The organism is Ruegeria sp. BA2, assembly GCF_056539605.1.
Genome location: NZ_JBQFVE010000004.1, coordinates 113,071 through 226,065 on the forward strand (window position 1 = coordinate 113,071; position 112,995 = coordinate 226,065).

Sequence of the window (112,995 nt, forward strand, 5' to 3'; positions counted from 1 at the left end):
AGAGATATGAATAATGTCGGATACAATCGAGTCTCCCTCGATCAAGCCGGGCAGGCGGGCAAACGCGTCCACCCGAACGCCTCCTTCAGACGTATCGGCCTTGCCGCCGCGGAAGACCAGCGGCGAAAACCCACTGCCGGGGGCATATTTGGTGAAGTGACCGTTGTCGCCCATCAAAACGATCAGGGTATTGTCCCTGAGCCCCAGCGCATCGACTTCGTTCAGAATGACCCCGATCCATTCATCCAGCTCTTCCATGCTTTCAACGAATGTACCGCCGTTGGGTGTCGTGAACGCCTCTCTCGTCGTGCGCGTTGTCGACAGAGGGACAAGCGGCCAGTATTGCAGGAAGAACGGTTCATCCCGTTCTGCTAGCAGGCGCAACTGTTCCATCGCCTGTGCCTGATAGCGGATGTTCATTTCATTATATTTGTCCTGGGTCCATTTCTCACCCGGTTCCATATGGACTTCGCGGACCTCCCCGCCAATAACAGCTTCAAGGCCGGTAATCATGTGTCCCGGATCAGGGCGAAACCAATCATCCAGCGTGTATTTGGAATTGTAGTTGTCTTCCCCTATGGCCATGGTGATTTCTTCCTTGGCTGCATCTTCGTTGAAGATGGCCAACTGGCCCTGCTGATGGATGGGGAACGCGGCGTAGTCAAAGCCCTGATAAGTAGGCCAGGATTCCTGAATGTCGCCCATGTGCCATTTGCCAACATGCGAGGTGTTGTAGCCTACGGATTTCAGAACTTCGGCAATTGTGACTTCTTCATCGGCAAGGCCAAAACCTGAAATATCGACGGCGGTATCGCCCATCCCATTGCGATACGGCTGGCGACCCGTCATGAAGGCGACCCGCGACGGTGTGCAGGACGGCTCGGTATACATGCGCGCAAACCGCATGCTTTCCTCTGCGAGCGCGTTGATATTGGGCGTCGAATACCCGCGTATCGCGTTCATCTCGGGCATACCCATGTCGCCAAAACCCATATCGTCAATAAGGATGTAGAAGATGTTTGGAGGGTTCCCTCCGTTTTTCTCACGAAAATCGGCCAGCAGTTGGTCAACCTGTGCGTCGTTCTCGACCCAAACGGCTTCGTTTTGCTGCTTCAGCACATAGTATTCCGCATCATGCACGATATTGCTGTCCTGAGCTGCCACCGTGATAGCGGAGCCGGCAAAGACCAGCGCGGAGAGGATCAGTTTTGATTTCATGAGATACCCCTGTTTCATGATTTACTTGTTTTCAGACCTTCAAGGATCAGATGATGGCAAAAGGTTGAAAGGGAGAGTTCGCTGTCTTCAGCCTGTGAGCGCAACAACTCTTTTTCGCTTTTGGTTAGCAGCGTTACGACGCGTTCGGTGCGCGCAGTATCGTCAGGCAACGATGGGCGTCCGAACCTCTTCCCTCTCGATTTGTCTGCGTTGTCTTGCAATTGTCCACGCCTACATATTCGAATAACATTTCATGAAAACTACCTGCGGGGCGGAATGGACGACATCAAAAAACGATCAGCCCCCAAAAAAACCTGCGCCCCAAACACACTTTTTTTGCAGGACCCTTCGCAATTCCGCAAGCTGTCCCAATGGGATGTCGAGCTACGCCAAATTGAAGAGGGAACTATGAACTCTTCGGTATCCGTTTGGGCAGGTCTTGACCTTCAAATGATTGATTTGTCGTTTGATAAGGCTGTGTACCAAACCGGTGTTTCTCGCCCTGACATTCTAGCGTTTGGCTTACCAGACAAAGGGAGTGTACGGACTTGGCTTAACGGCTCACCTTCAGACACCGCTCTGATGAATTTTGGTAGCGGAGACCCTTTTGAAGGCGTGAGCAATTCAACGCTCACAGGCCTGACCTTTGGCATCGACATCCGAAGCGCTCAACGGATCGCCGACGATTGCGGTCTTGATATCAGCACCGTGCGAAATGACGCTATAAGATCTTTCGTTAGCGACGCTGGCAAGCTTCATTCCTTAGTAAAAAACAAAGCGCGCTTTCTAATTGGATCAGCGGCCGGACCAAGCTCTGATAGTGAAGAGAGTGATATGATCTTAGAGCTTCTGGAAATGCTGGTGGTAGGCGAAAAATGGAGTGATCGGCGAAACAGTAAAAATAGAACCCGTTTAGCACAACAAGCCGTTGAGTTCATGCGGGCCCATTTGATGGATAACGTGTCAATCGGTGAAGTATGTGCAGATATTCAGGTATCCGCATGCACTCTTCGTCGCGCGTTTCAGGAAACATATGGGGTGAGCCCCAAGCAGTTTTATCTAAGAGCCCGTCTCGGTGCTGTGCGCCATGGACTGGTATCCTGCTCGCCAGAGGAGAGTATATCGGACATCGCAAACGCTTACGGATTTTGGCACATGGGTCAGTTCGCGCGAGACTACAGAGCACTCTTTGGACAACTGCCGACACAAACGTTGTCAGGCAAAATGAACTGAAACAGAGCTTGGCAACAGTCTTTGGCGCAAAGTTTGTGTTAAGCAACTGTAGTTGCGGAGCCACTGTCAGAGTTCAGTGGCTAGCGACGCTGAGACCTTGGCAGTACGCGGCCTAACTTGTCCGCAACACGAGAATTGCAAAGTCGGATTTTGAAGGTCCGCTTCGGGCTGCTACTCGACAGACGAATATCTGGCCAATCCGGGCTGGCCATATCCCGAGCCTGACAGAAGGAAAGGAAAAACTTCTTCGGTTGAGAGCAGGCGGGCCAAGTCCGGAGGCTTACGACTTTGCAACTGGCAAAGATATGGTTGTTAAATAAGCAGCTCGGCGACTACAAATCTGGATCGACTATCCTTTGGTGCTTTTATTTACTCCTGAACCACCAAGTCTTCAAAACGCCTGGCTCCAGCTTCTGGTAAGGTTGCGAAACGAATTCCATCAAGACCAATTTCATCTCGGAGCTTTCCCGCTGGATTGGTCTGAAGACAAAGTTCTACTCAAAAAGGATCAGAGTTTCGAAGGCATATTTGATACACTCAGCATATCCGATTGGCAGATCGTCAACGTGTCATCAGCAGTCGAAACTTTTGCACCGACGTCCTTTCCAACCCTGCGGTCTTCATACCGGTTCACCATCGAAGCTGAACGTTATGTTAGCTATTACTTCTGGAAAATCATACTTCCTGTGTGTCTTCACGATGTGGGTTGCGTAGTTCGACAAAACCTTGAGTGCCGTTCCGGCGATGACCTCAAGAACGGTCTGCTTTGAATATCCGGCCTCGATCAGAGCGTCGACCTGCTCAACACTGGCCCATCCTCGCGTTTCGTTGATGGTTTCAGCAAAAATGCGAAGCGCTTCGAGTTTGGCGTCCGCGATTGGTGTGCCCGCGCGCAATGCCGTGATGACACTGTCATCCACTCCTGCCATCTTCGACACGGCCGTGTGCGCCGCCATGCAATAGGTGCAGCCGTTCAGACGATTATTCGTCATCAGTATGATTTCGCGTTCGGTGGGCGTCAGATCTGTTTTCTCGAAAATGCCCATCATGGTCATGTAGCTTTCGACCAGAACAGGGGATTCCGCCATTGTCGCCATCAGGTTCGGTACAAAGCCCATTTTGCCTTTGATTGCTGAGAGGATCGGTTCGGACCCTTCAGGCGCTGTGTCTACCGTGTGCTGTGCGTAGGTTGCCATTTGATGTTCCTTACTAGAATGCGTTTACGTCGGAGTTTTCAGAGTTCAACCAGCCAGACGTGTTTGTCGCCTGCCGTTGCGCTCAAATGTTGCTCATAAGGAGATTGAAAGGTAGGCTGCCAAAAAACCTAACTGTTATTCATAATGTGAATGCCCGACAACTTCTCCACGTTACGCTTGTTCTCGCGGGTCGCACGTACCGGCAGCTTTACCGCTGCGGGAAAAGAAACCGGCAAATCTCAGCCTTCGGTGTCCCGGATCATTTCCAACCTTGAGCAAGAGCTGGGTGTTCAACTGTTTGTGCGTTCGACGCATGCCGTTCGGCTGACGGAAGCTGGGGAAGAATATCTGACGCGTATCGAGCCGATCCTCTCCGACATCGAGGAGGCAAACCACTTCGTCAGGGGCACGGGCGAACTGCGTGGTCGTTTGCGAATCGGCGCAGCAGCGAGCTTTGCCCAAAGAGAGATCATACCCGCCCTGCCACCGTTTCTGGAACAACACCCAAAACTCAAAGTGGATCTTGTTCTGACGGATTCGATGCAGGACTTGATTGATGAGGCTATAGACGTTGCCATCCGATTTGGACCATTGGAAGATTCAACGATGGTTGCGCGCAAGCTGGGCACGACACCCAGGGTCATTGTTGCGGCCCCTTCTTATCTGGAAAAAGCTGGCAACCCGAAGCAGCCCTCTGATTTGGTGGATCATCAGGTCATCCTCGGCCCGTCAAGCATTGGAAAAGCGGGTTGGAGCTTTGAGAAGGACGGAAAAGTCCAGTCTGTTCGTGTCGAAAGCCAACTGATGATTTCCGTCAATGAAAGCACAACCACGGCCGCGGTCGCCGGTTTGGGCATTGTCAGCACGTCGTATTGGAGTAGCAGGAACGAGTTGGACGCAGGAAGTCTCGTGCAATTGCTGCCTGATTGGACAATCGGAAACGTTGAAGTGAACGCGTTACTGGCGGGTGGTCGTCATACAAAGCCTTCAGCCCGCGCTTTCACAAAGCACTTGCAAGAAGTTTTGACTAAGTGAACTAGCACGGGAATAGCGGCCTACTGCGCGCATATAAGAAAATGCCGGGACTAACCCTTGTTAGACCTGCTTTGGGGCGAGCTTGTTCCACTCATCAGCGCTCATGCTTTTTCGTGTTAGCTCATCCTCTGAGGCGAACTGCGCTGCTTTGAGGAGGAGAAAGGCCACGGTGATGGCGTCTAGCTCGCAGCGTTTCTCGAATTCTTCGGTCGTCTCATTGGGCCCTTTTTCTGACATTCCCATTAACCTTCTGAAAGATGACACCTTCGGTTGATGTCTATTCGTCAACTTAACCTTGGTTGGAAACCAGTTTCCCACTCGGAAGAATTCCTCTAAGGCTTCAAGATGTGCCTGGCGCTACTGCTGCTTTCGTTTGACCGAAATAATGCAGCCAGAATGTTTTGGATGCCTTGCAGGCACATCCCGTGCCATTGCGTCCACGTTTCCCAGGTGCCGTAACGCTCCGTTGTTCAGCAATACGCCTCGCCCAGCATCATAACGGCGCTGTCCAAATCCGCTGGCAACGCATTCCCAGTCTTCCTTGGCGGCCGCGTTGCGAAATCTTGGTAGGTCATGCGGGTCGTGCCTTCCAGGCGTTGCTGCGACGTGATCGTGTTTCTTCGCATTGCTTTGGTGGGTTAAATGGTGGGTCACTTGAGTTGTGCCAGGTCGCTGGACAGTACCGGTTGTCGGCCTCGGCTTGGGGCGCATGAGTGTCACGACGCCTTGTGGTTTCGGATGTCCTGGGACTGCCACGTGAGTTGCGGTAGGTTTTGGTTTCAACTGTGGAACCTGGCCAGGAACCGCCGTGGGAATCTGATTGGGGATTGCGGTTGGGACAAGCGGTGGTGTCGCTGTGTTACCGCTGGGTTGCGGAACACGGCCGGGTACTGCGACCGGAATCTGGTTTGGTGTTGCGTTCGGGATGAGCGGTGGCACGGCAGTTTGACCGGTGGGCTGAGGTGGGACCTGACCAGGAACTGCGACTGGTATTTGGTTTGGTGTTGCGGTGGGCACAAGTGGCGGCACCGCTGTTGGGCCGGTAGGTTGAGGCGGAACCTGGCCAGGGATAGCTATCGGAACTTGATTGGGAGTTGCAGTCGGAACTTGCGGCGGCACCGCGGTGGGACCAGTAGCCAATGGCGGAACCTGATTTGGAACAGCTGTCGGAACCCGGTTTGGTGTCGCGTTTGGTGCCAAAGGCGGAGTTAGGGTCGGCGCTACTACCGGCGTGGGAACCTGACCAGGAATCGCTATTGGTGTCGCAATAGGAACCTGACCGGGAATTGCGTTCGGGACCGCGCCCGGCGCAAGGACTGGAACGGTAACGGACGTGGGCGTTTGCTGCGTTCCCTTAGACGGCAACTGATTTGCCACTGGCTGAGTTGGGCCAGTAACTTGATTACCTGCCCCTTGCCCACCAGCCTGCCCGCACCCTTGGCTCGACTGGTGTGGGTTCCCTACGCCTCGGCACCACCCGTAGTGATTTCCGCGGGCAACGACCTGAGTAGCGGCCAGTTCTGCAATCAAACAAGCTGCGGTAAGCAAAACAATGCGGTTCCGTTTCATAACATCCTCACCAACTTGTTGTCAGAGCAAGATACGCGCCAGGATCGCCAGAGTCGGTCAAAGGGCCGTCTCTCAAAGGGACACCAACGTATCCGGACAGGAATAGGTTTCGTTTGAACTCAACGTCCAAGCCCAGACCCGTCGATGCCAGTGTAGCATTATCAACTTCGAAACTCGCAGGGTCATTGTTCGAGATGTAACCCACGTCGAAAAAGGCAAAGGGCGTTAAGCGATGTATGCTCTGGGAACTGGGGAAGTAGGAATGAGACACTTCGAAAATCGCGGAAATCCCGGAATCACCGTCCACTTCGTCAAAACGATATCCGCGCAAAGCATAGCGATCACCAAGGAAGTACTCTTCGACAGAGGGCAGCCGGTCTGTTGTGTACTGCCCCCAAATCTCGGTGCGCCAAGCTGTGTTGGGCGACAAGCCTGTTAGTGGGCTTTCGTATCCGATGCCGCCTCGTAAATGCCAGAACGAAGAGTCCCCGTCATCAAAATTCGCGTCTGTCGTGTCGTTGTCATTGTCGCCAAAAGATAAGGTGAGCCCTGCTTCCAGAGCTTGTCCCTTTGGATAGTTTTGCCCGTAAAGATATGTAAGGCCAACGACACTCGCGTCACTGGATAGTGGAACGCCACCACTGACTGAGTCCGCTTTTGAAACGCGATAATCCAGCAGAAAATATCCATATTGGGCTACGTCTCGGATCACGGGGTAACCCATTGCAATGGTGAAGTTCTCGCCGTCTATATCTGTTCTCGCAAAATTCCCTGAGAGGTCACGTTTTGCGTTTATGTTCCCGTAGAAAATCTCACCGTATAGACCATTGCTGTTCAGCGGTGTGCGATAGGTAAGGGCGCCCCATAAAGAGTGTTCATCGTCTTTGTCCCAATTGTAGTTGCCTGACCCCTCAAAGCGCAGCAAATCCCCGACGGTCAGCGTTGAATAAAACTCTTGTACGACATAGAAACTGAGCGCTTCTCCAAGCTCTCGCGGAGGGTTGTCGAGTGTCGCGCTGCCTGCTTGCTTGCGTAGAGGTTCTCCTAACACTCTCAGCCGAGCACCAGCCTGATCCGGGTAATCAAGTTCGGTCGACACGTCCAAGTCGGGTATGTCCTCGGCTAACATAACGGCCCGCTCAAATCGTTTTAGAGTTATAGGATATGCGGTAGTGAGGGGGCGAAAGATATTTTCCAAGGTTTGGAACGTGCGCGTATCTACCCCCTCTATTTCGATGGTTTGAATACGCCCTTCATCAACAACTATGCTCTGCCCATCGGGACCAGGCCAGGCCTCAGCCAAGAAGTAACCGTCTTCTCGGTAGATCTGAGTGATCGTTGATGCGACCTCCACCGCTGTGATGCGCCCTGACCGATTGAAGGCCAATTGACCGGCAAAAGTTAACAGCTCATCCGCATCATACACCGTTACGCCGCTGACCGAGTGCTGGGACGCGATGTCCCAGGTTTGGGCAATGCTACTTCTTGGAACTGATGCAGTGGCCACAAGAGTGCAAATGATCGCAAAAACAACTGAGCTGAATACGCGCATTTTTGACAACCTTAAAGTGACTGAGCATGTTGAAGTCCAATGTTATTATGTGGTTCGCATGTGTGAACCTGACGCTACTCGAATGTATTGATGGGTGATGTTTTTAAGAAACACAGTGAACAGAACGCAGATTTACTTAATATGCCGCACATAAGACGGCGCTCACTTACACAACTCGGCTTTTCAACAAGTTAGAGTAGAGAACTAGTAGGACAGTCCTCACAATTCTGGTTGCTCAAAAACATAAAGCCGCGATTTCTTGGCATCGTCTGTCAGGATATAGAGAAGCCCTCTGGTCTCATCGAGCGCGATCCCTTCGGGATGTTTAACTTCTTTTTGTTTTCCATCTTCTGTGAACGTCAAACTGATAGACTTTACGGACTTGGACTCTGGATTGTAGACGAAGATCTGACGGCTTTTGTCACTCACAATCCAAAGAGAACGCGAGGACTCGGACCATGCCAGGCCGCTCAAATCCAGTTCATCATCATCTACACGCTCGGAGATAAAACCTGCATCGCGGGCTAAAGGAATGATCTCAATAATTTCGTCTAGCTCTGGCGATAACACCATTAACAACCTTGGTTGTCCCTCAATGCCAACGAAGACCCGCCCGGATTCCGGGTCAACGGCGATGCCTTCGGGTCCCTTGTTCAAAGGGTTGCCGACGAGTAATGCAGCGGCGGTCGGGTAACCTTTAAGAGATGCGAGAGGTATTGTCGTCAGTTGAATGGGATCAGTTGGGTGAACGACTAGGATTGATCGGTTAGTTTCTTGAAGCACCAAAACAGACCCATCTTTTCGAGGTGCAACACCCTCCAAATCTGATCCTGCCAATGCTGGTAACTTGAAAGAGTTTCCTAATACCCCGTCGACTCCGAGTAGGTGCAGTTTAGGTTCGGCATCACTTACAGACCACAAGAAGCCTTCAGCGTTGGACATTGCCAAACCGGAAGGCTCTGAAAATCCCTCTGATTTGTCTGCCACCTTGAATTTATCGACCAGAATCAAACCAGTACTTTCAGCGTAGGCAAAATCGGTCCAAGGCAAGAAGGCTGCCGCAACCAAGCTGGCCGCAAAAGCGAGTCGTCTAAGTTTGCAGAAACACTGTGAAATTTCAGCTTTTGACGAAAACACTCTGTTTTCTGTCATTGGATTCTCTCGCGCTTGGACCACATCTCTGTATCAGCGTTCGTATCACAGTCCGGATACGATGTCCGAGGAATGCACTGTAATCTCTTTACCTGATCCCGCCTGTTGCGATTGAATTGAATAGGGCACGATGTGCCTTTGGTTAAGCGTAAGCCTTTGGCGCGAGCAGGAAGGAAGACAAGTTGAATACGACCCTCACATTTGTGACCGTGTTGTTGATGCTGCTGTTGCCAGGTGCTGCGGTGTCACAAGTCGACCCTGCGACGATGCTGGCCGGGGCTTCGGGGTCGGAAATCGTTATCGAACGCCGGTGGACGCAGTTTCGTGGCAAACAGGAACTGTATTTTTTTACTCTCGATGTGATCGTCACGATCATTCTGGCTGGCTTGATCGTCTATCATCCGGTGAGACGTAAAGCCCGTAGAAGCGTCCGCGACATAGTTATGCCCAGACTGTTCTTCCTTTACGCGCTAATTGGAATGGCTGTGGGATTCCTGGTAGTCCAGCACGGGTCAATGATTGGTTTCGTTATCTTTGGCATCGGCGCGTTGCTCAGGTTCCGCTCCAATCTCGATGATCCGGTGGACACTGTCGAAATGATAATCGTAACGGTTCTTGGTCTTGCGGTCGGTTTGGGCTTGCCGCTGATGGCCACACTGGTGGCGATTGTGTGTTGGTGTTTTATTTGGCTGGGTGGACGCAACAAGGGTGTCGAAGTCTCCCTCAAGGCATCTGACGAAGAGCACTCATTGAACGTCAGCGGCGCCATTGAAGCCATGGCCGCAGACGCTGGCTGGAAGCTGGTCAGAAAACACCACGTCCCCGGAAAGTCTCGCGTCTCTTTGCTTTTCATCACTTCGGGTGGACTTTCAGAAGCCCGAATCGAAGAGATGATAAACGATCTGGTCCCTGATAAAGTTGAGCTGAAACTCAACCTCTAGTCATTTAACAAGGTCTAAACGTTTCAACACCGCGTTCGGGGATCTGATCTCTTTCGGGAGCGCCTTGAAGTTTACCGACCTTTCGAAATCAGGGCCTCGGTGTACTGCTATCCCAAACTCTCCGTTCGGCTGGAACGTAACATGAGTGAAGCTGTGAGGTGATCTGGCGCTATCGCCAATAAGCCGCCGCGGACCACCTCCCAAACAAGCTTGAGAGACATAAGCCACACCGTCTTTCCAACCGGGGTAGAAGGCATGATGGTGGCCAGACAGATGCAGAACCACACCGCTTTCCAAATAGATTTTTTCAAGTGTTGGGTCGCCGATTATTTCACGTTCGCGCTGGATCGCGAACGGCCAAAGTGGGAGGTGACTGAAAGTGACAATCGGGTCTCCGTCTGCACCCAATTCCTGTAACCGGTCCTGCTGGTCACCGGATAGGGGTCCTAGGGTCGTTGCATCCAAAGACGCAAACGTAATGCCCTGCATCTCAAATGCGTAGAAGAACGGGTAGTCATCTGAAACCAGGAAGTCGACGCCTGGTTTTCTCGGCGTCCATTCCTCTGCGTATATTTTCCTTTCACGCTCGAACCCTCGGTAGGCGGAGGCATCATGGTTTCCAGGTGTGACCGCAAATGGAATGCCGGCAGCCTCTAATGGATCTGATACGGCCTCGTGAAACGCATTCCACATCTCCCTGACCTGTTTGTCGGACAAGTTGGGAATGCGCTGTCCCGCAACCATATCTCCGGTCGAAATAACCAGATCTGGATCAATCTCGATTATGCGCTCAATCGCCCTGTCGACGCGGGCATCGTATCTTACCGAACCATAGCTTCCATTCAGATCCGATATGACGATGACATCCAATGCCACCGCTTTGCAGGCGAGCAGAGCGGTCCAAATGAACACCGCAATAAGAGCAGAACACCTACGGTACATAACAGTCCACAGCCTCTACCTCGGTGCCGTTTCTCAAAAAGAATGCGACAGGATCCAAGTCGAACATCAAATCGCCATTTGAACAATTGCTCTGAAGAATGGACGTTGCCAGCGCAGTATTTTTGACGACTTGTGCAATCTGACTGTCTGACAACCCAAAGCTTTGCGATAGCCAGTCATAGACTGGGCCTTGGGATTGAAGGTCACTATTCAATGCAACCAAGCGCCGATACGTGCTTGGAGAGAAGTGGCGAATTTTCTCCAGCATTTGAGTAGATTTCGCGAAGTTGGCGTATTCGACACGCCCACCAGCATCGTTGTCGTTTAGATTGCTGCGACGGATCAATAATGCGTCGTCGGGAACGTCTCCATCGTTTGGCTCATGGTGCTTGGCTTTCTTATGCTTCAGCTTTCCGTCTTCGACCCAATACCAATAGGGTGTGAAGTCTATGTTTCCTACGCGGTCCTGCTGGCTAAAGATGAAATCGAGGAGTACAATCTCGGTAAGTTCTTGCATCCAAAATGCCATCTGTTGGTCGCTGACATCGGGACCGAGATCCTTGTTGATCATCCGGTCTCTTCGACCTTCTCCGACGCCCTCTACAATGGCCTCAGGCAAGGGTTTTGAAGAACGCAAAGCCAAGAAAGCAGGAGTTTCCTGAAAATCACGGTTTTGTCCTTTTCCCCAACCAGATTTTCGGGTTCCGTTGATTTCCGAGCCGTATCGATGCCCAGGACTATCAAGCAGTACACCGTAAATTTGCGTTCGATCTGCGGTGAAAAGATCGTTGGTTGGCTGGTATGATTTCGGTTCAGCATCCGCAGCTGCGAAGACCCGCCAGCCTTCGTGGTTCATGCGCCCGCCATGAGATCCACCGGAAATCGCAAGGCCAGGCTCGGCGACCTCGGAAAAATGCGCCTGGGCGTCCATGCTACGCCAAACGGCGACTGGAACTTTGACAATCGCGTCGAAATATCTGGAGAAATGATAGTAAAGCAGCGACGAGGTGGAAAAGGTTCCACTGGTGCCCTTTTGGTTCATGGTGGATTTGAATTTGGCCACTCTGTCCTTGGCTAGATCTTTCGCCGCCTTCCCCTCTTTGCAAGCGTTTCTCTCGAATTCAGAACGGTTCCCCACGTAAGGTCCTTCCGAGATATCGTAGACGGCCATTCCTGGGCTGGTGCTCCAGGTTTTTGGGCAAATAGCAATTTCGGAGGCATAGAAATCGATCTCGCAATAGGCCGTTTCTTCATCAAGATCGCTGTTCTTGTACACGCCAGTCGGAACTTTTTCGATGCGGATACAGCGTTCAGTAACGCCGTTGGGACTATCAAAGGTCGTGGCTTCACCGAGAACATCATCGTTCGCCCACAAGACAGTGGGTGCAATTAAAGCAAGTGACCCCAGAAGATTGAACTTCATTTGGATAGTCCTCCCAATATCATTTGGGGCAAATCGCTGCCTGTTGCTCGTTGGAGATCTTCAATTTTGGGTCGACACTGAAGTTGGAAAATTTTGAGTCAATCCACTTGTCGCACCCGCCTGAACAAGGGGCTCCGTTTCGGGCATCATTCCAATATTCCTTGGCCCTTTCTTCTGTCCAACCGCAAAACTGAACGAGCGCCATCGCCGACAATGCACCTGAGGAATGAACGCCCCACATGCAGTGCACCAGAACAGGGCCCTTTCCAGGGTTTTTAATCACCTCGTGTATGGACGCCATGACAGCATCGGGTCGGGAGGATCTGGCACTTTGATAGTCAAAGGATCCGCTTCCACAACTGGTGCGACCGTATTCAGTGTTTTTGCCAAAGTCCGCATAAAACCCGGTTGAAAACCCTTCACCGCACAGAGTTTCGCGTTGACCTTCACTTAGGCCAGTTCGATCCTTGTCGCCGCCCTTGAAGCCGGATCGATACAACACTCCGCTTAAGACTGGGCGAAAGAAAGCGACACCATCAATGCCTCCGTCACCACCCTTTGAAAGCATTTGACTGTTGCTTGGACCGCCATTTCGACTGGTCACGTCAGAATTCGCAGCGGTTGCGAAAACAACAATGAATATGAGGGACGCCAAAAACCGCATGCCAAATCCTTTCTATTCTTGAACCTTTAATGCTCAAACTCTTGCGACCTGATAGTCTCTCGGAAAGGCTAGTTCATGACAACCATATCAAGTGGGCAAATAACTTTCCGCTGTGAAACTTTAAATAGGCCACACGAGATTGATGATAACGACGACTACGAAGTAGGCTAGAACAACTTTCCAGTTCCATTGGTGCTTGTTTTCTTCGTTGATCACGCCTGCCGATTTCAATGCCAGGTTAGTGATGATTAAGGCGACAACGATGACCGCCGCGTGTGCCAGGTCGAATTGCAAGTTTGGGCTCCTTCTCTTGGATATGGGATTGATGGAAATTTGTCAGCAGTCACCTGATGGCAGCATAGCTACATCTGAGTACCTTCCTTCAGACGTCGTGATCTGAGCACATGCACCTGTATCCTTGTTAAACCAGTACGAGGTCAGCCCTTCGCTTCGGATGAGTTCAAATCCGAGACTTTGGATGCCCATTTCAGCTTGGCCCGCTCTTGCCCCTTCAAATGGCGAAAGATCGCTAGAACTGCCCACAGTTGGTGCACTTGCATCTACCGAACCGCTGCTCTCATCGCATGCTGCAAGCGCAGAAATGCACATTGTGCCTATCACCAATAGCACTTTGGATTTCATCTGTTTTTCCTAGCATTTTGGGGGATACGTTTTGGGGTTTCTAGTCGATCACTTATTCAATTCCGAAAATTACGTTGTAGCTGACGGAAGAGTTGCTGCGATTGATAACCTCCACAACATGATCACCAGATTGCCAAAGCTGCCCTCGATACTCATTGTCCGCCGACATCAATTCCAACAGTTCAGAACCATCGGGGTTGCGAATAACGTAGTCCAAGGAGCCATTTCGCGGAGCAACGCGAACGTAAAGGAACTGTTCGTTTTTGGCACCCAGAACGTATTGCTGCGACGCTCCGGGCGCAAGTTCACCGACTAGTTCTGCGCCGGTGGAACCAGCATCGAATTTGACACGTTGGCTACCAGTAGACCCGGCTGCGCCTGCCATGGCTCCACCGCCATCATCCATCGCTTCGACAACCGACATCTCGCCGATGCTTCCATCCTTGTACGCGATGCAGCGCCAAAGTGTTCCACCTGCATCTCGCAGCATGACCAGCGTACCAGCTTCCGAGAACTGTGAGCTTTCAATCGTACCTGATTGACCGTCTGGTCCTCCAACCTGCCGCAAATGGTCAATACACGCATCGTCGGCTTCCGACATTGCAAACGAAGCCGTGCCGGCGATAGCAAACATCGGTGCGAGGAATTTGAGTACAACGAGTTTCATCAGATGGTTCCCTATTGGCTTGTCCTTACAGTTTTGTTCCGTACAAAGCGGAACCTCACTTCGCGTCTCGTAACTTTGACAGAAATTCATCGCATGCCTGCGCGCTGCCGACGATCTCGTCCGTCGTTTCAATTCCTTGCAGTCACGCCATTTCGGAATTTACGCGGTTGAGGATCTGATCCGCTTGCTCGGCTGTGATAAGGTTCTCAGCTTGTGCTCCTTTCAATGTGGTGCAGACACCGGCAGACAAGCCTGTCGCAACGCCGACACCCACCGCGGCCCCGCCACCCAAGGTCATCGCCCCAACCACGCCGAGGACGAGCCCGATCACAATTCCCAAGATTACCTTTCCCATGTTTTCCTCCCTTTTGGTGAGAAAGAGTTCAGCCACCACTACTGGCGCAATCTGCGTGCCCATCTGCAAATCAAAACCAGCGCTAACAGGTTGAGCGCCGGAGCAATCGCCGCGAACCACGGCTTGGCGGAATCCGAAAATAAGTCCGCCACAAGTATCCAAGGTAGTCCCAACGGCAGCAGGAACACTCCGGACAAAGGGTCTCGTTCCTGTCCCAACCAGCCAAATGTGCCCGTCAAGAATGCAACCAACGCCAACAGGTACATGACCGCGAATACGATGATGGTGGTTCTACAAACCAAGTCGAGCCTCAGCAGATCAAGCCAATGCTGCGCAGCCGTTTTCAGCTACGCAGCAGACAGGTCACAATGCGCCTTCGTCGCCCAGGAACTCGATACCAGCTGTCGCGCCATCACTGTAAGCAATGCAATTCCAAGGAGCACGATCCTCGCCAACGCCGACTGTGACCTGTGTTCCCGCCTCGCTAAACGCGGATGAGAGCACCACGACTTGCGAATTGTTCGTCGTGTTGGCTACATCTCGCAAACACGCCTGCTGAGCCGGCGTGAGCTCGGCGGACGCGCTTGATGTACTCGTATCGTCGCAGGCCGCAAGCAGTGCGAAACATGTCGTGCCTGCAATCATCACCATCTTGTTAGACATTTTCTTCTCCCTCTGGTTCCCTTGAAATTAGTGAAATTGGATGGGCTTGTTTGAAGTTCTCGCGTCAGAGCAGGCTATGGAACATACTTCGACCCTGTGATTTCCCTTCCCAACAACTTGTCGCGGGGGGCTTGGCGGGCAGAGCGATATTACTTTGACTACCGAGACCGCCGACAACGTGTGAAAGCTGAATGACGACACTGGCAAAAGCTCGAGCGAATTCTGGAAATAGGGCGAGTACGTTTAGTCTGAGCATCGCGTCCTCCCAGCGCTCAATCATTGTAAAGTGCCTTCCGACCGCCAGCACTCACTCCAGCAGTCGGAAGGGCTCGGCACAGCGAGCAGCAACGACAACAACGGAGGTAAAATAAAGTTGTGTCGAATTCGCATGTTTGAATCTAATTTTTAATAAATCAATATTTTTTCCGCGCGTAAAATTCACTACGCTTTCGTGCGATAGGCTTCTGCTTTCAAACAAAAAGGTAAGTGGGAGCGTCCATAAGGGCGAATGTGATCTTTTGGCTCGGCGAGGCGTTCTGAGGCCGCACAGAAACTGAAAAAGGATTGAAAGATGGGATTTGGTGAAGCCGTTAAAACGTGTTTCTCGAAGTACTTCCAGTTCTCCGGCCGGGCTTTACGCTCAGAATATTGGTGGTTCTTCTTGTTTGTGGTTGTCGTGAGTGCTGGTTTAGCTGTGCTGGATACGATCATATTCGGGACCAACCCTGAAACAGGGCAGGGATCTCGGGTTCTGTCCTCTGTTTTCCAACTGGCCGTTCTCATACCTATGCTGGCCGCCGGTTGGCGGAGGCTGCATGATACAGGACGACCTGGCTGGTACTTGCTGCTGCCGATGGCGCTCAGTATTACAACGCTTTTTGTTATGCTGGGTGGGGTAGCGTTCTTTTCAGTATTGGAGCAAGGGACCGAAAATCCCGATGCATTGCGAGGACCTGCGGCCGTCCTGGGTGTGACCGGTATCGTTGTTGTCTCAATCCTTCAATTGGTTCTGTCCATTCTGATGATCTGGTGGCTGACACGACCTTCCCAAGAAGGCGCAAACGAATACGGCGAACCTGTTTCCTGATCTGGCTGTCCGGGCAATTGGCTGGAACTTCTGCTGAACGACAGTGCGAACCGTAACTCAATGGAGAGAAAAAAAATGAGCTGCAAAACCATTTCCATTGGAATGCTACTGATGGCAGTGGCGACCACAGCATCAGCGGAGTGGTCGTTCAGCTCCGGGCCCAACCCCAATGCGTTTATTCAGACAGGAAACATGACGCTGGAACTTCAGTGTGACCGTATTCGCTTTGCTCCGGCTGGATTCGAGGACAGCCAGGACATTGCGGACAAGCAGGGGCTTTCCATTCGTTTCTTGAAGAACGGCACCACCGAAGTTGGAGCATTTCAGGTTGGCGCAAAAAACGCTGCCGTGCAGATCGTCGACAACTATCCCGTCGAGGTCAGTTTCAATAGTCAGCCGGACTATGGTTTTGTTCTGGACCAGCTTGCGGCCAATGCATCGGTTAATCTGTCGATGATTGATCAAGATGTCAGCTACGGAATTTTTGACTTGAAAGGTTCCAGCGCAGCAATTCGGTCCCTTCGTTCTGCGTGCGATTTAGAAGTTAGCCAAGAGACCTCCTACGAAGCGCCCGAAGGCATCGTCTATTGTGGTGGAGGAGCGAAAAAACGCGTGATCGAACCCGTAATTTTGGACAATTCGGAGGGGGAGTGGGACGCAAGAGTAACAGTCAACGGCGAGTCGATTAGAGCCATGACAGCCTACAGTTACTTCGGAAACTCTGAGCCGCCGGCGGGATTTGTTGTCGCCCTGCTTGGGGAAGACAGGTCCGAGTTTCTGATTTTTAGCGAAGGCTCGGCAAACTGGCTGGAATATGGGGATTACAGGTATGAACAATGCAACTGAAGCCACCTTCCAACCGGCTTCCCAATTGGCAAGCTACTTGAAACGTTTGGTATCTGCGATCCTGCTTGGTTCGGGCCTGGTTTGGACCTCACCAGTTGTCGCGGCTGACGTTTCGCAACTTCCAACCGGTTTGCGAGCAAAGGTTGATCTGGCGGCGCAGGCATGCGCGGAGTTCAACAACGGTCAGTTTGACATAGCCTGGGGCGCGGTTGAAAGGGTCGATCTCGACGGAGATCTTCAACACGACTGGGTTCTGAATGAGTCTGGTTTCGCGTGTTCAAGCGCCGCATCTCTTTATTGCGGAACTGGCGGATGCATGTCGCACTTTTGGGTTAGTGAAGAGGTGCACTCCTTGCTCAACCAAGGCTGGACAGTCGTTGATTTTGGGCGTCAACGCGTTGTTGTTGCGGATATTCATGGATCCAATTGCGACGGAATAAACCCAACGCCTTGCGTCACCGCCAGTGTTTGGGATGCGGACGCTAAGACGTGGCGTTCGTCTGCTGGCGATTGGGAATAAGTTGCATTTGGGCACCGCACAATAGCCTGAGAGCCTGTTTGTTCGATGGGTTCTCTGTAGTATGCAAACTTATGGGCAAATCGTGCAAAGTTATGCGCAATTACCGCGCAGAGTTATGGGCAAGCTTCCAAGATTTTCTTCAATGAAATCAATGTTGGGAATGCTGCGTTATGCGCGCACCTACATCAGTTGTAGGTTTGCGCATAACACTTCGCGCACCCCATAAGTTTGCGTAGTTCGCCCATAGTTTTGCGCTGCGCGCTTGTCTGCATTAGCGACGAATTCAATCAGTTTATGACTTAGTCGTCGCGGTTATGGCCCTTTGCATTGCTCAATCCCGCAAAGGGCCTCGCTAAGGAACCTTGGATTCTCGAGAAGGTCTGCGATGCGCAGAAAGCGGACTTTGCAAAGTTGAGCCGACGGCCCTTAAAGTGCCGCGCTGTGATACGCGGCACTTAGTGTTGGGTCACAACAATTCTTACGCCGCTGAGAATGCCCGGACGCTGCCTCGTGGTTCGAACACATGCAGGAACGTATCGGGATGAGGGCGAATGCGGTAGTTGTCCGTCTCGTCTCCAAAGATCACCGTTCCGTCTTCATCCAGTGCAATGACAGTCGCCTTGACTGTGTCGGCAGGGTAGCCCGGCATACCAGACGGAGCGCCACCCATATCTTCGATACCCAGTGCTTTGGCAGCGGCAAGATCATTGTCTTGCAGGATTTCATACTGCGCCGGAAGGTCCGGGTTTTTGGCGAGCTTCTTTGAGTTTTCGATGCCCTGATTAGAGATGAACTTTACTTGCACGCCTGCCTTCGCCAGTTGATCCGCCTTCGCTTTGACTTCTTTGAGCTGGTTCATGCAAAAGGGGCACCAGTTTGCACGGAAGAACACCAGCAGGGTCTTTTTGCCGGCAAAGGACGCAGACGTCGTGGTGGTCTCGTCCAAGCGCTGCAGCCGAAGCTCGGGCAACGTTTTGCCTTTCACGATGGCTGCGCTCGGCTTGCGGCCATAGTTTGAGAAGACGTGGATGTACCATTGCATGGTGATTGCGCCGTACAGCGCCAGACCCACGGCGACGTATTCGCTGGTGGCTGCGAAACCGCCGCGCGCGCTGATTTGGTAGATCACCCAAGCCACTGCGGCCAGGTTGATAATTTGAATGACAGGCAGGTTCTTGGATGTCCGGGAAATGCCCAGTGCACCGGCCAGAACCATCAGGAAGAATGGCATGGTGAACGTGGCAAAGAACGTACCGATCCAGATCGGATCGAAGCCCGACAGGTAGAACATAACGGCCGAGCCAATACAGGTTGCGCGGTGTTGCTGAAAGACAGGAGCTGTTTACGATAGACTAAACGCGAATTGAAAGGCGCCGCCTAACCCTTATGGCCGCCGGATAGTCTTCAATCTTTAGCTTGTGCTGAGTGGTGGACTTTTACGATGATCAGTCAGCCTTCGCCACAAACGCCTCGAAAGCCTCCTTATAGTCTGGATGCCATCGGCTTAGTGGGGGGCGATTTTCGATGACGTCTCCCACGCTCCAGGCAATGCGTTTCTCATCGACATCACGTGAGACATCATTGTCGGGGCAGAGGATGTAAAAGTCCCCGCGGTTCACACTGTCGACAAAGAAGTCGACCGTCTGCTCTGCGGTCCAAGCGGAGGCAGGTTTTTCAGGCAGGGAGATCATACCAGTATAAACAAAGCCAGGCACAAGGAGATGCGCTGTGATCTGATGGCCGGGGCCGTTTCTCAGCTCATGTGATAGCGCCTCGGTGAATGCTTTCAGAGCCGCCTTTGAGACGTTGTAAGCCGGGTTGCCCGGAGGTGTGGTGATACCTTGCTTGGACCCTGTATTGATTATTGCACCTGGCCTGTTTCGCGCGATCATATTTGGTGCGAATACCTGAGTGCCATGGATCGGGCCCCAAAGGTTCACGCCCAGCATCTTCTCCCAAGCCGTGGCGTCCCCAATGGTCGATGATTTGCCGCCGACACCAGCGTTGTTCATTAAGATGTCTGCCCCGCCGTAGCGGTCTCCTACCATCCGTTCCAACGCCTCTAACTGCGCGCGATCACTGACATCTGTCTCAGACGTCATCACATCGGCCGCACCGGCGGCGGACACCATGTTTGCCGCGGCAGCCAGTTTCTCGGTGTCTTGATCAACAATAACAATGCGCATGCCCATCTGAGCGAACTTCACTGCGGCGGCGAGGCCAATGCCTGAAGCACCCCCGGTGATCACGGCCACAGAGTCTGAGGTAAATGCGGGGTGTGTCATCGGCTAGGCTCCTCCTATTCCCGTGTTGGATCGACAGGCCCGGAAAACCCCAGACCTGCCGTTGTTTTTAGGCCGCGTTGGCCACGTTAGTTTTAAGCTTCATCATACCTTCCATACCGTAGGCGGTGAAGAGCGCCTGGGTTGCCATTTCCGCTTGCACGTTCATCGGAATGACAGGGTCTGCCATGCCGCTCTTGTCCACTTCATTGCGAAACTGCCGCTGTCCAGGCGCGGTATGAATCACCTCGAGCACCGCGTCCGACACGATCTGCGGAACCTGTAACGGGTTGTTGGCTAGGGATTCCCCCATGCTTTGCAGCATGGCCTCGGGCGCTCCGGCAAATTCGCCATAGCTTGCATCCCGGTCGCGCGAAGACGGCTGAATGAGGTTGTTGAAGAAGTTCGTTGGGAAGCCGCCGGGCTCGATGACAGCGACATCGACACCAAACTGGCTCAACTCCCAGCGGTAGTTTTCGCTGAGCGCCTCCACGGCCCATTTCGCCGCGTTATAAGGCCCAAGGAAGGGCACTGTCACGCGGCCAAGAAGGCTAGTAACGTTCAAGATCAGCCCGGATTGCCGGGCCCGCATTTTGGGTAAGACGGCGCGGATCATCCTCTGCACTCCAAAGACATTGACGTCAAAGACGCGCTGAAAATCGTCTCCAGAGAAGTTCTCTTGCAGACCGTGTGCACCCGCACAGGCGTTGTTGACCAACACATCGATCTGCCCGAGCGTGGTCTCTGCCGCGGCTACGCCGGCTTCGACGGAAGCATCGTCTGTCACGTTGATATCGACAACCTCAACGCCGAGATTGCGCAAGGTCTGCGCAGCCTCCTTGTTGCGTCCTTCGGGATCGCGCACAGTCCCGGCAACGCGATGCCCGGCCCTGACCAAATCCGCCACAATCAGATTTCCAAATCCGCTGCTGGCACCTGTAACGAGTATGTTCATTTCTTTTCTCCTGAATGTGGCCCCGCAATGGACCCTGTGATGGCTCGAAGTTAGAGATTGCCAATTGAAGGCAACAGACATATCAAATTGAACCATTGGTTGCAGAAATTAGAACAATAGGCGTGCCTGCCTTGATCAGCTTTCACACCGTCGCGCGGTTCGGTGGTATCAGCGTTGCCGCCGATCATCTCAACATGGCGAAATCGGGTGTGTCCCGGCACATAACGCGGTTGGAAGACCATTTTGGCGTGAAGTTGGTCGAGCGGAGTGGGAGGTCCGTCAAGCTCACCCCGACAGGCGTCCGGCTTAACCAACGGGTCCAGTCCATTTTGGCTGACATTGATTTGCTTGGTGACATCGCCCGTGAAGAAAGCGGGGACGTCTCAGGTCAGGTGAACTTCGCCGCAACAGCGGAATTCGGCTCGGTGATTGCCTCAGTAATCCTTCCGGCTGTCCAAGACCGTTTTCCAGATCTCACATTGGTCATGCGTCCGGCTTACGATTTCGAGGATATGCAAGACCCAAATACTGATCTGGCCTTCCGGATCGGGACTTTCGACGATGATCGTTTGGTCGCTAAACAGTTGGGCAGCTTTCGTTGCTGGCTCGTTTCTTCGCCGGAACTTGCAGCCCAGACAGCGATCAACACACCAGACGACCTGAAGGACCAACCCTGTCTCACCTTCAGAGGTGATGTTGCCAACACTACCTGGACTTTCTTTTCCTCAGACGATGTCTCAACCATCAAGGTAGGCGGACCCTTTGCCACACGGAGTTTTTCTGTCTTACTTGATCTTGCAAAGGCGGGGCAAGGATATGCGTTTCTGCCGGAATTCATGCTTGATGAAGTCTTGCAAGAAGGAAAGCTTGTCCGCTGCTTACCCAATCACGTCTCGCGGCCATATTCGGTTTATCTGACGTTCCGTCCTGGCTCGCGGCACATCGCACGAGTGGACGCAGTCGCCTCCCTTGCCGAGGAACTTGTTCCGAAACTCCTTTCTGGCGGTTTTACTTAGGATCCTCACCACAAAGAAATACGGACTCAGGGACGGTCCTCTGCGCAACGCCACTCACGAAAGTTAGAACCGGCCTCCAAGACTAGGCAATACTGCATGTGACCTGCAATTGGATTGTAAGGTTTGAACGGGCGCTTGGTTGCGTTTCTCGGGATTTGAAAAGTCTAGTTTCGAATGTACGGTTTGGGCTGTCAGTTCCAATTGACACAGGCTACCAAATGTACGGGCTGCACTTCTTATGCGGGTTTGCCTACCAAATACAAAGCTCAATTCTGATGGTTCTTCGCCAGAAAACGTACAAAGTGCACAGTCAAGTTCTCGCGCCGCGACTGATCTGGCCATACCGCATAAATTCCCAGAGGGCGGAGCTTCCAATCGGGCAGAAGTCGTACAAAGTTCCCGGAACTTAGGCCGCGTTCGGCCAGATATTGAGGCAACACAGTTACACCAAGGTTCTGTTGCGTTAGATGGTGTAACGCATCGACATTGTCGACCTGTATTTGGGCGTTACCTGCTACCTTCGCGACCCCTCCGTTTCGAGTGATAAACTCGATTGTGTCAGACCGCTGGGCATAGCTGATCCAATCCCAGTCCTCCAATTCAATGGGTTGCTTTGGCTCAGGTCGAGACGCCGCATATTCAGCGCCGGAAACAAGAGCCCGGTCAATTTCACCCAATTTTCGAGACATCATCGAGGTGTCATCGAGCCAACCTACACGAATATTCAAGTCAAACCCGCCATCGATAAGATCAACAGGATGATCGGTAAATGACAGAGACAACGCCACATGCGGGTGCTGTCTTGCAAACTCACCCATGGTGGTCAAAAGCTCTGACGACGACATGAAGGCCGGTACAGAAACCCGAAGCGCGCCAACAGGTTCAAGCGACAGCGCGTTCAACTCATTCAAACCGGTTTCAGCGCTTCGGATCATGTCGACCACACGGGCATAGAACACTCGGCCTTCATTGGTCAGCGCGATCTTGCGTGTTGTGCGATAGAGTAAAGTAGCACCCAGAAAGTTCTCAAGTTCCGTTACTGTTTCGCTGATGCGTGAAGGTGCCAGGCCAATACTTTTTGCTGCCGCGCGAAACGAGCCCTCATCCACGACGCGGGCGAAAATAGCCATATGTCTAAGATGCTCAATCATTGTTCGGCCAAGCAGAACTATCTTGTCGGAATTTAGACAATTTTCATAACAGTGCGGCGAAAATATTTTGTGTGCAAGTCAAACGGAGCAAACCGATGCAACTGCACGCGACATTTTTTACTCAACGAGGCGGACGGTATATGGCGGCCTTGTGTCACCATTTCGGTCGTAAGGTTGAAGCATGTTGCGACGAGGATACCGGCTGGGTGAAATTCCCATTTGGTCGATGTGACCTCAACCAAGATGCTTCGGGTCTGCACGTGTTGGTCAGTGCAAGTTCTCAGGCGAACCTAGATCGGGTGGTTCAAGTAGTCGCCAATCATCTCGAACGTTTCGCATTCGGTGAAAACCCGGAATTGGAATGGATCCACACCGCGGGATCGCAGCCCGATACCACGAGTGAATTCACCCCTCATCCTTAAATTGGAGCATCACATGACGATCAAAAACCTAGCGCTTTCGGCCGCATTCGTTTCAGTTGCAGGTGGAGCAATGGCGGACGACACCGCGACCGTGCAAAAATTCTATGATTTGCTGAGCAATCCAACGTCACAAGATCACGTGGCAGCCTTTGAGGCGTCAGTCTCTGAAAATTGGGAAAGCATCGGCGACTATTCGGGGTCCAGCAAGTCCAGCGAAGCCTTCCTAGGCCAAATCGGAGGTTTCGGGAAACTGATTCCGGATCTTGAATGGTCTGTACAAGCCATGCATCAGGCCGGGGATTTCGTGACCGTCCGCAGCCGCGCCACCGGTACGCCTGTTGGACCAATGTTTGGTGTCGACGGTGAGGGCCGGAGCTTCGACATCATGACAATCGATATCCACGAATTGAACGACGGCAAGATCATTCGCTCTTACCACGTGGAAGACTGGGCGGGTGCGCTGCAACAACTCGCGGGTCGATAGTCTGACAATCAAATGAGCTCCGGTTCTGAGCAATTGGACAGGACGTCTTGAAGGGAAAATGGTAATGGAACGTAGAATTGCTTTGAAGGTTCTGGGGCTCTCTGCTTTGGCAACCACCCTGGGCAATCAGGTGACCGCCGCTGATGGTGATACGGACACGCAGTCAAGTTTTGATACCGTGATGGCATTCATGGGCGCTATGGGTAGCGGCGACATGGAGATCATGGCCGGTCTGATGGCCGACGACATGGTTTGGCACAATGAAGGCGACACTACATTGCCTTGGGTGGGCGGCGCCGAGGGCAAAGAGGCGATTTTTGAGTTTCTCGGTGTATTCTCGTCCAACTTTGAAACCACGATGTGGGAAAATACTGACGCTTTTGCGTCCGGCGACACTGTCGCGGTTTTCGGTAAGATGAACGGGAAAACGACAAAGTCCGGCAAGGACATCGGCGAGTTTTCCTTTGCGCTTCGCGCCAAGGTTCGCGACGGTCAGATCGTTTTGTGGCATTGGTTCGAAGACAGATTCGCGGTCAGCCAAGCCTATCATGGATAAAGCTTGCCAAAGGGAGATTGGATCATGGAAGTTCTCCGCCTGATTTGGACAGCGTCCCTTGTATGCACTTTCGGGGCTTCCGACGCACTGGCCGACATTACAAAACTGCCGATGCGTGAGACACCTATTCCGCGGACAACGAACGGCGTCCCGCATGTTCAGATCGGCGTAGAGCCGGTTCCCGAACTATCCGAGGCCCTCCTTAGAAAGGTGTCGGAATTGCCCGGTGTTGAGATCAGGCAAACGGTCGTGTCCTTGCCAGGAGCGTTGGGCTTTTGGATCACCGAAGATACAAAGCTGGCCCGACCGGAGGTCATTGTAGGTGGTCGTGAGTTTGCCCACTTGCACCCTGATGGCAGCCTGCATGCGTCGCTATCACCAGCACTCGCGAAGATGGCAGCAGAAAATGGATGGGCCGTCAGCCATCCATGGGCAGATCAAAGACCTGGCTGGGGCGGTTTTGTCATGATCTTCACGCCGGTGAACGCGGACGAATTGGAAGTGGTCTTTGATCTGGTCGAGGAATCATACGAGTTTGTGACGGGCCTGGGTTCAACATCAAACTGAAATGACTCTAAGCCTCTACATTCTTAAGTGTAGAATCGTCGACCTCGATGTCTACTACGAGAATTGCGTAACAGGCAGGCCAGGTTCTTTTGTCATTCCAGTGCTTGACTGGGAGGATTTCGCAGAGGCTGTGCACCGAAAACTGGTACTGGAAATCGCGTCGACTCCTGCGCTCGAATACGTCAGATCTCACCCAATTCGACCTCAACGCTTTTCTGAAGGTTGTCGTAGTCGACCACATTGATGGTGGTTGCAGCTTCAGACATTACGCGCCCTCCTGGAATCCCACCGTTAGGGGGTCAACTCCGGTTGGATTCCGCTAGCACTTTGACGGGAAAACGGTCTTCGCTTGGGATGTCAGCTGCAAGTTGTAGTAAATATTACTACAGGAAAGCCGTGTTTTTTTGCTGGGTTTGCAACTGCTTCTCGTTACCCATGACCACAGGAACTATCGGATCGGAGGTGACGTTTTTTCCTAAAGCAGGTGCTTCTCGTTTCTTTGCTGTTCCAGTCGTTCTATCTCGGCTTTCAAAAGCGCAATCCTCTGCGATGTCTGATGTTCCGTAATCAGATCGAGTAACATCTTAGTCTTGCCGCCATGCTTCATGCCATAGCACTCGTAGACCATCGCATTAAACTCATCCAGTTTCGCCTTTGGGATCCGGAACTGGACATGTTCGTACGGTTCTATCTCTGTTTTTGGCATCGAATCCACCCTTGTCGACCGACGATACCAGAAAGGTCCCCTTGGTGTGGCTATCGCATCGGGAAGAAGCCCCAGCACGATGTTTGGTCAGCAACAAAAAACGAGGCTTCGTTGCTTTCTGCTATCGCCATTGGATCTTCTCCCGAACATGCCGTCAATGCCCATCATCTGGCTTTTCCCAGCAATGAAACAATATCAAAAAAATTACTTTGATCCAGGGAGCCCCAGAGGCAGTGGGGACAGACGTGTCGGAAAAAAACGCATTGAGACTACTGAAGAAATTTAGTCTGGCCGCAATATAGATGACATCATGGCGGCCATTCTCCGTATCAAACGAGATCGGTTTTTTCCGGGCGTGGGGTAGCCCCATGAGCATGAACGCCGACGAGTGGGGAGAACTCGCCCCAAGGAAGGTCTAGATCGGCGTCTAATTGCCGGATCGTGCTTACTGCCCACAAAGAATCTCAGTGACTTCTAACCTCTGGCCTCTAAACTCTGGTCTTGTGTGTGTCATTAGTTTGCGTGGGGGCACGAACGCAGGTGGGTGGAAAGAAGGCATCAAAAGAGACTGCTGATTCAGCGTCATCAACTGCGCAAAGTTCTGAGCTTAGCGCGGATGATCAGCAGGCTCGGTTCGAAGCCACCGCGCAGGTTATGCAAGCGATCTCCGAGACTAAGGATGATGTCCAGCCAGTATGCGACTTGATTGTAACGCTAGCAAAAGATCTTTGTGACGCTGTTTTTGCGGGTCTGGTTCTCGGACGAGAGGGGGATACGCGTCAGCAACTGATTGCCAGTGTCAATCTGCACCCGGATATTCAACAACTCTGGCTCGACGGAAAATACACGATGGAGCCAGGCAACTCCATTGTGACTGACACTATACTCAGCGGTAAGACCAAGCGCGTCGTCGACATGGGCGACACCGATTTTCACAAAGCGGGAGATGAGCGCTTTAAGCTCATAGTCGACACGCATGGGTGCAGGAGCAATCTCTTTGTTCCATTGAAAGTGAGTGGTAGCGCAATCGGGTGCCTGATGTTGGCACGGGATGAGGTGCGACCTTATTCCGATGATCAGGTCCAGCTGGTTGAAACTTTCGCCGCACAAGCGGTCATTGCAATTGAAAATGTTCGACAGTTTAGCGAATTGCAGGTGCGTCTGGCGCGTGAAGGTGCCACGCGTGATGTTCTGGAGACGATCAGTCGGTCTCGGGATGATGAAGCACCGGTTTTTCAGACGATCTTGGAAAACACAGCCCGGCTTTGCGAAACAGATGTAGCTACGTTGAGCCTGCTAAATGAGGCAGGAACTCATTTGGAATACGCGGCCCATTTTGGTGATCAATTGGCTACATACAAGGTCGGCGTGGATCGCTGGTCTCTGGACTCAAATTTACAAATCGCCGAGTCTGTGCGGGAAGCGCGCGTCATTCACAATATCGATTTGCGCAAGACAGACCACTACATCAACGGGGATCCTTGGCGCCGACAACTGGTCGATGAGGAAGGTGTCCGTTCGTTTCTAACGGTTCCTTTGATGTCGGCAATTGGTGACCCTGTCGGTGTCATTGGGATTTACCGGCGCGAAGTGCGACCCTTTTCCGATGACGAGATTTCTTTGGTCGAGAGCTTTGCCGCGCAAGCCGTCATTGCCCTCGATAACACACGTCAAATGAAAGAGCTGCACACTCAGCTGGAACGCCAAGCGGCGACGCAGGAGGTTCTAAGTGTTATCAGCAAAAGCCGGGACAATGACGCACGAGTCTTTGAAGCCGTGCTTCAGCAGGCCACTGAAATCTGTGACGCAGATCAGGCGGCGCTGGTTTTGGTCAACGCTGCGGGAACCCACATTCAATTGGCCGGTGCATGGGGGCACGATAGAACCGACGTCGAATTAGGAGAAGAATGGCCTCTTGATGGTTCCGTCACGGCGGCGGCGGCGATACGAAATTGCAAGGTTGTACGCGTCGAGGATATCGCAGACACTGAGTTCTACCGCTCGGGTGATCCTACTGCTGTTACAATGGTCGAGGTCGAAGGCATCAGGTCACGGGTAGTTGTGCCCCTGATGCAGGGGGAACAGGCGATAGGTGCTATTGCGGTTAGCCGCCGCGAAGTTCGCCCGTTTTCTGATCCCGACGTGCAATTCATCGAAGAGTTCGCCAAACACGCAGTCATAGCGATAGAAAACACGCGCCAATTTCGAGAGGTTCAGGAACGACTGGAGCGCGAAAAAGCATCGCGAGAAATCCTCGAAGTCATCAGCCGTAGCCGCGACGACGAAAGGCCAGTTTTCCAAAGCATTCTCGAAAACTCCAGCCGTTTGTGCAAAGCTCCGCTCGCCTTCTTGTGTATCGCAGATCATGAACGCGGGCTCGCCACAATCCCCGCTAATATTGGCGCGAGAACCGATTTTGACGAAGCCCTCAAAGGTTTTGTGGAGCCGTTAACGCGCACCGAGTTGATCGCTATCAGACCAATGATCGATGGCCAGGTCATCCGCCAGGACGATATCGCGGATGACCCGCTTTACGTAAGGGACCGTGATCCAAAACGGGTTCAGATGGTCGAAATTGAAGGGGCCCGCTCGGTTTTGGCCGTTCCGTTGATGAAAAACGGAACCGGTCTGGGGGTGATCGTCCTCTATCGTCGCGAAGTCGCGCCTTTCTCAGACGACGATGTTGCACTGATCCAAACCTTTGCAGCCCAAGCCGTGATCGCAATGGAGAACGTCCGTCAGTTTCGGGAAGTGCAGGATCGGACAGCCGAAGTAACGCAAGCTTTGGAATACCAGACTTCAACGTCTGAAGTGCTGCGGGTTATTTCAGCGTCACCACACGAGTTGGCGCCCGTTCTTGATGCCATCCTCAAAGAAGCATCGCGTATCTGCGATCTGCAGGACGCCTATGTCGCGATGCTGAACCCAGACGATCAGCTCTTTCACGTTCATTCGACGCTTACGCAGGACACGGTTTTTGCGGAATATGTCAAAGCTCATCCTATTTCGCCGAGTCAGAGCGGTGTAAGCGGGCGTGCCATTCTGTCGAAACACACGATCTATATTGAAGATGTTGAAGCGGATTCGTCCTATACGTGGATGGAAGAAAGCGGTGTCGGTGAATATAGATCCTTGCTCGGTGTGCCGCTGATAAAAAGCGACGAGGTCGTGGGAGTAATCTCTCTGGGGTCACCCGAGGTTTCGGGGTTTTCCTCCAAGCAGATCCAACTACTCGAAACATTTGCCGACCAAGCCACTATCGCCATTACGAATGCGAACCTTTTCCGCGAGGTCGAGGAACGGACGGCGGAAGTCGGACAATCGCTTGAATACCAGACTGCCACCTCTGACGTGTTGTCGGTTATTTCCCGATCTCCGAACGAGCTTGAGCCGGTGCTTGAAGAAATCTTGCGAGTTGCAAGCCGAATCTGCGAACCAAAGTACGCCGCGATTTCGATCCTAAATCCAGAGGATAATCTATACCACACTGATATCACATTGGAATTTGAAAGTGATTTCATGAGGTTCATAAAAAGCAACCCGGTGCCGGCAGGTCACGGAAGCGGTATTGGGCAAGCAGCGGCACGCGGAGAAACTGTCTATTACAAGGATACCGAAGCAGAAGAATACGAATGGAACGAGGCGGCCCGGGTCGGTAGGTATCGTTCGCTTTTAGGTGTTCCTCTGATCAAGGGCAAAGTGGTCGTCGGCGTGATCGTCCTTTGCCACGATAAAGTCTCTCCATTCAGTTCGAAGCAAATTTCACTTTTAGAGACTTTTGCAGCTCAGGCGGTGATTGCGATCAACAATACTCAGTTGTTCGAAGAAGTTCAGGCCCGTACGGCCGAAGCTGAAGAGACCTTGAAATACCAGACAGCGACGTCTGAAGTACTGGATGTCATCTCCCGTTCGCCCAACGATCTGCCGCCAGTGTTGGACGCGATACTAGAGGTTTCTTCGCGGATATGCTCGCCAGAGTATGCATTCTTTGCCATGCGGGATGCAGATGATGGGCTCTATCGTGTTGTGATGTCCCATAACGTCAGCGATGCGTTTCTAAAATTTCTGACGGATAATCCCATTGCGCCCGAAGAAGGTTCGTGCATCGGTCGAGCTGCGTTGCATGGAAAGACCGTCTACATAGAAGATTCGCGCAGCGACCCAACTTACACTTGGAAACAGGCTGCCGAGATAGGCGATTACCTCACTACTCTCGGGGTTCCACTTGTTAAGAACGGTCGCACGCTTGGTGTCATCGTCATGGCACACAGGCAAGCCTCTGCATTTAGCGTCAAACAGATCAGCCTGCTGGAAACTTTCGCGTCTCAGGCCTTGATCGCGATCAACAACACGCGATTATTCGAGGAAGTACAAAAACGAACCGCAGAAGTTGAGGAATCTTTAGAGTACCAAAAAGCCACAAGTGAGGTACTCGAAGTTATTTCCCGGTCTCCCGACGCGTTGGAGCCGGTTCTGGAAGCCTTATTGGCCGTTTCGTCCCGCATCTGCCGATTACAGGATGCATTCGTAGCTCTTAAGAAGCCTGAAGACGGGAAATACCATTTCTTTGCCGGGCACAATGTGTCCGACAGTTTTGCAGAGTTTTTGAAGGCACATCCATTTGAACCAGGCGAATCGACGGCAACTGCAAGGGCGCTTCTTCATGGACGGGCCGACTACGTGGAGGATACACAGGCAGATCCAAACTACGACCCGGTTCTAAGGGCTCACAATGAAGGTTATAGATCCGTTCTTTCCGTACCGCTGATACGTGACGGTGATACAATCGGTGCAATCAGCATGGGTAGCCGAACTGCCGCGGCTTTTGACCAGAAGCAAATTAAGCAACTGGAGACCTTCGCGTCGCAAGCGATAATCGCAATCCAAAACTCGCAGCTTTTCAATAACACGCAAACCGCGCTTGCGCGCCAAACCGCTAGTGCGGACGTTCTAAGAGTTATTTCTGAATCCCCAACCGATACCAAACCGGTTTTTGAGAAGATTGTCGGACTGGCGACGAAGCTGATAGACTGCGATCTGGCAATCGCTATTCAAGCCAACAATACTGAGATTTGGCAAGTCGCTGTTGCAACTCCAGCCGGCGTAGAAGAAGTCAAGTGGACGGATCGGCTTCCGATTGACCCCGAGGACAATTTGCCGTCCTGGACGATCAAAAGTGGTAAGACATTGCATATGCCAAATTGGCGCTACGATGAATTACCGCGGCGCGACAAAAAAATCTTTCGCGAGAAAGGCTTTAAATCGTCTTTGATGGTGCCCTTAATGCGCGGGAAAGATTGTTTCGGCAACTTGGTATTTATTCGAAAGACGTCAAAAGTTTTTACCGAAGACGAAGTATCCATTGCCGAGTCCTTTGCAGATCAGGCCATCATCGCGCTGGAAAATGTTCGCTTGTTTAATGAAACTCAGGCCGCCCTGGCGCGTCAGACTGCAAGTGCGGACATTCTGCGGGTGATCAGCCAGTCTCCTGACGACATCAAGCCAGTCTTCGAGGCAATTGCTGAAGCGGGCGTGCGGTTGGTTTCTTCAGACATGGTTGCAGCAATGACCGCGCAAGATAACACATTTGAGGTACTTGCTCGGGTGAGTGCAGAAGGTGTTGCTACCCTTGAAGGGAACCAAAATTTTCCTATCGATCCAGATCCGATGTCCAGCTTTCCCGCTCAGGTGCTTCATGAGAAGAAGATGCTCCATCTTCCCGATTGGGACACGCTCGAGCTCTCACCGTTCGAACAAATTACATATGACCGGCATGGCATTCGCGCCGCACTGCTGCTGCCGCTGATGAAAGGCAAGGCTTGTCTGGGTGTGCTGGTATTTGCCCGGAAAACAGCCGGTGCTTTCACCAAAGATGAGATTGACCTAGCTTACTCGTTTGCAGATCAGGCGGTAATCGCCATCGAGAACGTGCGCCTCTTCCGCGAGGCCGAAGAGGCGCGAAAGGTTGCAGAAGAGGCAAACGAAGCGAAAAGCGCTTTTTTGGCTACGATGTCGCACGAAATTCGAACCCCCATGAACGCTGTTATCGGGATGAGCGGGCTGTTGATGGACACAGAGTTGGATGCGGAACAAAGCGACTATGCAAATACGATCCGCGACAGCGGCGATGCGCTTTTGGGTATCATCAACGAGATCCTCGATTTCTCGAAAATTGAAGCCGGGCAGATGGATATCGAGAACCATCCGTTCGACCTGCGCGAATGCATGGAGAGCGCGCTCGATTTAGTCAGCGGCAAGGCTGCCGAGAAACAGCTCGATTTGGCCTACGAGTTCGATGATTCACTACCGCTGGCGATTAGCGCCGATCTAACAAGATTGCGGCAAATTCTGCTTAACCTCCTTTCTAACGCCGTGAAGTTCACCGAAAGCGGCGAAGTGGTTCTGTCTGTGGAGCAATCCACTAAGGTGCAGGGAATGCTCGAGCTGAATTTTAAAGTCCGAGACACCGGAATCGGCCTGTCCAAGAAGGGCATGAGCCGACTATTTCAGTCTTTCAGTCAGGCAGATAGTTCAACGACCAGAAAATATGGCGGCACGGGTCTGGGGCTTGCGATCTCGAAACGCCTCGCGGAACTCATGGGTGGGACCATGTGGGCTGAAAGCGATGGCGAGGGAAGCGGTTCCACCTTTATTTTCAAGATCCGGGCCAAGCCTTCAAAATCAGTCAAATCGTCTTCTCGCAACCTTGTTGGCGTTCAGCCTGAACTTGAAGGCAAGCGAATTTTGATGGTGGACGACAATGCCACCAATCGTAAAATTCTGTCTCTTCAAACCGAGAAGTGGGGCACCCAGACCACGACGTGTGAATCTCCGTCTGAAGCGCTGAGCATACTCGGTGAAGGTGCCAAGTTTGATCTGGCCATTCTCGACATGCATATGCCCGAGATGGATGGAGAAGAGCTTGCCAAAAAGGTTCGCACCAAGAAGCCGGGTTTGCCACTAATCCTTTTCAGTTCACTTGGCCCTCGAGAAGTAGATCTGGAGGATGGGCTCTTTGCGGCCAACCTTGCCAAACCACTACGCCAATCTCACCTGTTCGATACCCTGGTCACATTGCTCGCTACTGAAAAGGTGCGAATAAAACCGTCCAAACCACAGGACAAACCCCAAACAGATCCGGATTTGGCAACGCGACATCCACTGCGCATTTTGCTGGCTGAGGATAATTTGGTGAACCAGAAACTTGCACTCCGACTGCTAGAACAGATGGGGTATCGCGCGGATTTGGCCAGCAACGGTGCTGAGGCAGTCGAAAGCGTAAACCGGCAAACATACGATGTCGTCTTTATGGATGTGCAAATGCCCGAGATGGACGGGCTTGAAGCATCGCGTCTTATCCACAAAACGCATCCAGATGAAAGCCGCCCTCGCATAATCGCGATGACCGCGAATGCAATGCAGGGCGACCGTGAGATGTGCCTGGATGCAGGGATGGACGACTATATCACCAAACCGATCCGCGTGCCTATTTTAATCGAAGCACTGTTAAATTCCCCCAGAATTAGAGGTTGATTCATGACAGACCGCCCAATTGATCATGAAATCTTCACGGAGCTCAAAAACGCTACAGGCGAAGATTTCGCTGCTGAGCTTGTGAACACCTTTCTCGACGAAGCACCCGGTATGATGGGCGAATTGAAAGCGGCCGCAGTTGAGGCCGATGCCGATCGTTACCGTCGTGCTGCGCATTCTATCAAGTCAAACGCCAACACATTTGGTGCGATGGCTCTTGCCGAATTGGCCAGGAAAGTTGAACTCGGAGAACTGCCCGAGGCGGGAGACCTAAAAGATGCGACGGCGTTGGAGACAGCCCTAAACACTGCCGCCGCCGCGTTACGGAGCCTGATTGATGACTGACGCTCCCGGCCACTTGCTCATCGTCGACGACAACAAGGTGAACCGCTTGCTTTTGTCGCGTAGCGTAGAGCTATTGGGTCACCAAGCATCGGTCGCGGAAAACGGCCGGGTTGCGATGGATATGTTGTCTAACCAACCGTTTGACTTGCTTCTACTTGATATCGAGATGCCAGAAATGGACGGCTTCCAGGTTCTGGAGGCCGTCAAATCGGACACTGAACTACGCGATCTGCCGGTGATAGTGACATCCTCTGTTGAGGGGCTCGAAAATGTTGTGCGCTGCATAGAATTGGGTGCCGAAGACTACCTGCCAAAACCAGTCAATAAGACACTTCTCAGTGCGCGTGTTTCAAGCAGCCTTGAAAAGAAAAGGCTTAGGGACGAGCAAAAGCGCCTGCTGGAACGCTTTGCGACAACTGAGGTTGCACAAGACTTACAAGAGTCCGGCTTTGCCATAGGTGGCAAACGTGCCAATGCTTCGGTTCTCTTCTGTGATATTCGCGGCTTCACGACTTTGTCGGAAAATCTCGCTCCCGAAGAGACAATCGACTTGCTCAACACTTTCTACACGTTGATGTTCGAGGCTGTTACCAGCAATGGTGGAATTGTCAGCCTGATGCTGGGAGACGGTTTGATGGCTCTTTTCGGAGTTCCACAGTCGCTTTCTAACTCAGCGCAAAGTGCGGTGTCGGCAGGGCATGAAATGCACAACATGATTGAGATTTTTAATCTCGAACGGCGCTCAGAAGGGAAAAGTGACTTAAAGATCGGTATCGGAATAGCAACTGGAGAAGTCGTCGCTGGTTATGCCGGTACGGACAACCGGGCGACGTATACTTGTATCGGAACTACTGTAAACCTCGCTGCGCGCCTGGAGGCAGAAACACAGAAGACTGGAAGTCGAATTCTGATTGATCAGGTAACCTGCGATCTGTTGGAAGGGGCAAATGTGTTGGAGACATTTGGTAGAACGATGATCAAGGGTTTCTCCGATCCGTTCGATATCCACGCGCTATGACCATTCATGCAAAGTCATGGTCAATTCGTGCAAAGCTATGCGCAAAAAACCGCGCAGAGTTTTGGGTGAAATTCCAAGGTTTTCTTAAATGAAATCAATGTAGGATACGCAACTTTACGCGTGCACTTACAGTAGGAGCAGGATTGCCCTAAAGGTGTTGAGTCGGCGTCTATCAAATACGATGCATGCAGACTTTTGCGTCGATGCCCTGATGGTAGCCATTGCCAAACGTGGTCCACCCGAGATCACGAACACGGATAACTTCATGACAATGCCTTCCGGATATCGTCACTTGTTGCAATGGTTTTCTTTGTTTTCCGGTGCGGTGAATTACGCGGCAAAGTGAAAACCAATGCATCCCGGCTTTAGGTATTTCCATTCATTATGGCTAGATTAATACAATAAATTTTTGCTATTTTACGCCTGATGCTAGCCTCAGTTTAACTCGTAAACTTGAGGCGCATCATGAACCGGATAGACTTCAGAACCCAATTTGGCGCGTCGGGTCCAGTCATTCTTCCTGTCATCCACGTACTTGACACAGAACGAACACATCGAAACATCGAGGTTGCGATTGCTGGTGGGTGCCAGGGAGCCTTTTTGATCAACCACGATTTCGAGAAGGAAAAGCTGATCCCGATCATCAAGGAGACGCGGAAAGCGTTTCCGGATATCTGGCTGGGTGTTAACTTTTTGGCCGTCACTGGCAAATTCGCATTCCCAATCCTGGGCGATCTGCAGGCAGAGGGCATCCGGGTCGATGGCTATTGGGCCGACGATGCTCGTATGGATGAACGCCGAGCCGAGGATAATCAGCCAGAAGCAGATGAGATCGCCGAAATCCGTGCCAAAAGCGGTTGGGACGGTCTTTATATCGGGGGGACTGCGTTCAAGAAACAACGCGAAGTTGACCCTTCGCAATATGGCAAGAGTGCCCGCATCGCCACGAATTATATGGATGTTGTCGTTACTTCTGGCGTCGCAACCGGTCGTGCCGCCGATGTTGGAAAAATCGATATATTCCGAGAACATTGCGGCGACACTGCCCTTGGCCTTGCCTCAGGCATTAACCCGCAAAATGCGGCACAGTATGCGGACATGGTTGATCTGTTCATGGTGGCGACAGGCATCAATTTTGAGGGTGATTTCTACAACATCAACCCTGATCGTCTGGATCAACTCATGCACCTCACACAGAAGTAAGGGAGAACCGAAGATGGCTCACGACAAAGGACCCCGAGACGACCGTTGGTACTTCTCGCTCATGGCGCCCAATACCAAAGGAGACAAGTTTGCATGGCTGGACCCGACCTCCATCTACATCAATGGCAAGGCTTATCACGATTTGCTGGACGATTTGGTGGCCGACCTCGATGCAGATGAGATTGACGTCGTGGCAGGCCTCGACGCGATGGGGTTTGTGCTTGCGGCTGGTATCGCAGCACGGATCGGGCGTGGTTTCCTGCCCATTCGCAAACCTCATAAGCTGTGTGTAGATACTGACAGCGCGTCGATGACCAATTATTCCGGTCAGACTCAGTCGATGGAGATGCGTCTTCCGGCCTTTGCCCCAGGAACGCGCGTTCTTTTGGTGGATCAGTGGGTCGAGACCGGCGGCACGATGCATGGGGCGGTGCAACTGGTCGAACAGCAGAAGGGCAAAGTTGCCGGCATGGTGACGATTGCCATGGAAGAAAACGAAAGAACATCTGGATACCGCAAGAAGTACAAATGCGTGACAGCCATTCCGACCGGTACAGAATGGCAGCGCCAGGTGAACGCGCAATATCTAGAAAGTTTCAAGACATACAAACCTGAATCGGCGTTCCCGGTCTAAAGCCCGAGCCTTATTCACATTCCAGACTACTCAACCAAGTGGGGCTCGACAGATGAAACTGATCTGTAGAAACAGTAACCGTCCGCTTGCCGAAGCGATTGCTGCGCACATGCGCGTCCCCCCTAGCCGAGTGCAAGGTGCGCCGGTTCGCAGACGAAGAAGTCTTTGTTGAAATACACGAGAATGTCCGAGGCGACGATGTATATGTCATTCAATCAACATCATACCCCGCCAACGACAACCTCATGGAATTGCTGGTACTGATCGACGCGTTGCGTCGTTCGTCTGCGGGACGGATATCGGCCGTGATCCCCTACTTCGGTTATGCACGCCAAGACCGAAAATCTGCGCCGCGTACACCAATATCGGCCAAGCTTGTGGCGAACATGATCACCCAGGCAGGGGCAGATCGTGTTCTGACAATGGATTTGCACGCTGGCCAGATCCAGGGGTTCTTCGACATCCCGACCGACAATCTTTACGCAGTTCCAGAGATCGCGCGGGATATCGAAGAGCAAAACAGCCGTGACATCGTTATGGTTGTGTCGCCTGATGTGGGCGGCGTGGTGCGGGCCCGCGCACTTACCAAGCGTCTTTCGACAGGTCTTGCGATTGTCGATAAACGACGCGACAAACCTGGCTCGTCCGAAGTGATGAATATTATCGGTGACGTAACCGGAAAATCCTGTGTGCTGATTGATGACATTATTGATTCCGGCGGCACACTCCGAAACGCAGCGACAGCTCTGCTCGAGAACGGTGCCGCCGAGGTCTCTGCCTACATCACCCACGGTGTTCTGTCCGGAGATGCGGCCGAAAGGATCAATGCATCGGACTTGTCGTCACTAGTGATCACCGACACGATCCGTGCAACAGACGCCGTCACGGCATCATCAAAAATCCGCGCGATTTCAATAGCGCCGATGTTCGCAAAGGCCATCACGCGCATCGCCAACGGTGAGTCTGTCAGCATTTTGTTTGAATAGCACCCGACAGGACAACTGCATATCCAGGCTTAATGGTTGCCCGCGTGTCATTTCCAACGCTAATGTATTTCTCATGGGCGCAGTCAACCTACCAACAGAACTCCTGAGGGCCTTTATCACTGTCATAGAGGTGGCAAGCTTCACGCGCGCGGCAGAGATCCTTAGGCGAACGCAACCAGCGGTCAGCTTGCAAGTAAAACGCCTCGAAGAGGTCGTCGGATATGCGTTGATTGAACGGAAAGGCAAACAGATTTCTTTGACCGAACGCGGCGAAGCTCTTGCAGCCCATGCCCGTCAGATATTACGCTTGAACGATCTTGCAGTGGCACAATTCGAGCGACCGGATCCTTCCGCGAAGCTGCGGGTCGGGTTGCCGGTGGATTATGCAGTGAACACGCTGCAAGCCTGCCTGACTGAAGTTGTTCACCGGTTCACCGAAACACAGATCGAAATTCATTGTGATCTGTCCAAGCAACTTCTGTCGGCATTGCGCAATAACGAGCTCGACATAGCCGTGGCCCTCTTTGACGGTGACGATCAACAGTTTCTGTTCCGGAACTGGAAGGAACAACCAATATGGGTTGGGGCCAAGGATTTCGAGATTCCAGCTGGTGCCGAAATTCCGCTGGTCGCGCATCCCTATGGCTGTGTGTACCGCGACCGCATGGCTACCGCTTTGAAACTGGCGAATAAAAGCTGGCGCATCGCTTATTCCAGTCCTGGAATCGGCGGTGTTCAACGTGCGGTCCAGGATGGGCTTGGACTATCCTGCCTGACTGCTCCGACGGTTCGGAGCGGCATGCGCAAGTTCTCGGAACAAGACGGCCTGCCAGTTTTAGCTCCGTTGCACATAGGTCTGTTTGCCAGACAAGCGCAGTTGGGCTCGGGCGGATACGCTGCCATGGATGCGATGATAAATACGCTGGAACTGCAATCTCCGGGCACCCGGATAGAATAAGCGCTCATTATGCAGGCATATCAATGATAAATTTCCCAATGGGCTCCTTTTGCCGTAGCATTTCACTAATTCCTAACTGAACCTTAAGATTCAGAGGAAAACTGAATGCTTTAATGATGGGAAAAGCGACCAACCGGGAGACAGCAATGTACAGACCAACCGTAACTTCTTCACTTATGGGCATGAACCGCCGACAATTGCTGAAAGCGGGTGGCGCGGCCGTTTTGACGACACCCTTTGTCAGCCGCGCATGGGCAGCGACCACCGAAATCAACATGCTGGCGTGGTATGGTCATGGCGAACCCGATGTGGTTGCTGAATATGAAGCCGCAAACAATGTGAAATTCGTGCCCAAATACTATGCCGGCGGTGACAATATGCTGGCGCTGATCGCGCAATCACCTCCGGGTACATACGATCTGATCCTGTCAGATGCAGAGTTCGTACAGCAGCTCAACGCGGCCGGTTACATCGAAGAGATGAATCCTGCCGACTATCCGCTCGACGACATGCTGCATGAAGATTTTAAACAGTTTCCCGGACATTGGGCCGACGGCAAATTGTATTCCATGATGCTGCGCGGCGGCCATCTGGGGGTGTCTTACAACAAAAACTCAGTGACCGAAGAAGAGGCGCAAAGCTATTCCAGCTTCTGGAAGCCAGAACTTGAAGGCAAGGTTGGCCATTTTGACTGGCACTTGCCGAACCTTGGCATGATCAGCCTGTACAACGGCAATGGAGCGGGACTTTGGGATCTGGGCGACGATCAATGGGCGAAGGTTCAGGAAACCACGATGAGCCTGCGCCCGCAGGTTGGTGGCTTCTTTGACTATGGTGGCACGTTCAATGGCCTCAAGAACGGTGAAATGCAGGCAATGTGTGGCATCGGCGACTGGATTACCGGTGTTCTGGAAAAAGACGGCGCACCGGTTGCCTCGGTGATCCCGAAAGAGGGCGGCATCCAGTTCACCGAAAGCTTTTCGATCGGCAAGGGCAGTGAAAAAGCTGAAGAGTCCAAGAAGTTCATCCAATACATGCTGTCCCCTACCGGTCAGGTGAAGTCTGCTCAGATGGCAGCCTATCCCGGCTTCTGTGTGACCAAAGCAGGTCGCGCAGCTCTGATTGAGGCGGACATGGCAGAGGCCACCCGCTCGCACCAGATCGACGGAGACCCGCAAGACCCGATCACGCTGATCAAGGAGGGTCGCATTCACTATCGCGATATCCCCCAGCAACAGTCGCTGGAGGATTGGAACGACTTCTGGTCCGAATACAAAAGCTCCTGAAACTTACCTGAGAGAGCACTAAAACGGGCGGCCTGACGGTCGCCCGTTTCACCACCAAGACGCGAAAGACAGATGTCCTCCATTCCAGAACGCCGTCCGAACCTCTATGCGCTGACCTGGCGCTTGCCGATCATCATCTGGCAGTTGGTCTTTTTTGTCGGCCCGGTCCTGTTCATGGTCGCCATGTCGTTCTTCCTGGTGAAGAACTACCGCATGACCGAGGCGTTCGAGTTCGTGAACTGGTCGCGGATGCTGACGCGGGGGTTCTTTTGGGACAGCTATTGGTACACAGTATTCATCGCAGCCGTTTCGACGGTTTGCGCAATGTGCATTGCCTTTCCTGCCGCCTTTGCACTGGCCTTCCGGGCCTCGGACAGTATGCGTCGCTGGGCGATCTTCCTGCTGATCATACCGTTTTTCACTAGCTATCTGGTGCGGACCTTTTCCTGGTTCGTGATCCTCTCTGAAAACGGGGTGGTCAATGCGGCCTTGGGGTATGTAGGTCTTGGTCCCTACACCATGCTGAACACCAATTTCGGCACGTTGGTGGGGTATATGACTTTGACGCTGCCGCTGGTCGTGATCCTGCAAACAGTGACGATGGCAAATATTGACAAGACCTTGATCGAGGCCGCCCGAAACCTTGGATGTTCCGCGCTGCGCACGATCTGGCAAGTGATCATTCCGCTATCAAAGACCGGTCTAATCATCGCTGCGATCTTCTGTTTCATTCTGTCATTCGGTGATTTTGTGGCACCCTTCTATCTGGGCGGATCGCAAGAGCCGACACTGCCGATCCTGATCCTTGATACCACCAAATCCGGTCAGCAATGGCCTCGCGCCGCCGTTGTCGCAATCATGATGATGGTCACCCTGTTTGCCATCGCCTTCACCGGAATTGCTTTGGCTTACCGCAAAGGAAGGGGCGCGAAATGAAGCAGAGCCGCCCCCTGAATTTCGTTTTGGGCCTCTATGTCGTCCTGATTTTCATGTTCGTTTTTGCCCCGATCATCTTCAGCATGATCTTTTCCTTCAACTCGCAACGATTCCCGACAATCCCGTTGGGAGAGTTCTCGACCGAGTGGTATCAGAAAGTCCTTGCTGACCCCGACATCTGGAAGGCGGCGCGCAACAGCCTGATCGTGTCCTGCTCGACAGCGCTGATCGCCACGTTTCTCGGCTTCTGCACGGCCTATTCCGACTTTCGCTATAACTTCCGATTCAAAGGGCCTTATCTTGCGCTGATTTTGCTGCCCCCGACGATCCCGCTTATAATCATGGCGCTGGCAATGCTGGCGTGGTTGTCCAAGATCGGAATGTCCGGGCAGCTTTATTCCATCATCATCGCGCACAGCGTTCTGACGGCGCCGTTTGCAATGGCCGTGATCCGATTGCGTCTGAACCAGATGGACCCCGATCTTGAATCCGCCGCATGGAATTTGGGCGGATCGGAATGGCAGACCATGCGCCATGTGATCATCCCTTTTTGCAAGCCCGCGATCTTTTCCAGCCTGTTTTTGACCGCAGCCGTGTCGTTCGACGAATTTGCCGTTTCGTGGTTCGTCTCAGGCCTGAACAGCACGCTGCCGGTGGTGGTCCTTGAAATTGTGCAAGGCAATATCGACCCGCAGGTCAACGCCATCGGAACCTTCGTGTTCCTCACCTCAATGACACTGGTTGTGTTGGCCCAACTTTTCTTTGCCAGCCGCCAAATCAAGAGCATCCAATCATGACAAAACCGCTGGTTGTCTTTGACAAAGTACAAAAGCACTTCGGGGACTTTGTTGCCGTAAAAGAGCTGGATTTCGAAATCCGTGAGGGTGAGTTTCTTGCGATCATGGGCCCCTCAGGCTGCGGCAAGACCACAACGCTGCGCATGCTGGCCGGTCTTGAGGCGCCAAGCTCAGGCGAAATCCGGCTGAACGATCGCGTTATGAACGACATCGCCCCGCATGAACGCGACACGCCCCTGGTGTGGCAATCGTTAGCTCTGTTTCCCTTTTTGACAGCCCGCGAAAACGTCGAATTCGGTCTAAAAATGCGCGGCGTCGACAAGGCGGAACGCAAGGAACGCGCAATCAAGTGGCTCGACAAATTGGGCATCCTTGAATTTGAGAACCGCGATATCTCCACCCTGTCCGGCGGCCAAAAACAACGCGTCGCACTGGCGCGGTCGCTGGTGATGGAACCGCAAATCCTGCTGCTCGATGAACCCCTTTCGGCATTGGACGCACATCTGGTCATCCGCATGCAGGCGGTCCTGACGGACCTTCAGCGCGAGTTGGGGATTACCTTTGTTTATGTGACCCATTCCCATTCCGAAGCCTTCGCGATGGCCGACCGTGTCATCATCATGGGCAAGGGCGAGATCAGCCAGATCGGGACACCCAAGGAGATTTACCGGGCGCCCGCCAACCAGTTCGTTGCCGAATTCGTAGGGCGCAACAATATCCTCGCAGGCAAGGTCAAGTCTGTGGACGGCGACGCTGCCTGCATCGCGACACCTTCTGGTGAATTCACCGTGCCTACAAATGAGGTGCAACTTCTACAGGGGCATAACGCCAGCTTTGTGATCTCCGCTGATCTCGTGCACATTGCGATAGAGGAACCCTCCGGTAGCAATAAGGCCCAATGCAAGCTGATCTCCGAAGAATTCGTCGGCTCCATGGTTACATTGTTCCTCGAGGATGCGCACGGCCATGAATTCAAGGTCCAGATGCAAGAGCGAGAGCTGTCAAAATTTGATTTGCACAGCGGCGACGAAATCTGGTTGTCGTGGGACACACGGAGCGCCCACGTTCTAAATGAATATTGATATGTTATTCCGAATTCCGATCCCTTGGCCCACGGGCGTAAACTGTACCTTTAGGATCACCTTCGAATTGGTTGCGGGCAGCCTCGTTTATTTTGCCGAGCCCAAAAACTGAACGTCTCGAGCTAAACTGGTCCACTCGTATCTGTAACTGAGCTCATGGCTTCCCAAGTGCTGCTGTTGATGGCTTACTTGATGACTACGGTAATTATGCGGACTGGTTGCGTGAAGCCTTGATAGACAAAGGTATGATGCCCTGAATCTCGGGTTGGCACGCACGCGATAAGCCTACCCAGCACGACAAACGCGGCTACAAACGGCGAATTAGAATTGTATTCATGTTTGGCGGCACGAAGCACCAGCCCTGCGTCGCCGAGCGCTATGTCAGGTGCCCGAAGGTCATTCCATCAGCAATCACGCTTGCAGGTAACTGTGGGCCCTGTTGCTGCATGGTCGCGTCGTATTCGACGGTAAAATCCAAACGATAGAGCATTTGACTACCTCCCGCTAACGGTGGTTCCGAGCGCCGGGAACCGCACGATTCGGTAGGTGCCAATCGAGGCGTCTTCGCCACCATTCAGAACTGGCGAGCGGTGAAGCTCGTTTATCGTTGCGTAAACAAAACCGTCGACACCCATCGAAAATCCATCGGGCCAGGGAAGGTCGTCGTCAGATTGGTAGAGCACTTCATAAGTGCCATCCGGCTTTGTCACACCGATGGCATTGTCCGTCATGGCGGTAATGTAGACGTTGCCGGCGGCGTCTACGGTAGAGCCGTCGGAGGTAACCTTATCGCCATAGCGATCGACCCTGGCGGCCAGCGCTTCGTCATCCAGAGATTCGTCACGCAGATCGCGAGTTCTGACGCGGTACATCGAGGTCGACGTCATCGGCGCAAAGTAAACCCAGGTGTTGGTCGGGTCGACCGTGATCGGGTTGATGCCGATCTTGGCAGGATTGCTGCCCAGTTTAATCTCGCGCCCGTCGATGATCATGGGCGTGTCTTCTGGGACAGTAAACTGACTGCCTTCGAGCACACGGCGGACGCGACCCGTATCCATATCGACCACGATGATCGCAGAATTCACGCCATCGCCGGTGTCCGAGATGTAGATTGCGCCGTGTTCGCGGTCAACGGCGAGGTCGTTGAGGAAGGACGTCACACGCGCAGCCGGTTGGCCAATGTAGTAGATTGCGTGCAGTTCTTCGCGGTTGGTGTCCCAGCCCACCACGCGACCGGTCTGACCTTCGCCCTGACCGTCAAGCATCCAAAGAATACCTTCGCGGTCTGCGCGCAGACCGAGGACGCCGCGAAGACCGTCACCATCCTCTTGCGGGGCGCGGGCCCAGGTTTCGCTGGGGTACGATTTTGTGCTTCCATCGGGCATGACCTCGACCACGCGCAACTCAGGGCCGTAGAATTCGTGGACCGACATGAACATGCGTCCATCAGGGCCGATGGCAAGATTGCCCGGCGGCATATCCTTTGGGAATTCAAGATAGGTTTCAAGCCCTTCAGCTGCGACTGAACCTGCCAACATTGCGATTGCGCTGACGGCATATGTTAAGTGCTTCATGATGTCTGTCCTCCACTTCAGTTCTCAGACGGGATAGACAATCGAATAATTTTGATTAATACGCTCATTTCAGAAACCAGCGTTAGAATTATTCGAATGTACTCGATTGATGATCTCAGGACGTTTGTCGCCATTGCAGAGGCGAACGGTGTCACCGCCGGGGCGCGGCGCGTCGGTATTTCTGCAGCGACGGCCAGCCATCGGCTGAACAAACTGGAAGCGGCGCTTGGGTTAACGCTGTTTCATCGCAACAGCCGGATGATGCGGCTCACGGATGAGGGTCGTATTTTCTTTGAAAGAACCGAAGCTATCCTATCCGACCTAGCGCAGGCAGAGCGGGATGCAGGCAGCCGGGTGACGCAGTTGAAGGGGCAATTGCGCGTGACGATGTCCCCGTGGATCCTGTCGCGGTATATTCTGCCAAAATTGCCGGATTTTCAACGTGATCATCCAGAGCTGACTTTTGACTTTCTCGCGGTGGACCGGTTTGTTTCGCTCTCAGCGGAAGGACAGGATTGCGCGGTTCGGGTTGGAGAGCTTTCTGACAGCGCACTGGTGGCTCGTAAATTGAGCGACAACGAACGGATTATTTGTGCTTCGCCGGAATTTCTTTCCAGAAATGGTGAACCGAAGGACGCACAAACCGCACAATACTTGCCGTGGGTAAGTTTACCGTGGCAGACGCGGATCGCCTTTGCGGATGCAAAAGGCAAGAGAATGGACACGACCATTCGGTCGAGCGTTCTGGTCTCCAACTCAGATACATTGACTGAGGCGGTGACCCGTGGGCTTGGCTTGGCAATCAAATCTCGCTTGGCGGTACAAAACGAGCTAGACGAAGGGCGTTTGATCGAAGTGGCCAAGGACTCTCTCTGGAAGCCTGCGGCGCCGATTTGGTTCGTCTTCCCACCCGAAGCGCGATCAGCTTCAAAGGTCGATGTGTTTAGTACGTTCGTTTCAGATTGCTTTGCGTAGATCGGCTCAATTCAGATCCAAATAGAGACGGTTCGTGCACTTGCGTGCGCTGATTGATTTTGCAGCCAGAAAGATGGCTCAGCCCAAGCGAAAAAGAGGGGCGGCAATGAGTTCGTTGTTGAATGTAACTCGCACCAAAACCCCAGTTATTCGCACCAAAGCGGGATCTTTCATTCTTCAGCCAGTTTAGATGATACCAAATAAGCGATAGGTACTGCGGCTTGCGGGCCTAGAGAAATTTGCTCCTTCGGGCGAAATCTCAAGTGCGGAACTGGTCACTACAGAAATTGCTATATCAGGCAGGTTCACTGGTTGTCCGATCAAAACCCTGCAACCGTAGGGTTTGCAGGGGTAAATCTTAGGGATGTAGTAGGTTCATATGTTATGCACCTTCATCCGCATAGGCACGCCAAATCTCCGCCCTGACCAATGATGAGAAGTACTTGCTGCGCAATCAGTAACCTTAGGATTGCGATTAAGGGGGGGCGTGGTGATCGATCGCACACTTTGCCAGAAAACATCGATTGAGCCACAAAGCGGAAGGAACACGCGAATTATAGGAAGAGCTATGGATAATTGCTGATCCTAGGAATGTCTTCGTGGGCTATAGCCTCACGCAGTGTCAGCCCTTGCGTCGCAGCAGCTTTCGACCTGTTGGCTGGCAATGACAGAATAGCGTTCTTGAGTTTTGCCGCTTCCTGTTTGCCGATTTGGTTCATGCCGCAATCTGCACCAAACCATTCAACTGCAATCGCCAATCCAGTCCGTCGTTTCTAATCTGTTCCGGGTGTCCAGTTCGCGATCTTTGCTTGCTCGGTGAAGTAGGCTTCCACAGCTTGAGAAAGCGTGGGGCCGTTGTGCTGCGGTTGCGGCGCTGTATCGCGTGCCTCAGTAGTTACCTCTGGGGCCAGAAATCGTATTTCTCAAATGTCTTGTCGTGTTCCAGCAGGGCCTTGATTAGTGCCAATTGAGTCTTCTTGATTTCACCTAAGATCAAAAAGGCGTCTTCTTGTGTCTTCGGTTGCCTGACCCCGGTGCCGTTGTATACTTATCTAGTTCTGAGCGGGCATATTCTCTGCCAAGCATGTCCCAATAATCTTCATTAGCCGCCTTATGAAGACGGATGGTGTCAGCGATGCGTTCTTTCTCTAGTTCGGTGTAGGGGCCGAGTTCGTCTCTACGTGCCTTTGCCTTCTTTAGTAATCTCTTGAAATGCCCGTGCACCTTTGCGCGTAGTTCGCCGTAGTTCATGCCCGATTGTTCTATGTGCTTTGTTATTGTGTCGCCGCACACTGCAAGATGCCGTGCCAGAGTACCAGCCTCTTTAGGGCATCTTGTGCGCAACGACACACGAAGGGTCCTACGTTTAGTGTTTGGTCTAGTGCAGAGTTTTCGTGTCGTGTCGGGTAGTGGCCAACGGAAGTAATATATGCCGTGTCTGGACAGCGAGAGATACGCATGCAGCTTCATTTTGTGTCACACCTGTGTGTCACACTGCCCTAATGCTTGCTATCTAGTTGTATTGTTAGGTTTTGGTGGAGCCTAGGGGAGTCGAACCCCTGACCTCTTGCATGCCATGCAAGCGCTCTCCCAACTGAGCTAAGGCCCCATGCAGGTACCGCCGCAGCGGTGGACGGACGTTTATGAGACGCCGCGTGCGAGTGCAAGTCCAAAAATCGGAATCGGCGAAAAAGTTCGGACTTGCCGGCAAAGCAAGGTGAGGCGACCGTAGCCGCCTCGGAACCCTTTAGTTTTCGTCTTCCGACGACATGTCTTTGATATCGTCCAGTGAAACGTTGTCGCCTTCGTCATCATCGTCCAGCAGATCATCGTCCAGCTCGACATCGACGTTGTCATCATCATCAAGAACGATATCTTCGTCCGATGTGGCCTCGCGTGCTTTGACCGATGCGGCGTCTTCGGCGTCAGCGGCAATCATCCGGCTTTTGCCGGTATCCAATTCCACGATCTCGCCGGTATAGGGGCTGACGATCGGGTCCTTGTTCAGGTCATAAAACCGTTTGCCAGTTGTCGGGCAAACACGCTTTACGCCCCATTCTTCCTTGGGCATATCAAATCCCCTTGATATCAGGTGAATCTCATCAATGATTCAGGTCACCTGCCACATGCGGCAGGCACTGTCAAAGCCTTTGCGCAAAGGAGTACGGCCCATGGGGCGACATGCACTGCCTGGAACGCCCCCGGTGCCGTTGACATTGCGAAAATCGGCGCGGGCGCGACGGATCAGTTTGCGGATTTCTCAATTGGATGGACGGGTTACGTTAACATATCCGAATGGGGTGGCCGAGACCGAAGCCTTAGATTTCGCGCATCAGAAGGCTGAGTGGATACGCGGGCACCTGCAGGACCGGCCGAGTCTTGAGCCGGTTGGCACAGGGCAGGTCATTCCGATTGAAGGAACCGGGCGGCGAATCGTTTCGGTATCGGGTCGGCGCGTAATGCTGCGCGGCGATGAGATCGGTGTGCCTGCTGGCGCCGAAGCGCGGAGGTTGGCCCGGTTTCTAAAGGAACTTGCACGTGACCGGCTAACAGGCGCGTGCGATGATTACGCCGCTATGCTGGGCCGTCCATATAGCAGCCTTACCCTGCGCGACACGCGCTCGCGCTGGGGATCGTGCACATCTGCGGGTGGGCTGATGTTCTCATGGCGGCTGATTCTGGCCCCGCCGGAGATCCTGCACTATGTCGCGGCGCATGAAGTGGCGCATCTGGCCGAAATGAATCACTCACCCGCCTTCTGGGCACAGGTCGAGCGTATCTTTGGCCCGTATAAGGAACCCCGCCGCTGGCTGCGCGAAAACGGGGCCGAGCTGCATCGCTATCGTTTTGACACTGCTTGACGTGGTTGGAATTTGTGATCACATAAACTGATGTTGACCACACGCCCTGCCGAGTCCCAGACCGCCACCCATGATCGCGTTTACCGCGCGCTCAGGTCGCGCATCATGCATGGAGAAATCGCGCCGGGACGGGCCCTGACCCTGCGCGGTATCGGCAAGGAATTTGGTGTTTCGATGACCCCTGCTCGTGAAGCAGTACGAAGGCTTGCGGCAGAAGGGGCGCTGTTTCTCTCCACGTCGGGTCGTGTGTCGACACCGGAACTTACCCGCGATCGGATCGAAGAGCTGGCGGCGTTGCGCGCCTTGCTTGAGGTCGAGCTGGCCAGCCGCGCCCTGCCGCGTGCACACATGGCGCTGATCGATCGGTTACAAAGCATCAATATGGCGGTGGCTGAGATGGTCACGAAGCGTGATGCAGTAGGTTACATCCGCGCGAACTTGGAGTTTCATCGTACACTGTACCTACGTGCGCAGGCCCCGGCGATGCTTGCCATGGCCGAGACCGTGTGGCTGCAATTGGGCCCCACGATGCGCGCGCTTTATGGCCGGTTAAGGCGTACCGAGCCGCCGCACTACCACCGCCTGATCATCGCGGCGCTCAAGGCCGGGGATGAGCCCGGGCTGCGCCTTGCGGTCCGTTCGGATGTGACCCAAGGTTTGCGCCTGCTTGTGACCTAAGCGGCTTGTTGCCCATCTCTCTGTTCCGATGAACTAGGGCATTGCTCTGCTGGCCTGATCGAGCGGGCTGCGCTATCGTGATGGCAAATCACAACAAGAGCAGATTTCACAATGATCAATCGAAGAACATTTTCTATTGGGCTTGGGTCGACCCTGTTGGCGGCCTGCTCAACGGGCGGCGTGCCCAATAGTGCCCCCGCGTCGCGCATGCGTCCTGTTCCGAATGCCGGGTGGGATAACTGGGTGGCCAGTTTCAGAAGCCGTGCGGCCTCTCAGGGCATCTCAGAATCCACCCTAAATCGCGCCTTTCAAGGGGCGGGGTATCTTCCTGACGTGATAGAACGTGATCGCAATCAGGTAGAATTCAAGCGCTCGCTCGAGGACTATCTGGCCATTGCCGCCTCGGACGAGCGGATCAGCACTGGAAAACAGATGCTTGTGCGGCACGCAGGAACCTTGTCGCAGATTGAAGCTCAATATGGGGTAGACAAAGAGGTCGTCGTGGCCGTTTGGGGCCTGGAAAGTCGCTATGGTGCACGGCGCGGAGATGTGCCGGTGATTTCGGCGACGTCTACACTGGCATATGACGGACGGCGTGGTGCGTTCTTTGAAAAGCAACTGGTGGCGGCACTGAAGATCATCCAAGAGGGCGATACGTCCCCGGCCAATATGACCGGCAGCTGGGCTGGGGCGATGGGGCATACGCAGTTCATTCCGACCTCTTATCTGGCATATGCCGTTGATTTCACCGGTGATGGACGCCGCGATATCTGGTCCGAGGATCCTGCGGATTCGCTGGCCTCGACTGCCGCCTACTTGTTGCGCGCCGGTTGGGTGCGCGGACAGCCCTGGGGGGGTGAGGTTGGTTCGGTTTCGGGCACGCCGGTGGCAGTGCTGCAGCCGCAGACACCAGGTCCGCGTATTGCCGTATTCCGCAATTTTCAGGTTATCAAGCGCTACAACAATTCCGACAGCTACGCGATTGGTGTCGGTCACCTGTCAGACCGGATCGCGGGCGGCGCGCCGTTCCAGGCGTCATTCGGGCCGGACGCCACCGGATTAACACTTGAGGATCGCAAAGAGCTGCAGCGCCGTCTGACATCGGCGGGCCATGACACGCAGGGCGCGGATGGTGTGATCGGCAAGAATACCGAGGCCGCTATCAGCGCCTATCAGCGTGCCAACGGGCTGTCCGTTACAGGGCAACCCTCGGTGGCGTTGTTGCGGCAGTTGGGTGGTTGACGGGTTAGGCCGCCAGCCCTTTTGTACCGATATCCAGGAACTTTTGGCGGCGGTCTTTGATCAGGGCCGCCGCATCTTTTCCGTCAAGCTCATCAAGCATCGCAGCAATCGCAGACCGCACGGCCTCGACTGCGGCAGCGCGATCGCGATGGGCGCCGCCCTTGGGCTCGGTAATGATCCGGTCACACACGCCTAGTTTGTAAAGGTCCTGTGCCGTCAAGCGCAGCGCCTCAGCAGCTTCGCGCATTTTCTCGGCATCTTTCCACAGGATTGAGGCACAGCCTTCGGGCGAGATCACCGAGTAGACCGAATGTTCCAACATCGCGACGCGGTTCGCGGTTGCAAAGGCGACCGCGCCGCCCGAGCCACCTTCGCCGATGATCACTGATACCAGCGGCACGCCAATCTTCAGGCACATCTCGGTCGAGCGCGCGATGGCCTCAGACTGTCCGCGTTCTTCGGCACCTTTGCCCGGGTAGGCCCCGGCTGTATCGATCAGGGTGATCACCGGCAGGCCAAAGCGCCCTGCCATCTCCATCAATCGCACGGCCTTGCGGTACCCTTCGGGGCGGGCCATGCCGAAATTACGCTCGATCCGTGATTTGGTGTCGCTGCCTTTTTCGTGACCGATCACCATGACTGGCTGATCATTGAACCGGGCCAGACCGCCAATCACCGCCAGATCGTCGGCAAAGTTCCGGTCACCGGCCAAGGGCGTAAACTCGGTAAACAGCGCATCCACGTAGTCGTTGCAGTGCGGACGTTCGGGGTGCCGCGCCACCTGACATTTCCGCCAGGGAGTAAGGTCGGCATAAAGCTCGTCCAGCAGCTTGGCGGCCTTGGCATCCAGCGCGGCAGCCTCTTCGGTCACATCCATTTCTTCATTGGCGCGGGCCAGCGCGCGCAGCTCTTCAGCTTTGCCTTCGATCTCGGCCAGCGGTTTTTCGAAATCCAGATACTGGGTCATGACGCCTCTCAACGCGGAAGTTCCCTGCTATATGACTAATGCTTGTCCCGGATGCAACTCAGCAAGATTTGTGGTCGCGCAATATGCGAGCACGGATGGGCAGAGAAAAGGAAGGATGCCGATGGCCGCCAGCTATGAAGATCGCGTGTTGCGCGTGTTGGCCTACATTCATGACAACCCCGCCGGAGACCTGTCTCTGGATGCTTTGGCGGATGTCGCGGCGATGTCGCGATTTCACTGGCACCGCGTGTTTCGCGCGATTACCGGCGAGACCTGCGCGCAAGCCACCCGCCGGATACGGTTGCACCGCGCTGCCTGCTGGTTGGTACAATCGGACAAACCGGTTGCGCGCATTGCGACGGACATCGGGTATCCGAACCTAAAATCCTTTGCGCGGGCCTTTTCCGAGGCCTATGGCGGCAGCCCCGCCGCGTTTCGCAAAGCAGGGCAGATTCTGCCAGCTCATCCAAAGTTCAAAACCGGAGGATATCCCATGCATCCCATTACAACCCGCACCGAACCATCCCGCCGTGTCGTGGCGCTGTCGCACAAAGGGGCCTACGCCGAGATTGGCCGCAGCTTTGAGGCCTTTGGCGCTCTATGCGAATCCCGGAAACTTTGGCCGCAGGTCGGCCCGATGATCGGGCTTTATTACGATAGCCCCGAGGATGTGCCCGAGGCTGAACTGCGCAGCTTTGCCGGAGCGCAATTCTGCGGCAAAGATTCCCCAGAAGGGATGGAGGACCTAAACATTCCGGGCGGAAAAACTGCGGTTCTGACCTACAAAGGCCCGTATTCAGGTATTCAAGGCGCCTACCAGACTTTGTTCGGCAACTGGCTGCCCGATTCGGGCGAAGAGCCTGCAGACCAACCCTGCTACGAGATTTATCTCAACGATCCGCGTGAAACCGCGCCCGAAAATCTGCTGACCGAAATCTGTCTACCTTTGAAGTGATCTAGTTGGGCCAAAGTACCGGATAGAGTGAGGCCACAAGCAGCGCGGCCATGGTCCAATTGAAAACAAGTAAACGGCGCGGGTTCGTCAGGACTCGCGCCATTTGCTGTCCAAGCACAGTCCACGTGCTGACCGAGGGCAGATTGATGGCCCCAAACACCAGCGCAATGATTAAAATGGCATTGAGCGTTTGTTCAGGCGCATAGGCTGCAGTTGCAGTCAGCGCCATAGCCCATGCCTTTGGGTTGACCCATTGAAACGCCACCGCCTGAAAGAACGTCATCGGGGTGCCTGCCACATCCTCGCCTTCCACTGGCGCGGCATGGGCGATTTTCCAGGCCAGATACAGCAGATATAGCACCGACAGGATCTTCAGTACGGTATAGCTGATTGGGAATTGATCGAAGATTTGCACAAGGCCTGCCCCGACCAAAAGCACCATAAAGGTAAAGCCTAATCCGATCCCCAGCATATGCGGAATAGTGCGGCGAAACCCGAAATTCGCACCTGAAGCCATGAGCATCAGATTATTGGGCCCCGGCGTGATTGATGAGACAAATGCAAATGTGATCAGAGCCATCAGGATATCGTAAGTCATGGCCGCACTTTCTCGGGGATTGCGACAAATGAAATTGCGTATTTGTGCGCGTATAAGCTACTCTCGCAATAAATGACGAAGATTGACCCAATAAATCACCATATATTGCGCGAGCTTTCCCGGGACGGCCGCATCAGCAATCTCGATCTGGCAGAACGCGTAGGCCTTTCACCCTCGGCCTGCCTCCGACGGGTGCAAGAGCTTGAGCGCGCAGGTGTCATATCGGGCTATCGTGTGGTGTTGAATCCAACAGCGCTGGGCGTGGGGTTTGTGGCTTATATCGGCGTGGGTTTGGGCGAGCACACCAAAGCGGCACAGGAAGGGTTCGAAAGGGCCTTGCAGCAAGCACCCGAAGTGGTCGAGTGCCACAACATTACTGGCACAATCGAATACCTGCTGCGGGTCGAGTGTGCGGATCTTCCTTCCTACAAGACCTTCCATACCGAGGTGCTGGGGACCTTGCCGCATGTGACATCGATTACCTCTTATGTCGTGATGGGATCGCCAAAGGATATGCGGGCGTAACCTCTGAAATGTGATTTTTAACCATCTTGCGAGGTGAAAGTTCAGGGCCTAGTGTCATTTCAACAGGATCGTCGGCCGGGATCAATCCCGAAGCAGGCGCAGATTCAGGGAGAAGACCATGACATTTTTCCGCACCGGAGCATTAGTGGCCGCTATGGCAATACTTGCCGGCGCGGCTTCAGCCGCACCTTTGAAACTACAGCCTGCGAGCCCTCAACCCAGCCCAAAGGCTGGATTGAATGTAAAATACAGTTGGGAAGGTAATCCACCTCGCAAGATTCAGAATCTTTCGAAGGTTAACCATCTGTTGAAGAAGGCAAAGCCGGGCCAGCCTCTAAGGGGTTTGGACTACAGAGATACCAACGAAGGAGATCCGGTTCTGACCTACAATCAGGCGTTCAATGTTGCGGCTGAAATCAGCGGTTACATCCGTTTTGACTCGCCCGGAGTTTACGAGCTTGAAACCTGGTCGAATGATGGGATCGATGCCTGGGTTGGTGGACAACAGATCGGCTATGTCAACGGTCGTCAGGGCTGCGAAGCCAACCAGCGCACCGAAGTTGAGGTGCCGCGGGCCGGGTGGTACCCAATCAAAATCAAGTACTTTCAGAAATACGGCACCTCGTGCCTGATGATGAAATCAGGAAAGAAGGGTGAGCGTTTCACCTGGACACCGAACAACGTGTTCGGTCGCTGATCGGACCAGAAAGGGCGCTCAGTTGAGCGCCCTTCGCAATTTAGCTACCCGCCGCGATCAATTCTGCCTGTGCCACAATGACTTCGGCCTGTTTGATCGAGGCGATATCGACCAAACGCCCTTTGTAGACAGTCGCGCCTTCGCCATTGGCTTTGGCCTGTTCCATGGCAGCCAGAATCTCGCGCGCTTCGGACACTGCTTCATCCGACGGGGTGAAAACCTGATTGGCCAGTGCGATTTGTTTGGGGTGGATGGCCCATTTGCCGACCATGCCGAGTGTAGCCGAGCGTTTGGCCTGCGCGATATAGCCTTCGTCATCCGAAAAATCGCCAAACGGGCCGTCCACAGGCAGCACGCCATGGGTGCGGCAGGCGGCTACGATAGCGGCCTGTGCCCAGTGCCAGGGATCGGACCAATGCTTTTCGCCCTCGCGCAGCATGTAGTAGTTTTCCTGCGTGCCGCCGATGCCGGTTGTCTGCATGCCCATCGAGGCCGCAAAATCCGCGGCACCAAGGCTCATGGCTTGCAGGCGCGGGGAAGAGGCTGCGATTTCTTCAACATGCGCCAAGCCTGCGGCGGATTCGATGATCACTTCGAAAGAAATGGGTTTGGTTCGACCCTTGGCGCGCTCAATCGCAGTGACCAGAGCGTCGACGGCATAGACATCCGCCGCGCAGCCAACCTTGGGGATCATGATCTGATCCAGACGATCGCCTGCTTGCTCCAGAACATCAACCACGTCGCGATACCAATAGGGCGTGTCCAACCCGTTGATCCGGACAGACATGTATTTGTTGCCCCAATCGACCGTATTCAGCGCTTCGATCACATTGGCGCGGGCCGCGTCTTTGTCAGACGGGGCCACCGAGTCTTCCAGATCCAGATTTATGACATCTGCAGCCGACGCAGCCATCTTGGGAAACAGCTTGGTGTTCGAGCCCGGGCCAAACAATTGGCAGCGATTGGGGCGCGCCGGAGCGGCGGGTTGAATGCGGAAACTCATCGGGGCCTCGTTCGAGTAATGAAGTTGCGTTCTTTCGTGAAAATTGGATATTAAATTGCGCTGCGTTGCGCAAGTGTGATTGTGCAGGCGCGGCAATGCGGGCGCAGCAAGGACTGGAACTGCCGCTAACTGGCAGTGCTTAAAGTTTGATCAGTTTGAAAACTTCGAATAATTTTGCAAGCCTACGTGAAAATACGCAAATTCGTCCCGCTGCACGGCGGGTTGCAAGAAGAATTCGAGAAACCCTCGTCAAAACGGTTATCTAGCTTATGCCAGAATCAAAGGAGTGCACCGCAATGATCGAGACACCGTACCTGCTGTTTTTGGGCGATGCGCCCGACTTGTTGGCGGCCAAAGTGGCAATTGGCATCCGGGACTGGCGTCCCGAGAATGCTGTGGGCCAAATCAGGCTAGAAGGGTGCAAGACCGATTTGGGTTTGACGGAAATGACGCTGGCCGAAGGAAAGGCCGCCGGTGCCAAGACGCTTGTGATCGGCGTTGCAAACCGTGGTGGCGTCATCAGCGAAGCCTGGAAAGAGGTCCTGATTGAAGCGCTGGAAATGGGCTACGATCTGGCATCAGGGCTGCACAATCTGCTGCGCGATGAAGGTGATCTGGTCGCGGCGGCGCAGACCCACGGGTGCACCTTGCATGATGTCCGGGTGCCGACCGTAGGGTATCCGATTGCAAACGGTAAAAAACGCACAGGCAAACGGTGCCTGGCTGTTGGAACCGACTGCTCGGCTGGTAAAATGTATACCGCAATGTCGATGGACGCTGAGATGCGCAATCGCGGCATGAAATCTACGTTCCGTGCGACTGGCCAGACCGGCATTTTGGTCACCGGTCAGGGCGTGCCGTTGGATGCCGTCATTGCGGACTTCATGGCTGGATCCGTGGAATATCTGACACCGGACAATGATCCGGATCATTGGGATCACATCGAAGGCCAGGGCTCCTTGTTCCACGTATCTTATTCGGGCGTGACCATGGCGCTAATCCATGGCGGGCAGCCCGATGCGCTGATCCTGTGTCACGAACCGACCCGCACCCATATGCGTGGCTTGCCCGAGTATTCGCTTCCAACGCTAGAGCAACTGCGCGATACAGCGCTGCCGCTGGCGCGTGTTGCAAACCCGGAATGTCAGGTGGCGGGCGTGTCGATCAATACCCAGCATCTGGGTGAAAACGAAGCGAAGGAATACATCGCCAAGGTCGAGGCTGAAATGGGCATCCCGGCAACCGATCCCTATCGGTTTGGAGCTGGAAAACTGGTGGATGCGCTGGCGGCACTGTGATCTAAGCACGTTGCCGATGGCTACGCGCGATCGGCGACAAAACCGCTTTATATGAAAGGTGAAACGCGTGCAGATTGAAGTTTCCCGCGATGTGTTTCGGCTGGCGCAGGTATTCACCATCTCGCGTGGCTCGCGGACCGAGGCCAAGGTTCTGACGGTCCGACTCTCGGACGGCGTGCATCACGGCTGGGGCGAATGCGTGCCCTATGCTCGTTACAATGAGACGTTGGAGTCAGTCGAGGCCGAGATTGCCGGGCTGCCTGAGACCTTCACGCGACAGTCCCTGATGGACCTGCTGCCCGCAGGTGCCGCGCGGAACGCGGTTGATTGTGCGTTGTGGGACCTTGAAGCCAAACGCGCAGGCAAGCGCGCATGGGAATTGGCCGGGCTTTCGGCTCTGGGGCCGGAGATCACCGCCTACACGCTGTCTTTGGCCACGCCCGAAGCCATGCAGGCGCAGGCCGCCGAGAACGCCTTTCGCCCATTGCTGAAGATCAAACTGGGTACGCCGGATGATATGCCCCGGCTCGAAGCGGTGCGGGCGGGCGCGCCGAATTCGAAGATCATCATTGATGCCAATGAAGGCTGGTCCGCTGAGGTTTATGCCGATCTTGCGCCGCATCTGGTGCGTCTGGGCGTGGCATTGGTGGAACAGCCTCTGCCTGCGGGCGATGACGACGCGCTGATCGGTATGGAGCGGCCCGTGCCCGTCTGTGCCGACGAATCCTGCCATGACCGGGCCAGCCTGCCCAATCTCAAGGGCAAATATGATGTGATCAACATCAAGGTCGACAAAACCGGTGGCCTGACCGAGGCACTGGCCTTGCGCGAGGCCGCGCTGGCCGAAGGCTATCAGATTATGGTCGGCTGCATGGTCGGAAGCTCACTGGCGATGGCACCCGCGACTCTGGTGGCGCAGGGCGCGATGGTGACCGACCTTGACGGCCCGCTGCTATTGGCCGAAGACCGCGACACACCACTTATTTTTGACGATGCCGGAGTACACCCGCCCAAAGCGGCGCTCTGGGGCTGAGGAGAAGAACATGACCCGCACCGTTTATGTGAATGGCGAATACCTGCCCGAGACCGAGGCCAAAGTTTCCATCTTTGACCGGGGCTTCTTGTTTGCAGATGCCGTTTACGAAGTCACCAGTGTGCTGGACGGCAAGTTGATCGATTTTGAAGGTCACGCAGTACGTTTGAAACGGTCGCTGGATGAGCTTGAGATGGCCGAGCCCTGCACCAATGACGAGTTGTTGGACATCCACCGCAAACTGGTCGAGCTGAATGGCATCGACGAAGGCCTGGTATATCTGCAGGTCAGTCGTGGGTCAGATGGAGATCGGGATTTCGTCTTCCCGCCTGCCGATACAAAGCCCAGTCTTGTGCTCTTTACCCAGAACAAACCTGGCCTCGCTGACAGCCTGGCGGCGCAGAAGGGTGCCAAGATCATTTCGATCGAAGATATCCGTTGGGGCCGCCGCGATATCAAAACCGTTCAGCTGTTGTACCCCTCGATGGGTAAAATGATGGCCAAGAAAGCGGGTTGCGATGACGCGTGGCTGGTTGAAGATGGCTATGTGACCGAAGGCACCAGCAACAACGCCTATTTCGTCAAAGACGGCAAGATCGTCACCCGGCCTTTGTCCAATGACATTCTGCACGGCATCACCCGCAAAGCGGTTCTGCGCATGGCGGCCGAGGCACAGATGGAAATCGAAGAGCGCTTGTTTACCATCGACGAAGCAAAAGAGGCCGATGAGGCCTTTACCACGTCTGCCAGCGCGTTCGTGATGCCCGTGGTTGAGATCGATGGTGCGGCATTGGGCGACGGGACTCCAGGTCCAATTGCCAAGCGCTTGCGCGAAATTTATCTGGATGAAAGCCGCAAAGCAGCGATTTAAATCAAAGGCCCGCCAATCCGGCGGGCCTTTTTTGTATCCGGCGTGTCACCCCTTTTTAGTGACATTCTCTTCAAACGCGACCTTGAATGCGGCCCGCTTTTCGGCGCTGGCATCGGTTTGATAATTGGCCTTCCACTCATCCATGGTCATGCCATAGAAGATTTCGCGCGCCTCTTCCTTGCCCATTTCGATGCCTTTGTCGTTGGCTGCTTCCTGATACCAGCGCGACAGGCAATTGCGGCAGAAACCGGCCAGATTCATCATGTCGATGTTCTGAACATCGGTGCGATCCTGCATCAGGTGTTGTTGCAACCGGCGAAAGGCGGCTGCCTGAAGTTCGATTTCGGTTTGCTTGTCCATGTTTGGCTCCGGATGGGTGGCGGGTTTACTCTGAGGTAACAACCTGTCGTCCTTGTTTCAACTCGCCTACAGGTCGCTGTTTTCCAATGCATCTTGCAGGATGACAGCCAAACGTTCCGCCCATGCGCGTTGACCGTCATGATCGGCGATCAGGTCATTGCGCAGTTCAATCAACGCATTGGGACGACCAAAGGCTGTACAATGCTTGTCGATCGCATCGCCGGGCAGGACACCGGTATAGGGTTCGTTGACTCCCACGCACAGATCACCCTCGGCCTTCAGACGGTTGATCAGCGGGCGCGAGAATCGCTCGTCCGGGGTGTGCAAGACACCGACATGCCAGGGCCGAGGGTCGCGGCCTCGTAATTGACGTGTAAATGAATGCATCGAGATGATGACAGCATGGGGCAGAGCCGCAAGCTGCGCCAAAGCGTTGTGATAGGGGCGATAGCACATGTTCAGACGCCGCTCCCGCTCAGCCGCATCGGCGTTGCGATTGCCCGGGATGATCGAGCCATCATAGAGTTTCATCAGCAGGGTCGGATCATCCTCGCCCCGGTTCGGGTCAATTACTAGGCGCGAGAAATTGGCCGCAATAACAGGCGCGTTCAGAACCTCACCCAGATGTTTGGACACCTCGTAGGCCCCAACATCATAGGCGATGTGACGCTCCATATCTTCGCGGGGCAAACCAAGGTCTCCGCAGTGGACATCGGGCGGGACCATGTTGGTGGCATGGTCGCAAGTTATCAGCCAGCGCGATGGGCGATCTGCGCCGTGAACAAAAAACGGAGAGTATGTCATGAGCCTGTCATCTTGTTTGTCGCAGGTGTAGGACAGTTGCGTTGGAAAGGGAATTGCGCAATAAGCAGCCCAAGCAATGTTTGCGGTAACATTCGTGCGTTTAAGGAGAGCCTGATCAATGCGACGCCTGAGAAATGTAAAGATCGTGGCGACGCTGGGGCCGTCGTCCAACGACTATGATACGATCCGTGCGCTGCACGAGGCTGGGGCAGATGTGTTTCGCCTGAATATGAGCCATGGTAGCCACGACGAAATTCGTGAGCGGCATCGCATCATTCGGCAGGTCGAAAAGGATCTGGACAGCCCGATCGCCATTCTGGCTGATCTTCAGGGGCCAAAGCTGCGCGTGGGCGTATTTGCGAATGACGCCGAAGAACTGGAAGAAGGCGCAGCCTTCCGTCTGGATCTTGATCCCGCAGCTGGGGATATCAGCCGGGTTTGTCTGCCGCATCCCGAGATTTTTGCCGCGCTAGAGCCGGGTGCGCGTTTGCTGGTCAATGACGGCAAGATCCGTCTGGTCGTTAAGGATTGCGGTCAGGATTTTGCACACTGCACTGTTGAGGTCGGCGGGACCATCTCGAACCGCAAAGGCGTAAACGTTCCAGATGTGGTCCTGCCTTTGGCGGCGCTGTCGGCCAAAGACCGCGACGATTTGGAATTCGTCTGCCAACTGGGTGTGGACTGGCTGGCGCTGAGCTTCGTGCAGCGCGCCAAGGACGTGTTCGAGGCGCGGGCCCTTGCGGATGGGCGTGCGTCGATCCTTTCCAAGATTGAAAAGCCCGCCGCTGTTGAGGCGTTTGACGATATCCTTGATGCCTCGGACGGGATCATGGTCGCACGTGGCGATCTGGGTGTTGAGCTTCCGGTGTCTGCGGTTCCCCCGATCCAGAAACGTCTGGTGCGTAAATGCCGTTCGGCGGCAAAGCCGGTCATTGTTGCAACGCAGATGCTGGAAAGCATGATCGAAAGCCCGATGCCCACGCGGGCCGAGGTGTCGGATGTGGCCACCGCCATTTATGAAGGCACCGATGCGATCATGCTCAGTGCGGAATCTGCTGCCGGTTCCTATCCGATCGAAGCGGTTCAGACGATGAACAAGGTTGCCATCGAGGTCGAGGCCGACCCAACCTATCATCAGATCATTGCTGCATCGCGCACGGCCAAGGGTACAACCGTTGCGGATGGCATCGTCGCCGCCGCGCGCGAGATTGCAGAGAAGACCGAGGTCAAAGCGATCTGCTGCTTCACTCAAAGTGGCACAACTGCATTGCTTACTGCGCGCGAACGTCCCGGCGTACCGATCATCGCGATGACACCTGCAACGGGCACGGCTCGTAGGCTATGCCTGACCTGGGGTTGCCATTGCGTACTAACGCCCGAGCAAGAACGTTTCAAAGGGGCAGTTGTAAGTGCAGCGCGTGCGGCTCGATCCGGTGGATTTGCATCCGAGACGGATCAGATCGTGGTCACCGCCGGGGTGCCTTTCAATGTCCCGGGAACCACCAACATCTTGCGGATCGCGCCCTGCGACGAACGGCTGATCTATAACACTGATCCGGGCTAAGCCCGGGTCATTCCGTTAAATTTCAGTTTGACACTCGAGGATTTGCCTAAAATTTGGGCAAATAAAGCCATTTATTTTCAATGAGATATGCTTTTGTCGGTTGTATCCGACAATAAACTCTCTGTTTTTCCGTGTTTTTTCGGGATACTTGCCTTTAGGGCAGTCTACTCAAACAAGTTCCAGGTTCCGGCTGCCCTGCCGGGGGCGAGGGTCCCGGCCAAACCAACAAAAACGGAGGAACGGCATGACAACGAAAATTGTCATTGGGCTGGACGGGACAGAAACCGGAGAACGCGCGATCGCCTTTGCCAAAGACCTGGCCGGGCGCATCGGTGCATGCGAACTGCTGGTGGTATATGTCATCGAATGGTCTCCTTTTACATTCCAGACACCTGAAGAGAACGCTCTGCGACACAAACGGCGCGAGGAAGAGGTCGCACTGGCCACATCTCGGATTATTGAGCCCGCTATAGCAGCGCTGAAAGCAGCGGGGTTCGAGGCGCAAGGCATTGTCCGTCACGGGGATGTCGCGGAAACGCTGAACAAAATCACGGTCGAGAACGGAGGCTCGCAGATCGTTGTGGGCCGGGCATCGGCCGATGGCTTCAAAAAGCGCTTGTTTGGCAGTTCGACCCAGAACTTGGTCATGGATGCCGAAGTTCCGGTCACAGTCGTGAACTGAGGGGAGAGACGATTATGAATTTGCAGAAAAAACTTGGTCTCGCTGCTTTTGCCGCTCTGTTCGCCGCACCAGCCGCCGCGCAGGAAGCGGTTGGGTTGGATGAAAAGATAAATCAGGCCTTTGCCGATTTCACCGGACCTTTTGTCAGCTTTATCTTCGCCCCGTTTCCGGGCACCGGCTTTCCGTGGATCGTCGGCTGGCTGGTGGTCGCGGCGACTGTATTCACGCTGTACTTTGCCTTTGTGCAGCTGCGCTTTTTCAGCCATGCGATCAGTCTTGTCAAAGGCGATTACTCGGATCCCAATGACGCGGGCGAAGTCAGCCACTTTCAGGCGCTGGCGACGGCCCTGTCCGGTACGGTTGGCCTTGGTAACATCGCCGGTGTTGCGGTTGCCGTTGGAATTGGTGGCCCCGGCGCGACCTTTTGGATGATCGTAGCGGGCCTTCTCGGCATGGCGTCGAAATTCACCGAATGTACGCTGGGCGTAAAATACCGCAATGAGTACGAGGACGGGACCGTCTCTGGTGGTCCGATGTATTATATGTCCAAAGGGTTCAACGAGTTGGGCCTGCCGGGCGGTAAAATACTGGCAGTTCTGTTCTCGATCTTCTGTATCCTTGGTGCGCTGGGCGGGGGCAATATGTTCCAGGCCAACCAGGCGCACCAGCAAATCGCGGGCATCACCGGCGATTATCCCGGTTGGATCACTGGTCTGGTCTTTGCAGGAATCGTATTTGCAGTGATCGTAGGCGGCTTGAAATCCATCGCGCGCGTGACCGAAAAGGTCGTTCCGTTCATGGGTGTAATGTATGTGGCTGCTGCGCTGGTCATCATACTCATGCACGCTGATCAGATCGGTTGGGCCTTCGGCCAGATCTTCGCAGGTGCCTTTACTGGCCTTGGTGTAGCTGGCGGCATGGTTGGCGCGCTGATCCAGGGCTTCCGACGGGCGGCGTTTTCGAACGAAGCAGGCGTGGGTTCGGCGGCGATTGCACACTCGGCGGTGCGGACGAAAGAACCGATCACCGAAGGGTTCGTCTCTCTGCTGGAACCGTTCATCGATACAGTCGTGATCTGTACCATGACCGCGCTGGTGATCATCATCACCCAGCAGCTGATTGTTGATCCGGAAACCGGCAACTACATGCTGAACGAAGCGGGTAATGCGATTGCAACCGTTGATGGCAACTCGGGCGTTAGCCTGACCTCTGCCGCCTTTGGCAGCGCGTTCAGCTGGTTCCCCTATGTGCTGGCGATTGCGGTGGTCCTGTTTGCCTTCTCGACCATGATCAGCTGGTCCTACTATGGCCTCAAGGCCTGGACCTATCTGTTCGGCGAGGGCCAGACCAAAGAGCTGGTTTTCAAGGTCATCTTCTGCATCTTCGTTGTGATAGGTGCCGCAGCCAATCTTGGCCCGGTCATCGACTTCTCGGATGCGGCGATCTTTGCGATGGCGGTTGTGAACGTCTTTGCGCTCTACTTCTTGATGAAAGTGGTGCGGCAGGAGCTTGCCTCGTATGCTGAGCGGCTGAAGAGCGGTGAGATCCGCAAATTCGGCCACTAATCCATTCCACCGGGGCGGCGCGTGTCGCCCCGGTGCCCGACCCGCTGCGAAAGACGCAGAATCTGGTCCAAACCCCCTTGCCAGTATGATCAAACTTGCGTAAACGGCGCTTCTGATCGCGTGACCGGCCGAGATGGCATGCCGAGTCGCGTTTGAAACCGAACCCGAGAATAGGAGACGGAAATGCCTAAGATGAAGACAAAGTCGAGCGCCAAAAAGCGCTTTAAGGTGACTGCTACCGGTAAGGTCCTTGCTGGCCAGGCCGGCAAACGGCACGGCATGATCAAGCGGACCAAGAAATTCATCCGCGACGCCCGTGGCAACACCACCCTATCCGCCCCCGACGCCAAGATCGTCAAGGGCTACATGCCCTACGACCGCTAAGAGGAGATTAAGAGATGTCCCGCGTTAAAGGTGGAACCGTAACTCACGCCCGTCACAAGAAGGTCATCAAGGCTGCCAAAGGTTACTATGGCCGCCGCAAGAGCACCTTCAAGGTTGCTCGTCAGGCCGTCGACAAGGCCAACCAGTATGCAACCCGCGACCGCAAGAACCGCAAGCGCAACTTCCGCGCGCTGTGGATCCAGCGTATCAATGCCGCTGTGCGTTCGCATGACGAAGCCCTGACATATTCCCGCTTCATCAACGGCCTGAACCTGGCCGGTATCGAAGTGGACCGCAAAGTTCTGGCCGACCTGGCCGTGCACGAACCGGAAGCGTTCGGTGCGATCGTCGCCAAAGCTCAGGCCGCCCTGGCTGCCTAAGCCTCTATTCAGAGAGACAGTGAATAAAAGGCCATTCCGAAAGGGATGGCCTTCTTTGATTCCAATGAGGTCTAAAACAGTGTGAAGAAAACGGTGTTTCGTTCCGTGTGATAAACGATACGATTGCGATCAACCCGCCGCTGCATTCGAAACGAGCAGATATCGACAAGATTCTGGACGTTTGCAAGCCACTATGCAAAAAATGGGCTGAATTTCTGGCCAAATTTAATCTGTACCACTGGTCGGGAAAGAGCAATGACGGGTGCAAACAGGGGTTCGCAACGGCCGCATCGCAGCCCTGTTTACTTTACCTTGCGCGTTTAAAGATATCGATCACCGGTAAGATGAAGCTTTCGGATATGATCTATTAAACCAAGTCTCGCGGCACCTCTTCGCACCAGTTAAGGGTAATCACCTCACCGTCTTGATCCCGTGCGGTTAGATCAGCTTCGATCTTCCAGGTATGGCGCAGGGCGCGAACTGAGACTTCAGTTTCAAGCTTGGCGCTCCAATCGTCGCGACTGAAGGATTGCAACCAGGTCATGGTGCCCACGGCCGAATTGGGATCATCCGGGTGGATCTCAAATGTCTCCGTGGCTTTTTTCCTAACCGTTATTCCGGTGTGTAGATGGGTCTCTGCCCCAGAGTCGTTGATGATGAATTGAGTTTCTTTTCCAGTGACATAGTCAATGGTTCGCGTTCTTTCGTAATGTCCGTCTGACACAGGTTCAGACTTCAACGGGCGCGCGCTTTCCGGCTGTTGGAACGCTGCAAGTTCTGCATCTATCGGGCGCGCAGGTCTTACTGGCAGGTCTAGCCTCGTATCGTTTAGGCGCAAGGTTGCCTGCGTTTGTGACGGCCAGATAACGGGCCAGTACGATGTCGCAATCGACAGGCGAAGGCGCTGGCCTTTTGCAATCCGTTGGCCACAGGCATTGAGCTGCAGCACCGCATATTGCGGCTCGCCAATCGGCATGGGTTCAGGATGCGAATGGCTGTTGCGATGGGTCAGGTTCAGGACACCATAGCTGACCAGAGTCGCTTTGCCCGAGGCGTCCACGGCAGAAAGAACTGCAACAAGGTTGGCTTGCGGTGCGTCTGAGGTGACTTGGGCGTGCAGCATTGGGAAGCCCAGCAGGTCCATGTCATCGCTGAGCGGTTCCGTCTCGAACGACGTCATCAGCCCGGCCTCGCCCATTTGGTCCAGCGCTGCGTCTGGCACCATGCCATAGCCGCACCAGACACCCGCTGTCCCTCCTGCGTTCTGGGCTGAGCTGAGCGTGATATCGTCGCCAGTGTTTTCGGAGAGGCCATTGGCGCCGGGATATAGCGACTTTGTTTCAATGGCATAACCGCTCCAACCTGGCTCGGCCACCCAGTTTCCGTCGCGATGTTCACGGTACGTGGCGGGAGGTGCCGGGTCCTGAATATAGGCACGAAGTTCCGGCTCTTCCATGATCCCGGTTTCTATGCCTTTCAGATGTTGGTCCCACCAGCGCAAGCACTCCTGAAGGAAACCGATGCGAGGCCCTGGTTTAGCGAAATGCGGATATTTATGGGCCCAGGGTCCTACCAGCCCTTTCTTGGGTCCTGGAAGGTTGTCGAGTGTACGAAACACCGCGTTGGTATAGCCGTCCGCCCAGCCACCGACCATGTAAACCGGGACTTCGATTGCCGAGTAGTCTTCACATACCGAGCCATGGGCATAGAATTCATCCCGCCGCTGGTGTTTGAACCAATCCAGCATCCAAAACCCGTTGTTTTGCAGCCGTTCCAACCACATGTCGCGCCAGCGTTCGCCCACAATAGCTGGGTCTGGTGGCGTGTTGACAATGGAAAGGGCGGCAGCCCCCCATTGCAGTTTGTCGATCAACAGACAACCGCCCATGAAATGGATATCATCGGCATATCGGTCATCCGTCGAGCACAAAGAAATGACTGCCTTAAGTGCCGGGGGCCGTCTTGCAGCCACTTGCAAGCCATTGAAGCCACCCCAGGAAATACCGATCATCCCGACATTGCCCGTACACCAGGGTTGCGCAGCAAGCCATTCGATAACGGCCAGTGCATCATCTTGCTCTTGCTTCAGGTATTCCCCTTTACAGACTCCTTCGCTGTCCCCGCTCCCCCTCAGATCAACTCGGATACAGGCATATCCGTGGCCAGCGAAATAAGGGTGGGTCAGATGATCGCGCTCGACGGTTCCATCGCGTTTGCGATAGGGTAGGTATTCCAGAATTGCCGGAACCGGATCGCTTTCGGCGTCTTCCGGCAGCCATATCCGGGCCGCCAGCTTTGTACCGTCCGGCATGGTGATCCAGGTATTTTCGATTTCGCGCACCTTGCGGGGGAATTCGGTTCGGACGGTGATGTCGCTCATGGTTTCCTTTCCGACTTATCAGTTAACAGTTCTGCCACATCCTGAGGCTCAACTTTTCCGCAACCAATGCGCTCAAAGCTAGTTTTCTTGCGGATACCATTGGAATAGCCATCTATATCAAAGAGTTACCAAAGGGTTGGCCCGAGATTTAACCCAAAATCTCTTAGGGTCATGTTGTGCAGTTATGGACCGTAGTGGTTCAACAACTACCTCTGGCTGGTCGCAAAAACAATAATTATTACAGTTTTTTCTTTGATATAGGAAAAAATGAGGTACGCTATTTTACAAGCAAGATGTCTTAAGGAAACGTGAGCAATTTGCGCATGACTGAAAGAATTCGAGTACCTCAGAAAGAAGATCTCGCAGCTTTTGGATCCGAGGTCCGGGAATTGCGGAAAGCCAGGCAAATGACCCTTGCCGACCTGGCCAAAGCGAGCGGAGTTTCCATCAGTCACCTGAGTGCAATCGAACGGGGCGCAGTCAGCCCGACACTGCGCAAGTTCACGCAAATTTCTGAAGCGTTGGGTGTTGCAGAGGAATGGTTTTTCAGTTTTCGACAAGGCTCAGGGCCGCTTGAGCGGAAATACGTCGTGAGGCAGGAAAATCGGAGAAACCTGAATTTACTTTACGGTGAATCCGTTGAGAAAGCAGGGTACTCGGACGCTTTGCTATCGGCCTCAATCGGAAGTGCGTTCCACATGGGGATTTCCGACTACCCACCTTATAGTGAGAGCATTCCTGAAACCCTCTACACAACCGAGGGCGAGCATCATTGCTATGTTCTTGAAGGCGAGCTGGTTTTGCGGCTTGGCGACGAGACCGTGACCGTTCGTGCAGGTGATAGTTTTAGCTACCCTGGCAAGATCCTGCACAACACACGCAACAAAAGCGATAAGCCCGCGCGCCTTATCTGGGTCGTCTCGCCGGTGATTATCCCAAAATTTGTGGCAGTCACGGAAAAGGACGAGGCTTCTCCGCCATTAGAAACACAAGGGCAAAATACAGGCACTTAGGCCATTAGTTCCTAGGCTGCCTCGAAACAGAAGGGCCGCGAGGGATCAAACGCAATACATTCATCGACATTCTTAGCGAGACAACATTGAAATTGAAGCAACCTGCGGGTTTGACACACCGTTCGGTTCTGGCTGGTGCCGGAGCGCTTGGCGCGGCCAATCTTGCGTTTCCGCATACCAACAGAGTATGTCTGGCGTGATCCGTCCACCATCGCCCCTCGCCCGTGGCTTTACGGACAACATCTGATCCTAAAACAGGTTTCCGTAATGGTGGCGCCTGGTGGTGTCGGCAAGTCGTCTCTCACGATTTGTGAAGGGCTGGCAATGGCCTCTGGGCGTGAACTTTTGGGTGATTGGACCGCAACAGACCTTAAGGTGTGGCTGTATCACCTTGAAGATCCCCGTGATGAGATGGACCGCCGGATAAGCGGAGCCATGCAACACTACAATGTTACCCCCCAGGAAATCTCCGGCAGACTGTTTGTTGATACTGGACGGGAACGTGAACTGACCGTGGCAAGAGTGCATGCGTTGCGGCTTCCTTCGATCCATCGCGGACGATCTGCCATAGTCCTGGCCCCATTGTTTGAAGCCGCGCTCTGAGAAGCGAAGCTTGACGCATGGCGGTGCCTGGCGATCTTTTCTGCAAAACATTCTTCTCTTCAATCTCAAAACGCCAATCTTCTACTGAAACTCTGTCCAGCAGGAGCCCGGCTACAATGCGGCTTTCTTGGAGCTTTAGCGAGCCCCCGGCAATGTCGGCTTTGTACTTTGACTTCTTCATCGACCTGCTTCAGTGCGTATTCTTCGCCTCGCACGCGGGCATTTCGTGAGACGCAGCTGCAGCAACCATAGGCTATTGGTTATCGGCTTGAGCGGTGGATTGCTCTCCCGCCTACTTACCAGTCGCGTTTTCACCATCTGACACCGTGTCTGCGTCCACTTCCTTTTTCTCATGATGACGAACGTGGGTTCGCACAGATTTCCTCAACACTTCCGCAGTAGGCATGTCATCCGCCACGCACACTTCAAGAAGGCGTTCCTGAGGTTCGCGCTCCACCCGAATGCGAAGTCCAACGTCTTTCGTCAGGTGGCGCTGTGGCCACTGGATACACACTTGTACAGCAATGTTGTAGATCAATTTAATAGCTTAGCCCTGGCTCAACGGGAGCCGCAACTCACCACTCATTTGCTGGTGGGGTTGCGATGGGCGCTGCAACGGCAACGAAACTATAACCGCTCCGTTGTGCTGGTAGAATCCTGGGATTTCTTTTCTTTCAGATACTACACCTGCGGTGTTCCGCAAACTTATCGTAATTGGCCCACAGAACCTTCGGACGGTCACAACCCTTCTCCGTTGCAATGTATAGGCTCCGGTCGACCGTTATGCTGGCCAAAGAGGTCAGTAAACTACAGCTGAGCTTAGATGATTCACCTGTCGCATCAAGTTGTAGCCAAGCGTGTTTCGGTTGGCGGGCTTTTTGGCGGGTATCGCTAATCAGGTCAAAAATATCATTTAAATTCAATGGTATATGGCGGAGACGAAGGGATTCGAACCCTCGAGACGGTTTCCCGCCTACTCCCTTAGCAGGGGAGCGCCTTCGACCACTCGGCCACGTCTCCGCTGGCGGGTATATCCTTGCCTGTCATCCAGATACAAGGCGATTTTCTTAGTAAGGAAAAATTTTCTGAGAACAGATGAATGCATGCATGAGTTTGAGCATTCAGAAGATTCGAAACGAAGTGTTCGGCCCTGCCAGATCTAGCCTAAATTTCCAAAACCTTGCCAAATCCACTCGATTCAGCGCATATTTGCCTAGTTTATTGGCTTTAATAACTAATCAGATTTAGCTCTCTGAGGCGACAGATATCGGGCGAGGGGTGATTTAACATCCCAGTGGGTACCTTTTGGGGGAAGGGGACTTGGGTTTGGCCTGGTTGAAATTGTTGTTTTTTTTCATGGTTCTGGCTGCATTACCGGCATCGGTTACTGCCTCCATCGGAAAGGTATTGAGTGCCAAGCAGGGCGCCGATGTAATTCGCGCTGGCAAAAAGATACGTCTGCGTGAAGGGATGGAAGTTGTTTCCGGAGATACCATTTCTACCGACCGATCCGGCGTCGTACAGTTGTTGTTCGTAGATGATACCAAGATCGCAATCGGCCCGAATGCACAAATGGTGCTGGATGTCTCAATGTTGCGCGGAAAAAAGAAAGCAAAATCTTTCGCGGTTCAGGCCTTGGGTGGCAGTTTTCGATTCATTTCGGGTAAAAGTAAAAAAAGAGCCTATTCCATACGAACCCCCACAGCGACCATGGCCGTTCGTGGCACAACCTTCGACATGTGGGTTGTCCCGGGTAAGCAAAGTGCCATGCTGGTATTGGAAGGTAAGGTCCGCATGTGCAGTCGATCGGGTAGGTGCCGCTCGACCGGGCGCCAGTGCAGCCTGTTCGCGACTTCACTGGGTGGAAATGTTGGTCGCCCCGTCAATCAGGAGCAATATGATTTGGCCCTTAAGAATGGCTTTCCATTCGTTCAGTCGCAAAGGGATCTGCTGAGTCCGCTTCAGGTCGATTTTGGCGGATGCGCTAGGGAATCTGTTCCTCTTGCGATTCGGCAATCAGACTTTCCGGTTCAACGAAGCGCCGCGCCTCAGAGGGTCATCCAGACCCAAGTGGCGAGGGTGTCCAGAGCTGAAACTTCTGAACCGGAACCTCCGACATCGGGACCCCCAGCGCCAGAGCCTGAACCGGAACCTCCGGCACCGGAACCCCCAGCGCCAGAGCCTGAACCAGAGGTGAAATCAAATCGTTCTGGCCAGGGGGACGGTTCAAATCCTGCTGGTCGAACCGGACCTTCAGGCGGAACAGGGAACCCTGGCAAAGGCAAAGGTCCCGGGCATGGCAAGGGGAATAGGGGTAGCCCGGGTGACAGAGGCAATGCGTCCGCAGCCGCAAACAGGTAGGTGAAGACATCGCAAGCCTTCTTTTCCCCCAGCGCCAAGGAGGCGAATGTGGCGGGTAAGATCAAAGCCAGAATTAGTCGACGACTGGGTTTTCGCCTAGCTGGTTTGGCGCTGATCGTGTTGGGTTGCTTCATAAGAATTCTGGACCCCTACCCCGTACGTATGTCTCGCCTGATCTACTTCGACGTGCTTCAGCGCATCTCGCCAAGGGAATACAACCCCGAATTACCGGTTAAGGTTCTGGATATAGACGAGCAGTCATTGGCTAACTGGGGTCAATGGCCCTGGCCGCGCACACTATTGGCGCAGATGGTACAAAATCTAGGTGAAAACGGCGCGGCGGCCATAGCATTTGATATGCTGTTTGCCGAGCCTGACAGATATTCCCCCGCGCGATTGCTCAAAGACCCGGCGCTAGCAGGGGTTCTGACCGTTGAGAGTCAAGCACAAAAAACCGACCACGATGTCGTGTTTGGGCTCGAGGTTGCTCGTTGGCCAGTCGTACTGGGCACCGCCGCCCGAACCTCCCAGGAAGGAAGTCAGATTAGTTCCAAGGCTGGCATCGTCGAGATCGGAGAAAACCCGACTGCGGGGTTGGTCTCGGTGCCTTACTGGACACCAATTGCTCCACCTCTTGACCGCAGCGCCGCGGGAATTGGCGGCGTTAATGTCTCACCGATTGGGGGGATGGGCGTCGTACGACGCGTTCCAGCCTTGTGGGGTGGACCAGACGGGGCGCTGCCGGGGTTGGGCATCGAAGCTTTGAGAGTTGCTTTGGATGCCCCTTACATTCTGGTCGAGGGCTCTTCTGAGGAAGAAGGGATCGTACTTGCAGTCGAAATCGGGGATTTTCGACTGCCAACAACCGAAGATGGCGAGGTTTGGGTCAGGTATCGAAAAGATCAGCCAGATTTATATCTGTCGGCAGATGCAATCATGCAAAACCCGGATGATCCGGCGCTTCGATCAGAAATCGAGGGCCATATCATACTGGTGGGCACGTCTGCGGCCGGTTTGTTCGATATGCACCAGACAGCGTTGGGTGAGTCCGTTCCGGGTGTATCGATCCATGCCCAAATCATCGAACAGATCATACTTGGCGATGTGCTCAGCAGATCAGATGTCACTGCTGCACTGGAACTACTGGCATTTCTGATCCTGGGCATCGTGGTCACTGTGGTCATGTCCAACTATGGGGCCGTTGCCTCTTTTGTTGCGGGCGGAGTGGCAGCAACAGTTGTGATTGTGATCAGCTGGCTTGCCTTCCAGAACCAATCGGTTCTGTTTGACGCAACATTCCCGCTGGCCGGCGGAATGGCAAATTTTGGTCTTTTGGCCGGGTATCTCTTTGTTTCGACCGAGCGTGAGAAGCGGGTGATCCGCCAGACGTTCTCGCACTATGTTGCGCCTGAGATCCTAGATGAGATGGAATCCAATGGGCATCAGCTGCAATTGGGCGGAGAAGCTCAAGAGATCACGGTTATGTTCTCGGATATCCGGGGTTTCACACCATTGTCCGAGTCGATGTCAGCCACCGATCTGGTCACATTGTTGAACGCATTGTTTTCAGAAATAGGAGATCAGATTCTGGTCGAGCGTGGAACGATCGACAAGTTCATTGGTGATGCAGTCATGGCGTTCTGGAACGCTCCGATGCCAGTTGAAGATCACCCGTGCCGAGCGTCACTGGCCGCGTTGAAGATGCGTGAAGCATTAAAGAAGTTCAACGCGCTGCCCATGATGCGCGATCATCCTCCAATCGCACTGGCGACCGGGTGTGCGACCGGTGCGGCTTGTGTTGGTAACATTGGTTCGCGGCGGCGGTTCAACTACACAGTAATTGGTGATGTCGTGAATGTCGCGGCGCGGATCGAGCAAAATTGCCGCCATGTGGATTACGACATTCTGGTCTCGCATTCGATTCAGCGGATCACAAAATCTGATTTGGCGCTGCTTGAGGCAGGTTTTGTGGACCTGAAAGGCAAAAAGGAGCCAGAGCCAGTTTATATATTGGTGGGGGATCGAGATCTCGCAGATAGCGCTGAGTTTCGCGCGTTGCAGGCCGTACATGCCCGTTTGTTGGAGGCGATACGTGCGCGAGCATCCCTGCCTATTGTTGACGAATTGTGCCGGGAATCTGCTGCTATGGGGGTTATGGTAGAACCGGGATTGGCGTCATTCTATCGGGCCCTACCGGGGCGCACTGCTGATTTCCGATCAGGGGTGCAGTATTCGCGACCGATCTTCAGTCATCATAATGGACTGCGCGAAAGCGCTGAGTAGGAAATTCGCAACTGTCAATTGAAACCAAAACGGGGCGCGGTTGAATATCAACTGCGCCCCGCCGGAAGTGTCAGTCTCGCCCCCTCGAATACCATCTAAAACAATACGGGCTAAAACTTTCGATATATTCGAGACTGACCTTCTATCCTCTTCGGAATAAACTCATATTTAACGAATGCTGGGAAGGAAACAGTGAAGAAGTTCACATTGAATTGAAATTATTTAAATTTTTTCTGGGCGCCAATCGAAGAATCCCGGCCCGGCTTGCCTTAGCAACGCTTCAGCCATGGACCGACCCAGTTCGGCCCCGTCATCGATCGCGCCAACCGCCTGTTCGCTAATAGCCTCGGAGCCATCCGGGCGCAGCACTTCGCCGCGCAGATGTAATTGGCCATCCCGAACTTGAGCCAGCCCTGCAATCGGAGTCTCACAAGAGCCATCCAGCCCAGCTAGCAGGCTTCGCTCAGCCGCAAGACGCTGGCTGGTTTCAAGGTGGTGAATCGCGGCAAGCATCTCGGCGGCGCGCGTGTCGCCGCTGCGCCGTTCAATACCGATAGTGCCTTGCGCGACGGCAGGTAGCATATCATCGGTAGAAATCGCGGTTGCGGGGACGTCTTTCATGTCCAACCGGCGCAAACCGGCCATGGCCAAAAACGTGCAATCGGCGACGCCATCGGCCAATTTCTTCAGCCGGGTCTGCACATTGCCGCGGAACTCGACCACGTTCAGATCAGGACGCCGGTTGAGCAATTGTGCACGGCGACGCAGCGAAGATGTCCCGACCACCGCGCCTTTGGGCAAGTCATGAATCGATTTCAGGTTGGGTGAGATGAACGCATCGCGTACATCTTCACGCGGCAGGAAGGTGTCAAGCACCAACCCCTTGGGCTGCTCGACCGGCATGTCTTTGGTCGAGTGCACGGCGATGTCAATCTCGCCATTCAGCATCGCCTCTTCGATTTCTTTTGTGAATAGACCCTTGTTGCCAATCTCTTTCAGCGGGCGGTCCGCGTCGATCATCGCGCGGTTGTCGCCGGTGGTCTTGATCACCACAATCTCAAATGCATCTTCAGGCAGGTCGAAAGCAGCACCAAGCCGTTGACGGGTTTCATAGGCTTGCGCCAAAGCCAGTGGCGAGCCACGGGTGCCGATTTTCAGAGGCGATGCGGGTGTGGGCAGTGTCAGACTCATGTGCACAGCTTTAGTCGCGTCACATTGCCCTGACAATGGGGGCAGAGCTTGACAAATTGCCACTGAGGGCCGACCCGTTGCACCAGACCGGAAGACTGGGGACACGAATGGCCGAGACAAAGAAATTGCTGCGCGCGCTGGCGGGTGAAGTGCAGGATGTGCCGCCGATCTGGATGATGCGCCAAGCCGGGCGGTATCTGCCCGAGTATCGTGCGACCCGCGCGCAGGCTGGGGATTTCCTGTCCTTATGCTATAACCCCGAGCTGGCCGCCGAGGTTACCCTGCAACCTATCCGCCGCTATGGGTTTGATGCTGCTATCCTGTTTGCCGACATCCTGCTTGTTCCACAGGCGCTGGGTGCGGATTTATGGTTTGTGACCGGTGAGGGGCCTCGGCTGTCGACGATCACCCAGCAATCGGATTTTGATACTTTGAAACCGGTTGATGCGATCCACGAAACACTTTCGCCGGTGTATGAAACCGTGCGCATTCTTTCGCGTGAGCTTCCCTCCGAAACCACACTTATCGGTTTTGCAGGCGCACCCTGGACCGTCGCGACTTATATGATCGCAGGCCGGGGAACTCCGGATCAGGGGCCAGCCCACAAGCTGCGCGAAGTGAACAAAGTACTGTTTGAGGCGCTGTTGGATCGGATTACCGCGGCCACGATCGAATACCTGTCGGCTCAGATCGATGCTGGGGCCGAAGTCGTCAAGATATTCGACAGCTGGGCGGGATCGTTGAAAGGCGAGGCGTTTCAGAAATACGCCCTTGAGCCCTGCCGTGTGATCACCGAAGCGATCAAGGTGCGCCATCCGGGCGTTCCCGTCATCGGTTTCCCGCGCGAAGCAGATCAAGGCTATGTCGGGTTTGCCAAAGCCACCGGCGTGGATTGTGTTGCGCTGGACAATTCCGTGTCGCCGGAATGGGCTGCCAAGAATGTGCAGGTGGATGGATGCGTGCAGGGAAATTTGGCCTCATCTCATATGGTCACGGGCGGTCAGGCGCTGGTGGATGAGACCAGGCAGATTGTCGAGGCGTTCTCGAAAGGGCCGCATATCTTCAATCTGGGGCATGGCATTACACCAGATGCTGACCCAGAGAATGTGCAGCTTATGATCGATACGGTGCGCGGGCGGTAAACGGGGCAGGGGGCCAGCCCCCTCTTGACCTGCGGCCAATTCACCCCCGGGATATTTTTAGCCAGATGAAGCAGGCGGGAGTTCGCTGAGAATTTCGTTCGTGTGTTCTCCGCGTTTGGGGCTGGGTCGATGTAGCCATTTGTAGGTGGAAAATCTCGGTGCGGCTGCTGCTTGGCGTGTTTCTTCGTGGTCGATCCATGTTTGGCGGGCGGTGTTCATGGGGTGATCTAGCGCTTCTTGCGGGCTTAGGACTGGCGCAACGCAGGCGTCCGTCCCTTGAAATAGAGCGGCCCATTCGTCGCGTGACTTCCTGATAAAGATTTTGCTCAGCCGCTCTGTTAATTCGGGCCAAGCGGCGTTGTCATATTGCTGCGCGAATTCCGCGTCATCTCCGAGCCCGAGGACGTCCAGGAAACAAGCGTAAAACTTTGGTTCCAGACATTGAACCGAGATGTAGCCGCCATCGGCACAGCTATAGGTTCGGCTCCAATGTGGACCGTCCAGCAGGCTTTGACCCCGTGTGTCAGACAAGTTGTCGGTCTGGCGCAGGCTCATCAGCAGGTTCATCATATGGGCTGAGCCATCGTAGATCGCGGCGTCGATCACGGTACCTTTGCCTGTCGCCTGAGCGTTCAAAAGACCGGCAAGCAGACCGGCAACCAGATACATTGCACCACCTCCGATATCGCCAACCAAAGTCGCCGGCGTCAGCGGTGGCCGGTCGGGCGCGGAGGCGTACCACAGAGCACCCGACAGCGCGATGTAGTTGAGATCATGACCTGCAATCTCGGACAATGGGCTTTGCTGCCCCCAGCCTGTCATGCGGCCATAAACAAGTTTTGGGTTCTGTCGTTGGCAGTCTTCCGGGCCCAGCCCCAGTTTCTCCATCACGCCGGGGCGAAAACCCTCGATCAGCGCATCGGCGTCAGAGATTAAGCGTCTTGCGACGCTGAGATTATTTGGGTTCTTGAGATCAAGCGCGATGGATCTTTTACCTCGGTCCAGAAGCGAGCGTTCGGGCATTCCCGGCGTGACGGCAGACCCTTTTCGATGAATGGTAATCACATCCGCCCCCAGATCTGCCAGCATCATGGCGGCGAATGGTGCGGGGCCTAACCCTTCGATTTCAACGATACGTATTCCTTGCAGCATGGTCCCTCCTGCGGCGCAGCGTTTCTGCATGGCGGTGTGAATGCAAGCGGAGAGTTCCCAAGCAGGCAATTGGGTTGCCTGCATCGACAATTCAGGGCTAGGTCTGTCCTAGGTTTGAAAAGAGGTTCTCAGATGCAGCTAAGCGATACTCGTGAAATTCAGGCAGCACCTGCAGCTGTTTATTCTGCGCTGCTGGACCCAGAGGTGCTGAAGGCTTGCATCAGCGGCGCGCAAGAGATTACTGGCGATCCGGCCGAAGGGTATCAGGCAACTGTCGTGCAGAAGGTCGGGCCGGTGAAGGCGACGTTCAAAGGGATAGTGACCATGTCCGACATGGTTGAGGCCGAACGCCTGACCATCGCCGGTGAGGGTAAAGGCGGCGCTGCAGGCTTTGCCAAAGGCAGTGCAAATGTAACCTTCGCGCCCAGCGAGTCTGGTGGCACCCTGCTCACCTATGAGGTCGACGCCAAGGTGGGTGGCAAACTGGCGCAACTTGGCAGCCGTCTGATCGACGGATTTGCCAAGAAGATGGCCGATCAGTTCTTTACCAACTTGCAAGAGCATTTCGAAGGACCACCGCCGGAAGACGAAGGCGACGAGGAAGAAACCAAGAAGGGGTGGCTAGGCCGCCTAACCGGGCGAGAGTAGCGTTACATAAATGCGCATGACATTGTGCGGAATTGGACTGTTCCATAATCGTCTACCGCGATAAGTTGCGGGGTCAGAACGAGGGAATGCATGACCACCATTTTGTCCATCCGCGATTTGCGGAAATCCTACGCCGATGGTTTTGAGGCGCTGAAAGGCGTGTCTCTGGACATTGAAGAAGGTGAAATTCTGGCGCTGCTGGGCCCCAACGGTGCTGGAAAAACAACCTTGATTTCGACCGTTTGCGGAATCACGACCCCAAGCGCTGGGTCGGTCACTGTTGGTGGTTATGACATCCAGACCGAATATCGCGCAGCGCGCAAGATGATCGGGCTGGTGCCGCAAGAGATCGCTTTGGAGCCGTTTGAAAAGGTCTGGAATACCGTCCGTTTCTCACGCGGGCTGTTTGGTCACAGCGGTGACAACGCGCGGATCGAGGAAATTCTGCGAAAGCTGTCCCTTTGGGACAAGCGCAGCAATTCAATCAAGGAATTGTCAGGTGGTATGAAACGCCGTGTGTTGATCGCCAAAGCCTTGGCGCATGAACCCCGGGTGTTGTTTCTGGATGAACCCACCGCTGGCGTCGATGTCGAGCTGCGTAAGGACATGTGGGAGATCGTGGCAGAACTGAAACAGGCTGGTGTCACCATCATCCTGACCACGCATTACATCGAAGAGGCTGAGGCAATCGCTGACCGCGTGGGTGTGATCGACAAGGGTGAGCTTTTGCTGGTGCAAGACAAAGACACGCTGATGGCGCAGATGGGTAAGAAACAGATCGAGGTCATACTGACCGAACCTGTTTCGGCCATTCCCGAAAGCTTGTCCGAGCATCAACTGACGCTCAATGGTGCGGGTGATGCACTGATCTATACTTATGATACCAATGCCGAACGCACCGGCATTACCACCTTGTTGAACGATGTCGCTCAGGCCGGGTTGATCTTGCGCGATGTGCAGACCCGACAGTCGAGCCTTGAAGAGATCTTCGTCAACCTCGTGTCCGGAGAACCCGCATGAACTGGTCCGCTATCATTGCCATCTACCGGTTCGAAATGGCCCGGTTCTTCCGCACTCTCGCGCAGAGCTTTCTGTCGCCGGTTTTGTCGACTTCACTCTATTTCGTGGTGTTCGGCACGGCCATCGGTAGCCGCATCCAGGAGATCGAAGGTGTGTCTTATGGGGCCTTCATCGTGCCGGGTCTGATCATGCTGTCCGTGGTGATGCTGTCGATCTCGAACGCGTCATTCGGGATATATTTCCCCAAGTTTTTGGGCACGATTTACGAACTGCTGTCTGCACCAATCAACTTCATTGAAATCGTGATCGGATACGTGGGCGCGGCGGCAACGAAGGCGCTGTTTGTTGGTCTCGTCATTTTGGCGACCGCCACCTTCTTCGTCGATATACGCATAGAACACCCGTTTGCCATGGCGGCATTCCTTGTTTTGTCTTGCCTAAGCTTTTCGCTGCTCGGATTCATCGTTGGTATCTGGGCTGGCAATTTTGAACAGATGTCGCTTGTTCCGCAACTGGTAGTGACGCCGCTGATCTTTCTGGGTGGGACGTTCTATTCTATCTCGATGCTGCCGCCGCTGTGGCAGACGATCACGCTGTTTAACCCTGTGGTCTATCTGATTTCTGGGTTCCGCTGGTCATTCTACGGGATCGCCGATGTGCCCATATTCTGGAGCCTTCTGGCCATCGTCGCCTTTACTGGCATCTGCCTTGCGATCGTGGGCTGGATATTCAAAACCGGTTGGCGCATCCGTAGCTAGGGCGTTGCATTTTTGCCGACCGGGTGTGTGAAATTCGTTCACGTCGCGTTTATGGCCCTGCGGGTCTCTTGTTTACGACACCGGCGCGCTCTACATCGGCTTCCATGAAACTCAGCCTGCCTTTCATGAAAAAGCCGCCGCTCGTGGCCGTTGTTCGCCTGTCCGGTGCAATCGGCATGGCCGGACGCGGATCGATGAATGCAACCGCCTTGGCGCCGGTGTTGGAAAAAGCCTTTCGCAAGGGCAAGCCTGCTGCTGTAGCGCTTGAGGTCAATTCGCCAGGCGGATCACCGGTCCAGAGTTCACTGATCGGAGCGCGTATCCGACGGCTGGCGGATGAACTTGAGATACCCGTCTACGCCTTTGTCGAAGACGTGGCAGCCTCAGGCGGTTACTGGCTGGCGGCATCTGCGGATGAGATTTGGGCCGATGACAGCTCGGTTCTGGGATCGATCGGGGTGATCTCTTCAGGATTTGGCGCGCATGTCTTTCTGGCCCGTCAAGGGTTTGAAAGGCGTGTCCATACTGCGGGTCAGTCGAAATCGATGCTTGATCCGTTTGCACCGGAAAAGAAAGAAGACGTCGCCCGCCTCAAAGTGCTACTTGGCGATATCCACGAGAATTTCATCGCCCATGTCAAAACCCGTCGGGACGGCAAGCTGGATAACAGCGCTGATCTGTTCAACGGCGAGGTTTGGCTGGCCCGCCGCGCGCAAGAGCTGGGCTTGATCGATGGGATTGCCCATCTGAAACCCAAGATGCAGGAAAAGTTCGGCGAAAAGGTCAGGTTCCGCCGCTATGGGATGCGCAAGCCGATCTGGTCTCGTTTCGGCGCGACGCTGGCGCAGGATGCAATCGCCGGGATTGAGGAGCGTGCCGCCTACGCGCGTTTCGGGTTGTAACGTGATCATCAAGGCAGTCACTCTGTTCCTGATCGCTATGGGCGTCCTGGCGATGTTCGGCAAGCTACGCTTTCCCGGGCAGAAGCGGCTGAGCTCCGCGAAATGCCCGCGGTGCGGACGCTTTCGGATCGGCAAAGGCCCGTGCCCGTGTGAAAAAGGAGGCCGCGGATGACGGCGTGGCTGTTCTCGGGCCTTGGTCTGCTGATTCTTCTTCTGGCAGGCGATGCGCTGGTACGCGGGGCCGTGAACCTTAGCCTGCGACTGGGTGTGCCTGCCCTGATTGTAAGCCTGACTATCGTGGCCTTTGGAACATCCGCCCCCGAGCTTTTGATCGCAATCAGTGCGATCCAGGAAAATGCGCCGGGCATTGCACTGGGTAACGTCGTGGGATCGAATACGGCGAATATCTTGCTGGTTCTGGGGCTGCCCGCATTGTTGGCAACCTTGCACACAAGCGAATGTGACAGCCGCAAGAATTACGTCTTCATGCTGCTTGCATCGGTACTGTTCATCGGTCTGGCCTTTTGCGGAGTCTTCAATCTGGTCAGCGGGGCGATCCTGTTGGCGGCTTTGGCTTTGGTTTTGGCCAATGCCTTTCGCGAGGCACGTGCCCATCGCAAAGCCTGTGGAGAGGACTGTGCCGACGAGGAAGAGCTTGAGGGGCTTGAGGAAGCAGACCCCGACATGCCCTATTGGAAAGTCGCGGTCTATCTGATCCTCGGCCTGATTGGTCTGCCTATGGGCGCGCATCTGTTGGTCGACAATGCCACAATCATTGCGCGGAACTATGGTGTGAGCGAAACGGTAATCGGGCTTACGTTGATCGCGGTTGGGACGTCATTGCCTGAACTCGCCACGACCGTGATGGCCGCATTGCGGCGACAGGCGGATGTGGCTTTGGGCAATGTCATCGGGTCGAACATGTTCAATCTGCTGGCCATTGTTGGCATCGCGACCTTGTTTGGGCGTATACCTGTCGACCCCGAATTCCTGCGGTTCGATCTGTGGGTGATGCTGGGATCGTCGCTTTTGCTGGTGCCGTTCGTGTTCTTCAAGAAAGATATCACGCGCGTCTGGGGCCTGATCTTGACAGCACTTTATGTGATCTATGTAGCAAGCCTGTTAGCCTGACTTTCGAGGAGAGCGCCCATGACCCGAGCATTGGTAACAGGTGCAGGCATACGTCTTGGCCGTGCCATGGCGCTGTACCTGGCGCAGCGCGGCATGGATGTGGCGGTACATTATTCAAGTTCTGAACAGGCTGCGCACAAGACGGTCGAAGACATTCAGGCGCTGGACCGGAAATCAATTGCGCTGCAGGCTGACTTAGTTGAAGAAAGCCGCGTCAGCACATTGCTCCCCCGCGCTGCTGAGGCATTGGGTGGGCCGATCACCTGTTTGGTCAACAATGCGTCTATCTTTGAATACGACAATATTCATACAGCCACGCGCCAAAGCTGGGACAGGCATCTCGACAGCAACCTGCGCGCGCCGTTTGTGCTGACGCAAGCAATGGCCGAACAAGGGTTGGAGCCAGAGTTTGATGATCAGGGTGAACCCCGGGCTGTTGGTTTGATCGTTAACATGGTCGATATGCGGGTACGTAAGCTTACGCCCGAATTCATGTCCTATACGATCGCCAAAATGGGCCTGTGGGCTCTGACCCGGACCGCTGCACAGGCTCTTACGCCTGCAATCCGCGTGAATGCAATTGGTCCGGGGCCAACCCTGCAAGGTCATCGCCAAAGCGAAAAGCACTTTAGCGCCCAGCGTCAGAACACAATTCTGGAACGCGGATCCAACCCGTCAGATATCACTGCTGCATTGGGGTATTTTCTGGATGCGCATGCTGTTACCGGGCAGCTTCTGTGCGTGGATGGTGGGCAACATTTGGGCTGGCAGACCCCGGATGTTCTGGGCGTAGAATAGTTATATCCGCCGCAAGTTTTGCACCGCTCTCGTTCCCGTTATGTTAGCGTTACAAAAATGTCTTAATTTTCATACACTTGTCTCGCGTTAGAAAAAATAACGTTTAAAAACAACAGCATAAAATACTGCCTATTTTTTGTGCAGATCAACGAATAGGCAAGGATTCAAGGGAAAATCGCGATGCCCCAAAAGTTATCTGCACAGTTATCCACAGAAGTCGTGGATTTGTTTTCTCTTGATCTGAAACGCGCAAGATTGCAGCCATGGTCAGAGAATCATATCTCTGACACATGACCGCCACCACCGATCCCGATTCGTCGAACCAAGCCACCGGCTATGCCTGTATCCAGCGCTATGTGAAAACGCTGGACAGCTCGCCAGGTGTTTACCGAATGCTGGATTCGGATAGCCGTGTTCTGTATGTGGGTAAGGCGCGGAACCTGAAGGCGCGGGTGTCGAACTATACGCGGCCCGGGCATTCGGGACGGATTGAGAAGATGATCGCCGCGACCGCCTCGATGATGTTCCTGACCACGCGGACCGAGACCGAGGCGTTGTTGCTTGAACAAAACCTGATCAAGCAACTCAAACCGAAATACAACGTTCTGTTGCGGGACGATAAGAGCTTTCCGAACATTTTGGTCGCCAAGGATCATGCATTTCCGCAGATCAAGAAACATCGTGGTGCCAAGAAGGAAAAAGGTGCCTATTTCGGACCATTCGCCAGCGCGGGTGCCGTGAACCGGACGTTGAACCAGTTGCAGAAAGCATTCCTGCTGCGGAATTGCTCGGACTCCATGTTCGACAGTCGAACCCGGCCTTGCTTGCTCTACCAGATCAAGCGCTGTTCTGGTCCATGTGTTGGCTTGATCTCCGAGGCTGAGTACCGCGAAAGCGTCAAAGATGCCGAACGGTTCCTATCTGGCCGATCCACCAAGGTGCAGGAAGATTTGGCCGACCAGATGATGGCAGCCTCCGAGGCGATGGAATTCGAGCGCGCTGCTGGTCTGCGCGACCGCATCCGGGCGCTGACCCAAGTGCAGACCAGCCAAGGCATCAACCCGCGCGGTGTGACTGAGGCTGATGTCATCGGCCTCTATATGGATAGCGGGCAGGCCTGTGTTCAGGTGTTCTTTATCCGCGCCAATCAGAACTGGGGTAACAAGGACTTTTATCCGCGCGTCGGCGCGGACGTATCGCCAGCTGAGGTGATGGAGGCGTTCCTTGGACAGTTCTATGACAACAAGGAACCCCCACGGCAGTTGATCCTGTCCGATGCGATCGAGAACGCTGATCTGATGCAAGAGGCGCTTTCGGAAAAGGCAGGGCGCAAGGTGGAAATCCTGGTGCCCCAACGTGGCGAAAAGCAGGAACTGATCGCAGGTGCGTTGCGCAATGCACGAGAGTCTTTGGCGCGCCGCATGTCGGAAAGCGCTACTCAGGCCAAGCTGCTGCGAGGCGTGGCGGAGGCGTTTGATCTGGACGGCCCGCCGGCCCGGATTGAGGTCTATGACAACTCTCACATACAAGGCACCAACGCGGTTGGCGGCATGATCGTCGCGGGCCCAGAAGGCTTTATGAAAAACGCCTATCGCAAATTCAACATCCGAGGTGACGATCTGACACCGGGCGATGACTTTGGGATGATGAAAGAGGTTTTGACCCGCCGGTTTACCCGTCTGCAAAAAGAAGATCCGGATCGCGACAAGGGTCTGTGGCCTGATCTGCTGTTGATCGATGGCGGAGCCGGGCAGGTGAGTGCTGTGCAAGAGATCATGCAGGCCCACGGGGTCGAAGACATTCCGATGATCGGCGTCGCCAAAGGCGTCGACCGCGACCATGGCAAGGAAGAGTTCCACCGTAGCGGTCAGCGCCCCTTTGCCTTGAAACGCAACGATCCTGTTTTGTATTTCATCCAGCGCCTAAGGGACGAGGCGCACCGCTTTGCCATCGGCACGCACCGCGCCAAACGGGCCAAAGCTGTGGGTGCGACGCCCTTGGATGAAATCCCAGGCGTTGGTGCCGCGCGAAAGCGGGCCTTATTGGCCCATTTCGGGAGCGCCAAAGCCGTAAGCCGCGCCAACTTGGCGGACTTGAAAGCGGTCGATGGAATCTCTGCCGGGCTGGCGCAGAAGGTCTATGATTTCTTCCACGATAAAGGTTAGGCTTTTCGACCACGCCAGAGAATATAAAGCCCCGAGGCCACAATCAGCGCACAGCCAATCCACATGGTTTGATCCAAATGTTCATTGAACAGGAAAATGCCCAGCCCGATCCCGAACAAAAGTCGGGAATAGCGGAATGGCGTTACTGCCGAAACTTCGCCCGTCCGCATCGCTTTCATAAGTGACGCGTAGGCAATCGTCCCAATTACCACTGCCGCAGCAATGTAGATCCCTGTTTGGCCGGTCAAAGTCTCCATCGGTGTGCCTTCCCAACAGCGATAGGCGATCCCCGCCACAACGACCGAGAGGAACCCATAGAAGCCCAGAACGTCAGCTCCCAAAGTGGCTGGAGCGGCGCGGCTGGCCAAATCGCGACCTGCAAACCCCAGCATCCCCAACACAGCCAGCAATGACAGTATCGTAAAGCTATCGCCCGTTGGCCTGATGATGACGATCACACCGACCAAGCCAATTGCGATAGCGCTCCAGCGTCGCCAGCCCACGGTCTCTCCAAAAAACAACGCTGCACCAGCGACCACGACCAGTGGTGTGGCCTGCAAAATTACCGTTGCTGAGGATAGTGGCGTTAGGGCGATTGCCAGCAAATAGAACATCCGACCGAGGATTTCGAAAAACACGCGGATTCTCATGGGTCCAGACAATACGTCGGGATGAAACAAGCGCCCACCGCGTAGAGTTGCGACGCAGGCGAAAATCACCGATCCACCTGCGCCGAACAGAACTAGAACTTGCCAGATTGGTAGATCCGCCGACGCGCCCTTCAGCAGCGCGTCTTCAATGGCGAACAAAGCCATGGCGGCAATCATCCAGGCGCTGCCGATCAGATTTGATCGGGGATCGGTTTGAATATTCGGTGTCATGTTGGGTTCTGGTACTTTCAGGCCGCGCCGATCGCCAATCTGGCCCCAAAACCGCGCGATGCCAAGATGTATCTGATCGCCTCGCAACTGTTGCGACTCTGTGACGTGCTGCGGGCCAAACGCTTGTGCGTGGTTAGTTTTTTGCGGCCTTGTCTTTTCTGTCCTGAACCGGCGATGTAGGGTCCAAGCCATGAAATGGAACCTGCCCAATATTCTGACCGTTCTGCGCCTTGTGGCGGCCCCCGGTCTTGCCGTGATGTTTCTGTATTTCACGCGCCCCTATGCGGATTGGTTTGCGCTGATCCTGTTCCTGACTGCGGCCATCACTGATTGGTTTGACGGCTATCTCGCACGCGCCTGGAAGCAGGAAACCAAGATCGGAGCCATGCTGGATCCGATCGCTGACAAGGCGATGGTTGTGATCGCGTTGATGATCCTGGTGGGGTACTCAACCGAACACTGGACGCCATGGCTGGTCCTGCCCGCAACGGTCATCCTGTTTCGCGAAGTCTTCGTTTCGGGTCTGCGGGAATATCTGGGTGATGTGGCTGGGACGCTAAAGGTCACGAAACTGGCCAAGTGGAAAACGACGGCGCAAATGGTTGCCATCGCCATCCTGTTCTCGCAAGGCATATTCGAACATCACTTTGTCATGGCCACGTTCGGCATGGATGCGGCTACCATAGATCAGGTGCTGGCCGGGCAGGTGGAAGATGTGGGCCACATAGGATGGCATCTTGAAGGCATGTTCTGGTCTGGTCGCATTGGTCTGTGGTTGCTGTGGATTGCCGCAACGCTGACATTGATCACAGGCTATGACTACCTACGTAAAGCCATGCCCCACCTGAAGGAGAGCTAAGCCATGGACGTGCTGTATTTCGCCTGGGTGCGCGAACGCATCGGCCTGCCGAAAGAGAAAGTCGAGACCGAGGCTGCCACGGTTAACGACCTCGTCGCTGAACTCAGCGCGCGCGAAGATCGCTATGCCGCCGCATTTGCTGATCTGTCGGCCCTTCGCGTGGCGCTTGATCAGGAGCTTTCGGATTTTGATGCTTCGCTATCCGGAGTGCGCGAGGTCGCCTTTTTCCCACCCATGACGGGTGGATAAAGTGCGTATCGTCGTGCAAGAGGCTCCGTTCGATCTGGGGGCCGAAGCGAACGCATTTGCCGCCGGAGATGACGCCAATGGGGCCATCGTGACTTTTACGGGCGTCGTGCGCGATCTGGCCACTGGCAATTTGGATGTGATGGAGATCGAGCATTATCCGGGCATGACCGAACGTGCCCTGACAAAGATCGCAGAAGAGGCACTCACACGTTGGTCACTGGGTGATGTGCTGGTGATCCATCGCCACGGACGGCTTGCTCCGGGGGACCGGATCATGATGGTTGCCACTGCTGCGCCGCATCGCAGGGATGCGTTTGCAGCGGCGGAATATCTGATGGATTACCTCAAATCCCGCGCGCCGTTCTGGAAGAAAGAAATCACCACATCCGGAGCCGAATGGGTCGCTGCGAAGGATGAGGATGAGGATGCGTTGACGCGCTGGTAAGTCAGTCTGCGTTGTTGATCCGCCCACGCATCTCTTCGGCTTCCTGCCGCGCGGCGCGCAATCCTTCCATTGCTGCGTTCAGCTCTGCCTCAGTCTGCGTCAACTGATTAGTCAGTTCCGCCTCACGTTGCTGCAGGTAAGTGATCGCCTGATCGCGGGTTTCCTCTGCCTCGTGCAACTCCTGGCTCATGCGGTCCAGATCGGCCACGTCGCTTTGACGGACACGTGACAGGCGATGGGCCAACCAATTGGCGAACCACCCCATACAGAATGCGGCGAACAAGATTATGGCGGTGGCGATGATGAATTCTGTTCTATTCAACTTACTGGTCCTCTGCGCCCGCATCCGGTGCGTCGGTTTCAGGTGTTTCGGTCTCGGCTTCCATCGCCTCAAGTCCGGTTTCGGAATTTGCGACCGGCTCGGGCTGGATCAGTCGAAACTCAATGCGACGGTTTTCTTCGCGGCCTTCTTCGGTGTCGTTGTCGGCGATAGGCTGGGTCTCGCCATAGCCGACCGCAGAAAAGCTGGACGTAGGCACACGCCGTCCGCGCAGTTCATTCAGGATCGATTGCGCCCGCGCCTGGCTGAGCTGCTCGTTCATTTCCTCACGGCCCTGGCTGTCGGTATGGCCCTGAATCTCCAACCTAATTGGACCGCATTCGCGCAGGATGTCAGCAATCTGGTTCAGGGCATCGCGAGATTCTGCGGCGACGGTGGCTGAGCCCGGTTCGAATGCAATTTTGCTGGCGGCCTGAACCTCAGCGAGCTGTTCTTCGCAGACCTCAGGATCAGGAGGCGCATCTGCGGGTGCAGGGGGCTCCTGATAGGTGATCGAGAGGGTGTATTCCTGCGCCTCACCCAACTTATCCGACAACATGCCGGCGATCCGTGCCTTGGCGTCGGGATCATGGCTGATGCCAGACAAGGCGACATTGTCCGGCGTCACGGTCAGCGCACCGTTGTGTAGCTCTGACAAAGCCTCCAGCCCAGCGAGTACACGCACTGGCCAATCTGCGGGCAGGTCCGGCGCGATCCGGGTTGCGGTGTGAACTTGCAAAGATCCGAAAGCAGCGCGGGCAAAGCTGTCGGTCATTTCGCGCAGAGTTTCGTCACCTACACGTCCCCGCAATTGCACCAGCCCCTCGGGGCTGCGGGTTGCCACGAACTCAACAGGCCCTGATGGGTCGTCCGGTTCGGGCTCAGGCAAGACGGCATGCAGGACAAAGACCTCAGGCAGCGCGTTTTCGAGCTCTCCCACAATGCGGTCGAACTCCAACGGGTTGGTGTCTTGTGCTGCGACGAGTGTGATATCTGCATCCGACAGGGTGACCGAACCTTTGCCGAGTTCAGCCAAGGCCCGGATGCTTAACTGTGCCGCGTTGGCCCAACGCGGAGAAGGCACACCCAATCCGATTGTACAAGAATAGGGGCCCGTCAGCCCGGCCTCTTGTGCGGTTACAACAATGATATCTCGCGCATCTTCATCCTGCGCTGAACACGCATCAAATTGCCCGCCATCCTCATCGATCAGGTATCGCAGCGTAAAGGGCGTAATCACTGGGCGGGGCGCCGAGATCGAAAGGCCTATGCGCAGACCCGGCGGCGCGGCGCGGTTCAGATTCTGCTCAAGCCGCTCTTTTTCCTGTTGGCTGTCGGCGATGGCGGTAATGCGCACAAGCCCGGGGTTGGCAGAAATCTTGGCACGGGGCAAATCCGAGAGCGCATCAATTGCATAGTCGATGGCCTGATCCCAGCCATCAGGCTTGGGATAATCAGCGCTTTCCATCAGGTCCGAAACCCGAGCGCTTGGATCGAGGCGCTGAAGATGTTCGATCAGATCATCGCGATCCAACTCGGCAGGCACCAGTCCTATGATCGAAATACCGCTGTCATTGCGCAGGATTTCGGCCGAGAAACGCGGCGGCGTTAGGTCAGCGGTGGGTGCGACTTCCATTTCATCGATCACGCGGGAGGTTTCGACCTCGGTTCCGGCAGCGGTCAGGGCGTTGAATCGGGTGGCCTCATCGGGCGCGGTCCCTGTCAACACGACACGAAGGCCATCGGATTGCACCTCGGCCCAGTCGTGCCCCTGCAGGTTCAACGCCCGGCGTACGGCAAACTCCGATGCATCTTCGATCTTGCTAACAGCAAAGCCGGCGGCCACCAATGACAGCAGGGCAGTCACCGCGAAGATCAACGCAACGGCAATGGCGTAGGGCAGACGCATGGGTTGGATCGGAACTCCTCGGGCGGTTGGTTCCGGACTCATACAGAGCCCGAACCAGAGGTGCAATCAGAGGAAAAGGGCGACGCAGAGGAAGATCAGCGGAATCAAGCCGGTGTCACGATTGGCCCGAAACAGTTGCAACAATTTGGCGTTGTCTTCCGTGTCCAAACCTCGCAATTGCCAGGCCAGATGCCACCCCATCGCCCAAGGTCCACCTAGGGCCACCACCAAAGCGAGCACCGAAGTCTCAGGCAAAGCCGCATCGATAATCGCAAGGCCCATCAGGCTGACGGTTCCAATCAGGAAGTATTTGAGCCAGCGTGCGGTGTCAGCGCCAAACAGCCGGGCAGTGGATTTGATGCCGATCAGTTCGTCATCCTCGGCATCTTGATGGGCATAGATCGTGTCATAGAATAGCGTCCAGGCGATTCCTGACAGGTAGAGCAGGATCGCGGGCCAACCGACCGCGCCGGTATGGGCCGCCCAGGCCAGCAGCGCCCCCCAGTTGAAGGCCAGTCCCAGGAAAATCTGTGGCCACCATGTAAAGCGTTTCGCAAAGGGATAGATGGTAACTGGTAGCAGTGAGAGCACTCCCATCGCAATCGCCGCCCGATTGAAGGTCAACAAGATTGCCAGGGCCAGCAGACACTGCAACACCATCCAGAACACGGCCTGACGCACACTGACCTGACCCGATGGGATAGGGCGCGAGCGGGTGCGCTCGACCTTCCCGTCAAACTCCCGATCCGTGATGTCATTCCACGTGCAGCCCGCGCCGCGCATCAGAAAAGCCCCAATGGCGCAGCCGATGGCGATCCAGAGGTCTTCCCACCGAGGTTGGCCATCGCTGAGGATCGCCAGCGCCAGCCCCCACCAGCAGGGGATCAGTAGCAGCCAAGTGCCGATGGGCCGATCAGCCCGGCTGAGTCGCAGATAAGGGCGAGCAAATGCAGGTGCGTGAGTATCGACCCAGTTGCCGGATACTGCGTCAGCGACTTGACCGTCTGGTGTTGGGGCATTGCCTTGCATATGTAGGGTCTCATGACTGCGAAGATCAGACTGTATGTAGAGCACCCTTTGGGTCCGGGGCAATCGGTTCCTTTGACGCGCGAGCAGGCACATTACCTGTTCGGGGTCATGCGGCTGTCGATTGGAGGTCAAGTTGCCTTGTTCAACGGGCAGGATGGCGAGTGGCGGGCTGAGGTCGTCGAAGCAGGCAAGCGCGGTGGCGTGCTTTCCTGTGTTGAACAGACAAAGCTGCTGCAATTACCGCCGGACCTTTGGCTGCTCTTTGCGCCGATCAAGAAGGCACGCACTGACTTTATCGTTGAAAAGGCAGCTGAAATGGGTGCTGCGCGGATCATCCCGGTCCAAACCGAGTTCACCAATTCTGAACGCATCCGACAGGACCGCCTGCAGGCCCATGCTGTGGAAGCGGCCGAGCAGTGTGGCGGAACTTATGTGCCTGAGGTCACTGACCTGGTGCGGTTGGATCGGGCTTTAGACGCATGGCCCGAAAACCGCCAATTGATGTTCTGTGACGAGGCCACAGTTGGCTCAGCCCTGCGCTTGGCTGAGAGTGAGAAAGGAAAACCCTGGGCTATCCTGATTGGTCCCGAAGGTGGGTTTTCAGAGCGTGAGCGTAAGCGATTGGCAGAGTTGCCATTCGCTCATGTGGTCAGCCTTGGCCCACGTATCCTGCGCGCAGATACGGCAGCTGTTGCAGCGATGACAATGTGGCAGCAGGCGTTGGGGGATTGGGTGTGACGTGGCGACCAGCGCAGGACGCAGACCTGCCCAAGATCGACGCGTTTTTTTCCCAGCACATCCAGACATCCATGTTTCCTTTGGCCAACTTGCGCGATCAAGGCCTGCACAGCGCTGACCCACGCGCGTTGAATGTCTGGGTTCTGGGTGATGGTCCTTGTGATGTCTTCGCGATCACAAACGAAGGAATGCTGTTGCCGCAATGTCCTGAATGCACTGACGCTGAGCTCATCAACGCGATCTCGCTCATTCGAGGCAGGGCTCTGTTTGGTATCGCCGCCGAGGCCACGCAGGCGCGACGGATCATGCAGCTTGCGGGGTGGCAGGATCGACCGGCGACTCTCAATAGCGATGAGCCGGGGTTTTCATTGGAACTGGAACAGCTCCAAGTGCCAGATCCAGATGGTGCTGAGCTCATTCCCCTCACTGATGCCAAACGCGCGGTTACTGAAGGGTGGCGGGAAAGCTACCTGATTGAAGCCATGGAATTTGATGCAGCACGTGCGAGAAAACAGTCCAGCAAAGACATTCAATCATATATTGAGCGCAACTCACATCGCGTTTTGCTGATTGACGGTGACCCCGTCGCCATGACCGGGTTCAACGCCAGCTTGCCAGAGATCGTACAGATCGGCGGTGTCTATACGCCACCCGAATTGCGTGGAAGGGGCTTTGCGCGTCTCGCCGTTGCGCTGCATCTGATCGAGGCGCGCAACGCCGGCGTCGCTCGCGCTGTTCTCTTTGCAGCTTCCGATGCCGCAGCGCGTGCCTATATATCGATTGGGTTCCAGCCTGCGGGCCATTACTCGCTGATCCTGTTCAAACACCCGGAGGACGTGGCATGAGTTTCATCCGACCCGAAGCCAAGCTGGCCTTGTGGCGCTGGCGCGAAGTTCTGGTTGCGGGCTTTGTTCTGATCCTCGGCCTCAGCTGGATCAGCGGTCCCGGTGGTTTGCTGGCGTGGTTGGGGTGGTTGCTGATCGTGGTTTCGATTGCTCTGGCCGTGATCGGGGTGCAACGGGTGCGTTTCCGCAATGGTGCAGGCGGTCCCGGGGTTGTGACCATCGACGAAGGTCAGATCACGTATCTGGGCCCGCTCGACGGCGGCATGGTCGCTGCGCGTGAGATTGAGCGGTTGGCGTTGGACCCGACCTCGCGCCCCGCGCTTTGGGTTCTGGACCAACCGGGGCAGCCGACCCTTCACATTCCGGTGAACGCTGAAGGGGCCGAGGCGCTGTTTGATGTCTTCTCAGCGCTTCCGGGGCTGAAAACCGAGCAAATGCTGTCGGAACTCAACGGTCGAGCGACGCATCCGGTGGTGATCTGGGAACGCACGCCGTCACGCCCGGCCCACCTTAGGCTGCATTGACACTCGCGCGGTTTGCGCTCAGGACTGAGCCGAAGACAGACACATCAGGATCGGAGCACGGGTCACATGTCCATCCCCCAGTCCGGCGGCGGACCGATCGAACGCCACGAGCAATTGGCCGAATATCTGGAATCGGGCTGCAAGCCCAAGGATGATTGGCGCATCGGAACCGAGCACGAAAAGTTCGGCTATTGCAAAGACACGCTGAAGCCGCTGCCGTTTGAGGGCAAACGGTCCATCGTGGCCGTGCTGGAAGGACTGCGTGACCGTCACGGTTGGGCAGAAGTGCGCGAGGCCGGGCATCTGATTGGGCTTGAGAAGGATGGTGCGAATGTCAGCTTGGAGCCGGGCGGCGCGTTGGAGCTGTCGGGTGCTCCGCTGGAGACGATCCACGAGACCTGCGATGAAGTGAACATCCACCTGCGCGAGGTGAAAGACATTGCTGATGAGATCGGCGTAGGCTTTATCGGTCTGGGCGCGGCTCCGATTTGGACCCATGATGAGATGCCGTTGATGCCCAAAGGCCGTTACCGGCTGATGAACGACTATATGGAAGAAGTCGGCACCATGGGTCGCGCCATGATGCGTCGTACCTGTACCGTTCAAGTCAATATCGACTTTGGGTCCGAGGCAGACATGGTGCAGAAACTGCGCGTCGCATTGGCCCTTCAGCCGGTGGCGACAGCGCTGTTCGCGAATTCCCCGTTCTTCGAAGGCAAGGTGAACGGCCAGAAAAGCTGGCGCAGCTATATCTGGCGGCATCTGGACGATGCGCGCACCGGTATGCTGCCCTTTGTGTTCGAAGAAGGCTTTGGGTTTGAGCGCTACGTGCAATATGCGCTCGATGTGCCGATGTATTTTGTCTATCGCAACGGCGAATATATCAACGCGCTGGGCATGTCGTTCCGCGACTTCCTGCAGGGCAAGCTGCCCGCTCTGCCGGGTGAGACACCAACGCTTTCGGACTGGGCTGACCACCTGACCACGGCCTTCCCCGAAGCGCGGATCAAGAAATTCATGGAGATGCGCGGCGCCGATGGCGGCCCATGGCGCAGGCTTTGCGCTTTGCCCGCCTTCTGGGTTGGTCTGACCTATGACCAGACCGCCCTGGATGCCGCTTGGGATCTGGTCAAAGGCTGGGATGCTGAGACACGCGAAGCCCTTCGGGTTGAAGCTGCAAAGGATGGGCTACAAGCACAAGTCGGAAACATCAACATGCATGATCTGGCGCGTGAAGTGGTCTCGATATCCGAAGCTGGCCTGAAGGCACGCGCGCGCCCCGGCGCGGGTGGACTAGTGCAGGACGAGACGCATTTCCTGAACGCGCTCAAGGACAGCATCGATACCGGCAAGGTACCCGCTGATGAGCTGCTGGATCACTACAATGGCGACTGGTATGGCGATCTGACGCGGGTGTTCCCCGAGTACAGCTACTGAGTACCGTTGGTGAATTAAGGCATTGTTTACCTAAGTGTTTATTAGGCATTGTTTTTTTTGCCTGATATCGGCTACCGATGTGCTTCAATTCAGGCGAGGGACTCATGGCTCGTATTAGCGAACTTCACTATTCTGATACCTATGCGGCGTCTTCGGGCGTAAACGAGTTCCTTGAAGTCGCGCTGCGGCCATCCGAAGATCCGGCAGACTTCACCGTATCGTTTTACGACACGAATGGGCAGGTCGGGCTGGAAGTGCAGCTGGATAATCCTCTGGTGCAGGTGACGGTCGATCCGGACAACAATGAGCTGGTCTATGTCATTTCGGCAGACGATTTCCCGATATTGCTGACCGACCCGGATGCTTCGATCTCTGGCATCTACGAAGCTTATGCGCTGACCGATACAAGCGACGGAACTGTAATCGATTTCTACGATATCGGCGGTGGCACAACAAATATCTTCGCTGTGGATGGGGCGGCAGTAGGCGCGACATCTGAGAATATACCGGTGTTGTTTGGGCCAGCTGCGACCACAACCACATTGCAGTTCAACCAGCCCGACCCAGACACACTCGTCTATGGATCTGTGAATCCGGGCGATTCTGGTGCCGCTTGTTTTGCAGCAGGAACGCTGGTGGATACGCCTGACGGGCCGCGCGCCATTGAAACACTCAGCCCAGGTGATATGGTTTTGACCGTGGATAACGGGGCCTGCCCAGTGCGCTGGATCGGCGGACGCAGCGCCTCGGGCCGTGATCGGTTTGCCCCGATCCACATCCAGCGCGGGACCCTTGGGGCTGAAAGGGACATCTATGTTTCGCCCCAGCACCGCATCCTGATCACCGGTTGGCAGGCTGAGCTGATGTTTGGCGAGGCCGAAGTTCTGGTGCCCGCCAAGGCGCTGGTCAATGGCACCACCGTGACTGAAGCGCCGTGCGACATTATCCGTTATGTGCACGTGTTGTTTGATCGGCACCAATTGCTCACCACGTCTGGTCTGGTGTCCGAGAGCTTTTTTCCGGGTCAGGAAGGCCTGGCCGGGCTTACGTCCGAAACGGCCAATGAGCTCTTTTCCCTGTTCCCCGAGCTGATGCAAACGCCCGCGAACTATGGGGCCGCGGCGCGACCTGTGCGGGAAGACAAGACAACTGTGCTGCTGCGTTCTGCCTGATTGCATCCCTGCCACCTCTTGCTTTCGCGCGCTGCTGTGATAGCAGAGCCTGAACAGAATTCAGGGGCCCGTTACGGGAAGCGTCATGGACGATCTTAAGGCAAAATATCTGGGGCAGATCGCAGAAGCTGGCGATGAAAACGCGCTTGAGGCGATCCGCGTCGCGGCCGTGGGTAAAAAGGGTGAAGTCGCGCTGAAGATGCGTGAACTGGGCAAGATGACCCCCGAGGAACGCCAGATCGCAGGTCCCGCATTGAACGCTCTGAAGGATGAGATCAACTCGGCGCTTTCTGCGAAAAAGGCCGCGCTGGCTGATGCCGCGCTGGATGAGCGTTTGCGCACCGAATGGCTGGACGTCACTCTGCCGACCCGCGCCCGCCGACAGGGCTCGATCCACCCGGTCAGCCAGGCGACCGAAGAACTGACTGCGATCTTCGCCGAATTGGGATTCTCGGTGGCCGAAGGGCCACGCATAGAAGATGACTGGTACAACTTCGACGCGCTGAACATTCCCGGCCACCACCCCGCGCGGGCTGAGATGGACACGTTCTACATGCACCGCGCCGAGGGCGATAATCGCCCACCGCACGTGCTGCGCACCCATACTTCGCCGGTGCAGATCCGCTCGATGGAGCAGCAAGGTGCACCGATCCGCGTGATCTGCCCAGGCGGTGTGTATCGCGCCGACTATGACCAGACTCACACGCCGATGTTCCATCAGGTCGAGGGGCTGGCCATCGACAAAGACATCTCGATGGCGAACCTGAAATGGGTCCTAGAAGAGTTCGTGAAGGCCTTCTTTGAGGTCGACGATGTCGAACTGCGCTTCCGCGCCTCGCATTTCCCCTTCACCGAACCGTCGGCCGAGGTCGACATCCGCTGTTCCTGGGACAACGGTCAGCTGAAGATCGGCGAGGGCGACGACTGGATGGAGATTCTGGGCTCGGGCATGGTCCACCCCAAGGTCATCGCCGCCGGTGGGATCGATCCCGACGTCTATCAGGGCTTTGCTTTTGGCATCGGCATCGACCGTCTGGCGATGCTGAAATACGGCATTCCGGATTTGCGGGCGTTCTTTGACAGCGATCTGCGGTGGCTGCGCCACTACGGGTTTGCGGCGCTGGATATGCCGAACCTGCATGGTGGTTTGTCGCGTTGACGTGGGAAGCTGCACTCATTGGGTTTTCGGGCCTATGTTTGAGTGCAGCCAGTTTCTTGTTCGGAAAAATATTTTCACAGTCCGAGAATATCTTAGAGCGCAAACGAACGGCCTATCGGGACTTTCTAAAATTCTGCCCAAGCCCGAACGAAGCTCACTTGCCTGAACAAGTTTCGCCAATCGAGATGCAGCGCGAAGTAGGCATTCTCACGCTCTACGCTTCTGCAGATGCTTTGAAATATGCGGGTGAGTATTTTCGGACATTTGCTGACGCTCAGGAAGAATTGGTTGATGTCGAAATCGCAGCGCATCCAACTTTTTTCAAGGTGATGACAGCTTACAATCGAATGGTTTGGGAAATGCGAGCTGATGCTATGACGTGGTCTGTGTTTGCCCCAAAGCGAAAGGGTCGGAAATACCAACCTAGCATCAACTCCCAAGACTTTGATAGGTAGGCTGTCCGATAGTTCTGGGGCGCGGAGCAAAGGCCGATAGGCCGCCGCGCTATCGCCAGACCGCCCGCACGGGCTGGCGATTTGTCTCCGCCAGCGCAACGCTCGAAAAGCGCACGGATTTGGCCAGCATAAAGTGCGCAACACATGCCTTGGATCGCCATCCCGCGGTCTGGCGACAGCGCGGCTCGGTGCTAATTCGGATGTAGGGTGGGCTTTGGCCCACCATGTTTCGCGTGCCGGGCTGAAGCCCGGCCTACGTACGGGCTGCGTTTGGTTTACACCGATATGTTATGTGACAGCGGGGAAAGTCTCGTTAGGGTCGGGCGCATGATCTATCGACTGCTTTTTCTTCTGCTGACCGCAACCCCGGCATTGGCCATGGGGCCGTGGAACACCGATTGCCACGGCGATACTCCATGTGAGGTCGGCGATCGCTCGTATCATGTGCTGGAGCCTGAGGGTTGGGATGGCGAAACGCCTCTGCCGGTGCTTTTGCATTTTCACGGCTGGGCGCGGCAGGGAACCGTAGTGGTAAACCATCCGCGCATCGCGGGCGCGACCAAGCTGCGGGGTGTGCTGTTGGTGGCCCCGAATGGGCGCGGCAAGAGCTGGGATTTCTGGCGCTCGGGTACCGAGGATGTGCCATTCGCGGATGCCGTGTTGGAGGAAGTCGCCAAACGCTATCCGATTGATCCTGACCGCATCTATGTTTCTGGCTACTCCTTTGGCGGCGCGATGGCGTGGCGCTATGTCTGCCAATCAGGCAATAACATCGCCGCCTTGCTGGCCGTAGCGGGTAGCATTCGTCAGACCGAAGATTGTCCGGAGGCCCCCGCTGAGGCCCGACATGTGCACGGGCTGGACGATACGGTGATGGATTTTCCCTTTGGACCGGGCGGTGACACGACCTACCCAGTGGCCCTGTGGCGCGAGAAATACCGCTGCAACGGCGCTACCCCGCGCGGGGATTGGAGTGTTGAGCCGTTCCTGACCCTCAGCCGTGTGGAATGGACGGATTGTGCGCAAGGCCAAGTGGTGTTGGATATCCATCCCGGCGGGCATTTCATCCCGCATGGTTGGATTGGACGGCAATTGGACGAACTGCTAGGCCGGGCGCCAACATATCCATAGTCTTGCTGAAAAGGAGCCACTTCATGCGTTTTCTTCTGACTCTCATGTTCGTGCTCACGTCACTTCCGGTGCTGGCCCATGAGACATACCCGCCGCTTGAATTGCTATTGCAGACAAGCACCACGGTGGCAGGCGAACCTCTGGTCTATCCCGACGGCACACCCGAGATCACCATGGCCATCGTTACCCTTGAGCCGGGTCAGAAAACCGGCACACACCGGCATGAGGCGCCACTGGTGGGCTATATCCTCGAAGGGGAAATCACCGTGGATTACGGCCCTGCGGGGATCAAGGTGTTCAAGGCTGGCGATGCGGTGGCCGAGGCTTTGAACTCGCCCCATGCCGGTGAAAACAGCGGCGACGGGATCGCGCGTATTCTGGCAGTGTTCATCGGATCGGACACTGTGACCAACACAGTCCTCGAAGAGTAGGCGCGCCCTCTTTCCCATGTGCGGATAATCCGGTAAGTGCGGACTGACCCGAGATCTACTGGCGGAACCCGACCGATGAAATTCACACTTTCCTGGCTGAAAGACCACCTCGACACTGACGCTTCGGTCGATGAGATCGCAGAAGCGCTGACCGATCTCGGGCTCGAGCTCGAAGAGATCGTGAACCCGGCGGATCAGCTGGCGGGCTTTACGCTAGGCCATGTGAAACACGCGGAAAAGCATCCCGACGCGGATAAGCTGCGCGTTTGTACGGTGGAAACGGATGAGGGTGATCTGCAGATCATCTGTGGTGCACCGAATGCGCGCGAAGGAATCACCGTCGTGGTCTGCAAACCGGGCATGTATATCCCGGGTCTGGATATCACGATCAGCGTCGGCAAGATTCGCGGCGTCGAAAGCTTTGGCATGATGGCATCTGAGCGCGAGCTTGAACTGTCGGACGAGCATGACGGCATTATCGAGCTGCCCTCGGGCAATGTGGGCGACACATTCGTCGACTGGCTGGCCGAGAATGATCCGTCCAAGATTGACCCGATGATCGAGATCGCGATCACACCGAACCGGCCCGATGCGCTGGGTGTTGCGGGTATTGCGCGTGATCTGGCAGCCCGTGGATTGGGCACGCTGAAAGTGCGTGACTATGTCCCCGTGCCGGGGGATTTTGAAAGCCCGATCAAAGTGTCGATCGACGAGGATACGCTGGATGGCGCACCACATTTCACTGGGCGTCTGATCAAGGGCGTGAAGAACGGCCCCAGCCCTCAATGGTTGCAGGATCAGCTGAAGGCGATTGGTCTGCGTCCGATTTCGGCTTTGGTCGATATCACCAACTACATGACCTTCGACCACAATCGCCCGCTGCACGTGTTCGATGCGGACAAGGTGCAGGGCAACTTGCGGGTTCACCGCGCCAAGGGTGGTGAAAAGCTGGTCGCGTTGGATGAAAAAGAATACACCCTTCAGCCCGGCATGATGGTGATTTCGGACGACAAAGGTCCGGAATCAATCGCTGGTATCATGGGGGGCGAGGAAACCGGTTGTACTGAGGAGACAGTGAACGTCTTTCTGGAAAGTGCGTTCTGGGATCATGTGCAGATTGCCCTGACGGGCCGTGCGCTGAAGATCAACTCGGACGCGCGCTATCGCTTCGAACGTGGGGTCGACCCTGAATACACGCGCGAAGGGTTGGAGCACGCGACTCAGATGATCCTGGATATCTGCGGCGGTGAAGCCTCGAACGTGGTTGAGGCGGGCAAAGCGCCGAACCACGCGCGGGCCTACAAGCTGGATGCGGCGCGAGTGCAGTCTCTGGTCGGGATGGAGATCCCGGAAAGCGAGCAGCGGCAGACGCTGACTCGTTTGGGCTTCCGCTTGGACGGCGAGATGGCGCATGTGCCCAGCTGGCGTCCGGATATCATGGGTGAGGCCGATCTAGTGGAAGAGGTCGCGCGTATCGCATCTCTGACCAAGCTGCAGGGTATTCCTCTGCCGCGCACCACGGCGGGGATTCCCAAGCCGGTTATGACACCCACGCAGCGCCGCCAGTCGATGGCGCGCCGGACCTGCGCTGCGCTGGGGTATAATGAATGTGTGTCTTATACCTTCATCGATCAGGCCTCGGCAGCCTTGTTTGGGGGCGGTGACGCGGCAACGATGCTGGAAAACCCGATCTCGTCCGAGATGAGCCATATGCGCCCCGATCTGTTGCCCGGTCTGCTGCAAGCGGCGGCACGCAATCAGGCGCGGGGCTATGCCGATCTGGCTCTGTTTGAAGTCGGGCCCGTGTTCCATGATGGCGAGCCCGGGGATCAGCAGACGCAGATCACCGGTCTGCTGGTGGGCCGCAACGGTCCCAAGGACGTGCATGGTGCCTCCCGCCCCGTTGACCTGTTTGATGCCAAAGCCGACGCAGAGGCGGTGCTTGCCGCCATTGGTGCGCCCGCCAAGGTTCAGATCCTTCGTGGCGGCGATGCCTGGTGGCATCCCGGTCGGCACGGTAAGATTTGCCTGGGTCCGAAAAAGGTTCTGGGTGTCTTTGGTGAATTGCATCCGCGCGTGTTGCAGGCGATGGATATCAAAGGCCCGGCAATGGCGTTCACGATCTGGCCGGATCAGGTGCCGATGCCGCGCAAATCCGGTGCTACGCGTTCAGCATTGGAGCTGCGCGACTTGCAGGCTGTCGAACGGGACTTTGCCTTTGTGGTTGACGCAGATGTCGAGGCTTTGACGCTGGTGAATGCGGCGGCAGGTGCTGACAAGGCGTTGATCGAGGATGTGCGCGTCTTTGACGAGTTCATTGGCGGCAGCCTTGGCGAAGGCAAGAAATCACTGGCCATCACCGTGCGTCTGCAACCTTCGGACGAGACACTTAAAGAAAAAGATATCGAGGCTGTGGCTGAAAAGATCATCGCTAAGGTCACTAAGGCAACCGGTGGCACCTTGCGCGGGTAGAGCCCCTCAGCTTGTATCTGAACGACGCGCCTTCGGGCGCGTTTTTCATTTGGACAGATATTCAGCCAACAGATCAAAGACCAGCCGAATGCGGCGACTGGTGTGCAATTCACGATGGGTAGTGAGCCAGACGGGAAATGTGATCGGCTCCATCTCTGGCAGAACGCGTTCCATCCCGGGCGTTGCATCGCCGACGACCTGAGACATCGGCGCGATTCCAAAGCCATGTTTTGCATATTCCCAAGCCACAAGCCCGTTTTGTGAACCCAGCCGGAAGTTCTCATCAGACAGGTGAATACCCAAGGGTTTCAGATGGGCGATCATCTGGGTGGTATCGCCGAAACTGATAAACTCGTGCTGTGAAAGGTCCGATGTATTCCGCGGGCGCCCGACGCGGTTCAGATATTCTGTGGTGGCATAGAAATGCCCGGTAGCCTCTTGCACAAGCTTTGCGATGAGGTCTGGTTGGTCCGGGCGCACGTGTCGGATGGCGATATCTGCCTCACGCCGCATTAAGTCGCGAATGTCGTTCGATGCGATCACATCAATCTGCAAACGTGGGGCTTGGGCTCGAATATCTCGCAGCAAGTTGGGCAGGATATAGGCGGCCATCACGTCACTGGCGGTGATGCGAACCAGCCCTTCGATGGATTGCGCCTGCCCGGATGCGGTCAGAGAAATACGATTGGCGGCTTCGCCCATCTCGCGCGTGTGATCCAGCAACTCCATTCCGGCTTGCGTAATCTCCAAGGATCGACCGATGCGTTCGAACAGCATCAATCCCAGATCGGCCTCAAGCGTAGCGATCTGTCGGCTGAGTGTGGGTTGTGTCTGCCCCAATTGGCGCGCGGCTGCAGATAGTGAACCTGTTTCGGCTGTAGTGAGAAACGCCCTGATGTGGTTCCAGTCAAAGTCACTGAGATTACTCATGCAAATATGTATAAGCGTTCTGCAGTATTCGGCAATTCCTATTCGATCAATGCATAGCTACCTAGTGAGTCGAAGGAGACACCCTATGACGACCGCTGCAAAGTTTTGGGATGGCGTGGCAGAAAAATATGCCCGCTCACCCATCAAGGATATGGCTTCGTACGAGCATACGCTGGAACGAACGGCGTCATATCTGCAAAAATCAGATGACGTGCTCGAGCTTGGCTGCGGCACCGGGATGACCGCCTTGCGCCTGTCAAAATTCGCCGGTTCGATCACCGCAACGGATGTGTCGCAGGCCATGTTGGACGTCGGGCGCAAACATGCCGCTGAGCAAGACGTCACGAATGTGAAATTCGTCCGGGCCGAGGCGAATACGCCGCCCTCCGGAAAATTCGATGTCGCGCTGGCCTTCAATTTGCTGCATCTGTTAGAGGACATGGAAGGTGGGTTGAAACAGATACATAGGTCGCTCAAGCCGGGCGGTCTGTTCATTTCAAAGACATTTTGCCCACCTGCGCATGGTGCAAGCCTTCGGTTTCAGGCCATAAGACTCGCGCTACCTGTCATGCGGTTTCTCGGAAAGGCCCCTTTCGTGCGTTTCATGTCCGAGCATGAGCTGGACAGCGCCATACGGTGGGCCGGGTTCGAACTGGTCGAACAAGACAGTTTTCCAGTCCGCGATGCCCGGCGATTTGTCGTTGCCCGCAAGATTTGAGACAATCACAGAAACTCACACTTTCTGATTGGGATTTGCCCGTTTGAGGCTTAAGTAGCACCAGAAGCAACAGCGGAGGGTGCAATGGGCCTAAAGGTCTATCTGTCCGGAGAAATCCACACGGACTGGCGTGAACAGATCATCGACGGGGCGCAAGGGTTGGATGTGACATTCAGCAGCCCGGTCACCGATCATGGTGCCTCGGATGATTGCGGGGTGTCGATCTTGGGGGCCGAGCCAAACAAGTATTGGCATGACCACAAGGGCGCGATGGTAAACGCGATCCGGACCCGCAAGGGCATTTCAGATGCCGATGTCGTGGTTGTACGATTTGGCGAGAAGTACAAGCAGTGGAATGCGGCCTTTGACGCAGGCTATGCAGCGGCACTGGGTAAATCGATCATTGTTCTGCACGGGCCTGACCAACAGCACGCACTGAAAGAAGTGGACGCCGCAGCCCTTGCTGTAGCTGAAGAACCTTCTCAGGTGGTTGAGATTCTAAAGTACGTGCTCACCGGGTCGTTGCCCGGGTGATATGCAAGACGGGTGCGGCGTGTTTGGGACTCGCCGCACCTTCAACATCACTTAGTCCCGTGATGGGATGTTCAGACCGCGTTGCACGGCGGGCCGCTCGAGGAATCTGTCGAGATATCCAGTCACGTTGCTAAAGCTGTCCCAAGCCACAACATCCTTGACGTCATAAAAATCCAACCCGCGCAGCCACGGAGCGATTGCGATATCTGCGATCGAGAAGTCGCCAGCAACCCATTCTTGGCCATCCAATTGCTTGTCCAGAACACCGAGCAGTCTTTTGGCTTCGGTCACGTAACGCTCACGCGGACGGGGGTCTTCAATGTCGGCCCCAGCGAATTTATGGAAATACCCAAGCTGGCCGAACATCGGCCCTAGACCGCCCATCTGGAACATGACCCATTGGGTGACCCGATGCTTGTCGGCCGCGGATTCACCGAGCAATTTGCCGCTTTTCTCAGCCAGATACAGAAGGATCGCCCCGCTTTCGAACAGAGCAAGCGGAGATCCGTCTGGTCCGTTAGGATCAATGATCGCGGGAATCTTGTTGTTCGGGTTCAGAGAGAGAAACTCGGGGCTTTTGACATCCGCATCTGCGAGGGTAACTTTGTGCGCCTCATACGGCAGGCCGATTTCCTCAAGCGCGATCGAAACCTTAACGCCGTTCGGTGTGGGGAACGAATACAGTTGTATCCGTTCGGGAAACTGCGGGGACCATTTGGTCATGATCGGGAATTGGATTTCGTCCAGCATGAGGGGCTCCTGAGATCGTAGTGGTGCAGTCAATTTGGGAACTTGAGACGAATTTGTAAGACCCGCAACTGTGCATGACTGGTCAGTCGATGTTTGCTGAGGAACAGCAGGGGGAAAACTCGGGAATCCCGCACCTAGACCTGAAGGCAAAATTAGCCCAGACTTTTCAATGATCCCGCGCCAGAAGCACGGGTTTGCTATTGTTGCAAAGGAGATGCGCGTGGAAGACGTCGTAACACAGGTGGGTGCATTTGCGCCGCTGATCATGAGCGCGATCAAGGCGTTGATCGTTCTGATATTGGGTTGGATCGTAGCCAGAGCCATCAGCGGGCTGGTGAGGCGGCGCATTAACGCGACGCCGCATATCGATCCGACTTTGGGGAATTTCGTAGCGAGCCTGGTAAAATGGGTTCTGCTGGCGATCGTGTTCGTCGCAGTGCTCGGCATTTTCGGGATTGAGGCGACCAGCATCGTTGCCATTTTGGGTGCCGCGTCTTTGGCCATCGGTCTGGCTTTGCAGGGGACGCTCAGCGATCTTGCTGCCGGTGTGATGTTGGTGGTGTTCCGTCCCTACAAGCTGGGTCAATATGTCGATATCGGCGGAACGGCCGGTACGGTGAAAGATCTGAACCTGTTTACAACGGAACTGGTGACGCCAGACAACGTGCAGATCATCGTGCCAAATGGTCAGGCCTGGGGTTCGGTGATCACCAACTATTCCGCGCATGATACGCGCCGCGTGGATCTGGTGTTTGGCATCGACTATGACGATAGCGCAGACGAAGCGATGGGCATCATTCTGGATGTGGCCAAAGCGGATAAACGCATCATGGGCGACCCTGAACCTTGGGTGCGTGTGACCAATCTGGGTGACAGCTCGGTCGATCTGACTGCACGCCTCTGGTGTGCGGCTGCCGATTACTGGGACGTGAAATTCGAGCTTACCAAAGCGATCAAAGAAGCGTTCGATGCCAAAGGTGTTTCGATCCCCTATCCGCATTCTGTGGAAATCCACAAGGAAGGCTAGGGTCTCCCGCTCGTCGCGCGGGCATTGGAAATGCCCTCCTCCGGTTGGGTGCAGCGCCGCGCAATTTGCGCGGCGCGATTGTTCTGAGCTGTGGCGCAATCGCGCCGTGCCGAAGGCGCGGCGCCCGGCCCAACGCTGTAAAGCGCTCTTGCTAAAGAGCGCTTTCAGGAGCGGGAGCGTTTATGATTTGACCACAACACCCGGAGCGACCACATCGATGCCCAAAGCTTTGCCAACGGCATAGTAGGTCAGTTGACCTGCATGGACGTTCAGACCGGCCAGCAGGTGCAGATCGTCCTGACACGCCTGTTTCCAGCCTTTGTCCGCCAGCGACAGCATGAACGGCATTGTCGCGTTGCCCAATGCAATCGTCGACGTACGGGCGACGGCACCCGGCATATTGGCAACGCAGTAGTGCATGACACCATCCACCTCATAGATTGGATCGGCGTGGGTTGTTGCCTTCGAGGTCTCGAAGCAACCTCCCTGGTCGATCGCAACGTCCACCAATGCCGCGCCGGGCTTCATGGTGGATAACTGTTCGCGCGAGATCAACTTTGGAGCAGCTGCACCCGGGATCAGAACCGCACCGATCACCAGGTCGGCATCCTGAATCAGCTCAGCTGTGGCACCAGCAGTCGAGTATTGGTTCTTGAACGTACCGCCGAACACGTCATCCAAATAGCGCAGACGCGGCAGCGAGCGGTCCAGAACGGTGACATCCGCGCCCATGCCCGCTGCGATTTTTGCCGCATGGGTGCCAACAACACCGCCGCCGATGACGATCACCTTGGCCGGGCCAACGCCCGGAACACCGCCCATCAGTACGCCACGACCGCCATTGGCTTTCTGCAAAGTCCAAGAACCCACCTGAGGCGCCAAACGCCCAGCGACCTCGGACATCGGAGCCAACAGGGGCAGGCCACCATTTGCGTCGGTGACAGTCTCATAGGCAATTGCGGTGCAGCCCGATTCCAGCAGATCATGGGTTTGATCCGGATCGGGTGCCAGATGCAGATAGGTAAACAGCAACTGACCTTCGCGCAGCATCTTGCGCTCACCCGCCTGCGGTTCTTTGACCTTGACGATCATGTCGGCGGTGGCGAACACTTCTTCAGCGGTGTCGGCAATACGAGCACCTGCGGCGACATAGGCGTCGTTATCAAAACCCGAACCCATCCCGGCACCGGTTTCGATGATGACTTCGTGACCACGGGCTACAGCCTCGCCAGCCGCGTTCGGGGTCATACCGACGCGAAATTCCTGAGGTTTGATTTCCTTGGGGCAGCCGATTTTCATGTGAGACTCCATTCATAAACTGCCTAAATTATGGGCATTATTCAGCGCAATTTTTGTGAAACCCCACTTGCCATACTTAAAATTTACAGGAAATTATTCTAATCGAACGCAGCTTGACGCAATGGATGTGCGCAAATGACGATTGATGCAACGGATCGGAAGATTCTAGCCGCCCTTCAACGCACAGGTCGGATGTCGAATTCAGAACTGTCTGATCAGGCGAATCTGTCCCCTTCGGCCTGCCATCGGCGCGTGCAGCGGCTTGAGGCCGAAGGCTATATAAAAGACTACGTCGCACTGCTCGATGCCCGGAAGATGAATGTGCCGACAACCGTCTTTGTTGAGATCACGTTGCAGGGGCAGGCGGAAGAGGTTTTGGAGGCCTTTGAAAAGGCCGTTGCGCGAATACCCGATGTGCTTGAATGCCACCTTATGGCCGGCACGGCGGACTATATTCTGAAGGTCGTAGCTGAAAACACTGAGGATTTTGCCCGCATTCATCGACAATACCTGTCGCGCCTGCCCGGCGTGGCACAGATGCAAAGCTCGTTTGCCTTACGCACGGTATTCAAAACCACAGCTTTGCCGGTTTGAAATCAGCTTCAACGCAGGTCTTATTGCGTCAATTCCACCGCTTGTATCTGCTGCCAGACCGGGTCAAAATCCATGGTTCCGACCTTATGTGTAACCCAGGCAAGTTGCGCTGACACCCCATGGTTACACTGGCCGTGTACGGTCCGAACCCGATGAATGAGAAGGAGCAGACCTTGGCTTACGAAAACAACAGCACCCCCAAAGACTGGCTGGAAGCCGAACTGGAAGACACGCTGGACGAAGATTTCGAGATCGAATTCAGCGAGCCGATGCTCTCGATGGAGGTGCGCAAGATCTATAAGGATCAGCACCCCGACCTGCTGGATCGCAAGGTTTATTTTCGCAACCTTCTGCGTTTGCAAGCTGAATTGATCAAGGTCCAGGATTGGGTGGTACACACAGGCGCCAAGGTATGCATTCTGTTCGAAGGTCGGGACAGCGCTGGCAAGGGTGGGGTGATCAAGCGGATCACGCAGCGTTTGAACCCGCGCGTTGCGCGCGTTGTCGCGCTGCCCGCGCCCAGCCGTCGGGAACAAAGTCAGTGGTATTTCCAGCGCTATGTGCCCCATCTGCCCGCAGCCGGGGAGATCGTGTTCTTCGACCGGTCCTGGTACAACCGCGCTGGTGTCGAGCGTGTGATGGGCTTTGCCAACGAAGATCAGGTTGAACAGTTCTTTCAGGACGTTCCGGAATTCGAACGGATGCTGGTGCGGTCAGGGATCATTCTGCTGAAATATTGGTTCTCGATCACCGACGAAGAACAACAGCTTCGATTCCTTATGCGCATTCATGACCCGATGAAGCAGTGGAAGCTGTCACCGATGGATCTGGAATCCCGCATTCGGTGGGAGGCCTATACCAAGGCCAAGGAAGACATGTTCTTCCGCACCAATATCTCTGAGGCACCGTGGTATATCGTTGAAGGCAATGACAAAAAGCGTGAGCGGCTCAATTGCATCGAGCACTTGCTAACCAAGATTCCGTATGAAGATGTACCGCAGGAAAAGGTGAACCTGCCCGATCGACGCTATAACCCGGAATATGAACGCCGGATTCTGCCGGATGAGCTACACGTGCCCAAGATTTACTGACCTCATGGTCGGATAGTGCGGGGAAGTGATCCCCCGCACCTGAACGGTTTGATTAAGCCCAATCAAATCCGCAGTTCATTTCAAAAACAAACATGCCACACATGTCGTCATTTATGTCTTCGACTGTGGTTTCGACAGTTTCGATGATGTCGTCAGCGATGTCGGTATCGACCATAAGATCGATATCATCCATCTGAGACGTGATGTCGGCTTGCTGTACCGGCGCCCATTCGAATTGATCAAAATGGGCCTGCAGTGCGTTCACAAACGCCTCAATTCCAGCAAGGAAAGCCTGCACGTCAAAACAGTCTGCACCCGGTGCGCCATCATCAACGACAATTTCAGGTGTTTCCGGCTCAGGGTCTTCGACATCTGTGACGTCAGTGTCCGGAGTTTCTGGCTCGTCGACGTCGACCACGTCAGTATCCGGCATCTCAGGCTCTTCAACTTCGGTTACGTCTGTCTCCGGGGTTTCCGGCTCAGGGTCTTCACCTTCGGTCACATCGGTCTCAGGCGTTTTCGGATCTTCGGTTTCGGTCACATCTGTTTCCGGCGTGTCTTCCACGGGATCTTCCGTTTCGGTCACATCCGTTTCAGGTGTTTCGTCCGCCGGTTCTTCGGTCTCGGTGACGTCTGTCTCCGGAGTTTCTTCGACTGGCTCCTCCGTCTCAGGCGTTTCCGCGACAGGTGTATCGTCTGCGGGCTCTTCGACCTCGGTTACATCCGTTTCCGGGACTTCAGGTTCGATCGGGTTGGTGACCTCTTCTTCCGGTTCGACAACCTCTTCAACGGGTGGTGCGACCGGTGGAGCGGTGCCACCTGTATCGAGCACGACCTCGCCCTGAGTGGCAGCAAAATTCTGCGTCACCATGACCGCATCGAAACCACGCATGTCGCCTTCTTCGATTCCGATGCCAATATATTTGAAATCGGGGCTCAGGATGTTGGCGCGGTGGCCCGGGCTGTTCATCAGGTTTTGGTGCAGTTGGGCGACATCATCGCTGATGCCGGGTGCGCCCCGTTCGGATTGCCAAGCGATGTTTTCGCCAGTGCGCCAGCTTCCGGACAGATCGAACCCTGCGGCCTGCATCCGTTGGGTCGCGGATGAGCCACCTTCGCCGGTGTGGCTAAAGCGGTCGGTGTCCAGCATCCAGCTGCTGTGATCTTCGGATGAGTCGTTCAGTCGTCTCTCAAGTTGTAGGGGATCAAGACCGCGGGATGCGCGTTCTTGGTTGATCAGCGCGAGCATCTCGCGCTCGACTGTACTTGCTGTCGACATCAGTGCCTCCGTTTTTGCTTATGTCTGAGTGGACGGCCTCAGATACTGACGATCAACAAAGGCTGAATAGATATGCGACCTGAATGCGTGTTTTTCGGCAACGTAATGCAATCGAAGGACGATTCGCTGCGCTGCAAAATGCCGAGCGCGAATTGCGGAAGAGGATCGGCAAACTGCCGCGATAATCGGATTGGAAAATGAGCGGAAATACCCGCCTTGAAAACGACAAACCCCCGGGCAGGGCCTCGGGGGTCGTCAAATAGTGTCATCCAAAGCTGGACGAGTCGCGGTAGGCTCTTAGAGCAAACCTTCGCGCTGGGCTTTCTTGCGTGCCAGTTTACGGGCACGGCGGATCGCTTCAGCTTTCTCGCGCGCTTTTTTCTCGGACGGCTTCTCGAAATGTTGCTTGAGCTTCATTTCACGGAACACGCCCTCGCGCTGCAGCTTTTTCTTCAGGGCACGAAGCGCCTGATCGACGTTGTTGTCGCGAACACTAACCTGCATGTGGTTGTCACCACCTTTCTAGATAGAGTTGCAAGGAAATTGCAGGAAGTGGCCGTATAGCAAAGCGGACCTAACTTGTCTAGTACTGGACCCGCAGACCGGAGACCTAACATGACCGCCACCTACGAAGACACCAAAGAACAGCTTTTGAACGCGATTCTGGACCATGTGCCGTTTGACGGATGGTCGGAAACCGGCTTTCGGGCCGCGATCACGGATTGCAATCTGGACGCGGGGCTGGCGCGCGCGATTTGCCCGCGCGGGGCTGTCGATTTGGCGCTGGCCTTCCATGCGCGTGGTGATCAGGCGATGCTGGATCGGATCAAATCCGAGGATCTAAGCGGGCTGAAGTTTCGCGACAAGATTGCCGCTGCCGTCCGTTTCCGCCTTCAGGCGGTCGAGGATAAAGAGGCGGTGCGCCGGGGGGTGACCCTGTTTGCCCTGCCGATCTATGCCGCAGATGGGGCCAAGGCGGTCTGGGGCACCTGTGATCTGATTTGGAACGCTCTGGGTGACAGCTCGGACGATGTGAACTGGTACACCAAACGCGCGACTCTGTCGGGTGTCTACTCCTCTACGCTGCTTTATTGGCTTGGAGATGACAGCCCCGATTATCAAGCGACATGGGAGTTCCTGGATCGCCGGATCGAGGGCGTGATGCAGTTTGAAAAGCTCAAGGCACAAGTCAACGGCAATTCATTGCTAAAGCCGTTTCTGGCCGTGCCCAATTGGCTGGCCGGTCAGGTCAAAGCCCCAGTGAAAATGCCGGATAACTTACCGGGTTCCCTGACATCTAGGAAATAGGCGCGTCTGCCTCACTTGTCGCTAGGCCTTTGCTTGGCGGCCTGTTAGTCAATGGGCAAAGGAGAACTGCCCATGACCCAGACGATGCGCGTTGTTGAGATTACCCAACCAGGTGGCCCGGATGTTTTGCAATTGGCCGAACGCCCGATCCCGGTACCGGCTGAGGGTCAAGTGGTTCTCAAAGTGGCCTATGCTGGCGTGAACCGCCCCGATGCGCTGCAGCGGGCAGGGGCGTATGATCCGCCTCCGGGCGCAAGCGATCTGCCGGGGCTTGAGGCGTCGGGCGAGGTTGTGGCGCTGGGATCAGGCGTCGTAGGGGTGGCCGTAGGCGATCAGGTCTGCGCCCTTTTGCCCGGTGGCGGCTATGCAGAATATGTCGCCACGCCCGCCGCGCATTGTTTGCCTGTACCTGAAGGCATGGGTTTGAAAGAAGCCGCCTGTCTGCCTGAAACCTTCTTTACTGTTTGGTCTAACGTCTTCACCCGAGGTGGCTTGAAGCCGGGGGAAAGGTTTCTGGTACATGGCGGTTCCAGCGGGATCGGCACGACGGCGATCCAGCTGGCGAACGCCTTTGGTGCTCGGGTCTTTGCCACCGCTGGCTCGGCCGAGAAATGCGAGGCGTGCCTGAAGCTGGGTGCCGAAAAGGCGATCAACTACCGTGACGAAGATTTTGTGGCCGCGATGCGCGCCGAGGGTGGGGCGAACTTGATCCTCGACATGGTCGGCGGCGATTACATCCCGCGCAACGTCAAGACACTGGCCGAGGATGGAAGGCTGGTCCAAATCGCCTTTCTGCAGGGCCCGGTTGTTGAACTGAACTTTGCCCTGATGATGGTCAAACGCCTGACCCTGACCGGCAGCACGCTGCGTCCGCAAAGTGATCTGGCCAAGGCACGCATTGCGCAAGACCTGCGCGAGGCCGTTTGGCCCCTGCTCAAGGCGGGGAAAGTCGCGCCGGTGATGGATTCCGAATTTGAATTGGCCGATGCCGCAGCCGCGCATACGCGCATGGAAAGCTCAGGCCATATTGGCAAGATCGTTCTGAAGGTCGCTGGCTAGCTCTGCGTCAGGGCGGTCATGCGACCGCTCGGCGATACAGATGCCAAGTGGCGTGGCCCAAAATGGGAATGACGACGATCATTCCCAACAACATCGGGATCGCGCCCAGTACCAACAATGCGGCCACGATCGCGCCCCATGTCAGGATCACGCCCGGGTTCTGACGCAGGACCCGAACCGAGGTCACAACGGCCACGGGTACACCAACTTTACGATCCAACAGCAGTGGGAAGCTGACAACGCTCAGCGCCAGTGCGACCAATGCAAATAAGAAACCGGTGGCGGTGCCGATGATGATCATGCTCCACCCTGCCCCGGTGGTGAAGACTTCGGTTACGAAGCCCGTCGCCGAGGCTGGAGGTTCGGGCCCAAGTGTTTGTGCATAGATGCCTTGCGCGACCATCAGCCAAACCAGCAGCAGCATGACCAGATAAAAGCCCAGTGCCAGTATTGCTCCGAAGGAAGGTGAGCGGAATACGCCGAACGCATCCAGCCAATGCACCTCACCACCCTGTTCCCGTTTGCGGCTGATCTCATAAAGCCCAACGGCTGCGACCGGTCCTATCAGGGCAAAGCCCATGACCAGCGGGGCCAACAAGGGCACCATGTCCTTGTTCAAGCCGATCCCGAACATCAGCAATCCCGCAATCGGATAAATCAGAACGATAAAGATCGCATCCGCGCGGGTTTCCAGAAAGTCCGTATAACCGGCCTTCAGGCATTCGCGCAGGTCCTGAAGCGTCAGCGTGTGCACGGTTGGCAAGGCGCGGACATCCGCACTGCCGATCTCGGATACTGATTCTGTGACATGATCACTGGTCGCCTGCAAATTGCGGGCGACCCAGGTAATTGGGTTACCGATTGTCTTGTCCATGTTCATCCCCTTTTCTGGCGTGGGTGCGCCGCGGGATGCATCCGGCATGGCAATTCGCGTGACCGGATCAGCCGGCAACGTCTGCCCATTCACAACGTCTGCTTGCACTATAGCACATGTTGCGAAGTTTTGCCTGATCACCCTTTCGAGACCGCAAGGATTGCTCTGCCGCACAAGCGTGTTAGCTTTGGCTTCACAGGCAAAGGAGGCATTCATGCAGCAATCAGCACGCACCGTCGTCATACATGAAAACGGAGGCCCAGAGGTTCTGAGGATCGAAGATCGCCCGCTTGGCGATCCGGGCCCAGGTGAGGTGCGCATTCGCCATCACGCTTGCGGATTGAATTTCATAGATGTGTATCAGCGCACCGGCCTCTATCCGCTTGAATTGCCTCATGCATTGGGGATGGAGGCTGCCGGTGTGATTGAGGCCGTGGGCGAAGGTGTGACGCATCTCGCACCTGGCCAACGAGCGGCCTATGCGGCGGGCCCGTCTGGGGCGTATTCTGAGGCGCGTGTCATGCCTGCCGCGCAGGTCTGCCCACTGCCTGAAAGCATCTCGTTCCGAACGGCTGCGGCCATGATGCTAAAGGGCATGACCGTCGAATATCTGTTTCACCGTACAACGCCGCTGCGGCGGGGCGACACCGTGCTGTTTCACGCCGCTGCTGGCGGGGTGGGTCTGATCGCCTGCCAATGGGCGAAATCCGAAGGCATCAAGCTGATCGGAACTGCTGGAACAGATGAAAAGTGCAGCTTGGCGCAGTTCAATGGTGCGGCGCATTGTATCAATTATCGTACAGAGAACTTTGTCGATCGTGTCGCCGAGATCACCGGGGGCAAAGGGGTCGATGTTGTGATGGATTCGATCGGCGCAGACACGTTTGAAGGATCTCTGGATTGTCTGAAACCTTTGGGCATGATGATCTCATTCGGCAATGCCTCAGGTCCGGTGCCGCCGGTAGACCTAGGTATGCTCGCGCAGCGTGGATCATTGAAAGTGACGCGGCCAACCCTGTTCACCCATATCTCGGATCATGCGACCTGTCAGGCGATGGCGCGGCGCTTGTTTGGCAAAGTGGACGGGCGAGAAGTCAAGATCCACGTCGATCAGGAATTCCCGCTGGATCAGGTTGCAGACGCGCATCGTGCGTTGGAAGCGCGTCAAACCACGGGTAGCACGGTTCTGGTGCCCTAGCGGCAAGGGCCCGGCGATCTGCGCCGGGCCCAACTTTTTCGTCAAAAGCGATATGCGACGCGCAGCTGAACTGTCGTGGCGTCTACATCAACGCCCGATGAGTTGAAATCATCAAACTCATGATACAGGATCTCGCCGCCAACGCTGATATTGGGGGCTACGATCTGTTCATAGCCTGCACCGATGAACCAGCCGTCGTCGCTGCCCAGATTGTCCGTATCGGCATCGGCATAGCCAGCAGTCCCATAGAGCAGACCTTGAGGATTCACCTTGTAGCCCGCACGTGCCTTGAGCCGCCAGACATTCTCGACCGTGGCGGCGCTGCCCAGGTCGACGTCGCTCCAGTCATAGTCGAAGCCACCGCCGACAACCCAGTCGCCCAGATCATAGTCATATCCCAGGATGATACCGCCAATCGCGCCATCACCGTCGACGCCTGACACGTTTGTATCGATGTCTGCATAACCGAACTGCGCACCACCATAAAAACCGGTCCAATCGCCCGAGGATTGCGCCATGGCGGATCCTGCCGTCAATACCGCGACCGAGGTGATCAGTGCCAATCTTCCTGTCATCGTCTCATTCCTTTCGCTCGAAACCTGCTGCCAATCGAATGGCAGCGTTATGATTCAATCTACCTCCCGGCCTCGGGGCCGGATTAGTGATGCGTTGACTGTCCCGAACTAAGTGAATTGGCCAGGTGCTCTGGCGCAGGCCCTTTCAGGTTGGGCTCTTTTCTTTTGTTCTAGATAGGATGCGGCGCAGGGCCTTCAAATAACAATCGGCGACAGATACGATCTGCCGCCGATGAAATAAGATTCTGTCAGCGGATTATTGCTGCAGTTCAGCCGGATCTTTGTCGGCAATGTTTTCCCAGTTTGCGCTGGCTTGCTCAACAAAGCCGGGAATGTCGCCTTCCCAACGTTCCTGAATGTCTTGCGACAGGTTCAGGTAGAGTTTGTTGTCAACGATTTTCCAGTAGTTCGGATCGCCGTCGAATTTGAAGCCCATCGCGGTGCCGAACGCGCAGTAGCCGCCATATGCGGGCAGATACGCCTCTGGGTTGGCTTCAAATGCGGCTTTGTTTTCTTCCG

The 112,995-nt window shown here is 55.1% G+C and carries 112 protein-coding genes, 2 tRNA genes and 4 pseudogenes (2 of these 118 cut by a window edge); 71 read left to right on the forward strand and 47 right to left on the reverse strand.

The window, feature by feature from the left end; all coding sequences use genetic code 11:
• On the reverse strand, positions 1 to 1,218 hold the 5' portion of the coding sequence (locus ACR0NN_RS10560) for a sulfatase-like hydrolase/transferase (protein WP_170725296.1). 456 nt of this gene lie to the left of the window's left edge; the window shows 1,218 of its 1,674 coding nt (coding positions 1-1,218); it begins with the start codon at positions 1,216 to 1,218; its stop codon lies beyond the left edge, outside the window.
• A gap of 276 nt (positions 1,219 to 1,494) precedes the next feature.
• Between ACR0NN_RS10560 and ACR0NN_RS10565 the strand changes: the two genes are divergently transcribed.
• Complete coding sequence (locus tag ACR0NN_RS10565) at positions 1,495 to 2,451, forward strand: helix-turn-helix domain-containing protein (protein ID WP_170725295.1); 957 nt, start codon at positions 1,495 to 1,497, stop codon at positions 2,449 to 2,451.
• A 134-nt stretch (positions 2,452 to 2,585) separates the two neighbouring features.
• Positions 2,586 to 2,771: a DUF3291 domain-containing protein gene (locus ACR0NN_RS10570; RefSeq protein ID WP_170725395.1), complete on the forward strand. Its 186-nt coding sequence runs from the start codon at positions 2,586 to 2,588 to the stop codon at positions 2,769 to 2,771.
• A 300-nt stretch (positions 2,772 to 3,071) separates the two neighbouring features.
• Here ACR0NN_RS10570 and ACR0NN_RS10575 read toward each other — a convergent pair whose 3' ends face one another.
• Positions 3,072 to 3,647 carry a carboxymuconolactone decarboxylase family protein gene (locus tag ACR0NN_RS10575; RefSeq protein ID WP_480684619.1) on the reverse strand — a complete coding sequence of 192 codons (576 nt, stop codon included), beginning with the start codon at positions 3,645 to 3,647 and terminating at the stop codon, positions 3,072 to 3,074.
• A 150-nt stretch (positions 3,648 to 3,797) separates the two neighbouring features.
• Here ACR0NN_RS10575 and ACR0NN_RS10580 point away from each other — a divergent pair, with 150 nt between their 5' ends.
• Positions 3,798 to 4,682 (forward strand): LysR family transcriptional regulator, encoded by an 885-nt coding sequence (locus ACR0NN_RS10580; RefSeq protein ID WP_170725290.1) that lies wholly within the window; start codon positions 3,798 to 3,800, stop codon positions 4,680 to 4,682.
• 60 nt (positions 4,683 to 4,742) lie between these two features.
• Here ACR0NN_RS10580 and ACR0NN_RS10585 read toward each other — a convergent pair whose 3' ends face one another.
• The 3 genes from ACR0NN_RS10585 to ACR0NN_RS10595 all read right to left on the reverse strand — a co-directional run bounded on the left by ACR0NN_RS10585 (position 4,743) and on the right by ACR0NN_RS10595 (position 8,955).
• Entirely contained in the window at positions 4,743 to 4,919 is a 177-nt protein-coding gene (locus ACR0NN_RS10585; RefSeq protein WP_170725289.1) for a hypothetical protein, read from the reverse strand.
• 1,339 nt (positions 4,920 to 6,258) lie between these two features.
• Positions 6,259 to 7,758 carry a ShlB/FhaC/HecB family hemolysin secretion/activation protein gene (locus ACR0NN_RS10590; protein ID WP_170725288.1) on the reverse strand — a complete coding sequence of 500 codons (1,500 nt, stop codon included), beginning with the start codon at positions 7,756 to 7,758 and terminating at the stop codon, positions 6,259 to 6,261.
• 264 nt (positions 7,759 to 8,022) lie between these two features.
• On the reverse strand, positions 8,023 to 8,955 hold the full coding sequence (locus ACR0NN_RS10595; protein ID WP_170725287.1) for an SdiA-regulated domain-containing protein: 933 nt from the start codon (positions 8,953 to 8,955) through the stop codon (positions 8,023 to 8,025).
• Positions 8,956 to 9,137: 182 nt separating this feature from the next.
• Between ACR0NN_RS10595 and ACR0NN_RS10600 the strand changes: the two genes are divergently transcribed.
• Positions 9,138 to 9,896: a DUF4956 domain-containing protein gene (locus tag ACR0NN_RS10600; RefSeq protein ID WP_170334791.1), complete on the forward strand. Its 759-nt coding sequence runs from the start codon at positions 9,138 to 9,140 to the stop codon at positions 9,894 to 9,896.
• Here ACR0NN_RS10600 and ACR0NN_RS10605 read toward each other — a convergent pair whose 3' ends face one another.
• The 7 genes from ACR0NN_RS10605 to ACR0NN_RS10635 form a co-directional block, all read right to left on the reverse strand.
• Positions 9,897 to 10,838 (reverse strand): metallophosphoesterase, encoded by a 942-nt coding sequence (locus tag ACR0NN_RS10605; protein ID WP_170725285.1) that lies wholly within the window; start codon positions 10,836 to 10,838, stop codon positions 9,897 to 9,899.
• Positions 10,828 to 12,261, reverse strand: a complete 1,434-nt coding sequence (locus tag ACR0NN_RS10610; RefSeq protein ID WP_170725284.1) for a hypothetical protein — start codon at positions 12,259 to 12,261, stop codon at positions 10,828 to 10,830. Before ACR0NN_RS10610 ends, ACR0NN_RS10605 begins: the two co-directional genes overlap by 11 nt.
• Positions 12,262 to 13,045: 784 nt before the next feature.
• Positions 13,046 to 13,219, reverse strand: a complete 174-nt coding sequence (locus tag ACR0NN_RS10615) for a hypothetical protein (protein WP_157054209.1) — start codon at positions 13,217 to 13,219, stop codon at positions 13,046 to 13,048.
• A 42-nt stretch (positions 13,220 to 13,261) separates the two neighbouring features.
• Positions 13,262 to 13,567, reverse strand: a complete 306-nt coding sequence (locus tag ACR0NN_RS10620; RefSeq protein ID WP_170725283.1) for a hypothetical protein — start codon at positions 13,565 to 13,567, stop codon at positions 13,262 to 13,264.
• A 52-nt stretch (positions 13,568 to 13,619) separates the two neighbouring features.
• Positions 13,620 to 14,234: a hypothetical protein gene (locus ACR0NN_RS10625; protein ID WP_170725282.1), complete on the reverse strand. Its 615-nt coding sequence runs from the start codon at positions 14,232 to 14,234 to the stop codon at positions 13,620 to 13,622.
• 142 nt (positions 14,235 to 14,376) lie between these two features.
• Entirely contained in the window at positions 14,377 to 14,589 is a 213-nt protein-coding gene (locus tag ACR0NN_RS10630; RefSeq protein ID WP_170725281.1) for a hypothetical protein, read from the reverse strand.
• A gap of 363 nt (positions 14,590 to 14,952) precedes the next feature.
• Positions 14,953 to 15,252 carry a hypothetical protein gene (locus tag ACR0NN_RS10635; protein WP_058282225.1) on the reverse strand — a complete coding sequence of 100 codons (300 nt, stop codon included), beginning with the start codon at positions 15,250 to 15,252 and terminating at the stop codon, positions 14,953 to 14,955.
• A 571-nt stretch (positions 15,253 to 15,823) separates the two neighbouring features.
• Between ACR0NN_RS10635 and ACR0NN_RS10640 the strand changes: the two genes are divergently transcribed.
• Entirely contained in the window at positions 15,824 to 16,339 is a 516-nt protein-coding gene (locus ACR0NN_RS10640; protein ID WP_170555158.1) for a DUF805 domain-containing protein, read from the forward strand.
• Positions 16,340 to 16,414: 75 nt separating this feature from the next.
• Positions 16,415 to 17,185, forward strand: a complete 771-nt coding sequence (locus ACR0NN_RS10645; protein ID WP_170725280.1) for a hypothetical protein — start codon at positions 16,415 to 16,417, stop codon at positions 17,183 to 17,185.
• An 88-nt stretch (positions 17,186 to 17,273) separates the two neighbouring features.
• Here ACR0NN_RS10645 and ACR0NN_RS10650 read toward each other — a convergent pair whose 3' ends face one another.
• The 4 genes from ACR0NN_RS10650 to ACR0NN_RS10665 all read right to left on the reverse strand — a co-directional run bounded on the left by ACR0NN_RS10650 (position 17,274) and on the right by ACR0NN_RS10665 (position 20,942).
• Entirely contained in the window at positions 17,274 to 17,429 is a 156-nt protein-coding gene (locus ACR0NN_RS10650) for a hypothetical protein (RefSeq protein WP_170685155.1), read from the reverse strand.
• A 754-nt stretch (positions 17,430 to 18,183) separates the two neighbouring features.
• Entirely contained in the window at positions 18,184 to 18,996 is an 813-nt protein-coding gene (locus tag ACR0NN_RS10655) for a peroxiredoxin family protein (protein WP_480684624.1), read from the reverse strand.
• Between the two features lie 154 nt (positions 18,997 to 19,150).
• Entirely contained in the window at positions 19,151 to 19,990 is an 840-nt protein-coding gene (locus ACR0NN_RS10660) for an SDR family NAD(P)-dependent oxidoreductase (protein WP_480684626.1), read from the reverse strand.
• Between the two features lie 67 nt (positions 19,991 to 20,057).
• Positions 20,058 to 20,942, reverse strand: a complete 885-nt coding sequence (locus ACR0NN_RS10665; RefSeq protein ID WP_480684628.1) for an SDR family oxidoreductase — start codon at positions 20,940 to 20,942, stop codon at positions 20,058 to 20,060.
• Between the two features lie 122 nt (positions 20,943 to 21,064).
• On the opposite strand from ACR0NN_RS10665, the gene ACR0NN_RS10670 reads away from it, so the two are divergent.
• Entirely contained in the window at positions 21,065 to 21,958 is an 894-nt protein-coding gene (locus tag ACR0NN_RS10670) for a LysR family transcriptional regulator (protein WP_480684629.1), read from the forward strand.
• A gap of 266 nt (positions 21,959 to 22,224) precedes the next feature.
• On the opposite strand, the gene ACR0NN_RS10675 is transcribed toward ACR0NN_RS10670, so the two are convergent.
• Complete coding sequence (locus ACR0NN_RS10675) at positions 22,225 to 23,088, reverse strand: LysR family transcriptional regulator (RefSeq protein ID WP_480684631.1); 864 nt, start codon at positions 23,086 to 23,088, stop codon at positions 22,225 to 22,227.
• Between the two features lie 116 nt (positions 23,089 to 23,204).
• Between ACR0NN_RS10675 and ACR0NN_RS10680 the strand changes: the two genes are divergently transcribed.
• From ACR0NN_RS10680 to ACR0NN_RS10700, 5 genes are all read left to right on the forward strand, one after another.
• Positions 23,205 to 23,531: a DUF2218 domain-containing protein gene (locus tag ACR0NN_RS10680; RefSeq protein ID WP_480684633.1), complete on the forward strand. Its 327-nt coding sequence runs from the start codon at positions 23,205 to 23,207 to the stop codon at positions 23,529 to 23,531.
• Positions 23,532 to 23,544: 13 nt separating this feature from the next.
• Entirely contained in the window at positions 23,545 to 24,015 is a 471-nt protein-coding gene (locus ACR0NN_RS10685) for an ester cyclase (RefSeq protein ID WP_171188037.1), read from the forward strand.
• A gap of 64 nt (positions 24,016 to 24,079) precedes the next feature.
• Positions 24,080 to 24,571 (forward strand): nuclear transport factor 2 family protein, encoded by a 492-nt coding sequence (locus ACR0NN_RS10690; protein ID WP_480684635.1) that lies wholly within the window; start codon positions 24,080 to 24,082, stop codon positions 24,569 to 24,571.
• Between the two features lie 24 nt (positions 24,572 to 24,595).
• The gene (locus tag ACR0NN_RS10695; protein ID WP_480684636.1) at positions 24,596 to 25,138 is read left to right on the forward strand and encodes a luciferase domain-containing protein; all 543 of its coding nucleotides are present in this window, start codon (positions 24,596 to 24,598) and stop codon (positions 25,136 to 25,138) included.
• A gap of 1 nt (position 25,139) precedes the next feature.
• Complete coding sequence (locus tag ACR0NN_RS10700; RefSeq protein WP_480684637.1) at positions 25,140 to 25,382, forward strand: DUF1194 domain-containing protein; 243 nt, start codon at positions 25,140 to 25,142, stop codon at positions 25,380 to 25,382.
• A 231-nt stretch (positions 25,383 to 25,613) separates the two neighbouring features.
• Here ACR0NN_RS10700 and ACR0NN_RS10705 read toward each other — a convergent pair whose 3' ends face one another.
• Entirely contained in the window at positions 25,614 to 25,844 is a 231-nt protein-coding gene (locus ACR0NN_RS10705; protein WP_480684639.1) for a hypothetical protein, read from the reverse strand.
• A gap of 654 nt (positions 25,845 to 26,498) precedes the next feature.
• Here ACR0NN_RS10705 and ACR0NN_RS10710 point away from each other — a divergent pair.
• The 11 genes and pseudogenes from ACR0NN_RS10710 (at position 26,499) to ACR0NN_RS10760 (ending at position 42,622) form a co-directional block, all read left to right on the forward strand.
• Entirely contained in the window at positions 26,499 to 33,377 is a 6,879-nt protein-coding gene (locus tag ACR0NN_RS10710) for a GAF domain-containing protein (RefSeq protein WP_480684640.1), read from the forward strand.
• A gap of 3 nt (positions 33,378 to 33,380) precedes the next feature.
• Positions 33,381 to 33,722, forward strand: a complete 342-nt coding sequence (locus tag ACR0NN_RS10715) for an Hpt domain-containing protein (RefSeq protein ID WP_480684641.1) — start codon at positions 33,381 to 33,383, stop codon at positions 33,720 to 33,722.
• The gene (locus tag ACR0NN_RS10720; RefSeq protein ID WP_480684642.1) at positions 33,715 to 34,740 is read left to right on the forward strand and encodes an adenylate/guanylate cyclase domain-containing protein; all 1,026 of its coding nucleotides are present in this window, start codon (positions 33,715 to 33,717) and stop codon (positions 34,738 to 34,740) included. The genes ACR0NN_RS10715 and ACR0NN_RS10720 overlap by 8 nt, the downstream gene beginning before the upstream one ends.
• Positions 34,741 to 35,205: 465 nt before the next feature.
• Complete coding sequence (locus ACR0NN_RS10725) at positions 35,206 to 35,943, forward strand: beta/alpha barrel domain-containing protein (protein ID WP_170722386.1); 738 nt, start codon at positions 35,206 to 35,208, stop codon at positions 35,941 to 35,943.
• A 13-nt stretch (positions 35,944 to 35,956) separates the two neighbouring features.
• Complete coding sequence (locus tag ACR0NN_RS10730) at positions 35,957 to 36,577, forward strand: phosphoribosyltransferase family protein (protein ID WP_170722385.1); 621 nt, start codon at positions 35,957 to 35,959, stop codon at positions 36,575 to 36,577.
• Positions 36,578 to 36,629: 52 nt separating this feature from the next.
• Positions 36,630 to 37,563, forward strand: a pseudogene (locus ACR0NN_RS10735) (ribose-phosphate pyrophosphokinase).
• A 73-nt stretch (positions 37,564 to 37,636) separates the two neighbouring features.
• A complete protein-coding gene (locus ACR0NN_RS10740; protein WP_170722384.1) occupies positions 37,637 to 38,521 on the forward strand; it encodes a LysR family transcriptional regulator in 885 nt (294 codons plus the stop codon).
• A 146-nt stretch (positions 38,522 to 38,667) separates the two neighbouring features.
• Positions 38,668 to 39,807, forward strand: a complete 1,140-nt coding sequence (locus tag ACR0NN_RS10745; protein WP_480684644.1) for a polyamine ABC transporter substrate-binding protein — start codon at positions 38,668 to 38,670, stop codon at positions 39,805 to 39,807.
• Between the two features lie 72 nt (positions 39,808 to 39,879).
• Positions 39,880 to 40,743 (forward strand): ABC transporter permease, encoded by an 864-nt coding sequence (locus ACR0NN_RS10750; protein ID WP_170722383.1) that lies wholly within the window; start codon positions 39,880 to 39,882, stop codon positions 40,741 to 40,743.
• Positions 40,740 to 41,540, forward strand: a complete 801-nt coding sequence (locus ACR0NN_RS10755) for an ABC transporter permease (RefSeq protein ID WP_170687137.1) — start codon at positions 40,740 to 40,742, stop codon at positions 41,538 to 41,540. The genes ACR0NN_RS10750 and ACR0NN_RS10755 overlap by 4 nt, the downstream gene beginning before the upstream one ends.
• The gene (locus ACR0NN_RS10760; protein WP_170722382.1) at positions 41,537 to 42,622 is read left to right on the forward strand and encodes an ABC transporter ATP-binding protein; all 1,086 of its coding nucleotides are present in this window, start codon (positions 41,537 to 41,539) and stop codon (positions 42,620 to 42,622) included. Before ACR0NN_RS10755 ends, ACR0NN_RS10760 begins: the two co-directional genes overlap by 4 nt.
• A 494-nt stretch (positions 42,623 to 43,116) precedes the next feature.
• On the opposite strand, the gene ACR0NN_RS10765 is transcribed toward ACR0NN_RS10760, so the two are convergent.
• On the reverse strand, positions 43,117 to 44,196 hold the full coding sequence (locus ACR0NN_RS10765) for an L-dopachrome tautomerase-related protein (protein ID WP_170722380.1): 1,080 nt from the start codon (positions 44,194 to 44,196) through the stop codon (positions 43,117 to 43,119).
• Here ACR0NN_RS10765 and ACR0NN_RS10770 point away from each other — a divergent pair.
• Positions 44,188 to 45,171 (forward strand): LysR family transcriptional regulator, encoded by a 984-nt coding sequence (locus tag ACR0NN_RS10770; RefSeq protein WP_170722377.1) that lies wholly within the window; start codon positions 44,188 to 44,190, stop codon positions 45,169 to 45,171. The genes ACR0NN_RS10765 and ACR0NN_RS10770 overlap by 9 nt on opposite strands.
• A gap of 566 nt (positions 45,172 to 45,737) precedes the next feature.
• Here the strand turns inward: ACR0NN_RS10770 and ACR0NN_RS10775 are convergent.
• The 5 genes and pseudogenes from ACR0NN_RS10775 to ACR0NN_RS10795 all read right to left on the reverse strand — a co-directional run bounded on the left by ACR0NN_RS10775 (position 45,738) and on the right by ACR0NN_RS10795 (position 47,242).
• On the reverse strand, positions 45,738 to 45,890 hold the full coding sequence (locus ACR0NN_RS10775) for a hypothetical protein (protein WP_170722375.1): 153 nt from the start codon (positions 45,888 to 45,890) through the stop codon (positions 45,738 to 45,740).
• 274 nt (positions 45,891 to 46,164) lie between these two features.
• Complete coding sequence (locus tag ACR0NN_RS10780) at positions 46,165 to 46,422, reverse strand: hypothetical protein (RefSeq protein WP_170722372.1); 258 nt, start codon at positions 46,420 to 46,422, stop codon at positions 46,165 to 46,167.
• 51 nt (positions 46,423 to 46,473) lie between these two features.
• A pseudogene (locus ACR0NN_RS10785) lies at positions 46,474 to 46,641 on the reverse strand (DUF6538 domain-containing protein); the annotation flags it as partial.
• A 63-nt stretch (positions 46,642 to 46,704) separates the two neighbouring features.
• Positions 46,705 to 46,780, reverse strand: a tRNA-Ala gene (locus tag ACR0NN_RS10790).
• Positions 46,781 to 46,918: 138 nt separating this feature from the next.
• Positions 46,919 to 47,242 carry a TIGR02300 family protein gene (locus tag ACR0NN_RS10795; RefSeq protein ID WP_170722370.1) on the reverse strand — a complete coding sequence of 108 codons (324 nt, stop codon included), beginning with the start codon at positions 47,240 to 47,242 and terminating at the stop codon, positions 46,919 to 46,921.
• Positions 47,243 to 47,342: 100 nt separating this feature from the next.
• Here ACR0NN_RS10795 and ACR0NN_RS10800 point away from each other — a divergent pair, with 100 nt between their 5' ends.
• From ACR0NN_RS10800 to ACR0NN_RS10810, 3 genes are all read left to right on the forward strand, one after another.
• The gene (locus ACR0NN_RS10800) at positions 47,343 to 48,032 is read left to right on the forward strand and encodes a M48 family metallopeptidase (protein ID WP_480684647.1); all 690 of its coding nucleotides are present in this window, start codon (positions 47,343 to 47,345) and stop codon (positions 48,030 to 48,032) included.
• 30 nt (positions 48,033 to 48,062) lie between these two features.
• On the forward strand, positions 48,063 to 48,710 hold the full coding sequence (locus ACR0NN_RS10805; protein WP_170722367.1) for a GntR family transcriptional regulator: 648 nt from the start codon (positions 48,063 to 48,065) through the stop codon (positions 48,708 to 48,710).
• A 111-nt stretch (positions 48,711 to 48,821) separates the two neighbouring features.
• Complete coding sequence (locus ACR0NN_RS10810) at positions 48,822 to 49,952, forward strand: lytic murein transglycosylase (protein ID WP_170722364.1); 1,131 nt, start codon at positions 48,822 to 48,824, stop codon at positions 49,950 to 49,952.
• Positions 49,953 to 49,956: 4 nt separating this feature from the next.
• Here ACR0NN_RS10810 and ACR0NN_RS10815 read toward each other — a convergent pair whose 3' ends face one another.
• Complete coding sequence (locus tag ACR0NN_RS10815) at positions 49,957 to 50,919, reverse strand: acetyl-CoA carboxylase carboxyltransferase subunit alpha (RefSeq protein ID WP_170722363.1); 963 nt, start codon at positions 50,917 to 50,919, stop codon at positions 49,957 to 49,959.
• Between the two features lie 121 nt (positions 50,920 to 51,040).
• Between ACR0NN_RS10815 and ACR0NN_RS10820 the strand changes: the two genes are divergently transcribed.
• On the forward strand, positions 51,041 to 51,874 hold the full coding sequence (locus tag ACR0NN_RS10820) for an AraC family transcriptional regulator (protein WP_170722361.1): 834 nt from the start codon (positions 51,041 to 51,043) through the stop codon (positions 51,872 to 51,874).
• A 1-nt stretch (position 51,875) separates the two neighbouring features.
• Here the strand turns inward: ACR0NN_RS10820 and ACR0NN_RS10825 are convergent, their stop codons facing one another.
• Positions 51,876 to 52,472 (reverse strand): LysE family translocator, encoded by a 597-nt coding sequence (locus tag ACR0NN_RS10825; protein WP_170722359.1) that lies wholly within the window; start codon positions 52,470 to 52,472, stop codon positions 51,876 to 51,878.
• 72 nt (positions 52,473 to 52,544) lie between these two features.
• Here ACR0NN_RS10825 and ACR0NN_RS10830 point away from each other — a divergent pair, with 72 nt between their 5' ends.
• Together ACR0NN_RS10830 and ACR0NN_RS10835 are read left to right on the forward strand one after the other, a co-directional pair.
• Positions 52,545 to 52,997 (forward strand): Lrp/AsnC family transcriptional regulator, encoded by a 453-nt coding sequence (locus tag ACR0NN_RS10830; RefSeq protein ID WP_170722357.1) that lies wholly within the window; start codon positions 52,545 to 52,547, stop codon positions 52,995 to 52,997.
• A gap of 118 nt (positions 52,998 to 53,115) precedes the next feature.
• The gene (locus ACR0NN_RS10835) at positions 53,116 to 53,694 is read left to right on the forward strand and encodes a PA14 domain-containing protein (protein WP_170685178.1); all 579 of its coding nucleotides are present in this window, start codon (positions 53,116 to 53,118) and stop codon (positions 53,692 to 53,694) included.
• Positions 53,695 to 53,734: 40 nt separating this feature from the next.
• Here the strand turns inward: ACR0NN_RS10835 and ACR0NN_RS10840 are convergent, their stop codons facing one another.
• A complete protein-coding gene (locus ACR0NN_RS10840) occupies positions 53,735 to 54,697 on the reverse strand; it encodes an L-malyl-CoA/beta-methylmalyl-CoA lyase (protein WP_170722355.1) in 963 nt (320 codons plus the stop codon).
• Between the two features lie 296 nt (positions 54,698 to 54,993).
• Between ACR0NN_RS10840 and dgcN the strand changes: the two genes are divergently transcribed.
• The 3 genes from dgcN (at position 54,994) to ACR0NN_RS10855 (ending at position 57,899) form a co-directional block, all read left to right on the forward strand.
• Positions 54,994 to 55,995 carry an N-acetyltransferase DgcN gene (gene dgcN / locus ACR0NN_RS10845; RefSeq protein ID WP_170722354.1) on the forward strand — a complete coding sequence of 334 codons (1,002 nt, stop codon included), beginning with the start codon at positions 54,994 to 54,996 and terminating at the stop codon, positions 55,993 to 55,995.
• A gap of 67 nt (positions 55,996 to 56,062) precedes the next feature.
• A complete protein-coding gene (gene dgcA, locus ACR0NN_RS10850) occupies positions 56,063 to 57,028 on the forward strand; it encodes an N-acetyl-D-Glu racemase DgcA (protein WP_170722353.1) in 966 nt (321 codons plus the stop codon).
• A 10-nt stretch (positions 57,029 to 57,038) separates the two neighbouring features.
• The gene (locus tag ACR0NN_RS10855) at positions 57,039 to 57,899 is read left to right on the forward strand and encodes a D-amino-acid transaminase (protein WP_170722352.1); all 861 of its coding nucleotides are present in this window, start codon (positions 57,039 to 57,041) and stop codon (positions 57,897 to 57,899) included.
• A gap of 45 nt (positions 57,900 to 57,944) precedes the next feature.
• Here ACR0NN_RS10855 and ACR0NN_RS10860 read toward each other — a convergent pair whose 3' ends face one another.
• Both ACR0NN_RS10860 and ACR0NN_RS10865 read right to left on the reverse strand, forming a co-directional pair.
• On the reverse strand, positions 57,945 to 58,259 hold the full coding sequence (locus ACR0NN_RS10860; RefSeq protein WP_170722351.1) for a DUF1244 domain-containing protein: 315 nt from the start codon (positions 58,257 to 58,259) through the stop codon (positions 57,945 to 57,947).
• A gap of 66 nt (positions 58,260 to 58,325) precedes the next feature.
• Positions 58,326 to 59,063 (reverse strand): N-formylglutamate amidohydrolase, encoded by a 738-nt coding sequence (locus ACR0NN_RS10865; RefSeq protein WP_480684652.1) that lies wholly within the window; start codon positions 59,061 to 59,063, stop codon positions 58,326 to 58,328.
• A gap of 118 nt (positions 59,064 to 59,181) precedes the next feature.
• Here ACR0NN_RS10865 and pyk point away from each other — a divergent pair, with 118 nt between their 5' ends.
• From pyk to rplT, 5 genes are all read left to right on the forward strand, one after another.
• On the forward strand, positions 59,182 to 60,627 hold the full coding sequence (gene pyk, locus ACR0NN_RS10870) for a pyruvate kinase (protein WP_170722349.1): 1,446 nt from the start codon (positions 59,182 to 59,184) through the stop codon (positions 60,625 to 60,627).
• A gap of 244 nt (positions 60,628 to 60,871) precedes the next feature.
• Entirely contained in the window at positions 60,872 to 61,309 is a 438-nt protein-coding gene (locus ACR0NN_RS10875; RefSeq protein ID WP_170722347.1) for a universal stress protein, read from the forward strand.
• Positions 61,310 to 61,323: 14 nt separating this feature from the next.
• Positions 61,324 to 62,874 (forward strand): alanine/glycine:cation symporter family protein, encoded by a 1,551-nt coding sequence (locus ACR0NN_RS10880; protein WP_170722345.1) that lies wholly within the window; start codon positions 61,324 to 61,326, stop codon positions 62,872 to 62,874.
• A gap of 183 nt (positions 62,875 to 63,057) precedes the next feature.
• Positions 63,058 to 63,258, forward strand: a complete 201-nt coding sequence (rpmI, locus tag ACR0NN_RS10885; RefSeq protein WP_010443552.1) for a 50S ribosomal protein L35 — start codon at positions 63,058 to 63,060, stop codon at positions 63,256 to 63,258.
• A 14-nt stretch (positions 63,259 to 63,272) separates the two neighbouring features.
• Positions 63,273 to 63,638 (forward strand): 50S ribosomal protein L20, encoded by a 366-nt coding sequence (gene rplT, locus ACR0NN_RS10890; protein WP_008756009.1) that lies wholly within the window; start codon positions 63,273 to 63,275, stop codon positions 63,636 to 63,638.
• 367 nt (positions 63,639 to 64,005) lie between these two features.
• On the opposite strand, the gene ACR0NN_RS10895 is transcribed toward rplT, so the two are convergent.
• Complete coding sequence (locus tag ACR0NN_RS10895; RefSeq protein ID WP_170722343.1) at positions 64,006 to 66,018, reverse strand: CocE/NonD family hydrolase; 2,013 nt, start codon at positions 66,016 to 66,018, stop codon at positions 64,006 to 64,008.
• A 323-nt stretch (positions 66,019 to 66,341) separates the two neighbouring features.
• Between ACR0NN_RS10895 and ACR0NN_RS10900 the strand changes: the two genes are divergently transcribed.
• On the forward strand, positions 66,342 to 67,031 hold the full coding sequence (locus ACR0NN_RS10900; protein ID WP_480684769.1) for a helix-turn-helix domain-containing protein: 690 nt from the start codon (positions 66,342 to 66,344) through the stop codon (positions 67,029 to 67,031).
• Between the two features lie 135 nt (positions 67,032 to 67,166).
• Complete coding sequence (locus ACR0NN_RS10905; protein ID WP_480684654.1) at positions 67,167 to 67,634, forward strand: AAA family ATPase; 468 nt, start codon at positions 67,167 to 67,169, stop codon at positions 67,632 to 67,634.
• Here ACR0NN_RS10905 and ACR0NN_RS10910 read toward each other — a convergent pair.
• Both ACR0NN_RS10910 and ACR0NN_RS10915 read right to left on the reverse strand, forming a co-directional pair.
• A pseudogene (locus ACR0NN_RS10910) lies at positions 67,609 to 67,815 on the reverse strand (BrxA family protein); the annotation flags it as partial. The gene ACR0NN_RS10905 and the pseudogene ACR0NN_RS10910 overlap by 26 nt on opposite strands.
• A 749-nt stretch (positions 67,816 to 68,564) precedes the next feature.
• Positions 68,565 to 68,654 (reverse strand) — tRNA-Ser (locus ACR0NN_RS10915).
• Between the two features lie 450 nt (positions 68,655 to 69,104).
• Between ACR0NN_RS10915 and ACR0NN_RS10920 the strand changes: the two are divergent.
• A pseudogene (locus ACR0NN_RS10920) lies at positions 69,105 to 69,416 on the forward strand (FecR family protein); the annotation flags it as partial.
• 274 nt (positions 69,417 to 69,690) lie between these two features.
• Here the strand turns inward: ACR0NN_RS10920 and ACR0NN_RS10925 are convergent.
• Entirely contained in the window at positions 69,691 to 70,005 is a 315-nt protein-coding gene (locus tag ACR0NN_RS10925) for a hypothetical protein (protein WP_480684772.1), read from the reverse strand.
• A gap of 38 nt (positions 70,006 to 70,043) precedes the next feature.
• Between ACR0NN_RS10925 and ACR0NN_RS10930 the strand changes: the two genes are divergently transcribed.
• Positions 70,044 to 72,278, forward strand: a complete 2,235-nt coding sequence (locus tag ACR0NN_RS10930; RefSeq protein WP_480684655.1) for a CHASE2 domain-containing protein — start codon at positions 70,044 to 70,046, stop codon at positions 72,276 to 72,278.
• Positions 72,279 to 72,500: 222 nt separating this feature from the next.
• On the opposite strand, the gene hemC is transcribed toward ACR0NN_RS10930, so the two are convergent.
• Positions 72,501 to 73,469 carry a hydroxymethylbilane synthase gene (gene hemC, locus ACR0NN_RS10935; RefSeq protein ID WP_170722330.1) on the reverse strand — a complete coding sequence of 323 codons (969 nt, stop codon included), beginning with the start codon at positions 73,467 to 73,469 and terminating at the stop codon, positions 72,501 to 72,503.
• Positions 73,470 to 73,576: 107 nt separating this feature from the next.
• Between hemC and hemE the strand changes: the two genes are divergently transcribed.
• Positions 73,577 to 74,611, forward strand: coding sequence for a uroporphyrinogen decarboxylase (gene hemE, locus ACR0NN_RS10940; RefSeq protein ID WP_170722328.1), 1,035 nt, complete (start codon positions 73,577 to 73,579; stop codon positions 74,609 to 74,611).
• A 57-nt stretch (positions 74,612 to 74,668) separates the two neighbouring features.
• On the opposite strand, the gene ACR0NN_RS10945 is transcribed toward hemE, so the two are convergent.
• Positions 74,669 to 75,763 (reverse strand): CaiB/BaiF CoA transferase family protein, encoded by a 1,095-nt coding sequence (locus tag ACR0NN_RS10945; protein WP_480684658.1) that lies wholly within the window; start codon positions 75,761 to 75,763, stop codon positions 74,669 to 74,671.
• 132 nt (positions 75,764 to 75,895) lie between these two features.
• Between ACR0NN_RS10945 and ACR0NN_RS10950 the strand changes: the two genes are divergently transcribed.
• The 7 genes from ACR0NN_RS10950 (at position 75,896) to uvrC (ending at position 83,185) form a co-directional block, all read left to right on the forward strand.
• A complete protein-coding gene (locus ACR0NN_RS10950; protein WP_170722324.1) occupies positions 75,896 to 76,411 on the forward strand; it encodes an SRPBCC family protein in 516 nt (171 codons plus the stop codon).
• 90 nt (positions 76,412 to 76,501) lie between these two features.
• Entirely contained in the window at positions 76,502 to 77,431 is a 930-nt protein-coding gene (locus tag ACR0NN_RS10955; RefSeq protein WP_480684660.1) for an ABC transporter ATP-binding protein, read from the forward strand.
• Positions 77,428 to 78,189, forward strand: a complete 762-nt coding sequence (locus tag ACR0NN_RS10960; RefSeq protein WP_170722320.1) for an ABC transporter permease — start codon at positions 77,428 to 77,430, stop codon at positions 78,187 to 78,189. The genes ACR0NN_RS10955 and ACR0NN_RS10960 overlap by 4 nt, the downstream gene beginning before the upstream one ends.
• Before the next feature lie 104 nt (positions 78,190 to 78,293).
• Positions 78,294 to 79,091, forward strand: coding sequence for a S49 family peptidase (locus ACR0NN_RS10965; RefSeq protein WP_170722317.1), 798 nt, complete (start codon positions 78,294 to 78,296; stop codon positions 79,089 to 79,091).
• A gap of 168 nt (positions 79,092 to 79,259) precedes the next feature.
• A complete protein-coding gene (locus ACR0NN_RS10970; RefSeq protein ID WP_170722312.1) occupies positions 79,260 to 80,222 on the forward strand; it encodes a calcium/sodium antiporter in 963 nt (320 codons plus the stop codon).
• An 18-nt stretch (positions 80,223 to 80,240) separates the two neighbouring features.
• Entirely contained in the window at positions 80,241 to 81,020 is a 780-nt protein-coding gene (locus tag ACR0NN_RS10975; protein WP_170722308.1) for an SDR family oxidoreductase, read from the forward strand.
• Between the two features lie 290 nt (positions 81,021 to 81,310).
• Entirely contained in the window at positions 81,311 to 83,185 is a 1,875-nt protein-coding gene (gene uvrC / locus ACR0NN_RS10980) for an excinuclease ABC subunit UvrC (protein ID WP_170722306.1), read from the forward strand.
• On the opposite strand, the gene ACR0NN_RS10985 is transcribed toward uvrC, so the two are convergent.
• Entirely contained in the window at positions 83,182 to 84,066 is an 885-nt protein-coding gene (locus ACR0NN_RS10985) for a DMT family transporter (protein WP_170722304.1), read from the reverse strand. The two genes, uvrC and ACR0NN_RS10985, sit on opposite strands and share 4 nt — an antisense overlap.
• Before the next feature lie 190 nt (positions 84,067 to 84,256).
• Between ACR0NN_RS10985 and pgsA the strand changes: the two genes are divergently transcribed.
• The 3 genes from pgsA to ACR0NN_RS11000 are packed head-to-tail and all read left to right on the forward strand — an operon-like array spanning position 84,257 to position 85,619.
• On the forward strand, positions 84,257 to 84,925 hold the full coding sequence (gene pgsA, locus ACR0NN_RS10990) for a CDP-diacylglycerol--glycerol-3-phosphate 3-phosphatidyltransferase (protein WP_170685204.1): 669 nt from the start codon (positions 84,257 to 84,259) through the stop codon (positions 84,923 to 84,925).
• A gap of 3 nt (positions 84,926 to 84,928) precedes the next feature.
• Positions 84,929 to 85,174, forward strand: a complete 246-nt coding sequence (gene moaD, locus ACR0NN_RS10995; RefSeq protein WP_170685205.1) for a molybdopterin converting factor subunit 1 — start codon at positions 84,929 to 84,931, stop codon at positions 85,172 to 85,174.
• Between the two features lies 1 nt (position 85,175).
• Positions 85,176 to 85,619, forward strand: a complete 444-nt coding sequence (locus ACR0NN_RS11000; protein WP_170722944.1) for a molybdopterin synthase catalytic subunit — start codon at positions 85,176 to 85,178, stop codon at positions 85,617 to 85,619.
• Between the two features lies 1 nt (position 85,620).
• Here ACR0NN_RS11000 and ACR0NN_RS11005 read toward each other — a convergent pair whose 3' ends face one another.
• The 3 genes from ACR0NN_RS11005 to ubiA all read right to left on the reverse strand — a co-directional run bounded on the left by ACR0NN_RS11005 (position 85,621) and on the right by ubiA (position 88,876).
• Positions 85,621 to 85,941, reverse strand: coding sequence for a hypothetical protein (locus ACR0NN_RS11005; protein ID WP_170395619.1), 321 nt, complete (start codon positions 85,939 to 85,941; stop codon positions 85,621 to 85,623).
• Position 85,942: 1 nt separating this feature from the next.
• Complete coding sequence (locus tag ACR0NN_RS11010; RefSeq protein WP_170722942.1) at positions 85,943 to 87,847, reverse strand: OmpA family protein; 1,905 nt, start codon at positions 87,845 to 87,847, stop codon at positions 85,943 to 85,945.
• Positions 87,848 to 87,913: 66 nt separating this feature from the next.
• Positions 87,914 to 88,876, reverse strand: coding sequence for a 4-hydroxybenzoate octaprenyltransferase (ubiA, locus tag ACR0NN_RS11015; protein ID WP_170685207.1), 963 nt, complete (start codon positions 88,874 to 88,876; stop codon positions 87,914 to 87,916).
• A 12-nt stretch (positions 88,877 to 88,888) separates the two neighbouring features.
• On the opposite strand from ubiA, the gene ACR0NN_RS11020 reads away from it, so the two are divergent.
• From ACR0NN_RS11020 to pheT, 10 genes are all read left to right on the forward strand, one after another.
• A complete protein-coding gene (locus tag ACR0NN_RS11020) occupies positions 88,889 to 89,614 on the forward strand; it encodes a 16S rRNA (uracil(1498)-N(3))-methyltransferase (RefSeq protein WP_170722302.1) in 726 nt (241 codons plus the stop codon).
• The gene (locus ACR0NN_RS11025) at positions 89,611 to 90,459 is read left to right on the forward strand and encodes a GNAT family N-acetyltransferase (RefSeq protein WP_170722292.1); all 849 of its coding nucleotides are present in this window, start codon (positions 89,611 to 89,613) and stop codon (positions 90,457 to 90,459) included. Before ACR0NN_RS11020 ends, ACR0NN_RS11025 begins: the two co-directional genes overlap by 4 nt.
• Positions 90,456 to 90,983: a hypothetical protein gene (locus tag ACR0NN_RS11030; protein WP_170685210.1), complete on the forward strand. Its 528-nt coding sequence runs from the start codon at positions 90,456 to 90,458 to the stop codon at positions 90,981 to 90,983. The genes ACR0NN_RS11025 and ACR0NN_RS11030 overlap by 4 nt, the downstream gene beginning before the upstream one ends.
• 66 nt (positions 90,984 to 91,049) lie before the next feature.
• Positions 91,050 to 92,420 (forward strand): glutamate--cysteine ligase, encoded by a 1,371-nt coding sequence (locus ACR0NN_RS11035; protein ID WP_170722291.1) that lies wholly within the window; start codon positions 91,050 to 91,052, stop codon positions 92,418 to 92,420.
• Positions 92,421 to 92,524: 104 nt separating this feature from the next.
• Complete coding sequence (locus tag ACR0NN_RS11040; protein ID WP_170722288.1) at positions 92,525 to 93,592, forward strand: Hint domain-containing protein; 1,068 nt, start codon at positions 92,525 to 92,527, stop codon at positions 93,590 to 93,592.
• Positions 93,593 to 93,677: 85 nt separating this feature from the next.
• Positions 93,678 to 94,751, forward strand: a complete 1,074-nt coding sequence (gene pheS, locus ACR0NN_RS11045; RefSeq protein ID WP_170722286.1) for a phenylalanine--tRNA ligase subunit alpha — start codon at positions 93,678 to 93,680, stop codon at positions 94,749 to 94,751.
• 38 nt (positions 94,752 to 94,789) lie between these two features.
• A complete protein-coding gene (locus ACR0NN_RS11050) occupies positions 94,790 to 95,206 on the forward strand; it encodes a hypothetical protein (protein ID WP_170722284.1) in 417 nt (138 codons plus the stop codon).
• 327 nt (positions 95,207 to 95,533) lie between these two features.
• A complete protein-coding gene (locus ACR0NN_RS11055; protein WP_170722282.1) occupies positions 95,534 to 96,337 on the forward strand; it encodes a prolyl oligopeptidase family serine peptidase in 804 nt (267 codons plus the stop codon).
• A gap of 23 nt (positions 96,338 to 96,360) precedes the next feature.
• Entirely contained in the window at positions 96,361 to 96,768 is a 408-nt protein-coding gene (locus ACR0NN_RS11060; protein WP_480684666.1) for a cupin domain-containing protein, read from the forward strand.
• A 75-nt stretch (positions 96,769 to 96,843) separates the two neighbouring features.
• A complete protein-coding gene (gene pheT / locus ACR0NN_RS11065; RefSeq protein WP_170722278.1) occupies positions 96,844 to 99,240 on the forward strand; it encodes a phenylalanine--tRNA ligase subunit beta in 2,397 nt (798 codons plus the stop codon).
• A gap of 45 nt (positions 99,241 to 99,285) precedes the next feature.
• Here the strand turns inward: pheT and ACR0NN_RS11070 are convergent, their stop codons facing one another.
• A complete protein-coding gene (locus ACR0NN_RS11070) occupies positions 99,286 to 100,170 on the reverse strand; it encodes a LysR family transcriptional regulator (protein WP_170722274.1) in 885 nt (294 codons plus the stop codon).
• Between the two features lie 85 nt (positions 100,171 to 100,255).
• Between ACR0NN_RS11070 and ACR0NN_RS11075 the strand changes: the two genes are divergently transcribed.
• Positions 100,256 to 100,888: a class I SAM-dependent methyltransferase gene (locus ACR0NN_RS11075; protein WP_170722273.1), complete on the forward strand. Its 633-nt coding sequence runs from the start codon at positions 100,256 to 100,258 to the stop codon at positions 100,886 to 100,888.
• Positions 100,889 to 100,972: 84 nt separating this feature from the next.
• Entirely contained in the window at positions 100,973 to 101,422 is a 450-nt protein-coding gene (locus ACR0NN_RS11080) for a YtoQ family protein (protein ID WP_170722270.1), read from the forward strand.
• Positions 101,423 to 101,473: 51 nt separating this feature from the next.
• Here ACR0NN_RS11080 and ACR0NN_RS11085 read toward each other — a convergent pair whose 3' ends face one another.
• Positions 101,474 to 102,172 (reverse strand): glutathione S-transferase N-terminal domain-containing protein, encoded by a 699-nt coding sequence (locus ACR0NN_RS11085; protein ID WP_170722267.1) that lies wholly within the window; start codon positions 102,170 to 102,172, stop codon positions 101,474 to 101,476.
• Between the two features lie 214 nt (positions 102,173 to 102,386).
• Between ACR0NN_RS11085 and ACR0NN_RS11090 the strand changes: the two genes are divergently transcribed.
• Complete coding sequence (locus ACR0NN_RS11090; RefSeq protein WP_480684669.1) at positions 102,387 to 103,199, forward strand: mechanosensitive ion channel family protein; 813 nt, start codon at positions 102,387 to 102,389, stop codon at positions 103,197 to 103,199.
• A gap of 180 nt (positions 103,200 to 103,379) precedes the next feature.
• Here the strand turns inward: ACR0NN_RS11090 and ald are convergent, their stop codons facing one another.
• Positions 103,380 to 104,498, reverse strand: a complete 1,119-nt coding sequence (gene ald, locus ACR0NN_RS11095; protein ID WP_170722263.1) for an alanine dehydrogenase — start codon at positions 104,496 to 104,498, stop codon at positions 103,380 to 103,382.
• A 135-nt stretch (positions 104,499 to 104,633) separates the two neighbouring features.
• Here ald and ACR0NN_RS11100 point away from each other — a divergent pair, with 135 nt between their 5' ends.
• Both ACR0NN_RS11100 and ppk2 read left to right on the forward strand, forming a co-directional pair.
• Positions 104,634 to 105,092: an Lrp/AsnC family transcriptional regulator gene (locus tag ACR0NN_RS11100; RefSeq protein WP_170722261.1), complete on the forward strand. Its 459-nt coding sequence runs from the start codon at positions 104,634 to 104,636 to the stop codon at positions 105,090 to 105,092.
• A gap of 152 nt (positions 105,093 to 105,244) precedes the next feature.
• Positions 105,245 to 106,183 (forward strand): polyphosphate kinase 2, encoded by a 939-nt coding sequence (gene ppk2, locus ACR0NN_RS11105; RefSeq protein WP_170685428.1) that lies wholly within the window; start codon positions 105,245 to 105,247, stop codon positions 106,181 to 106,183.
• A 52-nt stretch (positions 106,184 to 106,235) separates the two neighbouring features.
• Here the strand turns inward: ppk2 and ACR0NN_RS11110 are convergent, their stop codons facing one another.
• Positions 106,236 to 107,462 (reverse strand): CAP domain-containing protein, encoded by a 1,227-nt coding sequence (locus ACR0NN_RS11110; protein WP_170722258.1) that lies wholly within the window; start codon positions 107,460 to 107,462, stop codon positions 106,236 to 106,238.
• 297 nt (positions 107,463 to 107,759) lie between these two features.
• Positions 107,760 to 107,966, reverse strand: a complete 207-nt coding sequence (gene rpsU / locus ACR0NN_RS11115) for a 30S ribosomal protein S21 (protein ID WP_005614280.1) — start codon at positions 107,964 to 107,966, stop codon at positions 107,760 to 107,762.
• Positions 107,967 to 108,077: 111 nt separating this feature from the next.
• On the opposite strand from rpsU, the gene ACR0NN_RS11120 reads away from it, so the two are divergent.
• Together ACR0NN_RS11120 and ACR0NN_RS11125 are read left to right on the forward strand one after the other, a co-directional pair.
• Positions 108,078 to 108,770, forward strand: coding sequence for a COQ9 family protein (locus ACR0NN_RS11120; RefSeq protein ID WP_170722257.1), 693 nt, complete (start codon positions 108,078 to 108,080; stop codon positions 108,768 to 108,770).
• Between the two features lie 72 nt (positions 108,771 to 108,842).
• On the forward strand, positions 108,843 to 109,829 hold the full coding sequence (locus tag ACR0NN_RS11125; protein ID WP_170722256.1) for an NAD(P)H-quinone oxidoreductase: 987 nt from the start codon (positions 108,843 to 108,845) through the stop codon (positions 109,827 to 109,829).
• Between the two features lie 16 nt (positions 109,830 to 109,845).
• Here the strand turns inward: ACR0NN_RS11125 and ACR0NN_RS11130 are convergent, their stop codons facing one another.
• Positions 109,846 to 110,703 (reverse strand): DUF2189 domain-containing protein, encoded by an 858-nt coding sequence (locus ACR0NN_RS11130; RefSeq protein WP_170685225.1) that lies wholly within the window; start codon positions 110,701 to 110,703, stop codon positions 109,846 to 109,848.
• 214 nt (positions 110,704 to 110,917) lie between these two features.
• Between ACR0NN_RS11130 and ACR0NN_RS11135 the strand changes: the two genes are divergently transcribed.
• A complete protein-coding gene (locus ACR0NN_RS11135; RefSeq protein WP_170722255.1) occupies positions 110,918 to 111,901 on the forward strand; it encodes a quinone oxidoreductase family protein in 984 nt (327 codons plus the stop codon).
• 41 nt (positions 111,902 to 111,942) lie between these two features.
• Here ACR0NN_RS11135 and ACR0NN_RS11140 read toward each other — a convergent pair whose 3' ends face one another.
• The gene (locus ACR0NN_RS11140; RefSeq protein ID WP_170722254.1) at positions 111,943 to 112,476 is read right to left on the reverse strand and encodes a porin family protein; all 534 of its coding nucleotides are present in this window, start codon (positions 112,474 to 112,476) and stop codon (positions 111,943 to 111,945) included.
• A gap of 256 nt (positions 112,477 to 112,732) precedes the next feature.
• Positions 112,733 to 112,995, reverse strand: the 3' portion of a protein-coding gene (locus tag ACR0NN_RS11145; protein ID WP_170685228.1) for a YHS domain-containing (seleno)protein. 211 nt of this gene lie beyond the right edge of the window; the window shows 263 of its 474 coding nt (coding positions 212-474); its start codon lies off the right edge, out of view; it ends in the stop codon at positions 112,733 to 112,735.

Coding starts and splice junctions, on each gene's coding strand:
- ACR0NN_RS11130 (WP_170685225.1), bottom strand. CDS start 110,703: ATGGACAAGACAATCGGTAACCCAATTACCTGGGTCGCCCGCAATTTG.
- ACR0NN_RS10715 (WP_480684641.1), top strand. CDS start 33,381: ATGACAGACCGCCCAATTGATCATGAAATCTTCACGGAGCTCAAAAAC.
- ubiA (WP_170685207.1), bottom strand. CDS start 88,876: ATGCAAGGCAATGCCCCAACACCAGACGGTCAAGTCGCTGACGCAGTA.
- ACR0NN_RS10950 (WP_170722324.1), top strand. CDS start 75,896: ATGCAGCTAAGCGATACTCGTGAAATTCAGGCAGCACCTGCAGCTGTT.
- rpmI (WP_010443552.1), top strand. CDS start 63,058: ATGCCTAAGATGAAGACAAAGTCGAGCGCCAAAAAGCGCTTTAAGGTG.
- ACR0NN_RS10810 (WP_170722364.1), top strand. CDS start 48,822: ATGATCAATCGAAGAACATTTTCTATTGGGCTTGGGTCGACCCTGTTG.
- uvrC (WP_170722306.1), top strand. CDS start 81,311: ATGACCGCCACCACCGATCCCGATTCGTCGAACCAAGCCACCGGCTAT.
- ACR0NN_RS10825 (WP_170722359.1), bottom strand. CDS start 52,472: ATGACTTACGATATCCTGATGGCTCTGATCACATTTGCATTTGTCTCA.
- ppk2 (WP_170685428.1), top strand. CDS start 105,245: ATGAATGAGAAGGAGCAGACCTTGGCTTACGAAAACAACAGCACCCCC.
- ACR0NN_RS10745 (WP_480684644.1), top strand. CDS start 38,668: ATGTACAGACCAACCGTAACTTCTTCACTTATGGGCATGAACCGCCGA.
- ACR0NN_RS11075 (WP_170722273.1), top strand. CDS start 100,256: ATGACGACCGCTGCAAAGTTTTGGGATGGCGTGGCAGAAAAATATGCC.
- ACR0NN_RS10575 (WP_480684619.1), bottom strand. CDS start 3,647: ATGGCAACCTACGCACAGCACACGGTAGACACAGCGCCTGAAGGGTCC.
- hemC (WP_170722330.1), bottom strand. CDS start 73,469: ATGAGTCTGACACTGCCCACACCCGCATCGCCTCTGAAAATCGGCACC.
- ACR0NN_RS10880 (WP_170722345.1), top strand. CDS start 61,324: ATGAATTTGCAGAAAAAACTTGGTCTCGCTGCTTTTGCCGCTCTGTTC.
- moaD (WP_170685205.1), top strand. CDS start 84,929: ATGGACGTGCTGTATTTCGCCTGGGTGCGCGAACGCATCGGCCTGCCG.
- ACR0NN_RS10945 (WP_480684658.1), bottom strand. CDS start 75,763: ATGCTGCAAGGAATACGTATCGTTGAAATCGAAGGGTTAGGCCCCGCA.
- ACR0NN_RS10955 (WP_480684660.1), top strand. CDS start 76,502: ATGACCACCATTTTGTCCATCCGCGATTTGCGGAAATCCTACGCCGAT.
- ACR0NN_RS10975 (WP_170722308.1), top strand. CDS start 80,241: ATGACCCGAGCATTGGTAACAGGTGCAGGCATACGTCTTGGCCGTGCC.
- dgcN (WP_170722354.1), top strand. CDS start 54,994: ATGATCGAGACACCGTACCTGCTGTTTTTGGGCGATGCGCCCGACTTG.
- ACR0NN_RS10630 (WP_170725281.1), bottom strand. CDS start 14,589: ATGGGAAAGGTAATCTTGGGAATTGTGATCGGGCTCGTCCTCGGCGTG.
- ACR0NN_RS10645 (WP_170725280.1), top strand. CDS start 16,415: ATGAGCTGCAAAACCATTTCCATTGGAATGCTACTGATGGCAGTGGCG.
- ACR0NN_RS10765 (WP_170722380.1), bottom strand. CDS start 44,196: ATGAAGCACTTAACATATGCCGTCAGCGCAATCGCAATGTTGGCAGGT.
- pyk (WP_170722349.1), top strand. CDS start 59,182: ATGCGACGCCTGAGAAATGTAAAGATCGTGGCGACGCTGGGGCCGTCG.
- ACR0NN_RS10595 (WP_170725287.1), bottom strand. CDS start 8,955: ATGACAGAAAACAGAGTGTTTTCGTCAAAAGCTGAAATTTCACAGTGT.
- ACR0NN_RS10750 (WP_170722383.1), top strand. CDS start 39,880: ATGTCCTCCATTCCAGAACGCCGTCCGAACCTCTATGCGCTGACCTGG.
- ACR0NN_RS10610 (WP_170725284.1), bottom strand. CDS start 12,261: ATGAAGTTCAATCTTCTGGGGTCACTTGCTTTAATTGCACCCACTGTC.
- ACR0NN_RS10585 (WP_170725289.1), bottom strand. CDS start 4,919: ATGTCAGAAAAAGGGCCCAATGAGACGACCGAAGAATTCGAGAAACGC.
- ACR0NN_RS10710 (WP_480684640.1), top strand. CDS start 26,499: ATGCAAGCGATCTCCGAGACTAAGGATGATGTCCAGCCAGTATGCGAC.
- ACR0NN_RS10875 (WP_170722347.1), top strand. CDS start 60,872: ATGACAACGAAAATTGTCATTGGGCTGGACGGGACAGAAACCGGAGAA.
- ACR0NN_RS10565 (WP_170725295.1), top strand. CDS start 1,495: ATGGACGACATCAAAAAACGATCAGCCCCCAAAAAAACCTGCGCCCCA.
- ald (WP_170722263.1), bottom strand. CDS start 104,498: ATGAAAATCGGCTGCCCCAAGGAAATCAAACCTCAGGAATTTCGCGTC.
- ACR0NN_RS11140 (WP_170722254.1), bottom strand. CDS start 112,476: ATGACAGGAAGATTGGCACTGATCACCTCGGTCGCGGTATTGACGGCA.
- rpsU (WP_005614280.1), bottom strand. CDS start 107,966: ATGCAGGTTAGTGTTCGCGACAACAACGTCGATCAGGCGCTTCGTGCC.
- ACR0NN_RS10720 (WP_480684642.1), top strand. CDS start 33,715: ATGACTGACGCTCCCGGCCACTTGCTCATCGTCGACGACAACAAGGTG.
- ACR0NN_RS10830 (WP_170722357.1), top strand. CDS start 52,545: ATGACGAAGATTGACCCAATAAATCACCATATATTGCGCGAGCTTTCC.
- ACR0NN_RS10620 (WP_170725283.1), bottom strand. CDS start 13,567: ATGAAATCCAAAGTGCTATTGGTGATAGGCACAATGTGCATTTCTGCG.
- ACR0NN_RS10695 (WP_480684636.1), top strand. CDS start 24,596: ATGGAAGTTCTCCGCCTGATTTGGACAGCGTCCCTTGTATGCACTTTC.
- ACR0NN_RS10665 (WP_480684628.1), bottom strand. CDS start 20,942: ATGAACATACTCGTTACAGGTGCCAGCAGCGGATTTGGAAATCTGATT.
- ACR0NN_RS10675 (WP_480684631.1), bottom strand. CDS start 23,088: ATGGCTATTTTCGCCCGCGTCGTGGATGAGGGCTCGTTTCGCGCGGCA.
- rplT (WP_008756009.1), top strand. CDS start 63,273: ATGTCCCGCGTTAAAGGTGGAACCGTAACTCACGCCCGTCACAAGAAG.
- ACR0NN_RS11040 (WP_170722288.1), top strand. CDS start 92,525: ATGGCTCGTATTAGCGAACTTCACTATTCTGATACCTATGCGGCGTCT.
- pheS (WP_170722286.1), top strand. CDS start 93,678: ATGGACGATCTTAAGGCAAAATATCTGGGGCAGATCGCAGAAGCTGGC.
- ACR0NN_RS10800 (WP_480684647.1), top strand. CDS start 47,343: ATGGGGCGACATGCACTGCCTGGAACGCCCCCGGTGCCGTTGACATTG.
- ACR0NN_RS11085 (WP_170722267.1), bottom strand. CDS start 102,172: ATGCTGGACGAAATCCAATTCCCGATCATGACCAAATGGTCCCCGCAG.
- ACR0NN_RS10820 (WP_170722361.1), top strand. CDS start 51,041: ATGGCCGCCAGCTATGAAGATCGCGTGTTGCGCGTGTTGGCCTACATT.
- ACR0NN_RS10925 (WP_480684772.1), bottom strand. CDS start 70,005: ATGTCTTCACCTACCTGTTTGCGGCTGCGGACGCATTGCCTCTGTCAC.
- ACR0NN_RS11100 (WP_170722261.1), top strand. CDS start 104,634: ATGACGATTGATGCAACGGATCGGAAGATTCTAGCCGCCCTTCAACGC.
- ACR0NN_RS10625 (WP_170725282.1), bottom strand. CDS start 14,234: ATGAAACTCGTTGTACTCAAATTCCTCGCACCGATGTTTGCTATCGCC.
- ACR0NN_RS10655 (WP_480684624.1), bottom strand. CDS start 18,996: ATGTTCTACCTGTCGGGCTTCGATCCGATCTGGATCGGTACGTTCTTT.
- ACR0NN_RS10985 (WP_170722304.1), bottom strand. CDS start 84,066: ATGACACCGAATATTCAAACCGATCCCCGATCAAATCTGATCGGCAGC.
- ACR0NN_RS10730 (WP_170722385.1), top strand. CDS start 35,957: ATGGCTCACGACAAAGGACCCCGAGACGACCGTTGGTACTTCTCGCTC.
- ACR0NN_RS11060 (WP_480684666.1), top strand. CDS start 96,361: ATGCGTTTTCTTCTGACTCTCATGTTCGTGCTCACGTCACTTCCGGTG.
- ACR0NN_RS10760 (WP_170722382.1), top strand. CDS start 41,537: ATGACAAAACCGCTGGTTGTCTTTGACAAAGTACAAAAGCACTTCGGG.
- ACR0NN_RS10705 (WP_480684639.1), bottom strand. CDS start 25,844: ATGCCAAAAACAGAGATAGAACCGTACGAACATGTCCAGTTCCGGATC.
- pheT (WP_170722278.1), top strand. CDS start 96,844: ATGAAATTCACACTTTCCTGGCTGAAAGACCACCTCGACACTGACGCT.
- ACR0NN_RS10855 (WP_170722352.1), top strand. CDS start 57,039: ATGACCCGCACCGTTTATGTGAATGGCGAATACCTGCCCGAGACCGAG.
- ACR0NN_RS10680 (WP_480684633.1), top strand. CDS start 23,205: ATGCAACTGCACGCGACATTTTTTACTCAACGAGGCGGACGGTATATG.
- ACR0NN_RS10640 (WP_170555158.1), top strand. CDS start 15,824: ATGGGATTTGGTGAAGCCGTTAAAACGTGTTTCTCGAAGTACTTCCAG.
- pgsA (WP_170685204.1), top strand. CDS start 84,257: ATGAAATGGAACCTGCCCAATATTCTGACCGTTCTGCGCCTTGTGGCG.
- ACR0NN_RS10635 (WP_058282225.1), bottom strand. CDS start 15,252: ATGTCTAACAAGATGGTGATGATTGCAGGCACGACATGTTTCGCACTG.
- ACR0NN_RS11080 (WP_170722270.1), top strand. CDS start 100,973: ATGGGCCTAAAGGTCTATCTGTCCGGAGAAATCCACACGGACTGGCGT.
- ACR0NN_RS10660 (WP_480684626.1), bottom strand. CDS start 19,990: ATGACACACCCCGCATTTACCTCAGACTCTGTGGCCGTGATCACCGGG.
- ACR0NN_RS10580 (WP_170725290.1), top strand. CDS start 3,798: ATGCCCGACAACTTCTCCACGTTACGCTTGTTCTCGCGGGTCGCACGT.
- ACR0NN_RS11055 (WP_170722282.1), top strand. CDS start 95,534: ATGATCTATCGACTGCTTTTTCTTCTGCTGACCGCAACCCCGGCATTG.
- ACR0NN_RS11135 (WP_170722255.1), top strand. CDS start 110,918: ATGCAGCAATCAGCACGCACCGTCGTCATACATGAAAACGGAGGCCCA.
- ACR0NN_RS11110 (WP_170722258.1), bottom strand. CDS start 107,462: ATGTCGACAGCAAGTACAGTCGAGCGCGAGATGCTCGCGCTGATCAAC.
- ACR0NN_RS10970 (WP_170722312.1), top strand. CDS start 79,260: ATGACGGCGTGGCTGTTCTCGGGCCTTGGTCTGCTGATTCTTCTTCTG.
- ACR0NN_RS11020 (WP_170722302.1), top strand. CDS start 88,889: ATGACTGCGAAGATCAGACTGTATGTAGAGCACCCTTTGGGTCCGGGG.
- ACR0NN_RS10865 (WP_480684652.1), bottom strand. CDS start 59,063: ATGACATACTCTCCGTTTTTTGTTCACGGCGCAGATCGCCCATCGCGC.
- ACR0NN_RS10815 (WP_170722363.1), bottom strand. CDS start 50,919: ATGACCCAGTATCTGGATTTCGAAAAACCGCTGGCCGAGATCGAAGGC.
- ACR0NN_RS10700 (WP_480684637.1), top strand. CDS start 25,140: ATGACTCTAAGCCTCTACATTCTTAAGTGTAGAATCGTCGACCTCGAT.
- ACR0NN_RS11030 (WP_170685210.1), top strand. CDS start 90,456: ATGAGTTTCATCCGACCCGAAGCCAAGCTGGCCTTGTGGCGCTGGCGC.
- ACR0NN_RS10805 (WP_170722367.1), top strand. CDS start 48,063: ATGTTGACCACACGCCCTGCCGAGTCCCAGACCGCCACCCATGATCGC.
- ACR0NN_RS10900 (WP_480684769.1), top strand. CDS start 66,342: ATGACTGAAAGAATTCGAGTACCTCAGAAAGAAGATCTCGCAGCTTTT.
- ACR0NN_RS11070 (WP_170722274.1), bottom strand. CDS start 100,170: ATGAGTAATCTCAGTGACTTTGACTGGAACCACATCAGGGCGTTTCTC.
- ACR0NN_RS10835 (WP_170685178.1), top strand. CDS start 53,116: ATGACATTTTTCCGCACCGGAGCATTAGTGGCCGCTATGGCAATACTT.
- hemE (WP_170722328.1), top strand. CDS start 73,577: ATGGCCGAGACAAAGAAATTGCTGCGCGCGCTGGCGGGTGAAGTGCAG.
- ACR0NN_RS10690 (WP_480684635.1), top strand. CDS start 24,080: ATGGAACGTAGAATTGCTTTGAAGGTTCTGGGGCTCTCTGCTTTGGCA.
- ACR0NN_RS10965 (WP_170722317.1), top strand. CDS start 78,294: ATGAAACTCAGCCTGCCTTTCATGAAAAAGCCGCCGCTCGTGGCCGTT.
- ACR0NN_RS10960 (WP_170722320.1), top strand. CDS start 77,428: ATGAACTGGTCCGCTATCATTGCCATCTACCGGTTCGAAATGGCCCGG.
- ACR0NN_RS11120 (WP_170722257.1), top strand. CDS start 108,078: ATGACCGCCACCTACGAAGACACCAAAGAACAGCTTTTGAACGCGATT.
- ACR0NN_RS10795 (WP_170722370.1), bottom strand. CDS start 47,242: ATGCCCAAGGAAGAATGGGGCGTAAAGCGTGTTTGCCCGACAACTGGC.
- ACR0NN_RS10840 (WP_170722355.1), bottom strand. CDS start 54,697: ATGAGTTTCCGCATTCAACCCGCCGCTCCGGCGCGCCCCAATCGCTGC.
- ACR0NN_RS11090 (WP_480684669.1), top strand. CDS start 102,387: ATGCGCGTGGAAGACGTCGTAACACAGGTGGGTGCATTTGCGCCGCTG.
- ACR0NN_RS10725 (WP_170722386.1), top strand. CDS start 35,206: ATGAACCGGATAGACTTCAGAACCCAATTTGGCGCGTCGGGTCCAGTC.
- ACR0NN_RS10780 (WP_170722372.1), bottom strand. CDS start 46,422: ATGAACTACGGCGAACTACGCGCAAAGGTGCACGGGCATTTCAAGAGA.
- ACR0NN_RS10755 (WP_170687137.1), top strand. CDS start 40,740: ATGAAGCAGAGCCGCCCCCTGAATTTCGTTTTGGGCCTCTATGTCGTC.
- ACR0NN_RS10860 (WP_170722351.1), bottom strand. CDS start 58,259: ATGGACAAGCAAACCGAAATCGAACTTCAGGCAGCCGCCTTTCGCCGG.
- ACR0NN_RS10685 (WP_171188037.1), top strand. CDS start 23,545: ATGACGATCAAAAACCTAGCGCTTTCGGCCGCATTCGTTTCAGTTGCA.
- ACR0NN_RS10895 (WP_170722343.1), bottom strand. CDS start 66,018: ATGAGCGACATCACCGTCCGAACCGAATTCCCCCGCAAGGTGCGCGAA.
- ACR0NN_RS11010 (WP_170722942.1), bottom strand. CDS start 87,847: ATGCGTCTGCCCTACGCCATTGCCGTTGCGTTGATCTTCGCGGTGACT.
- ACR0NN_RS11125 (WP_170722256.1), top strand. CDS start 108,843: ATGACCCAGACGATGCGCGTTGTTGAGATTACCCAACCAGGTGGCCCG.
- ACR0NN_RS11035 (WP_170722291.1), top strand. CDS start 91,050: ATGTCCATCCCCCAGTCCGGCGGCGGACCGATCGAACGCCACGAGCAA.
- ACR0NN_RS10740 (WP_170722384.1), top strand. CDS start 37,637: ATGGGCGCAGTCAACCTACCAACAGAACTCCTGAGGGCCTTTATCACT.
- ACR0NN_RS10775 (WP_170722375.1), bottom strand. CDS start 45,890: ATGAACCAAATCGGCAAACAGGAAGCGGCAAAACTCAAGAACGCTATT.
- ACR0NN_RS10605 (WP_170725285.1), bottom strand. CDS start 10,838: ATGTACCGTAGGTGTTCTGCTCTTATTGCGGTGTTCATTTGGACCGCT.